The 96,639-nt window shown below is 58.0% G+C and carries 86 protein-coding genes and 3 tRNA genes; 53 read left to right on the top strand and 36 right to left on the bottom strand.

Features of this window, described 5'->3' with window-relative positions; genetic code table 11:
- Nucleotides 1-64: 64 nt before the first annotated feature.
- The 9 genes from Q675_RS30005 to Q675_RS29965 all read right to left on the bottom strand — a co-directional run bounded on the left by Q675_RS30005 (nt 65) and on the right by Q675_RS29965 (nt 12,316).
- Nucleotides 65-817, bottom strand: a complete 753-nt coding sequence (locus Q675_RS30005; RefSeq protein ID WP_014421941.1) for a response regulator — start codon at nt 815-817, stop codon at nt 65-67.
- 148 nt (nt 818-965) lie between these two features.
- Entirely contained in the window at nt 966-1,646 is a 681-nt protein-coding gene (locus Q675_RS30000; RefSeq protein ID WP_014421940.1) for a sensor histidine kinase, read from the bottom strand.
- Nucleotides 1,643-3,283, bottom strand: a complete 1,641-nt coding sequence (locus Q675_RS29995; protein WP_023011388.1) for a tetratricopeptide repeat protein — start codon at nt 3,281-3,283, stop codon at nt 1,643-1,645. The genes Q675_RS30000 and Q675_RS29995 overlap by 4 nt, the downstream gene beginning before the upstream one ends.
- Complete coding sequence (locus tag Q675_RS29990) at nt 3,280-6,798, bottom strand: PAS domain-containing hybrid sensor histidine kinase/response regulator (RefSeq protein ID WP_023011387.1); 3,519 nt, start codon at nt 6,796-6,798, stop codon at nt 3,280-3,282. The genes Q675_RS29995 and Q675_RS29990 overlap by 4 nt, the downstream gene beginning before the upstream one ends.
- 27 nt (nt 6,799-6,825) lie before the next feature.
- Nucleotides 6,826-7,332 carry a hypothetical protein gene (locus Q675_RS29985; protein WP_014421937.1) on the bottom strand — a complete coding sequence of 169 codons (507 nt, stop codon included), beginning with the start codon at nt 7,330-7,332 and terminating at the stop codon, nt 6,826-6,828.
- Between the two features lie 97 nt (nt 7,333-7,429).
- Complete coding sequence (locus Q675_RS29980; RefSeq protein WP_022991676.1) at nt 7,430-9,196, bottom strand: sodium:solute symporter family protein; 1,767 nt, start codon at nt 9,194-9,196, stop codon at nt 7,430-7,432.
- Between the two features lie 6 nt (nt 9,197-9,202).
- The gene (locus Q675_RS29975; RefSeq protein WP_011784417.1) at nt 9,203-9,466 is read right to left on the bottom strand and encodes a DUF4212 domain-containing protein; all 264 of its coding nucleotides are present in this window, start codon (nt 9,464-9,466) and stop codon (nt 9,203-9,205) included.
- 210 nt (nt 9,467-9,676) lie between these two features.
- Complete coding sequence (locus Q675_RS29970) at nt 9,677-10,384, bottom strand: PolC-type DNA polymerase III (RefSeq protein WP_011784418.1); 708 nt, start codon at nt 10,382-10,384, stop codon at nt 9,677-9,679.
- Nucleotides 10,385-10,399: 15 nt separating this feature from the next.
- The gene (locus tag Q675_RS29965; RefSeq protein ID WP_014421935.1) at nt 10,400-12,316 is read right to left on the bottom strand and encodes a putative nucleotidyltransferase substrate binding domain-containing protein; all 1,917 of its coding nucleotides are present in this window, start codon (nt 12,314-12,316) and stop codon (nt 10,400-10,402) included.
- 181 nt (nt 12,317-12,497) lie between these two features.
- Between Q675_RS29965 and smrA the strand changes: the two genes are divergently transcribed.
- The 8 genes from smrA to Q675_RS29925 all read left to right on the top strand — a co-directional run bounded on the left by smrA (nt 12,498) and on the right by Q675_RS29925 (nt 19,106).
- Complete coding sequence (gene smrA / locus Q675_RS29960) at nt 12,498-13,079, top strand: DNA endonuclease SmrA (protein ID WP_014421934.1); 582 nt, start codon at nt 12,498-12,500, stop codon at nt 13,077-13,079.
- A 53-nt stretch (nt 13,080-13,132) separates the two neighbouring features.
- The gene (locus tag Q675_RS29955) at nt 13,133-13,324 is read left to right on the top strand and encodes a hypothetical protein (RefSeq protein WP_023011386.1); all 192 of its coding nucleotides are present in this window, start codon (nt 13,133-13,135) and stop codon (nt 13,322-13,324) included.
- Nucleotides 13,325-13,383: 59 nt separating this feature from the next.
- The gene (locus Q675_RS29950; protein WP_023011385.1) at nt 13,384-13,872 is read left to right on the top strand and encodes a (2Fe-2S)-binding protein; all 489 of its coding nucleotides are present in this window, start codon (nt 13,384-13,386) and stop codon (nt 13,870-13,872) included.
- A 1-nt stretch (nt 13,873) separates the two neighbouring features.
- Nucleotides 13,874-16,072, top strand: a complete 2,199-nt coding sequence (locus Q675_RS29945; RefSeq protein ID WP_023011384.1) for a xanthine dehydrogenase family protein molybdopterin-binding subunit — start codon at nt 13,874-13,876, stop codon at nt 16,070-16,072.
- An 89-nt stretch (nt 16,073-16,161) separates the two neighbouring features.
- Nucleotides 16,162-16,788, top strand: coding sequence for a methylthioribulose 1-phosphate dehydratase (locus Q675_RS29940; protein WP_014421930.1), 627 nt, complete (start codon nt 16,162-16,164; stop codon nt 16,786-16,788).
- Nucleotides 16,785-17,342: a 1,2-dihydroxy-3-keto-5-methylthiopentene dioxygenase gene (locus Q675_RS29935; protein ID WP_023011383.1), complete on the top strand. Its 558-nt coding sequence runs from the start codon at nt 16,785-16,787 to the stop codon at nt 17,340-17,342. The genes Q675_RS29940 and Q675_RS29935 overlap by 4 nt, the downstream gene beginning before the upstream one ends.
- The gene (mtnC, locus tag Q675_RS29930; protein ID WP_023011382.1) at nt 17,342-18,034 is read left to right on the top strand and encodes an acireductone synthase; all 693 of its coding nucleotides are present in this window, start codon (nt 17,342-17,344) and stop codon (nt 18,032-18,034) included. Before Q675_RS29935 ends, mtnC begins: the two co-directional genes overlap by 1 nt.
- Before the next feature lie 10 nt (nt 18,035-18,044).
- Complete coding sequence (locus Q675_RS29925) at nt 18,045-19,106, top strand: DUF3080 domain-containing protein (RefSeq protein ID WP_023011381.1); 1,062 nt, start codon at nt 18,045-18,047, stop codon at nt 19,104-19,106.
- A gap of 13 nt (nt 19,107-19,119) precedes the next feature.
- On the opposite strand, the gene Q675_RS29920 is transcribed toward Q675_RS29925, so the two are convergent.
- Genes Q675_RS29920 through arsC form a run of 4 tightly spaced genes read right to left on the bottom strand, consistent with a single transcriptional unit; the run spans nt 19,120 to nt 22,327 of the window.
- On the bottom strand, nt 19,120-20,913 hold the full coding sequence (locus Q675_RS29920; RefSeq protein ID WP_413771517.1) for a GspE/PulE family protein: 1,794 nt from the start codon (nt 20,911-20,913) through the stop codon (nt 19,120-19,122).
- A gap of 38 nt (nt 20,914-20,951) precedes the next feature.
- Entirely contained in the window at nt 20,952-21,311 is a 360-nt protein-coding gene (locus Q675_RS29915) for a DUF2069 domain-containing protein (protein ID WP_014421925.1), read from the bottom strand.
- 35 nt (nt 21,312-21,346) lie between these two features.
- Nucleotides 21,347-21,958, bottom strand: a complete 612-nt coding sequence (gene wrbA / locus Q675_RS29910) for an NAD(P)H:quinone oxidoreductase (protein WP_023011379.1) — start codon at nt 21,956-21,958, stop codon at nt 21,347-21,349.
- 15 nt (nt 21,959-21,973) lie between these two features.
- Nucleotides 21,974-22,327, bottom strand: coding sequence for an arsenate reductase (glutaredoxin) (gene arsC, locus Q675_RS29905; RefSeq protein WP_023011378.1), 354 nt, complete (start codon nt 22,325-22,327; stop codon nt 21,974-21,976).
- A gap of 67 nt (nt 22,328-22,394) precedes the next feature.
- On the opposite strand from arsC, the gene Q675_RS29900 reads away from it, so the two are divergent.
- The 17 genes from Q675_RS29900 to Q675_RS29820 all read left to right on the top strand — a co-directional run bounded on the left by Q675_RS29900 (nt 22,395) and on the right by Q675_RS29820 (nt 41,190).
- Complete coding sequence (locus tag Q675_RS29900; RefSeq protein WP_031211413.1) at nt 22,395-22,871, top strand: TlpA family protein disulfide reductase; 477 nt, start codon at nt 22,395-22,397, stop codon at nt 22,869-22,871.
- 2 nt (nt 22,872-22,873) lie between these two features.
- Nucleotides 22,874-26,356 carry a DNA polymerase III subunit alpha gene (gene dnaE, locus Q675_RS29895; RefSeq protein WP_036193357.1) on the top strand — a complete coding sequence of 1,161 codons (3,483 nt, stop codon included), beginning with the start codon at nt 22,874-22,876 and terminating at the stop codon, nt 26,354-26,356.
- Between the two features lie 102 nt (nt 26,357-26,458).
- Complete coding sequence (gene accA, locus Q675_RS29890) at nt 26,459-27,412, top strand: acetyl-CoA carboxylase carboxyl transferase subunit alpha (RefSeq protein ID WP_011784433.1); 954 nt, start codon at nt 26,459-26,461, stop codon at nt 27,410-27,412.
- On the top strand, nt 27,396-28,733 hold the full coding sequence (tilS, locus tag Q675_RS29885; RefSeq protein WP_023011375.1) for a tRNA lysidine(34) synthetase TilS: 1,338 nt from the start codon (nt 27,396-27,398) through the stop codon (nt 28,731-28,733). The genes accA and tilS overlap by 17 nt, the downstream gene beginning before the upstream one ends.
- 88 nt (nt 28,734-28,821) lie before the next feature.
- Nucleotides 28,822-30,450 carry a CTP synthase gene (locus tag Q675_RS29880; protein WP_011784435.1) on the top strand — a complete coding sequence of 543 codons (1,629 nt, stop codon included), beginning with the start codon at nt 28,822-28,824 and terminating at the stop codon, nt 30,448-30,450.
- 2 nt (nt 30,451-30,452) lie between these two features.
- On the top strand, nt 30,453-31,298 hold the full coding sequence (gene kdsA, locus Q675_RS29875; RefSeq protein WP_011784436.1) for a 3-deoxy-8-phosphooctulonate synthase: 846 nt from the start codon (nt 30,453-30,455) through the stop codon (nt 31,296-31,298).
- A 246-nt stretch (nt 31,299-31,544) separates the two neighbouring features.
- Nucleotides 31,545-32,840, top strand: a complete 1,296-nt coding sequence (gene eno, locus Q675_RS29870; protein ID WP_022991692.1) for a phosphopyruvate hydratase — start codon at nt 31,545-31,547, stop codon at nt 32,838-32,840.
- A gap of 199 nt (nt 32,841-33,039) precedes the next feature.
- Entirely contained in the window at nt 33,040-33,312 is a 273-nt protein-coding gene (locus Q675_RS29865) for a septum formation initiator family protein (protein WP_011784438.1), read from the top strand.
- A 152-nt stretch (nt 33,313-33,464) separates the two neighbouring features.
- Nucleotides 33,465-34,166 carry a 2-C-methyl-D-erythritol 4-phosphate cytidylyltransferase gene (gene ispD / locus Q675_RS29860; protein WP_023011374.1) on the top strand — a complete coding sequence of 234 codons (702 nt, stop codon included), beginning with the start codon at nt 33,465-33,467 and terminating at the stop codon, nt 34,164-34,166.
- A 34-nt stretch (nt 34,167-34,200) separates the two neighbouring features.
- Complete coding sequence (gene ispF, locus Q675_RS29855) at nt 34,201-34,680, top strand: 2-C-methyl-D-erythritol 2,4-cyclodiphosphate synthase (protein ID WP_023007896.1); 480 nt, start codon at nt 34,201-34,203, stop codon at nt 34,678-34,680.
- Nucleotides 34,677-35,732: a tRNA pseudouridine(13) synthase TruD gene (gene truD, locus Q675_RS29850; RefSeq protein ID WP_014421916.1), complete on the top strand. Its 1,056-nt coding sequence runs from the start codon at nt 34,677-34,679 to the stop codon at nt 35,730-35,732. Before ispF ends, truD begins: the two co-directional genes overlap by 4 nt.
- Before the next feature lie 20 nt (nt 35,733-35,752).
- Nucleotides 35,753-36,523 (top strand): 5'/3'-nucleotidase SurE, encoded by a 771-nt coding sequence (gene surE / locus Q675_RS29845; protein ID WP_014421915.1) that lies wholly within the window; start codon nt 35,753-35,755, stop codon nt 36,521-36,523.
- Nucleotides 36,520-37,176, top strand: coding sequence for a protein-L-isoaspartate(D-aspartate) O-methyltransferase (locus Q675_RS29840; RefSeq protein ID WP_014421914.1), 657 nt, complete (start codon nt 36,520-36,522; stop codon nt 37,174-37,176). Before surE ends, Q675_RS29840 begins: the two co-directional genes overlap by 4 nt.
- Nucleotides 37,176-38,165: a DUF368 domain-containing protein gene (locus Q675_RS29835; protein ID WP_023011373.1), complete on the top strand. Its 990-nt coding sequence runs from the start codon at nt 37,176-37,178 to the stop codon at nt 38,163-38,165. The genes Q675_RS29840 and Q675_RS29835 overlap by 1 nt, the downstream gene beginning before the upstream one ends.
- A 275-nt stretch (nt 38,166-38,440) precedes the next feature.
- Nucleotides 38,441-39,226 carry a peptidoglycan DD-metalloendopeptidase family protein gene (locus Q675_RS29830; protein WP_023011372.1) on the top strand — a complete coding sequence of 262 codons (786 nt, stop codon included), beginning with the start codon at nt 38,441-38,443 and terminating at the stop codon, nt 39,224-39,226.
- Between the two features lie 194 nt (nt 39,227-39,420).
- A complete protein-coding gene (gene rpoS / locus Q675_RS29825; protein ID WP_011784446.1) occupies nt 39,421-40,419 on the top strand; it encodes an RNA polymerase sigma factor RpoS in 999 nt (332 codons plus the stop codon).
- A gap of 195 nt (nt 40,420-40,614) precedes the next feature.
- The gene (locus tag Q675_RS29820; RefSeq protein ID WP_011784447.1) at nt 40,615-41,190 is read left to right on the top strand and encodes a chalcone isomerase family protein; all 576 of its coding nucleotides are present in this window, start codon (nt 40,615-40,617) and stop codon (nt 41,188-41,190) included.
- A gap of 71 nt (nt 41,191-41,261) precedes the next feature.
- Here Q675_RS29820 and nth read toward each other — a convergent pair whose 3' ends face one another.
- The 8 genes from nth to metG are packed head-to-tail and all read right to left on the bottom strand — an operon-like array spanning nt 41,262 to nt 49,473.
- Nucleotides 41,262-41,900, bottom strand: coding sequence for an endonuclease III (nth, locus tag Q675_RS29815; protein ID WP_014421910.1), 639 nt, complete (start codon nt 41,898-41,900; stop codon nt 41,262-41,264).
- Nucleotides 41,901-41,916: 16 nt separating this feature from the next.
- Nucleotides 41,917-42,633 (bottom strand): electron transport complex subunit E, encoded by a 717-nt coding sequence (locus Q675_RS29810; protein WP_022991700.1) that lies wholly within the window; start codon nt 42,631-42,633, stop codon nt 41,917-41,919.
- Nucleotides 42,634-42,635: 2 nt separating this feature from the next.
- Nucleotides 42,636-43,337 carry an electron transport complex subunit RsxG gene (gene rsxG / locus Q675_RS29805; protein ID WP_031211407.1) on the bottom strand — a complete coding sequence of 234 codons (702 nt, stop codon included), beginning with the start codon at nt 43,335-43,337 and terminating at the stop codon, nt 42,636-42,638.
- Nucleotides 43,338-43,339: 2 nt separating this feature from the next.
- The gene (gene rsxD, locus Q675_RS29800) at nt 43,340-44,392 is read right to left on the bottom strand and encodes an electron transport complex subunit RsxD (RefSeq protein ID WP_031211406.1); all 1,053 of its coding nucleotides are present in this window, start codon (nt 44,390-44,392) and stop codon (nt 43,340-43,342) included.
- 20 nt (nt 44,393-44,412) lie between these two features.
- The gene (gene rsxC, locus Q675_RS29795; RefSeq protein ID WP_023011371.1) at nt 44,413-46,242 is read right to left on the bottom strand and encodes an electron transport complex subunit RsxC; all 1,830 of its coding nucleotides are present in this window, start codon (nt 46,240-46,242) and stop codon (nt 44,413-44,415) included.
- A complete protein-coding gene (gene rsxB, locus Q675_RS29790; RefSeq protein ID WP_023007886.1) occupies nt 46,242-46,820 on the bottom strand; it encodes an electron transport complex subunit RsxB in 579 nt (192 codons plus the stop codon). The genes rsxC and rsxB overlap by 1 nt, the downstream gene beginning before the upstream one ends.
- Nucleotides 46,821-46,833: 13 nt before the next feature.
- On the bottom strand, nt 46,834-47,415 hold the full coding sequence (gene rsxA, locus Q675_RS29785; RefSeq protein ID WP_014421904.1) for an electron transport complex subunit RsxA: 582 nt from the start codon (nt 47,413-47,415) through the stop codon (nt 46,834-46,836).
- A gap of 21 nt (nt 47,416-47,436) precedes the next feature.
- Complete coding sequence (gene metG, locus Q675_RS29780) at nt 47,437-49,473, bottom strand: methionine--tRNA ligase (protein WP_023007885.1); 2,037 nt, start codon at nt 49,471-49,473, stop codon at nt 47,437-47,439.
- A gap of 180 nt (nt 49,474-49,653) precedes the next feature.
- Here metG and apbC point away from each other — a divergent pair, with 180 nt between their 5' ends.
- The 4 genes from apbC to Q675_RS29760 all read left to right on the top strand — a co-directional run bounded on the left by apbC (nt 49,654) and on the right by Q675_RS29760 (nt 53,595).
- Nucleotides 49,654-50,754, top strand: coding sequence for an iron-sulfur cluster carrier protein ApbC (gene apbC, locus Q675_RS29775; RefSeq protein WP_023011370.1), 1,101 nt, complete (start codon nt 49,654-49,656; stop codon nt 50,752-50,754).
- Nucleotides 50,755-51,091: 337 nt separating this feature from the next.
- Nucleotides 51,092-51,658 carry a dCTP deaminase gene (gene dcd / locus Q675_RS29770; RefSeq protein ID WP_011784457.1) on the top strand — a complete coding sequence of 189 codons (567 nt, stop codon included), beginning with the start codon at nt 51,092-51,094 and terminating at the stop codon, nt 51,656-51,658.
- A complete protein-coding gene (locus Q675_RS29765) occupies nt 51,655-52,254 on the top strand; it encodes a YjaG family protein (protein ID WP_022991707.1) in 600 nt (199 codons plus the stop codon). The genes dcd and Q675_RS29765 overlap by 4 nt, the downstream gene beginning before the upstream one ends.
- 63 nt (nt 52,255-52,317) lie before the next feature.
- On the top strand, nt 52,318-53,595 hold the full coding sequence (locus Q675_RS29760) for a valine--pyruvate transaminase (protein WP_022991708.1): 1,278 nt from the start codon (nt 52,318-52,320) through the stop codon (nt 53,593-53,595).
- Here the strand turns inward: Q675_RS29760 and Q675_RS29755 are convergent.
- The 3 genes from Q675_RS29755 to purM form a co-directional block, all read right to left on the bottom strand.
- A complete protein-coding gene (locus Q675_RS29755; RefSeq protein WP_023011369.1) occupies nt 53,592-54,332 on the bottom strand; it encodes a DUF3108 domain-containing protein in 741 nt (246 codons plus the stop codon). The two genes, Q675_RS29760 and Q675_RS29755, sit on opposite strands and share 4 nt — an antisense overlap.
- 73 nt (nt 54,333-54,405) lie before the next feature.
- Complete coding sequence (gene purN, locus Q675_RS29750) at nt 54,406-55,068, bottom strand: phosphoribosylglycinamide formyltransferase (RefSeq protein ID WP_023011368.1); 663 nt, start codon at nt 55,066-55,068, stop codon at nt 54,406-54,408.
- The gene (gene purM / locus Q675_RS29745; protein ID WP_023011367.1) at nt 55,065-56,129 is read right to left on the bottom strand and encodes a phosphoribosylformylglycinamidine cyclo-ligase; all 1,065 of its coding nucleotides are present in this window, start codon (nt 56,127-56,129) and stop codon (nt 55,065-55,067) included. The genes purN and purM overlap by 4 nt, the downstream gene beginning before the upstream one ends.
- 188 nt (nt 56,130-56,317) lie before the next feature.
- Here purM and Q675_RS29740 point away from each other — a divergent pair, with 188 nt between their 5' ends.
- From Q675_RS29740 to Q675_RS29720, 5 genes are read left to right on the top strand one after another with little or no spacing between them, the layout of a single operon-like run.
- Entirely contained in the window at nt 56,318-57,637 is a 1,320-nt protein-coding gene (locus Q675_RS29740; RefSeq protein ID WP_023011366.1) for a DUF2066 domain-containing protein, read from the top strand.
- Between the two features lie 21 nt (nt 57,638-57,658).
- Nucleotides 57,659-58,219 carry a CDP-alcohol phosphatidyltransferase family protein gene (locus Q675_RS29735; protein WP_011784464.1) on the top strand — a complete coding sequence of 187 codons (561 nt, stop codon included), beginning with the start codon at nt 57,659-57,661 and terminating at the stop codon, nt 58,217-58,219.
- Nucleotides 58,216-58,914 carry a DnaA regulatory inactivator Hda gene (gene hda / locus Q675_RS29730; protein WP_014421894.1) on the top strand — a complete coding sequence of 233 codons (699 nt, stop codon included), beginning with the start codon at nt 58,216-58,218 and terminating at the stop codon, nt 58,912-58,914. The genes Q675_RS29735 and hda overlap by 4 nt, the downstream gene beginning before the upstream one ends.
- A gap of 43 nt (nt 58,915-58,957) precedes the next feature.
- On the top strand, nt 58,958-59,755 hold the full coding sequence (locus Q675_RS29725; protein ID WP_011784466.1) for a ParA family protein: 798 nt from the start codon (nt 58,958-58,960) through the stop codon (nt 59,753-59,755).
- 10 nt (nt 59,756-59,765) lie between these two features.
- Nucleotides 59,766-60,107, top strand: coding sequence for a YqcC family protein (locus Q675_RS29720; protein WP_022991712.1), 342 nt, complete (start codon nt 59,766-59,768; stop codon nt 60,105-60,107).
- 16 nt (nt 60,108-60,123) lie between these two features.
- Here Q675_RS29720 and nadC read toward each other — a convergent pair whose 3' ends face one another.
- Entirely contained in the window at nt 60,124-60,963 is an 840-nt protein-coding gene (gene nadC, locus Q675_RS29715) for a carboxylating nicotinate-nucleotide diphosphorylase (RefSeq protein WP_023011365.1), read from the bottom strand.
- 223 nt (nt 60,964-61,186) lie between these two features.
- Between nadC and Q675_RS29710 the strand changes: the two genes are divergently transcribed.
- The 4 genes from Q675_RS29710 (at nt 61,187) to Q675_RS29695 (ending at nt 67,238) form a co-directional block, all read left to right on the top strand.
- Nucleotides 61,187-63,487: a DUF1631 domain-containing protein gene (locus tag Q675_RS29710; RefSeq protein ID WP_023011364.1), complete on the top strand. Its 2,301-nt coding sequence runs from the start codon at nt 61,187-61,189 to the stop codon at nt 63,485-63,487.
- Between the two features lie 105 nt (nt 63,488-63,592).
- Nucleotides 63,593-64,204 (top strand): 1,6-anhydro-N-acetylmuramyl-L-alanine amidase AmpD, encoded by a 612-nt coding sequence (gene ampD / locus Q675_RS29705; RefSeq protein ID WP_023007878.1) that lies wholly within the window; start codon nt 63,593-63,595, stop codon nt 64,202-64,204.
- Entirely contained in the window at nt 64,204-65,091 is an 888-nt protein-coding gene (locus Q675_RS29700) for a histidine kinase (protein WP_014421889.1), read from the top strand. Before ampD ends, Q675_RS29700 begins: the two co-directional genes overlap by 1 nt.
- A 116-nt stretch (nt 65,092-65,207) precedes the next feature.
- Nucleotides 65,208-67,238, top strand: coding sequence for a methyl-accepting chemotaxis protein (locus tag Q675_RS29695; protein ID WP_014421887.1), 2,031 nt, complete (start codon nt 65,208-65,210; stop codon nt 67,236-67,238).
- 27 nt (nt 67,239-67,265) lie between these two features.
- Here Q675_RS29695 and Q675_RS29690 read toward each other — a convergent pair whose 3' ends face one another.
- From Q675_RS29690 to Q675_RS29670, 5 genes are all read right to left on the bottom strand, one after another.
- Nucleotides 67,266-67,823 (bottom strand): cob(I)yrinic acid a,c-diamide adenosyltransferase, encoded by a 558-nt coding sequence (locus tag Q675_RS29690; protein ID WP_023007876.1) that lies wholly within the window; start codon nt 67,821-67,823, stop codon nt 67,266-67,268.
- 23 nt (nt 67,824-67,846) lie between these two features.
- Nucleotides 67,847-68,731, bottom strand: a complete 885-nt coding sequence (locus tag Q675_RS29685; protein WP_023007875.1) for a ketopantoate reductase family protein — start codon at nt 68,729-68,731, stop codon at nt 67,847-67,849.
- Between the two features lie 4 nt (nt 68,732-68,735).
- On the bottom strand, nt 68,736-71,588 hold the full coding sequence (locus tag Q675_RS29680) for a valine--tRNA ligase (RefSeq protein WP_011784475.1): 2,853 nt from the start codon (nt 71,586-71,588) through the stop codon (nt 68,736-68,738).
- 91 nt (nt 71,589-71,679) lie between these two features.
- The gene (locus Q675_RS29675) at nt 71,680-72,192 is read right to left on the bottom strand and encodes a DNA polymerase III subunit chi (RefSeq protein ID WP_023007874.1); all 513 of its coding nucleotides are present in this window, start codon (nt 72,190-72,192) and stop codon (nt 71,680-71,682) included.
- A complete protein-coding gene (locus Q675_RS29670) occupies nt 72,182-73,672 on the bottom strand; it encodes a leucyl aminopeptidase (protein WP_031209656.1) in 1,491 nt (496 codons plus the stop codon). The genes Q675_RS29675 and Q675_RS29670 overlap by 11 nt, the downstream gene beginning before the upstream one ends.
- A gap of 237 nt (nt 73,673-73,909) precedes the next feature.
- On the opposite strand from Q675_RS29670, the gene lptF reads away from it, so the two are divergent.
- Entirely contained in the window at nt 73,910-75,013 is a 1,104-nt protein-coding gene (gene lptF / locus Q675_RS29665; RefSeq protein WP_014421881.1) for an LPS export ABC transporter permease LptF, read from the top strand.
- Nucleotides 75,006-76,067, top strand: a complete 1,062-nt coding sequence (gene lptG / locus Q675_RS29660) for an LPS export ABC transporter permease LptG (protein ID WP_014421880.1) — start codon at nt 75,006-75,008, stop codon at nt 76,065-76,067. Before lptF ends, lptG begins: the two co-directional genes overlap by 8 nt.
- Before the next feature lie 8 nt (nt 76,068-76,075).
- Here lptG and Q675_RS29655 read toward each other — a convergent pair whose 3' ends face one another.
- A complete protein-coding gene (locus Q675_RS29655; protein ID WP_023011362.1) occupies nt 76,076-76,612 on the bottom strand; it encodes an RDD family protein in 537 nt (178 codons plus the stop codon).
- Nucleotides 76,613-76,770: 158 nt separating this feature from the next.
- Here Q675_RS29655 and alaS point away from each other — a divergent pair, with 158 nt between their 5' ends.
- The 6 genes from alaS to Q675_RS29625 all read left to right on the top strand — a co-directional run bounded on the left by alaS (nt 76,771) and on the right by Q675_RS29625 (nt 81,560).
- A complete protein-coding gene (gene alaS / locus Q675_RS29650; RefSeq protein WP_023011361.1) occupies nt 76,771-79,401 on the top strand; it encodes an alanine--tRNA ligase in 2,631 nt (876 codons plus the stop codon).
- A gap of 105 nt (nt 79,402-79,506) precedes the next feature.
- The gene (locus tag Q675_RS29645; protein ID WP_023007871.1) at nt 79,507-80,745 is read left to right on the top strand and encodes an aspartate kinase; all 1,239 of its coding nucleotides are present in this window, start codon (nt 79,507-79,509) and stop codon (nt 80,743-80,745) included.
- A 172-nt stretch (nt 80,746-80,917) separates the two neighbouring features.
- On the top strand, nt 80,918-81,115 hold the full coding sequence (gene csrA, locus Q675_RS29640; RefSeq protein WP_011784483.1) for a carbon storage regulator CsrA: 198 nt from the start codon (nt 80,918-80,920) through the stop codon (nt 81,113-81,115).
- Between the two features lie 126 nt (nt 81,116-81,241).
- A tRNA-Ser gene (locus Q675_RS29635) sits at nt 81,242-81,331 on the top strand.
- 55 nt (nt 81,332-81,386) lie between these two features.
- Nucleotides 81,387-81,463 (top strand) — tRNA-Arg (locus Q675_RS29630).
- Between the two features lie 20 nt (nt 81,464-81,483).
- Nucleotides 81,484-81,560 (top strand) — tRNA-Arg (locus tag Q675_RS29625).
- A gap of 98 nt (nt 81,561-81,658) precedes the next feature.
- Here Q675_RS29625 and Q675_RS29620 read toward each other — a convergent pair.
- Nucleotides 81,659-82,195 carry a DUF2058 domain-containing protein gene (locus tag Q675_RS29620; protein WP_011784484.1) on the bottom strand — a complete coding sequence of 179 codons (537 nt, stop codon included), beginning with the start codon at nt 82,193-82,195 and terminating at the stop codon, nt 81,659-81,661.
- 104 nt (nt 82,196-82,299) lie between these two features.
- Here Q675_RS29620 and dbpA point away from each other — a divergent pair, with 104 nt between their 5' ends.
- The 4 genes from dbpA to Q675_RS29600 all read left to right on the top strand — a co-directional run bounded on the left by dbpA (nt 82,300) and on the right by Q675_RS29600 (nt 87,328).
- A complete protein-coding gene (gene dbpA / locus Q675_RS29615) occupies nt 82,300-83,673 on the top strand; it encodes an ATP-dependent RNA helicase DbpA (RefSeq protein WP_022991728.1) in 1,374 nt (457 codons plus the stop codon).
- Nucleotides 83,674-83,898: 225 nt separating this feature from the next.
- The gene (locus Q675_RS29610) at nt 83,899-84,150 is read left to right on the top strand and encodes an OadG family protein (RefSeq protein WP_011784486.1); all 252 of its coding nucleotides are present in this window, start codon (nt 83,899-83,901) and stop codon (nt 84,148-84,150) included.
- 42 nt (nt 84,151-84,192) lie between these two features.
- Nucleotides 84,193-85,980 carry a sodium-extruding oxaloacetate decarboxylase subunit alpha gene (oadA, locus tag Q675_RS29605; RefSeq protein ID WP_023011360.1) on the top strand — a complete coding sequence of 596 codons (1,788 nt, stop codon included), beginning with the start codon at nt 84,193-84,195 and terminating at the stop codon, nt 85,978-85,980.
- A 13-nt stretch (nt 85,981-85,993) separates the two neighbouring features.
- Nucleotides 85,994-87,328, top strand: a complete 1,335-nt coding sequence (locus Q675_RS29600) for a sodium ion-translocating decarboxylase subunit beta (protein WP_031209652.1) — start codon at nt 85,994-85,996, stop codon at nt 87,326-87,328.
- Nucleotides 87,329-87,384: 56 nt separating this feature from the next.
- Here the strand turns inward: Q675_RS29600 and Q675_RS29595 are convergent, their stop codons facing one another.
- From Q675_RS29595 to imuA, 3 genes are read right to left on the bottom strand one after another with little or no spacing between them, the layout of a single operon-like run.
- Nucleotides 87,385-90,504, bottom strand: coding sequence for an error-prone DNA polymerase (locus Q675_RS29595; protein WP_023011359.1), 3,120 nt, complete (start codon nt 90,502-90,504; stop codon nt 87,385-87,387).
- Nucleotides 90,504-91,925, bottom strand: coding sequence for a Y-family DNA polymerase (locus Q675_RS29590; RefSeq protein WP_023011358.1), 1,422 nt, complete (start codon nt 91,923-91,925; stop codon nt 90,504-90,506). The genes Q675_RS29595 and Q675_RS29590 overlap by 1 nt, the downstream gene beginning before the upstream one ends.
- Before the next feature lie 3 nt (nt 91,926-91,928).
- Nucleotides 91,929-92,621 (bottom strand): translesion DNA synthesis-associated protein ImuA, encoded by a 693-nt coding sequence (gene imuA / locus Q675_RS29585; protein WP_023011357.1) that lies wholly within the window; start codon nt 92,619-92,621, stop codon nt 91,929-91,931.
- 127 nt (nt 92,622-92,748) lie between these two features.
- On the opposite strand from imuA, the gene Q675_RS0119175 reads away from it, so the two are divergent.
- Nucleotides 92,749-93,084, top strand: a complete 336-nt coding sequence (locus tag Q675_RS0119175) for a 4a-hydroxytetrahydrobiopterin dehydratase (RefSeq protein WP_011784492.1) — start codon at nt 92,749-92,751, stop codon at nt 93,082-93,084.
- Here the strand turns inward: Q675_RS0119175 and Q675_RS29580 are convergent.
- Nucleotides 93,081-94,067 (bottom strand): integron integrase, encoded by a 987-nt coding sequence (locus tag Q675_RS29580; protein WP_023011355.1) that lies wholly within the window; start codon nt 94,065-94,067, stop codon nt 93,081-93,083. The genes Q675_RS0119175 and Q675_RS29580 overlap by 4 nt on opposite strands.
- Nucleotides 94,068-94,487: 420 nt before the next feature.
- On the opposite strand from Q675_RS29580, the gene Q675_RS29575 reads away from it, so the two are divergent.
- Together Q675_RS29575 and Q675_RS37885 are read left to right on the top strand one after the other, a co-directional pair.
- Nucleotides 94,488-95,105: a LysE family translocator gene (locus Q675_RS29575; protein WP_022993460.1), complete on the top strand. Its 618-nt coding sequence runs from the start codon at nt 94,488-94,490 to the stop codon at nt 95,103-95,105.
- 90 nt (nt 95,106-95,195) lie between these two features.
- On the top strand, nt 95,196-95,819 hold the full coding sequence (locus Q675_RS37885) for a SagB/ThcOx family dehydrogenase (RefSeq protein WP_031211402.1): 624 nt from the start codon (nt 95,196-95,198) through the stop codon (nt 95,817-95,819).
- Nucleotides 95,820-96,639 lie beyond the last annotated feature (820 nt).

Raw genomic sequence — 96,639 nt, 5'->3', positions numbered from 1 at the left:
CCTAATACCTAAAACCCCCGATAGCTTCGCTGTCGGGGGTTTTTTATTTCTGCCTTTATGGTCACTAGCGACCGATTAATTCAATAACGCCGCCAACAATGCTGTGCAGCAAACTGAATTGTTCATCGGTGCGCGCAATATACTCGTCCAGAACCCCTCCCTGCCATGTGACAAGCCAAACCAGTGCCACCAAACCCGCAATGGATAAGCCGCCGAGCCAGCGCATTTGCCGTTGTTGCTGGTCTAACTTCTGAACCTGTTGTAGCTGACATTCGGTAAAGGCAGCGCGCAACTCACGGATTTCTTCCTCCAGCTCTTCATAGGCAATTTCCAGCGTGGACAGGCGCCCGGTCATGCCCCGGGAGTTCTGTTCCGTTGCTTCCAACCCGTGATGTCCTCCTTCCTCAACGGCCAGGCGGATGGCTTCACTTTGTTCCTGATCAGGCACGTTAGACAGAATGATATCCAGAGTTCGCATCAGCTGGTCCCGGTCAACCTGCTTGCGAATGACGCCGGCAGCACCGAGGGCTCTGGCTTCCTGTAGGTAACGCTCTGCGTTCTGGGAGGTATACATGAATACCGGGATGTCCCGGGTCTCCGGCTGTTGCTTGAGTCTCTCCAGTGCCTGAAAGCCATTCATGCCCGGGAGGAGATGATCAAGGAAGATAAGGTCGAAATGTTCCTGCTGAAGCAGGGGAAAGGCCTGCTCCGCAGTGGCAACCCCTTTGGTGGAGATATCCGCTCGTTCAAGCAGCCGGGACAACAGAATACGGGCCGTTGACGAGTCTTCGATGATCAGTGCGTGCCCTCGCGGCATGAGAGAGCTCCTCCCTGGAAGTGACAGACGTTGTTACGCCGTGATGAATCAGTCTGAAAGACTCGGGCACTATAAGTGCAGCTCAGAAAATATGCAGTGGGTAGGCGGGCCCGGGTTCCGTTTTTGAGACTCCCATTTCATTTTTGCGTCAGGGCAGCCAGATTTCGAATACACCCCCACCCAGGCTGCCGCCGTTGTGCAGTTTGATGGAGCCGGTTCGCTCGCCTTCGCTATGCAGTGCGGCCACAGACGAGGCGAAGAACAGCCCCAGGCTGGTACTGCCGGTATTGAAGTCCAGCGACTTGAAACTCAGGGTACCAGTATGTTGCATGCTTTCCGGGTAGCCCTGGCCATCATCTTCAACCCCCAGCACCAGATAACCGTCTTCTTCGCGCGCAATAAGCCGTATCTGGCTTTTGGTATAACGGATGGCGTTGTTGATGGTGTTGTTGAGTACGCCGGTCAACAGGTCCTCGTCGAAAAAGCCATTGATGTCATCTGCGGCAATTGAATATTTGAGCCCGAGTCCCTGCAACAAAGGGATGTGCCTGGCGAGGTGCTCCTCCAGGAAATCTGGCACAAAATGCTCGTCAATGTGCGCAGAGAGATTGTTTTCTCCCAGGCGATAGATACCCAGTAACTGAACCAGATCGTTATGCATACGCTCGGCTTCGTACTGGAGCATGTTGAATTTGTCGGAGCCAGCAAGGGATTGCTCATGTTCACCACGAAGTTCGTCGAGGCTGTTCAGTAACATGCCGAGCGAGTTTTTCATGTCGTGCACGGCAGAGGCCAGCACCATCGAAAAGTCGATGTTTGGGTCGGTCATGCGGTCAGTCCTTTCAGTTTTCGGGTGAGGGCCAGGTATCGACGGTGTTGACGATGCTGCTCTGGCAGCTTGCTCAGACGGTCCAGGCGCTGTTGGCAGGCAGCCAGTAACGCAGGCTCCGGGTTCTGGTCATATTGCTTCATCAACACCTGAACCAGGTTCAGGTTCAGGGCGGCATGGTCCGGAACGATCTCCAGGGCTTTGTTGAAGGCTTCCACTGCAGCGTCGAGGTCGCCTGCCTCAAACGCTTTGATGCCATCCCGGTTCATGCTGCGTGCTTCCAGTTTCTGACGGAAGCCAACGGGCTCGTCCAGGAGGTTTTCAATTTTCTGCAAGGTGTCGGGGTCGTTATCAAATCGTGAGGCCAGATCGCCGAGGATTCTCTTGGCCTGATCTTCCCGGCCCATCCGGAACAGGGTTTTTGCGAAATCCAGCCCCATATCGGCCGGGAGTTCCTCCAGGCTCTCGAGCTCCGAGCTGACCGCGGTAAGAATCTTTTCGGCCTCCCGGTGGCGGCCTTGTCCGGCATGGAGACGGCACTGCACGATCCGGCTTTTGAGTCCGATGGTTTCATCGTTGTCGAAGCGTTTCTCCATTTTCGTAAGCACAGAGAGGGCTTCTGACGAGCGCGCCGCGCCTTCTTCGTCCAGATCGCCCTCGCTCAGATCGGACAGGCTCTGGGCGAGCGACAGGTAATGCTCTGCATTGTCGTGTATGGAATAGGTGCCCAGAGACACCGTCTGTCGCCACGCCTGGGAGGCGGTGTCAATATCCTGGTTTGCGCCGGCCAGTTCAGCGAGATGCTTCTGGCGGAGCAGAGCGTTGGGGGAATGTTCAGCCGCTTTCTCAAGAACCTGTTGGGCCTGGGCCGATCGTCCCTGTTTCTGAAGGCCTTCGGCCAGCAGGTCGTAGGCTTCCATATAGTCCGGGTGTTTTTCAATCAGAGCCTTGAGGCCGTCGACGGCCTGATCAAAGTTCCGGTTGGCCAGCAACACCTTGCACCGGCCTAGCCGGGCCCAGGACAGCTCCCGCTGATTCAGAACATCATCGTAGACTTTCTGGGCGTGGGCCAGGTCGCCGACCATGAAGTAGAGTTCTCCGAGTGTCTTCATCAGCCAGGTTTTGTAGCGCGGCTGTTTGGGCAGGGTTTGCAGGCAAAGACTGATGGCTTCCGGGTAGTTTTCCCGATCGATCTCCCGGGTGATGGGGAGCAGGGCATTGCGCTGTTTGATCAGGCTGCCCAGACGTTGCTCCAGCATGGCACGGTTAATGGGCTTTGTCAGATAGCCGTCAGGCTGATATTCCCGTGCCCCCATGACCATTTCCTTGGAGGTTTCCGCGGTTACCATCAGGAACAGCGATGAGCGTTTGAGGAGTTTCTTGTGCCTCAGCTCTTCCAGTACGTGCTGGCCGTTTTTGCCTTCCCCCAGGTTGTAATCGCACAGCACGACATCGACGTGATTGTAGGTACAGTACTGGATGGCGGGCGTGGCGTGAGCAACCAGTTCAATCTTGTCGGCACCACAACTGCGGAGCATCTGCCGCATGGATAGCCGAAAGTTCTCGAAATCGTCGACAACAAGAAAAGTAAGCTTGCCAAACGGATTTACTGCGTCTTTCCGGTCGGATGGATTCATGACCGCTTCTGTTTAAGTAGTTTGTTTACGAGTGCTCGCAGGGCTGCAGGCTTCACTGGCTTGTACAGTACCTGGTAGCCCCGGTTGCCTGCGTCGTCACGTACCTCCGGCGCCATATAGCCGGTAATGAGGATGCCGGGAATGTCGCTTCCCCGATGTTCCCTTATGCTGTCCATGGCATCCAGTCCATTGCGGTTATCATCCAGCTGATAATCAGCCAGTATAATATCGGGCCTGCGTGCGTCCAGTTTGTCCAGGGCATCATCCAGGCTTTCGGCGGCAGTGACATCACACTGCCAGTTGCCCAGCAACGCGACCATGCCTTGCAGAATGGCTGCGTCATTGTCGATGCACAGAACGTGAAGGCCCCCGAGATTGGAGACCCGCCTTGAACTGCTGCCGCTTTTCTGGGAATCCAGCCGGCTTTGATCGGCCGGGGCGACCGGAACCGTGATCCCGAATACGCTGCCTTTGCCCTGGATGGAGTGCACGGTGACGGGGTGATTCAGCATGCCGCTGATACGATCAACAATGGCCAGGCCAAGCCCCAGCCCCTTCTTGTCGCGACCATGCTGGAATCGGCGGAACTCCTCGAAGATGTGATTAAGCTGGTCATCCGACATGCCCGGGCCGGTATCCCAGACTTCAATGCGAAGATAGCCTTTGAGGCGTCGGCAGCCCATCAGGATCTTGCCGCTTGCAGTGTAGCGGATGGCATTGGACAGGAAGTTCTGTACCACACGACGCAGAAGTTTCGCATCGGAACGGACCCAGGCGGTACTGGGGACTACATGCAGTTCCAGCCCCTGATCCTTGGCGATGGCTGAAAACTCGGTGGCCAGATGCCGAAGCAGCTCGTTGACCGGAAACACGCCGATATCCGGCTCAAGTGCCCCGGCATCAAGCTTTGAAATGTCCAGCAGTGTACTGATGATCTCCTCAGCCGCGCCCAGCGAGCTGTCGATGTGGTCTACCAGATCCCGGGTTTCGCCCTCGTTCACTTTGCCGGACAACGCGGAGGTAAAGAGTCTTGCTGCGTTCAGGGGTTGCAGCAGGTCGTGGCTTGCAGAGGCAAGGAAGCGGGTTTTACTCTGGTTTGCCTGCTCGGCTACCGACTTGGCCTTGAGCATCTGCTCATTGATCACCTGCAGTTCCTGGGTACGCTCCCGGACCCTTTGCTCCAGATAGATGTTGGTTTCCTTCAGGGCCTGCTCGGTCCTGCGCATGGCGGTAATGTCCTGGAATGTGGTGACATAGCCGCCGCCTGGAATCGGACTGCCATCCACCCGGACGACCGTGCCGTCGGGGCGCTGACGCTCGTAAGACATGGGTTTGCCTTCACGCATGCTGTTACAGCGGTTCTCGACGATGTCGTCAATTCGACGGGCAGACAGGTTGGCGTTGGTGAGGTTATAGCGCATCAGGTCTTCAACCGGCCGGCCAACCCGGACAAAGCCCTTGGGATAGTTGAACAGCTCGAGATAGCGATGGTTCCAGACGACAAGTTGCTGCTGATGGTTGACCACGGACACGCCCAGGCTGATGTTCTCGATGGCAGACTGCAGTAATTCCCGGCTGAAGGTCATGGCCTGGGAGGCTTCATCGACAATGCTGACCACGTCCTCAATCTGCATATCGCGGCCAGTCAGGGTCGACTCCAGAACCACGCGGGCGGTGGAGGCTCCAATCACCGATGCCAGCTGGCGCTCTATGTACTTCATCAGGTGGGTGGAAGCTGGCCGCTGAGGATAGAGCCGGATGGCATTACGTCGTTCGTAGTTCCTGAAAATGCTTTCGGAACGTTCTTCCCCCATGAACCGGTCGGTCAGGGCCTGCAGGTCGGAGGTAAGAATCTCACCCTGCCAGCTCTGGTGCTGGGCATTCTCGGCTTTGGGCTGCGCATCGTGGAAGAACGCGGCAATCTGAATCTTCTCCCGAATACGTTGCCGGGTAATCAGGGAGAGCAGAATATAGGCCCCGGTGTTTACCCCCAGACTCCAAAGAATGCCATGGCTAATCTGATCCAGGTCGGAACCGAACAGGGCTGTTGGTCGGGTCCAGTTCCAGCCAAACAGGCCGTGCTCAATCAGGGTATCCGCAACCCACCCGGTGGATACCAGCGCGGGCAACAGCAAGGTGTAACACCACATCAGGAAGCCCAGCCCAAGGCCCCAGGCAGCTCCGGTGAAGTTACCCTGGCGCCAGAGAATACCGCCTACGAGCGCGGGACCAAACTGGGCCGCTGCGGCAAAGGACAGTAAGCCAAACGCCGTCAGGCTGTAGTCTTCGCCAGCCATGCGGTAGAAGCCGTAGGCGGTCAGCAGTACTACAAAGATGGCAACCCGCCGGATCGTCAGCAGCAGGAAGCTGAGATCAGTTCGTCGGTTCATGCCTGGTCGGAAGAACTTGAGCAGGCCTGGCATGATGATTTCATTACTCACCATGGTGGCTATGGCGACGGAACAGACAATCACCATGGCGGCCGCCGCTGATCCACCGCCCAGAAACGCCAGTACGGCAAGCCAGTGTTCCCCTGCCATGATCGGCAGTTGCAGGATGACGATGTCCGGATCGCTGCCCGCCAGGTGAGTGCTCAACAGTCCGGCTGCGGCAATGGGAATGACGAATGCGCTGGCGATGATCAGATAGATCGGCATCGCCCAGCGAGCGACCTCAAAATCCCGGTGATCGGTGTTCTCCACCACCATCACGTGAAATTGCCGTGGCAGGCAGATGATGGCCAGCATGGCAACCAGCGTCTGTGTGAGGAACGCAGGGGCTTCCAGCGACTCTGTGGTAAGCGTGCCCATCAGGTCAGCTTCGCGGACTCGGGTAAACAGGTCCCCGAAGCCATCGTACAGCCCGTAGCCAACAAACAGCCCCACCGCCACAAAGGCGATGAGCTTGATCAGTGATTCAAAGGCAACGGCCTGGATCATGCCCCGATGATGTTCTGTGGACTCCAGGTGCCGGGTTCCGAACAGCACGGTAAAGACCGCCAGAGCCAGGGTGATGTACCAGGCAGAGTCGTTCCAGGCCGCTGTACTCAATTCCTGATAACTGTCACCGGTGCCCGAGAGGACATTAAACCCCAGGGCAATGGCTTTGAGCTGAAGGGCAATGTAGGGAACGCTGCCGATCAGGGCAAAGATGGCCACCATGGCCGCCAGCACCTGGGATTTGCCGTAACGCGAGGCAATAAAGTCGGCAATGGAGGTGCTGTTGTTGCGTTTACTGATGTAGATGATGCGCCGGAGCAGCGGCGCAAAGAAAATGAATACCAGTAACGGGCCCAGGTAGATGGGGAGAAATGCCAGACCTTCCTGGGTGGCCCGACCAACTGCGCCATAGAAGGTCCATGACGTGAAATAGACGGCCAGGGACAAACCGTAAATATGGGTTCTGGCCAGACGGCGCTTGTAGAGCCCCGGGTGCCGGTCACCTGCCCAGGCGATCAGGAACAGCAGTGAAATGTAAGTGATCGATATAAGGACAAGCAGCCAGGCGCTAATCATGGGGTCTTGTTATCCGCTCCTGTGGTCTCAGCTTCTGCAAATGATGGTATAGAGTGGATCGTCGCTCTCCAGCAACTTCATGTTATCTACTCTCGGCGCCCCGTCGGAACCCAGTGGTACCAGCTCCCGGCTGCCACAGTTAATGAGATGAATCCGGTGCGAAACCGCATCGGTGACCGTCTGCTCGAAACGGTAAAGGGTGAAGCGAACAATGTTCTGATCACCGGTATCACGGCTGATACTTTCCTTGTCGACCGCAGAGAATGAGGTCACGTAGGGAAACACAAAGGTCCAGGGGCGAAAGAAAATTCTCTCCTGTTCGGTGGCCACAACCACAGCTTCTTCCGGCAGCATGGCTCGTTTGTGGTCATACCAGGTGTATTCTCCATAGATCAGATAACCCAGCATGCCCGCACCGGCAAAGACCGGAATCAGCCACTTCGGGGCTTTTTTGGCGGTGGCCGCGCGAATACCCATGGCGATGCCAGCGGCACCAAGACCGCAAAAAACGGTGGCTACAAATGTCCAGAACATACAACGGTTTCCTCAAAAAAGAACGGGCTCCCTCACTGAGGAAGCCCGTTCGGTTTCAACCTGTCATCAGGTGCGATGAATCAGATTGTCTTTCGCTTCAGTGATCCTGGGCAGTACCGGCACCACGCGGGTAGCGGACGCTTTCAACCAGTTCCTGAATTTCAACGGGCGGCTCTGCAGTCACCTTGGATACTGCGAAGGCTACCGCAAAGTTGACGATCGCACCAATGGCACCGATAGACAGCGGGGAAATACCCAGCACCCAGTTCTCGGGAGTGTCTGCCAGATTGTTGGTGCCCGGGATGAAGAACCAGCCTTTGTACACGAAGATGTACACCAGAGTGAAGATCAGGCCGGACAGCATGCCCAGAGTCGCGCCCACGTTGTTTACGCGTTTGGAGAAGATACCCATCATCAGTGCCGGGAACAGCGAGGCAGCCGCAATACCGAAGGCAAGGGCAACCACCTGAGCCGCGAACCCTGGCGGGTTTGCACCGAGATAGGTGGCGACAACAATGGCAACGGCCATGGATATCCGGGCAGCCATCAGTTCGCCCTTATCACTGATACTGGGGTTGAATCGTCCCTTGATAAGGTCGTGACTCACCGCCGAGGAAATCGCCAGCAGCAGGCCGGCGGCTGTCGACAGCGCGGCTGCAAGACCACCGGCTGCGATCAGGCCAATGACCCAGCCTGGCAGGTTGGCGATTTCGGGGTTGGCCAGTACCAGGATGTCACGGTTAACCACCAGTTCGTTGCCGTTCCAGCCGCGGGCCTGGGCTTCAGCTTCAAACGCAGGTACGTCGTTGTAAAGCTGGATACGGCCGTCTTCGTTTTTGTCGGTAAACTGAATCAGACCCGTTACTTCCCATTCCTTGACCCAGTTCGGGCGCTCATCATATTCGATGGGAGCGGCCTGGGTTCCGTCCGGGTAGATAGTGGTCATCAGGTTCAGGCGAGCCATGGAAGCGACAGCAGGAGCCGTCAGGTACAGCAGGGCAATGAAGACCAGAGCCCAGCCGCCAGACCAGCGCGCGTCAGCCACCTTGGGCACAGTGAAGAAACGAATGATAACGTGTGGCAGACCGGCAGTACCGATCATCAGGGACAGTGTGAACAGAACCATGTTCAGTTTGTTGTCCACATCAGCGGTATACTCGTTGAAACCGAGATCAGTGATGACCTGGTTCAGCTTCTCAAGCAGCGGCAAGCCAGAGTCGGTATGGGTAGAGAACATGCCCAGGCCCGGAATCGGGTTGCCTGTCAGTTGAATGGAAATGAACACGGCGGGAATCGTGTAAGCGACAATCAGTACACAGTACTGGGCTACCTGAGTGTAGGTAATGCCTTTCATGCCACCGAGTACCGCATAGACGAATACAACAACCGCTGCGATGATCAGACCGGTGGTGGCATCCACTTCCAGGAAGCGGGAGAAGGCCACACCAGCGCCAGCCATCTGGCCGATAACGTAGGTTACCGAGGCAACGATCAGACAGATAACGGCTACCAGTCGCGCGTTTGCGCTGTAGTATCGATCCCCGATGAACTCAGGAACCGTAAACTTACCGAACTTCCTCAGGTAAGGAGCCAGCAGCATGGCCAACAGGACGTAGCCACCGGTCCAGCCCATAAGGAACGTGGAGTTGGCATAGCCACCGGCCGCGATCAGACCAGCCATGGAGATAAACGAAGCGGCAGACATCCAGTCAGCACCGATTGCGGCGCCGTTGGTGATAGGATGCACACCACCGCCCGCAACGTAGAAATCGCTGGTACTGCCGGCCTTGGCCCAGACAGCGATGGCGATGTAGAGGAGGAACGAGCCCCCTACGAACATAATGTTGATTGCAAATTGGCTCATTTGTCCTTACTCCTCATGCACGCCGAATTTTTCGTCGATCTTGTTCATGCGCCATGCATAGTGAAAGATCAGAACAATGAAGGTAAGGATGGAGCCTTGCTGGGCAAACCAGAAGCCCAGATCGGTGCCGCCTACGGGGATTCCCGCCAGCATCGGGCGTAACAGAATAGCGAAGCCGTAAGATACCAGGGCCCAGATAATCAGGCTCCCGAATATCAGGCGTAGATTCGCCTTCCAGTAGTTTTCAGCGTCGTAGCTATGACCTGACATACAATCACTCCTGTATTGTTGTTGTGGAGATTGGGTGTTTTTTTGGTGAGGTGTTGCGGATAGAGAATTTATTATTCATGTAGTACTTCTCCGACTTGTTGTCTCCTCCGACTTTACCGGTCAATGGATTTATGGATATTGGCAAATGGTCTAACTCTCAGTAACTTGCCTTGTATTTGGTCAAGGACATGGTCGGTAGAATCTGTTCCGCTAATAGCGGTGCATATGCTGTAAACGGCGTTGATAATGCAGCTTTTCACTGAGTTCTTTGAGAGTTTTGACGTCGTTTTTCCGGGCTTTATTGAGGGCTATCAGTGCCAGTTCTGCGGTAACCAGCGCGTCGGCTGCGGCGTGATGGCGTTCACTGATTTCCAGGCCAAATACATCCGCCCAGTCGTCCAGGCCGCGCCCTTTGATCGTTGCTTTCGGGAAGAACGCCGGCATCAGCTCGGCAACATCCATCCAGACGTGGGGCAGGGTGTAGCCCAACTGGCTTTTCAGCGTCTTTTCGAGGAACTTCTGGTCGAAGGCGGAGTGGTAGGCAAGTATCGGGTCGCCGTTCATCCATTCCAGAAGGTAGAGCAGTGCATCCTGGGTTTCGTAGCCCTGAGTCAGGGCTTCTGGGCCGATGCCATGGATCAGCACGGTTTCCCGAATGTCCAGTTCAGGGCGACGCAGTATCAGGTCAAACTGGTCATTGAGGTGGATGACACCACCTTCGATGGCAACCGCTCCGATGGCAATCACTTCATCTTTGGACGCGTTCAGGCCGGTGGTCTCAAGGTCAAGAACAATCAGCCGGCTCCGGGACAAGGGCTGGTCGCCAACCGTTTTCGGGCTGGGCAGATTGGCGGCATCGTGATCGCCGACTGTTCCGCCGCGTCTTCTGGCCAGCCACTGTTTGATGTATTCCAGCATGTTCTGTGCGCAGACCTATAGTTGATACGTAACTTCGAGTTTCTGCTGGAGCCGCTGGGCCTGGCGGAAAGACTCGCGAAGTATGCGCCGGTCCAGAGGATTCAGGTCGTCCGGATCGATGTAATTGGTCAGCTCCTCGCCCCGGTCGAGCATCTCCTGATGGGCACGCATACGGATGGCCTGAATCAGGCTGTAGGCTTCCTTCCAGGCGTTGGCGTCCTTGGCGTCAAAGATGTCTTTTCTGGCCAGGGCATCAATGCGCTCCAGGGTATTGGCGGCTTCCACCCCATGGGCCAGTGCGAACACCCTTACGGATTCCACAAATGGCGCCAGGCCCTGACGTTTCAGATCCAGCGAGTGTTTCTTCTCGTCGTTCAGATAGCGGAAGTTCCGGAACATGGTCAGGGGCGGTTTTCTCTGCAGCGCGTTGCCAGCGAGCATTTTCTGGAACAGGGCGTTCTTGCGGATGCGTTGGAGCACCTTCTCCAGCAGACGATGGAGTGGCTCAGTGGGGCCGAAGACCGCTCTCATATCCAGGAATATCGACGAGTAGACCAGGTTCTGGGGGGTTGAGGCATCAATAAAGCGGATAAACCAGTCGTCCCATTCCCGGTCACTCAGGCAGAGTTTGGGGTTGCTGGCCATAATGTTGCCTTTGCACAGGGTGAACCCGCACTCCGCCAGTTCGTCGTTGACCTTGCGGGCAAAGGGCAGCAGTTTCTCACGCACCTGATCTTCGGTCATGCCCTCTGGTGTCTCGAACAGAATACCGTTGTCCTGGTCGGTCAGCAGGGTTTGCTCCTGGCGGCCTTCACTGCCAAAGGTAAGCCAGGTAAACGGAATGCCAGGGTCGTTTTTCTTGAGGTTAAGTTCGAGTACCCTGCGCACGGTGACATCGTTCAGGGTGGTAATGATCTTCACCACCTGGCCGGAATCCGCGCCGTGGGCCAGCATGGCGTCGACCAGCCTTGAGACATCGGAGCGAAGGCTGACCAGGGTGCGCAAGTGGGTGGCAGTGCCAATGGTTCGAGCCAGGTTCACCAGGTCTACCCGCTGAAGAGAGAACAGATCCCGCTCGGATACCACGCCAATCAGGCGGTCCTCTTCGTCGACCACACACAGATGGGCAAAGTGGTGTTCCGCCATCAGCATTGCCGCCTCAAAGGCGTCCGCTGTGGCGGGCAGGCGACAGGGATTGCCTGTCATCACCTGGCGAATGGGCGTGTCGAGGGGGCCTTTTTCCTCAGCGATCATGGTGCGCAGGTCGCGCAGCGTGAAAATGCCGGTGGGATGACGATTGTCATCGGTGATAATGATGCTGCCCACATTATTCTCGTGCATCCGGGCTACGGCCTTGCGAACCGGCAGATCCGGTGAGCACACAATCGGGTTGCGCAGCGCGTAGCGCTCCAGGGGGGTGTCCAGGCTGTTGCTGGAGCCAATGGAAGCCATGGCCTTGGACTGGATGCGCTGATTGACCTGATCCAGCAGGCTGCTCACGCCCCGCAGGCAGAAATCGCGAAAGGATTCGCTTTCGGAAAACAGGGTGATGAAGGCGTTCTGTTCAATACTGAGGCAGAAGGTATCGCCGGAAGCCCTGTGTAGCGTTCGGGTCGGGCGCTCGCCAATCAGTGCCGCAAGCGGAAAGCACTCACCCTGGCTGATTTCAAAGGTGGTTTCTGCCCGGTCTTCTTTTTCATTGTGGCGCTCACCCCGGATACGTCCCTGCTTGACCACATAAAACCGCTTGACCACTCCATCGTCGGGCGAGAGCACTTCGTCGCCATCGGCGTAAAACCTCAGGGTCGCATGCTCAGCAAAATGGGCCAGATGGGTGTCGTCCATGCTGGAGAACGGGGCATGTTCCCTCAGGAATGACATAATCGCTCGGGTGTTCTGAGGGCGGGTAGTGTCCTGATTTGCTGCGGCCATATCGTGATCCGTAAGCTTGGGAGCCAGGTACGGGGAGCTCCGTCATTATTATTCTCCGCTTGCAGTGTAGTTCAGCGGAACCCGGAGGGGCTCTACGATTTTCGTCGCAGAGCTTTTCTTTATGGTAGACCGGTGCGGTGATAGAGTTCTGATACTCGTCAAACCGGAATCAGTTAGTGTCATGACCAGTAAAGATGAACGCCTTGCCTTCCTCGAAGAAATGAAGGATGTGCAGCGGATACGCAAACCCAATCGGGCCGAAGTATCGGTGCCCAAGGAGCTGACGCCCGGGCACCTTGAACGCCAGAGGGCGGCGGTTGAAAAGCCGGTGCGAGACCTGAACCCACTGACGTCCGATATGGTAGAGCCGCTAACGGCACACGACATTCTCAGCTGGCAGCGCCCAGGCGTGCAGCATGGGGTTTTCCGCAAGCTGCGTCTTGGCCAGTACCCGATCGAGGCCCGGCTGGATCTGCATCGCATGACGGTGGAGGAAGCCCGCCGGGAAGTGTTCGGTTTTATCAACGACTGCGTACATTACGGTTTGCGCTCGGTGATCATCCTGCACGGCAAGGGAGAACGCAATCCTGATGGCATCGCCCAGCTCAAGAGCTACCTGGCGAAGTGGTTGCCGGAGCTGGACAACGTTCTCGCTTTCCATTCGGCAAAGAAACACCACGGTGGCACCGGCGCGGTTTACGTAATGGTCAGGAAAAACGATCGGGAAAAACAGCATAATCGGGAGATCCATGGTTCCAGATAAGGAATCGTCTGGATCATTCGCTACGACGGAAACACCGAATCGGGAGAATTAAGATGCGTTTGATTTTTGTGGCTTTGATTTCTGTACTGACATTGGCCGGCTGTAAAGACCGGGTAATCTGGAACGATAACGGCAAAGTGGAAAGTGCCACCCAGAACCGTGAAGTGTGGGATTCCAACGGCAAGCTGGAAACCGGTGAGCGCAAAATCTGGGTAAACAAGGATGGTGAAGACGTCGTCAAGTAAAGGCGTGGCGGTAAAACGCGCCGAACCTGCCAAAACAATAACATGATGAGGAGCACGGAATGGCTTTCACGCTGACTGTGAACGGTCGCCAGCATTCGCTGGATGTCGAACCCGATACCCCGTTGTTATGGGTGCTGCGGGATGAACTTGGGCTCAAAGGGACCAAGTTTGGCTGTGGTGCAGGCCTCTGTGGCGCCTGCACTGTGCACCTGAACGGTCAGCCCGCCCGTTCCTGCTCTACGCCGGTGGAGATGGCTGAAGGTGCCGAAATCACCACCATCGAAGGCCTGTCCGCTGATGGCGAGTTGCATCCGTTACAGAAAGCCTGGGTGGAACAGGGGGTGCCCCAGTGCGGTTATTGCCAGTCTGGCCAGATCATGACGGCCGCGCACCTGCTGGCCAACAACCCCTCTCCGGATCGCGAACAGATCGTCACCGCCATGACCGGCAACCTGTGTCGCTGCGGCACCTATACTCGCATTGTGGCTGCGGTTGAGTCCGTCGCCGGTGGTGTGGGTCAGTACCAGCCGGCCGGGGAGGATGCGTAATATGGCGATGAATCGACGGGATTTCCTGAAGGTCAGCACCTCGGCTTCCGGTGGACTGCTATTGGCGCTGAATCTGCCTGGTTGTGCCTCCGTGCAAACCGGCTATGAGCCTGAAACCGGTGAATGGAAACCGAACGCCTGGCTGGAACTCACCCGGGACAACGACATTATTTTCACCCTCGATCGGGTTGAGATGGGCCAGGGCACCTACACCGGTCTTACCACTTTGATAGCGGAGGAGCTGGATGTAGCGCCGGAGGCCATTCGCGTGGAATTTGCCCCGGTTGCTCCGGAGTACCGTAACCCGTTGTTCGGGCTTCAGCTTACCGGTGGCAGCACCAGTGTCGCCTCCAGTTGGCAGCCCCTGCGGGAGGCCGGAGCTTCGGCGCGACTGATGCTGGTGATGGCCGCCGCCCGGGTTTGGCGGGTCGAGCCGGGACAATGCAAAACGGAGGGCGGGTACGTACGCCACCCCAACGGCCTGGATTCCATGCCCTATGGCAAACTGGTGGAGTTGGCGGACAAAGAGGTGATTCGTGGTGATGTGCCACTGAAACCCCGTTCCCAGTGGAAATACATCGGCCGACAGGCCGGAAGGCTGGATGCCGAGGCCAAGTCCACCGGCCAGGCGATGTACGGGATAGACGTAGAGCTGCCGGATATGGTCTATGCCGTTATGACCCGGAGCCCCCGCTATGGCGGACTGGCGGTCAGTTTCAACCGCGATCAGGTTCGGGCCATGCCGGGCGTGCTTGATGCCTTCATCACCGAGCGCGGTGTGGCCGTAGTGGCAGATCGCTACTGGCGAGCCCGCAAGGCTCAGGAAGCGCTGGCGGTTGAGTGGGATTTTTCCGAGGCCGTCGGGTTATCCAATCCGGACGTGTTCAAACACTATCGTCAGGCCGCCGGTGACGATCCCGGCGAGGACGAACGGGTGGACGGTGACCCCGAGGCTGTTCTGGAGAAAGCGGGTACCCTGGTGGAGGCTGAATATGAGCAGCCGTACCTGGCCCACGCCACCATGGAACCAATGAATGCGACCGCCTGGTATCGGGACGGTGGCATGGAAGTCTGGGCGCCGACCCAGGCGCCGGATCTGGGCCGCATAGCCGCCGCGCGACACACCGATCTCTCTCCGGATGACGTGACTATCCACACGACCTTTCTTGGCGGTGGCTTCGGCCGCAGGTTGACTCAGGACTACATTGAGGAAGCGGCCCTGGTCGCCTACCGGGTGAAAGTGCCGGTCAAACTGATCTGGTCCCGGGAAGAAGACACCCGCCATGGCTTTTTCCGCCCGGCCATGTTGCATCGTATGGCGGCCAGTCTGGAGGATGGGCAGTTGACGTGCTGGGATCATCAGATTGTTGGCCCGCAGATACTTGACTGGTACGTCCGGAACGCTGCACCAGCCCAGTACCCCTGGGCACCAAAATTACTGTACGGAACATTGGGCAGGGTTGGCCTGATGGTTGAAGGTATCGCAACCCCGAAAGACATTTCGGCCATTGAGGGGGCTATTGGCTATCCCTACGCGGTACCCAATGTCCGGGTTCGGCATACCCATACTGACCCGGGCGTGCCAATTACCTGGTGGCGATCCGTGGGCTATTCCCACAATGGTTTCGCGGTCGAGACCTTTATGGATGAACTCGCCAGCCAGGCCAACGAAGATCCGGTCAGTTTCCGGCTGAAACTGCTGGAGAGTGAGCCCCGTCATCGGCGGGTTCTGGAGCGGGCTGCCGAGCTGGCGGGCTGGAACCAGCCGGTGCCAGAGGGCAGGGCGCGCGGAGTGGCTTTGTTCAAGAGCTTTGGTACCTATGTTGCCCAGGTGGTGGAAGCCAGTATTGAGCAGGGCGGAATTCGCGTTCACAAGGTCACCTGCAGCGTGGACTGTGGTCAGGTGGTGAACCCGCGAATTGTCGAGGATCAGATGACCGGCGGCATTGTCTTTGGCCTGACGGCGGCGCTGAACGGGGAAATTACCCTGGACGGCGGCGAGGTGCAGCAAAGTAACTTCCACGATTATCGTCTGCTGCACATGCATCAGGTACCGGAGATGGTGGTGGATATTGTCGACAGCGAAGAGCCGCCCACCGGCGTTGGGGAACCTGGCGTCCCGCCGGTGATTCCGGCCCTGGGCAACGCCTTGTTTGCGCTGACCGGCAAGCGCCAGCGCCGTCTGCCCCTTAAAGCCTGAGCGGAATCGGTTTTACCCGGGCTTGGGTGGTTCTATAATGGCGCCAGATTCGCGCCCGGGCAGGGCTCGTACCAACCCGGAGGATGCCTGTGTTTGATGTAACCCGCTACGCCACCGCCGCCCAATCCATCGTCGAGGCCGGCCGCTTTCTCTACGACCGCGGCTGGTCGCCCGCCACCAGCAGTAATTATTCGGCCCGTATCGATGGCGACCATGTGGCGATTACGGTATCTGGCCGGCACAAGGGCCAGTTGGGCGCAGGCGACGTCATGGTGGTGGATCTTCATGGCCAGGCGGTGCAAAGCGATTGCCGCTCGTCGGCAGAAACCCTTCTGCACACGGTGATCTATCAGCTTTATTCCGAGGTTGGCGCCGTTCTGCATACCCACTCGGTCAAGGCTACCGTGCTTAGCCGCCTGATCCCGGCGGGGCAGGCACTGGAGCTTGAAGGCTATGAATTACAGAAAGCCTTCAATGGCGTGCAAACCCATGAGGGTAAGCTGATTGTTCCCGTGTTCGACAACACCCAGGATATTCCGGCACTGGCGGAGGAAACCCGGGACTGGTTTGCGCGGCACCCGGAACAGCCTGGATACCTTATCCGCGGCCATGGTCTTTACACCTGGGGCCGCACCATGGCCGATTGCCTGCGCCATATTGAAGCGTTTGAATTTCTCTTTGAATGTGAACTCGAAACCATGAGGGTACGCCGATGACCACCCTGAGCATTTTTCATCAGAACCAGCCCGAGCAGGCCCTGACGGTCGTAACAGACCCGGACGCCATCCGGAATAAACTGAGTGCCCACGGTGTGCATTTCGATCGTTGGGCAACCCGTGATCTGCCGGCCGACGCCACCCAGGAGGAGATTCTTGAGGCCTATGCCGACGAAGTGGCACGGCTCAAGCAGGATTGGGGATTTCAGACCGCAGACGTGGTCAGCCTGACCGCGGATCATCCCCAGAAAGACGCGTTCCGGCAGAAGTTTCTGGATGAGCACACCCACAGCGAGGACGAAGTGCGCTTCTTCGTTCGTGGTCAGGGGTTGTTTTACCTGCACTTCGGTGACCAGGTATACGCGCTGCTGTGCGAGAAGAATGACCTGATCAGTGTGCCTGACGGCACCCGGCACTGGTTTGATATGGGGCCGGAGCCTGAATTCACCTGTATCCGGTTATTCAGCAACCCGGAAGGCTGGGTTGCGAGCTTTACCGGTGAGGATATCGCTTCCCGGCTGCCACGTTATGAGAGCCTGGCGGGAGGGGCCTGATGATTCGAGTGATCCTGACGGACATCGAGGGCACCACCAGTTCGATCTCCTTCGTACACGATGTCCTGTTTCCCTACGCCAGCGAGCACTTGCCGGAGTTTATCCGGGCCAACCATCAAACCTTGCCGGCGGTGGCGGAACAGCTGGCTCGGGTGGCAGAGATCAGCGGTACCGACCGGAAAGACATCGATGGCCTCATCGATGTACTGCAAGGGTGGATTGCCGAAGACCGCAAGGAGGGTTCACTAAAGGCGCTGCAGGGCATGGTCTGGGAGCAGGGGTATCACAGCGGTGAACTGAAAGGCCATATCTATCCGGATGCCGCGGATTATCTCCAGCGCTGGCATGATCGGGGCCTGAGACTGTTCGTATATTCTTCCGGGTCCGTCAAGGCCCAGAAGCTGATCTTCGGTCATAGCAATGAAGGCGACTTCACGGTTTTCTTCTCTGGTTATTTCGACACGGCCGTCGGGGGCAAAAAGGAGTCCCAGTCCTATCGCAACATTCTTGCGGAGCTGGGGGTAGACGCGGGCACAGTGCTGTTTCTGTCCGATGTTGAGGAAGAGCTGCGTGCGGCCGAGGAAGCGGGCCTGAAAACCGCCTGGCTGGTACGAGAGGGCGAACTGCCGGATACCGCTCGGGTCGTGGCCAGGGATTTTTCGGAGGTTGATGCGCTGTTGCGCAAACGATAGGAGGTGATTCATGCCCGGGCGCCGCTGGTATTCATGGCTGTTACCGGCTGTGTGTACACTCAGCCTGCTCGGGTGCAATCCCTTTTCAGACGCTGAATCCCTCACTGATGAGTACCTGGAACGTTTGGCCCGGGTACTCGATACCGCGGCCGTTCCCAGGGCCGAGCTGCCCGCCGGCTCCATTCCCCCCAGGCGGCGAGAGCGGATACTTGCCCTGCCGGAGCTGGATCTGGGCATGCTGGATTTTCTGTCGCTTTACGGCTGCGAGCTCCAGTATGTGGTGGGCGAACGCAATTCCGTGATGGGCAAGGTGATGCAGCCCATCAATCAGTTACGCTACGAGATTCGTTTTATCCGAGCTGCGGAGGCCTGTCTGCCCGAGGTGGATGACGAGGAGCTCACAGACGCTCTGGAATCCGCCATTGAAAGCAAACGGGGCAGTCTGCCGCTGGCGGTCTGGAATGCCACCTGGGGGACCGAAGAGGTGGAGCGCCAGTTCACACTGTCCAAAGGCTATTATCCGGTGGCGGAAACGGGCAATCCCGCGTCGGATCTGGTCCGGGATCTGCAGCAGTTGAACCGCCAGGTGGAAGCCTTACTGGCTCAGAAGCTCGAGATCTCCCTGGAGAATCTCGGCCAGATCCATCAGCGCTGGCAGGCGGATGTGCTGGCGGGCCAGACTATTAACAGCGCGCGCTTGCTGATCAGCACCCTGAATGCCGGCACCGAGCTGCTCGGCACTCGATTGGAGGGCAGGCCGCTGTGTCTCAACGGCCAGCCCAATAACCAGTCGGAAATTGTTCAGAACTTCTTCTTCAGTATCTATATCGGAAAAATCCAGCCGTACATGAGTGACGTCAGCCGGGCACGGGATTCGCTGATTGCGGGCTTTGAGGAACTCGCCAGACAGCAGCAAGCCGTGATGCCAGAGAGTTTTACGCCCTGGTACCAGCGTCATCTGGCGGCTGATACCCAGAATAGCCTCTGGCAGGAACTGGATCAGGCCATGATGCGCCATACCCGGCACTGGCAGGATCTGTTGGGGCAGTGCGGGCTTCGTCCGGGCGCCTGATTGTCCGTTTTACTCAACGTTGGCTTTCCGGCGTTACCCTCAGAATTTCCTCCACCGTGGTCAGTCCCGCGGCCACTTTCTGGGCGCCATTGAGCCGCAGTGACTTCATGCCTTCTTTGTAGGCATCCAGCCGAAGCTGTTCCAGCTCGCAGTGATCGGTGATCTGGCGGGTGAGTTTGTCTGACAGTGCCATAATCTCGTATACCCCGGCTCGGCCCATGTAACCGGTGTTCCGGCATTCCAGGCAGCCGACCGGCTGGTAGAACTGCCGGGGCAGCAGTGCCTTCCACGGCCGGGTCAGCGTCTGCCAGGCGTGAGCATCCGACTCCCCGGGCTGCTTGCAGTGCGGGCAGAGCGTACGCGCCAGTCGCTGGGCCATCACGCCGAGTACCGTGGCCCGGATCAGATAGGGCGGAATGCCCAGCTCCATCAGGCGGGTGATGGCGCTGGGGGCATCGTTGGTATGCAGTGTTGAGAGAACCAGATGCCCGGTTAGCGCTGCCTGCACTGCCATTTCAGCCGTTTCCAGATCCCGGATCTCACCGATCATGATGATGTCCGGGTCCTGCCGCAGCAGGGCACGCACACCGTGGGCAAAGGTCAGGTCGATATTGGTTTGCACCTGCATCTGGTTGAATGCGGGCTCCACCATCTCGATCGGATCCTCAATGGTGCAGATGTTGAGCTCCGGAGATGCCAGTTGTTTGAGCGTGGAATACAGCGTGGTGGTTTTACCGGAACCGGTGGGCCCGGTTACCAGCACGATACCGTGGGGCCGCGAGGTCATGGTTTGCCAGCGTTCCCGGTCTTCCTTGCTGAAGCCCAGTTGCTCGAAGGATTTGAGCAGTACCTCCGGGTCAAAAATCCGCATCACCATTTTTTCGCCGAACGCCGTTGGCATGGTGGCCAGGCGCAGCTCCACTTCGCTGTTGTCGGGTTTGCGGGTTTTGATGCGGCCGTCCTGGGGCCGACGTTTTTCGGCCACGTTCAGGCGCCCGAGGATTTTCAGGCGGCTGGTCACGGCCACCCCAACATGTTCCGGGAATTCGTAGACGTTGTGCAGTACCCCGTCGATCCGGAACCGCACCTGGGTAACCGTGCGCCGGGGCTCTATATGAATGTCGGAGGCTCGTTGCTCGAAGGCATATTGCAGCAGCCAGTCAACAATTTTGACTACATGCTGGTCGTTGGCGTCCGGATTCTCGCTGGCGCCGAGGTCCAGCAACTGTTCGAAATTCTGATTGCCGGTACCGCTTGACGACTGGCCGCCACTGGCCTTGCTGACCGAGCTTGCCAGTTGATAGAACTCGACCGTGTAACGGCGGATATCCTCTGGATTGGCGACCACCCGGCGAATGTCCTTGCGTACCGCCTGGCGGAGGTTGCTTTCCCATTCCCGCTTGAAAGGTTCGGTGCTTGCAATCACTACTTCATCCGGGGTGATCTCCACCGCGAGAATGCCATGGCGCTGGGCGAAGGCGTAGGACATCACCCGCGCGATGGCCGGCGTGTCGATCTTGAGCGGATCGATATGGTAGTAGTCCTGTCCACCCCAATGGGCAAGCCAATGGGTCAGCCGCTCCAGATCAAGAGTTCGGCCGTCCCGCTGGCTGGTCAGTGCGGCAATTGCCACCAGCTCGAGAGGATGTCGTTGTGGCGTATGGCCGCCACCCGAGGCGGCACCGAGATTGGCCGTCAGTACTTTTTCAGCATCTCGCTGGGCGATCTCGCCGCTTTCCACCAGCGCTGAACAGATGTCCCTCAGGGTCAGGGTCTGGCGATGCGGCGGTGCCGGCATGGTCACGATGTCATTCGCCATCTATGTGCCTCCGGGAGCCATCAGCATCAGTTTGCGACTGGTCTATTGACCTTGAGGTGCACCATGGCAACGGTAAACAACAGGAATGTCAGAATAGTCAGTGTCACCGGGCCAGCCGCGCCCTCCGACAGCCAGGCCGAAACCACGGCCTGAGTGAAGTAGAAGATCACCACAAAGGCCAGCCATATATAACCCCGATTGTGACCGCGGAAGACCGGCACTGCAAAGGCCAGCAGCGGCAGGAGTTTGACGGTCAGCATCAGCGGTATGGAGACGCCCTCGACCGGCGCGGGCCAGAACGTAGTGACCAGCAGGGTGGCGAGCACGGCCAGGTAAAGGGCGATGGTCAGGCGTGCGGTGTTTCTGGCTTTATCGTTGTGGAGCATGAGCGGTCCGCATTGTGGTTTGTTTGAGGGTTTGGTCAGGCCTGGTTGGCCAGTTTTATGGCCAGTCTGGCAAGCCGTTCACCGAAGGCCTGGCACAGGTTTTTTTCATGGTCACTCAGGGCTTGCTGTTCCCCTGTTCCGGCCCAGTGGGAGGGGCCATACGGCGTGCCACCGGTGGCGGTCTCGTTGAGCGCGCTTTCGGAGTAGGGCAGGCCACACAGCACCATGCCGTGATGCAATAGTGGCATCATCATGGTCAGCAGGGTGGTTTCCTGGCCACCGTGCAGGCTGCCGGTGGAGGTAAAGGCACCAGCCGGTTTGCCGGCCAGTTTACCGTTGAGCCAGAGGTCGCCGGTGCCGTCCAGAAAGTGCTTGAGTGGCGCTGCCATGTTCCCGAAGCGGGTCGGGCTACCCAGGGCGAGACCCGCGCACTCCGCCAGGTCGGCTTTGGTGGCATAGGGGGCTCCCGCATCCGGAACCGGAGGCAGGCTGGCGGCAGTATCCGGGGAAACCGGCGGAACCGTACGGATTCTCGCTTCAATGCCTGCCACTCTGGCAACGCCGCGGCCGATCTGGGTGGCCATCTCGGCGGTCTGTCCGTTGCGGCTGTAGTAGAGCACCAGCACATAGGGAGTTGTTTCTGTCATGGGTAGCCCTGGTAGTCAGAGAATGTCCAGTACGTTTTCTGGAGGCCGGCCGACCGCAGCCTTGCCATTGGCCAGTACGATCGGGCGCTCAATCAGCTTCGGTGTGTTTGCCATGGCACGTATCAGGGCTTCGCGGCTGAGATCCGGGTTGTCCAGCCCTTGTTCCCGGTATTCGGCTTCCTTGGTTCGCATGAGCTCCCTGGGTTCGCAACCAAGCAGGTCCAGAATGTGTAGAAGTTCCTGCTCTGTCGGTGGCGTCTCAAGGTAGCGTATAATCTCCGGTTCGATGCCCTTTTGCTGCAACAGTTCCAGGGTCTGGCGTGATTTTGAGCACCTGGGGTTATGGAAAATACGGGTAGCTTCTGTCATGGTCGTGGCCGTTTAACCTATTGATTGCAGACTTTTCCGGGGCGTTAGTCTAACAGGAGGATAACCCTTGCAGTACCCTCAGTCCGGGCTCTTTTGTAGTGGCGCACGTTGGCTGGCATGGCCGGTACTCATGCTGATGTTATTGTTGGTCTCAGGTTGTGAAAAGATCGAGCTGGAACGGGCCGACGGCACCCTGGCCAACTGGGACAAGTACCGCGGCCAATGGGTACTGGTGAATTACTGGGCGGAGTGGTGCAAACCCTGCCTTGAGGAAATCCCCGAGCTGAACGAGTTGGACAAGGCTCCGGATATTGCGGTGCTTGGGGTTAATTTTGATGGCGTTACGGGTGTGCCGCTGGTTGAACTCGGCGAACGTATGGAGATTGAATTTACCATGCTGGCCTCTGATCCGGGGCCCGGGTTCGGTTGGCAGGTGCCGATGGCGCTGCCTGCCACTTTCGTTGTGGATCCTGAAGGCACCCTGATTGAGGCCCGATTCGGGCCCCAGACCGAAGAAGACATCCGAGCACTGATTGGCGAATGACCATGGCAAACACCTTTGTACACCTGCGCGTTCACTCCGAATACTCCATGGTGGATGGCCTGGTCCGGGTCAAACCGCTGATCAGCCGGGTCGCGGAACTGGGCATGCCGGCGGTTGGCCTGACCGAACAGTCCAATATGTGCTCACTGGTACGTTTCTACAAGGCCGCCATGGGCGCGGGCGTTAAGCCCATTATCGGTGCCGATATCTGGCTGGAGAATCCGGATGAGCCCGAAAACCCGTTCCGGCTGACCTTGCTGGCCCGAGACAACGATGGCTACCTGAACCTGACGGAGATCATTTCCCAGGGCTATACCGAAGGTCAGCGCTACGGCAAGCCGATTGTCCAGAAAACCTGGCTGGAATCCCGTGCCAAGGGGCTGATTGTGCTGTCCGGCGCCAAGATGGGGGACGTTGGCAAGGCCTTGCTGGCCGGGAAGCCGGAACTGGCCAGGGAGCGTGCAGACTACTGGCGAAACCTCTATCCCGACAGTTATTACCTGGAGCTGCAGCGCACAGGGCGGGCCGGTGACGAGGATTGTCTGCACATGAGTGTGGAGTTGGCGGCTGAACTCGGTTTGCCGGTGGTGGCGACCAATGACGTTCACTTCCTTGAGGCGGATGATTTTGAAGCCCACGAAGCCCGGGTCTGCATCGGAGAAAGCCGGACTCTGGACGATCCCAGGCGGGATCGTCGGTTCAGCGACCAGCAATATCTGCGCAGCGCCGAGGAAATGATCGAGCTGTTCTCGGACATTCCGGAAGCCGTGGAAAACACCGTGGAAATCGCCAGGCGCTGTTCGGTGAAGGTCCGGATGGGCGAATACTTTCTGCCTAATTACCCCATTCCGGACGGTATGACCATGGACGAATATTTTCGCCATGTGTCGGAAGAAGGACTGGAAGCCCGGCTGGCGAAGACCCTGAGCAGGGACGATCCGGAGTATGATCAAAAGCGTGAAGCCTATTACAAGCGCCTGAAGTTTGAGCTGGATATCATTATCCAGATGGGGTTCCCCGGCTACTTCCTGATCGTAATGGACTTCATCAAGTGGGCCAAGAACAACGGCGTTCCGGTAGGGCCGGGCCGGGGTTCCGGTGCAGGCTCGCTGGTGGCGTATGCGCTGCTGATCACGGACCTGGATCCATTGGAATACGACCTGCTGTTCGAGCGGTTCCTTAACCCGGAGCGGGTCTCCATGCCTGACTTCGACGTCGACTTCTGCATGGAAGGCCGGGACCGCGTCATCGACTACACCGCCCAGAAATACGGCCGGGAAGCGGTATCCCAGATTATTACCTTCGGTACCATGGCCGCCAAGGCGGTGGTCCGTGATGTGGCCCGGGTGCAGGGAAAATCCTACGGTCTGGCAGACAAACTCTCCAAACTGATCCCCTTTGAAGTGGGCATGACCCTGAACAAGGCGATCGAGCAGGAGCCGCAGCTCAAGGAATTTCTGGAGCAGGATGAAGAAGCCCAGGAAATCTGGGAGATGGCTCTGAAGCTGGAAGGTGTGTGCCGTAACGCCGGCAAGCACGCCGGGGGCGTGGTGATCGCACCCACCAAGATCACCGATTTTTCGCCGCTTTACTGTGATGACGAAGGCGGCAGTCTGGTGACCCAGTTCGACAAGGGCGATGTAGAAGACGCCGGCCTGGTGAAATTTGACTTTCTGGGGCTGCGAACCCTGACCATCATCAAATGGGCACTGAACATGATCAACCCGCGCCGGCAGCAGCGTGGGGAAGGCGAGCTCGACATCAGCGCGATTCCGCTGGACGACAAGCCCTCTTTTGACATGCTCAAGAAGGCAGAGACCACGGCGGTATTCCAGTTGGAATCCCGGGGTATGAAAGACCTTATCCGCCGCCTGCAACCGGACTCCCTGGAAGACATGATCGCCCTGGTCGCCCTGTTTCGGCCCGGTCCGCTGCAGTCCGGCATGGTGGACGACTTTATCGACCGGAAGCACGGTCGGCAGCCGTTGTCTTATCCGCATCCCGATTACCAGTATCAGGGCCTGAAGCCGGTTCTGGAGCCCACCTACGGGGTTATCCTGTACCAGGAGCAGGTCATGCAGATCGCTCAGGTGATGGCGGGCTATACCCTTGGCGGCGCCGACATGCTGCGCCGGGCCATGGGTAAGAAAAAGCCGGAAGAAATGGCCAAGCAGAAAGCCATCTTCCTGGACGGTTGTGAAAACAACGGCATCGACAAGACCCTGGCGGAAAACATCTTTGACCTGGTGGAGAAATTCGCCGGTTACGGCTTCAACAAATCCCACTCTGCCGCATACGCACTGGTGTCGTATCAGACCCTGTGGCTGAAAGCACACTATCCGGCCGAATTCATGGCTGCGGTTCTCACCGCCGATATGCAGAACACCGACAAGGTGGTGACGCTGGTGGAAGAGTGCCGCAACATGAAGCTGGACTTGCTGGTGCCGGACGTCAGCCGGTCCGCTTATACCTTTACCGTTAACGATCAGGGCCAGATTGTGTACGGCCTGGGCGCAATCAAGGGCCTGGGTGAAGGTCCCATCGAGAGCATTGTGGAAGCGGCCAAAGCAGGCCCCTTCCAGGATATCTTTGATTTCTGCCGCCGGGTGGATCTGAAAAAGGTCAACAAGCGGGCCATGGAAGCCCTCATTCGCTCTGGCGCCATGGATAAACTGGGTGCCGATCGCGCCAAGCTGATGGCCAGTATCGACAAGGCCATCCAGCAGGCAGACCAGCAGTCCCGCAACGATGCCGCCGGCATGGTGGACATGTTCGGAGAAATGCTTGAGGGCGGTGGCGACGATGAAGACACCTATGCGGACGTTGCCCACGTTCGGGAGTGGCCGGAGAAAGAGCGCCTGAAAGGCGAAAAGGACACTCTGGGCCTGTACCTTACCGGCCATCCCTTTGATGAATACGAACGGGAAGTGCGTCGGTTTGTCCGTTGCTCAATCGCCGATCTGAAGCCCAACAAATCGCCCCAGCGGGTGGCCGGGCTGGTGGTGGCCCAGCGCACCATGAAGACCAAGACCGGCTCTACCATGTGCTTCATTACTCTGGATGATCGCAGCGCCCGGATTGAGGCTACCCTGTTTTCCGAGGCCTTCTTCGAGAACCGGGAGTTACTGCAGTCGGATCAGGTAATTGTGGTGGAAGGACAGGTCAGCCATGATGATTACTCCGGCCAGATGAAAATGCGGGTCAGCAGCGTGATGGATGTGGCGACCGCCCGTCAGCAGTTCAGCCGGGGTATCAAACTGGCGTTGCGTTCAGAGCAGTTGCAGAATGGACTTCTGGACAAGCTGGACGATACCCTCAGGCCGTTTCGCAGTGAAGGCAGTCCGGTCTGGATTGAGTACCGCAGTGCCGAGGCCAGCACCCGTATTGAGCTGGGTGAAAGCTGGCGGGTACAGCCAGACGACACACTGTTGTTCGAGCTGAAGCACTTGGTGGGCGACCAGTCTGTGGAACTGGTCTATGATTAAGACCAATGTCCGCTTTAGCCTTGCCGGCAGCGCTGCTATCTTTGTCCCAAATTCTGGTTTTGGCGGGTTTCGGTCCGCCTGGCAATAAAATGATGGAACATCATGAACCCTAACTACCTGGATTTCGAACAGCCGATCGCCGACCTGGAAGCCAAGATTGAAGAGCTTCGCATGGTGGGTAACGACACCGATATCAATATCACCGACGAAATCAGCCGCCTGAAAAAGAAGAGCATCAGTCTGACCGAGTCGATCTTCTCCGACCTTAAGTCCTGGGACATTGCCCGTCTGGCCCGGCACCCGCGCCGGCCCTATACCCAGGATTATATTGACCTGATCTTCGAGGATTTTGACGAACTGCATGGTGACCGACGCTACGCCGATGATCTGTCGATCATTGGCGGCACCGCTCGCCTCGATAACACGCCGGTCATGATTATCGGCCACCAGAAGGGTCGTGAAGTGCGGGACAAGGTCAAGCGCAACTTCGGGATGCCTCGTCCGGAAGGTTATCGCAAGGCTCTGCGCCTGATGGAAATGGCTGAACGTTTCAAAATGCCGATTCTGACCTTTATCGATACCCCGGGCGCTTATCCCGGTATCGGTGCCGAAGAGCGCGGACAGAGTGAAGCCATCGCATTCAACCTCGCGGTGATGTCGAGACTGAAAACTCCGATTATCTCTACCGTGATCGGCGAGGGTGGTTCCGGTGGCGCACTGGCGATCGGTGTCTGTGACCAGCTCAACATGTTGCAGTACTCCACCTACGCCGTTATTTCTCCGGAAGGCTGTGCCTCCATCCTCTGGAAGAGCGCCGAGTACGCAGCTCAGGCGGCTGAGGCCATGGGCGTTACTGCCGATCGCCTGAAAGAGCTGGGTGTGGCTGATCACGTGATCGATGAGCCGCTGGGCGGCGCTCACCGTAATCCGGAAAAAATGGCGGAAACCCTGAAGACGTCGCTGGCCCAGGGCGTGGCTGAGCTGAGCCGATTGCCGCTGGATGAACTGGTTTCCCGCCGGTACGAGCGTCTTACCCGCTATGACGGCGGGCGGTAACACCGCTCGCCGGGATACCTGGCCCGAAGACCTGATCGGGCCGGTTCAGAAACTTCCCGCCTGTGATGAACTCTGGGTCGCCTTGAGCGGCGGCCTGGACTCATCCCTGCTTTTGCGTGTCGTTGCGGCCGCCCATCCGCGCGTCAGAGCGTTGCATATCAATCATCAGTTACAGTCCAATCACGATCAGACTGAACGCGCCTGTGTGGAGCTCTGTAAGGGATTGGGCGTTGAACTTGAAGTGCGTCGAGTGTCCGTGGATACCGCAGTAGGGAGCCTCGAAGATTCGGCCAGGGCGGCGCGCTATGAGGTCTTCAAGGAGGTTCTGCAAGACGACGACCTTCTGCTGATGGCACACCATGCAGACGACCAGGCGGAAACGGTTCTGTTCCGGCTGCTGCGTGGTACTGGCGTAAACGGTCTGGCCGGAATGCCTGCCGCCCGGTCGCTCGGGTTGGGGCATCTCTACCGGCCCTGGCTTGGCGTATCCCGCAGTCGATTGGAGCAGGTGGCGCGTGAGCAGGGGGTAAGCTGGGTAGAAGATCCCAGCAACCAGAGTGAAGTACACGACCGCAATTATCTGCGGCACTCGGTAATGCCGGGCCTTAAACAGCGTTGGCCGGGTTTGTTGAAGCGCGTTGCTCACAGTGCTCGGGCCTGCGCCGAGAGTGAAACCCTGAGTCAGCGGCTGGCGGAGTTGCAATGGCAGAGTTGCGGCGATGATAAAGGTCGAATCCGGCTGGCCCCCTTCTCTGCGCTCGGGCAGATTGAACGCCGGAACCTGGTGCGCTGGTGGATTCATGGCCGGGGATTGCCGGTTCCGGCGCTGTCGGGCTGGGACTCAGCACTTGACCAGTTGATTCATGCCGGGCCGGACCGCTCACCGGAAATTCTTGGAAACGGATTCTGTATCCGCCGTTATCGGGATCATCTGTACCTGGTGGCTGAGGTCCGGATTCCGGAAGCCCCCAGATCCTTGTTGCCTGGTCAGTTATTGAAGTGGGGGTGGTGGACCCTTCAACTGGTTCCGGATTCGCTGAGCACTACACCGGAATCTTCCTGCCCGGAAATAAGGGTATCTACGAGGCAGGGCGGCGAGCGAATCCGGTTCGGCAGCAATTTACCCTCCCGACCGCTGAAAACCTGGATGCAGGAGCAGGGCGTGCCACCCTGGGAGAGAGCGGCTCTGCCGCTGGTTTACGAGGTCTCGGCGGCTGGAGAGGCATGGATTGCCATTGGCGATTTGTGGTGTTCTGAACAATACTCCGGAGGCGCCCATGCCGCCGGCTGGCGGCTGATTGTGGAGCGGGATTGTGATTGAGTAGAGAGGGGCTTTCTGGTAGTCTGGCGTCCCATCTTGAGATGAATAATCTCCCTCCTTCACCGAACCAGATAATCACGGAATCTGCATGACGCGTTATATTTTCGTCACCGGCGGTGTCGTGTCCTCATTGGGGAAAGGTATTGCGTCTGCCTCACTGGCAGCCATCCTTGAGGCACGCGGCCTGAAGGTCACCATTCTCAAGCTGGACCCGTACATCAACGTGGACCCCGGCACCATGAGCCCGTTCCAGCACGGTGAGGTTTTCGTCACCGAAGATGGCGCGGAAACCGACCTCGACCTTGGCCACTACGAGCGTTTCATTCGCACTCCAATGACCAAACGCAATAACTTCACCACCGGCCGGGTGTACGAAGAGGTTATTCGCAAGGAGCGTCGGGGCGATTATCTGGGTGGTACCGTTCAGGTCATTCCGCACATCACCGACGAAATCAAACGCCGTGTGGTGGAAGGCGCAGCGGGTGCCGACGTGGCACTGATTGAAGTCGGTGGCACGGTAGGTGATATCGAATCCCTGCCGTTCCTGGAAGCCTGCCGTCAGCTGAAGGTGGAAGTAGGCTCCCAGCGTGCACTGTTCATGCACCTGACGCTGGTTCCTTACATTGCTACCGCCGGCGAGATCAAAACCAAGCCGACTCAGCATTCCGTGAAAGAAATGCGCTCCATCGGCCTGCAGCCGGATATCCTGCTGTGCCGCTCTGAGCACGAAGTAGACGCCAGCTCCCGTCGCAAGATTGCCCTGTTCACCAACGTGGAAGAGCGCGCGGTCATCCCGATGCAGGACGCCAGGTCCATCTACGCCATTCCGCGCATGCTGCACGAATACGGTCTGGACCAGCTGGTTATCGAACGCTTCGGCCTGGATGCCCGTGAAGCAGACCTGAGCGAATGGGACGCGGTTGTGGATTCACTGATGAATCCGCAGGACGAAGTCACCATCGCCATGGTCGGCAAATACATGGAGCTGCTGGACGCCTACAAGTCCCTGATCGAATCCCTGCTGCACGCCGGTATCAAGACCCGCACCAAGGTCAACATCAACTACATCGATTCCGAAGACATCGAACGCGACGGCACCTCCGTGCTGGAATCCGCGGATGCTATTCTGGTGCCCGGTGGCTTTGGTGAGCGTGGCGTGGAAGGCAAGATCCGCACCGTACAGTACGCCCGTGAAAACAAGGTGCCGTATCTGGGCATCTGCCTGGGTATGCAGGTGGCGGTTATCGAATACGCCCGCAACGTGGCCGGCCTGAAAGACGCCCACAGCACGGAATTCCGTGAACACACACCGGAGCCGGTTGTCGGCCTGATCACCGAATGGCTCGATGCCACCGGTGAAAAAGAAGAGCGCACCGAAGAATCCGACCTCGGCGGCACCATGCGTCTGGGTGCCCAGGATTGTGTACTGACTGAAGGCTCCACCATCGTTGGCTGTTACGGCAAGAAGACCATTCGTGAGCGCCATCGTCACCGTTACGAAGTCAACAACCATTTCCTGCCCAGGCTGGAAGAAGCAGGCCTGCAAATTTCCGGCCGCTCTGCCGATGGCAAGTTGGTTGAGGTGGTGGAAGCGCCCGATCATCCCTGGTTTGTTGCCTGCCAGTTCCACCCGGAATTTACCTCAACACCCCGCGACGGCCATCCGCTGTTCAAGGGCTTTGTTGAAGCCGCGCTGGCGAACAAGAAAGGATCCTGATTATGGCGCGCAGCAACCTGAACGTCTCGGGCATCGAGATCGCCAACGATAGGCCGTTTGTGCTGTTTGGCGGCATGAACGTGCTTGAGTCCAGGGAACTGGCGTTTGAAGTGGCGGAAAAGTATGTGGATGTCTGCACTCGTCTGGGCATCCCGTACGTATTCAAGGCGTCCTTCGACAAAGCCAACCGCTCATCCGTCAACTCCTTCCGCGGCCCCGGCCTCGAGAAGGGGCTGCAGATCCTGGCCGACATCAAAAGCAAATTCGGCGTGCCCATCATCTCGGACGTGCACGAGCCTGGTCAGGCTGCCCCGGCGGCGGAAGTCTGCGACATCATCCAGTTGCCCGCCTTCCTGAGCCGGCAGACTGACCTGGTGGTGGCCATGGCCAAAACCGGCGCCGTCATCAACATTAAGAAAGCCCAGTTCCTGGCACCCCAGGAAATGAAGCACATCATCACCAAGTGCGAAGAAGCCGGCAACGACCAGATTATCCTCTGCGAGCGAGGCACCAGCTTCGGCTACAACAACCTGGTGGTGGACATGCTTGGCTTCGGCATCATGAAACAGATGAACGTGCCGGTGTTCTTCGACGTCACTCACGCCCTGCAGATGCCGGGCGGTCGGGCCGACTCCGCCGGCGGGCGTCGCGCCCAGGTCACCGACCTGGCCCTGGCGGGAATGTCTCAGGGCCTGGCTGGCCTGTTCCTTGAGGCTCACCCTGACCCGGACAAAGCCAGATGCGATGGCCCCTGCGCCTTGCGCCTGAGCCAGCTGGAACCGTTCCTTGAGCGAGTGAAAGCTGTCGACGATCTGGTAAAAAGCTTTAAACCTATCGACACCGCCTGATTGGCGGTGTTGGTATTTTGACAGGTCGCATGCCTCATTGTTTTTGGAATGACGGCATACTGTGAACCTTGAGAGCGAGCGACTGGAAGGGCCTGGCGAAAATTTCGGAGGCCAGGGATGGCCGGAGAGAAGCGCACATGGATGTGCTTGTAGCGGTTTTCGCCAGGCCCTTCCAGTTGATCGCTCCGGCACCATCATTCAAAGCTTGTATAGTGATTAAAAGATAAAATCTGGAGAATCAACCGAATGACCAAGATTGCCAACATCAAAGCCCGTGAGGTTCTGGATTCACGTGGTAACCCCACCGTGGAAGCAGACGTCATCCTGGAAGACGGCACACTGGGCCGCGCTTGCGCACCGTCCGGCGCCTCTACCGGTTCCCGCGAAGCTCTGGAACTGCGCGATGGTGACGCCTCCCGTTACCTCGGTAAAGGTGTTCGCAAAGCCGTTGAAGCCATCAACGGTCGAATTCGTGACGCCCTGCTGGGTAAAGATGCCGCCGACCAGCGCAGTCTGGACCAGGTCATGATCGACCTGGACGGCACCGAAAACAAAGCCAACCTGGGCGCCAACGCCATCCTGGCCGTATCCCTGGCTGCTGCCAAAGCCGCAGCTATCTCCCTGGGCAAGCCTCTGTATGAGCACATCGCCGATGTAAACGGCACCTCCGGCAAATTCTCCATGCCGGTGCCGATGATGAACATCCTCAACGGTGGTGAGCACGCCGACAACAACGTCGACATCCAGGAATTCATGGTCCAGCCGGTCTCCGTGAACAGCTTCGGTGAAGCCCTGCGCGTTGGTGCCGAAATCTTCCATAGCCTCAAGAAAGTGCTGAAGGCCCAGGGCCTGAACACAGCCGTAGGCGACGAAGGTGGCTTTGCCCCCAACCTGCCGTCCAACGAAGCAGCCCTGGCGGCGATCAAGGAAGCCGTCGAGAAAGCCGGTTATGAACTGGGCAAAGACGTCACTCTGGCGCTGGACTGTGCCTCTTCCGAGTTTTACAAAGATGGCCAGTACCAGCTGTCTGGTGAAGGCAAGAGCTTCGATTCCGAAGGCTTTGCCGATTACCTGTCCGGCCTGTGCGACCGTTACCCGATTGTGTCCATCGAAGATGGTATGGACGAGAGCGACTGGGACGGCTGGAAAGTGCTGACCGACAAACTGGGCAGCAAGGTTCAACTGGTCGGGGATGACCTTTTTGTCACCAATACCAAGATTCTGAAGCAGGGTATCGAGAAGGGCATTGGTAATTCCATTCTGATCAAGTTCAATCAGATCGGTAGCCTGACCGAGACTCTGGATGCCATCAAGATGGCTCAGGATGCTGGCTACACGGCGGTCATTTCTCACCGCTCCGGTGAAACCGAAGATACCACCATTGCGGATCTGGCCGTAGCTACCTGTGCTGGCCAGATCAAAACTGGTTCTCTGTGTCGTTCCGACCGGGTTGCCAAGTACAACCAGCTGCTGCGTATTGAAGAGGCGCTGGAAGGCAAGGCACCATACCGTGGCCTGAGCGAAATCAAAGGTCAGGGTTGAGGATTAGCGACGTTTTCTGACCTGCCGGTCCATTCCGGCAGGTAACAAAATGTTAAGGCCATCGCGTTCTGAATGAAAATTCAGACACGATGGCCTTTTTGTACAGTGACTTACAGAAAATTGTTGCTAATCTACTATAAGGTCTATACTTGACCCTCGACTCGTTTATTTTGTTGTTCATTTTCTGTACGGATTCGGCATGAAATCGCTTTGGGCCATTCTGGTAGTGCTGATACTCCTGCTGCAGGTTCGCCTGTGGATCGGGGAGGGCAGTTTTGCGCAGGTGTGGGCCCTGGAGCAGTCGATTGCCGAGCAGCGGGAAGAGAATGCCGAGTTGGCGGCCCGGAATGACCGGCTTTATGCGGAGGTGCGGAATCTTCGCAATGAGCAGGGCGCCGTTGAGGAGCGGGCCCGGATGAATCTTGGCCTGATTCGTGAGGATGAGACGTTCTTTCTCGTTGTTGAAAATTGATTTCAGACCTGAGTGGTGCGAGCGCCGGGGAGTGTCTCTCCGGGAACCGCTACAAGCACATCCATGTGCGCTTCTCTCAGGCCATCCCTGGCCTTCGAAATTCCCGGAGAGAACACTCCCCGACGCTCACCTGACCTTTGAAGTGCCGTCCCATGAAAAATGCAGATTTTTGGCTTATTGTCCCCGCCGCCGGTATCGGCCAGCGCATGAAAGCCGAGTGCCCCAAGCAATACCTCAGGATCAATAACCGTTTTATCCTGGACATCACCCTGTCCCGTTTGTTGGACAACGCCCCGTTTAAAGGCTGTATGGTGCCACTGAATCCGCAGGACCATTGGTGGCCGGAGAGTGAGTCGGCGAGGGATGATCGGGTGCAGACCTGTACCGGGGGCAAAGAACGGGCGGATTCGGTGTTGTCGGCTCTGGTAGCCCTGGAGGGGCAGGCGGCGGATAATGACTGGGTGCTGGTACATGATGCGGCGCGGCCCTGTGTTCATTCTGAAGATCTGTCCCGTTTGATTGAGACCTTGTCTGAGCATCCGGTGGGTGGTTTGCTGGCGGCGCCGGTGGCGGATACGTTGAAGCTTGCCGAGGCCGGATCATTGCCGGTGGTGAGTGAGACCATTGACCGGAGCAGGTTGTGGCGGGCGTTGACGCCGCAGATGTTCCGGTTCGGAGCGTTAAAACAGGCGTTGTCATTGTGTCTGGAACGTGGCCAGGCGATTACGGATGAGTCCTCTGCCATGGAGTTTTCCGGTAACATGCCGGTTCTGGTGGAAGGGCGCCCGGATAATCTGAAAATTACGGTCCCCTCGGATCTGGCGTTGGCGGAGTTTATCCTCGGGCGTCAGTGATTCCCTGCATTCTGTTCTGTTTTCGGAGATGATCATGCGCATTGGTCAGGGCTTTGATGTCCATGCCTTCTGTGAGGGCGATTCTGTCATTCTTGGGGGTGTGACAATTCCCCATAGCCACGGTCTGAAGGCGCACTCGGACGGGGATGTTCTGTTGCATGCGCTTGCGGATGCGCTGTTGGGCGCGGTGGCGCTGGGTGATATTGGCCATTTCTTTCCGGATTCCAGCGAGGAGTGGGCCGGCGCAGACAGCCGGGATTTGTTGCGGCGGGTGATGCAGCGGGTGCTGGATGAGGGCTACGCGGTTACCAATATTGATTCCACAATCATTGCCCAGGCGCCGAAAATGGCGCCCCATATAGAGGCGATGCGGATGAATATTGCCGAGGATCTGGGGGTGCCTGCTAATCGGGTGAGCGTGAAAGCCACCACCACAGAAAAGCTGGGTTTTACCGGGCGAGGGGAAGGTATTGCCTGTCAGGCGGTGTGTCTGCTTGAGGCGGTTTCCCAGTGAGTGAGGATTCTCAGTGGCTGTTGGACTGGCCGGTGTCTGGCGGAGCCCGGGTTGGTCGTGCTGAACTGAAAACGTCGCCAGAGGATTTCCGGGTTACGGAGTTGCTCTGGCCGGAGCGGGAGGACGATGCCGCGGCGCCAGGTCCGGTTGAGGTATCCGGCGACGGTGAGCACCTTTGCCTGCGGCTGGAGAAAACCGGTGACAATACCGAGTACGTCGCCCGGGAGCTGGCGGCACTGGCGGGCTGTCGTTCTTTCGATGTTGGTTTCTGTGGCCTGAAAGATCGGCATGCGGTGACGGTTCAGTGGTTCAGTCTTTATCGGCCTGGCCAGGAAGCGGACGATCAGGCGTTGATGGCAGAGGTTGGCCAGCGTTGGCCGGTTCGGGCCGCGGTTCGCCATTCCCGCAAACTGAGGCGCGGCGATCATCAGGCCAATGGTTTTGAGATTGTGCTGCGCAATGTGACGGGCCAGCGCGAGCTTGTGGAAGCCGGGCTTGCGCGGTTGGCGAGTCAGGGCGCCCCCAATTATTTTGGCCCCCAGCGGTTCGGTTTTCAGGGAGCGAATCTCGACCGTGCTGTACAGATTGATCCCTCACGGCTCAATCGCAAGCGCGGACGCGCTGGCAGAAGCGCGTCGAAAAACGTATTGTACTTTTCGGCGGCACGTTCCTGGCTGTTCAATCAGGTACTTGCGGAGCGGGTCAGCAATCGAACCTGGACTGAGGTGTTGCCGGGAGAGCCGGAACCCTCAGGTGCCGGGCCAACCGGACCACTGTGGGGCGATGGCGGTACGCTGGCCTCGGGCGAGCAGGAATCCCTTGAGCGTGGCGTGGTGGATGCCTGCCCGGAGTTGACCAGGTTGTTCCAGTCCACCCGCATGAAACCGGAGCGTCGCCCCCTGGTAGCCCGCCCGGGAGAGTTCAAATGGCAGTGGCTGGATACCACCACCCTGCGGATTCAGTTTGTGTTGTTGCCCGGGCAATATGCCACAACGGTATTGGGTGACCTTTTCGAGCTTGAGGACCTGAGCCTCAGCCGTGATAACAAGTAGTATGGCTAGCGGAGATAATTGTGCGAATTCTGTTGTCCAACGACGATGGCGTTCATTCGCCGGGTCTGGTGGCGCTGTATGAGGGTCTGAAGGGCCTCGGGGAGCTGGAAGTTGTTGCCCCGGACCGGGATCACAGTGGTGCCAGTAATGCCCTGACACTGAACCGACCTCTTACAGTAGAGCAGCACCCCAATGGTTTCCGGTCTGTCGACGGAACGCCGACAGATTGCGTACACCTGGCCGTTAACGGTTTGTTCGACACGGCGTTTGATCGGGTGGTGTCGGGCATCAATACCCACGCCAATCTTGGTGATGACATCATCTACTCGGGCACAGTGGCTGCTGCTACAGAAGGGCGCCATCTGGGGCTGCCTGCCATTGCTGTATCGCTGGTCAACAATGGCCACTTCCATTACGACACGGCTGCCCGGGTAGTGCGGCTGTTGCTGGAGTACAAGCAGGCCCTGAAACTGGGCCCCCGTTCCATTCTCAATGTAAATGTGCCGGATCTGCCCTGGGAACAGCTTAGCGGGTTCCGCGTGACCCGTCTGGGACACCGTGAACGGGCCGAGGGTGCGGTGCCGATGACCTGCCCGAGAGGCAAGCAGAGATACTGGATAGGGGCAGCGGGGCAGGGCGGAGATGCAGGCCCGGGTACGGATTTTCATGCGGTGCGTGAGGGCTATGTGTCCATCACCCCGGTGCACATCGATATGACCCGGCACGAAGCCTTGTCCGGCCTCAGGGAATGGGTTGACGGTCTGGATATGACTACCGGAGGTCAGTCATGACGGCCCAGCTCGAAGGCATCGGCATGACCTCACGGCGCACGCGCATGCGTCTGGTGCAGCGTCTGCGTGAGGGGGGAATAGAGTCTGACCGGGTGCTTGAGGTGATTGGCCAGGTGCCCCGGCATATCTTTCTGGATGAAGCGTTGTCACACCGGGCCTACGAGGATACCTCGCTGCCCATCGGGCATGGCCAGACTCTTTCCCAACCCTACATCGTCGCCCGGATGACTGAGCTGTTGCTGGCCCATGCGCCGCAACGGGTGCTGGAACTGGGGACCGGCTCCGGCTACCAGACGGCCGTGCTTTCGCAACTGTTCCCCGAGATCTACAGTGTTGAGCGTATCCGCCCGCTCCAGGATCGTGCCCGGGACCGGCTGCGCCAGTTAAACGTGCGCAATGTCCTGCTTAAACATGCGGATGGTGGTATGGGCTGGCCAGAACGAGGGCCCTTCGATGGCATCATCGTAACGGCAGCCCCGGTGGAAGTTCCCAGAGAACTGCTGGATCAGCTGGCCGATGGTGGCGTGCTGATAGCCCCGGTGGGGGAAGAGAATCAGGTGTTGGTTGAGATTATCCGCAAAGGCAATCGCTTTGAGCGCCACAACCTTGAACCGGTGCATTTTGTGCCTTTGTTGGGGGGAGTTATCCGTTAATGTCAGAACCGTCGGTGTCGGAAACAGACCAAAACCAGACTGAGTATCATCACCGCCTGCCTGCGATATTTCTGAGGGGCATGGCGATGGGTGCCGCGGATATTGTGCCAGGTGTTTCCGGTGGCACCATTGCCTTCATCACCGGTATCTACTTCCGCTTGCTGGAGGCCATCAGTGCCGCGCCCGTAGCCTTTGTGCGCCAACTGGTGCGGGGTAATGTGGCCGGCTTCTGGCGAGCCATCGACGGAACATTTCTGGTGTGCCTGCTGGCGGGGATTGTCTCGAGTGTTGCCAGTCTGGCCTCTGTTATTACCTGGTTGCTCGAAACCCAGCCGGTTCTGATATGGAGCTTCTTTTTCGGTTTGATCGTGGCCTCGGTCTGGCATGTTGGTCAGCAGATCCAGCGCCCTCGGGCCGGTTTGCTCGTGCCGTTTGTGGCGGGGGCTGTCTTTGCCTGGTGGGTGACGACCTTGCCGGCCAGTGAACTTGCGCCCACGGGTATTGCCTTCCTTGGAGCTGGCGCGCTGGCCATCTGCGCCATGATTCTGCCCGGAATCTCTGGCAGCTTCCTGCTGTTGATTATCGGCATGTACGCCCCCGTTCTTGCCGCGATCAAAAATCTTGAACTGATCCATCTGGGGCTGTTTGTGCTGGGTTGCCTGATTGGGTTGTTGTCGGTTGCGCGCCTGATTACGCTGGCCTTTCGGCATTTTCACGACACTGTGTTAGCGCTGCTCACCGGCTTTATGGTGGGCGCCTTGAGTAAGGTTTGGCCCTGGCAGGAAACCCTCAGCTGGCGTACCAACAGTGCCGGGCATCAGGTACCGTTGAGCCAGACCCCGGTGACACCGGAAACCTGGACAACGCTTTACGGGCAGGATCCCCAGATTCTGCTGGCGGTGTTAATGGCGGCGCTCGGGCTGGCGTTGGTATTAGTGATTGAATTGGTCGGCAAAAAGGCAACGCCTGCGGAGAGTGGTTCTGCCTGAGCAAGAGAAAGCGTTACCTGGCGCACAAAAAGACTGTTCCCGAGGGTAACAATCCTGTGCACAGGGTAACTTGGAATTGCCCGATAATCGTGCAATATATTAGTAAGTTAGTCCTGAATGATAAGAAACTGGATAAAATCAGGGCTATTCTTAAGACGGATTTTTCATAACCGGGCAGCTTTTAATACGTGACTCTTTTTAACGGGCGCATTCAATTTGAGCATTTCCCCGTTTGGTGGTCTGAAGTCCCGGCTTCTGAGCGCCGGAGCCCTCCATTGTTCCGGGCCCTCATGACGGCGCTTCTGGTCGTCGCCGTGCTTGTGCTCTCTGGCTGCAATACCAGTGCAATCTATCAGGACGATCTGTATAACCCCCCGGTTTACTGGGGCTCCCATGTGGTCAAAAAGGGCGAAACCCTGTATCGGATCGCCTGGCAGTACGGCCGGGACTATCGGGAGCTGGGTAATGCCAATGGCATCGGGCCGCCCTGGAATATTCGTCCGGGGCAGGTGCTTCGACTCGATCGCAAGGGCACGATCCCCCGGACCGCGCGGACGACCGCGCCCTCCAGGCCCGCGGCATCACCACCCCCTTCCCGTTCAGGTGCCCGCGCGACGGTGTCGAAACCGGCTGCCAAACCCGCGACCTCCGCTCCGACGGCCAGGTCATCCGTTAGTCAGGTGGTGGCCAATGTGCGGTGGCACTGGCCGCATTCTGGCACTGTAATTGCAAACTTTTCTTCGTCTGGCAAAGTCAATAAAGGCATTGATATCGCCGGCAATCCCGGTGATGCTGTCAAGGCGGCGGCTGATGGAAGCGTGGTATACGCAGGAAACGGGTTGCTAGGTTATGGCAATCTGATTATCGTGAACCATAACGAACATTATTTGAGCGCCTACGCACACAATCGGAAAATTCTCGTAAAGGAAGGGGAGGGTGTGAAAGCTGGACAGGTAATCGCCGAACTGGGCAATACCGGAACCGACAAACCGAAGTTGCATTTCGAGATACGCAAGAATGGCAACCCGGTAGATCCATCCAGGTATTTGCCAAGGCGCTGAAAAACGCGCACGGGCCCGAGGCCCGGAGGGTATTACCCAACAGCCTGACTGAAACCGCGAAACAGAAGAACAAAAACGGCAACGGTAATTGCCAGCCAACAAGTAAATGTCCTGAAGAAAACCAAAACTGAAACACTCCCGGAATAAAAAGAAGTAGCGGGTGACAACAGGATTATTGAGAGGCGGGGTAAACAATGTCAGTAGAACAGGAAGATATCATCATTGATCGCGTAGCAGATCTGGAAGACGCCGACGATCAACTGTTAGCCGAAGACAAGCCTGAAAAAGCTTCTGCTGAAGACGAAACTGCAGAAGTCGAAGACGGATTTCCCGCACAGGGAAAGTACTACTCCAACCAGAAGCAGCTGGATGCCACTCAGCTGTACCTCAACGAAATTGGTTTTTCTCCCCTGCTTACTCCGGAAGAAGAGGTGTACTTCGCGCGGCTTGCCCGTAAAGGCGAAGAGAGCGGCCGTAAGCGCATGATCGAGAGTAATCTCCGGTTGGTGGTCAAGATTGCGCGCCGCTACGTCAACCGTGGGCTGACACTGCTTGATCTGATCGAGGAAGGCAACCTGGGGCTGATTCGGGCGGTTGAGAAGTTCGATCCCGAGCGTGGATTCCGTTTCTCCACCTACGCTACCTGGTGGATTCGCCAGACCATCGAACGAGCCATCATGAACCAGACCCGCACCATCCGTCTGCCGATTCATGTGGTCAAGGAATTGAACCTGTACCTGCGGGCCGCCCGTGAGCTGACCCAGAAACTGGACCATGAACCGACCGCGGAAGAAATTGCCCGCATGGTCGACAAGCCGGTTGACGACGTAAAACGCATGCTCGGCCTCAACGAGCGCGTTGCCTCCATGGACACTCCGATCGGGGCTGGCAGTGACAAGTCCCTGATGGATACCGTGGCCGATGAGGGCGCGTCGGATCCTGCGGATCTGCTGCAGGACAACAACATGTGTTCATGCCTGGAGAAGTGGATTGATCAGCTCAGCGACAAACAGCAGGAAGTGCTTTCCCGCCGTTTCGGGCTGAGGGGCTATCCCATCAGTACCCTGGAAGAGGTTGGCCAGGAGATTGGCCTGACCCGGGAAAGGGTGCGGCAGATTCAGGTGGAAGCCTTGCGTCGCCTGCGGGAGATCCTTGAGAAAGAGGGATTGTCCGGAAGTCTGCTGTTCAAATAGACTGGATTGACGAGATCAGTGAAAAAGCCGGCCATGGAAACATGGTCGGCTTTTTTGTTAAATGTGGCGGCAAATGAGAACCAGGTGGCGATCAGCCCGCAAAGTTCGTTGTTAGAATGGGCCACCGGGCAGATCTAGGGAGTCGCCCTGGTGTCGAATGAAACACTCAATAATAACGATCGAAAGGAAAGGACTATGAAGAAGGCTCTTACTGCAGGATTTGCATCCCTTTTGCTAACCGGTGTTCTGTCAGCCCCGGCTTCCGCCCTGACCGTAGGGGACGTCGATGTGCCCGATACCTATTCTGCCATGGGGCAGGAACTCAAGCTCAATGGCGCCGGCACCCGTTCCAAGTGGTTTATGGATCTTTATGTGGGTGGTCTCTATGTACCTGAACAGGTGAGCGATGGCGAAGCGGTTATCAACGCTGATGAGCCCCAGGCCATCACGCTGCACATTACCTCGGGGATGATCACCAGCGAGCGCATGACCGAGGCGACCATGGACGGCTTCAAGGCATCCACCGATGGTGACCTGTCTGCTATCCAGTCGGATGTGGACCAGTTCATGGCGGTATTCCAGGAAGAGATCACCGAAGGTGATGTGTTTGATCTGGTTTACCTGCCCGGCGAAGGCGTTCGCGTACTCAAGAACGGCGAGCAGAAAGATACCGTTGGTGGCCTGGAGTTCAAGAAGGCGCTGTTTGGTATCTGGCTGTCAGACAAGCCCGCCCAGGAAGACCTGAAAGAGAAAATGCTGGGCCAGCGTTGATCGCAACCCAGATCTGAAAAAGCCGGCATTCGCCGGCTTTTTTGTTCCTGTCAGTTCGCTTTCAAGACAGTTTACTGGTAGTCCCGCTTTTGCTTGAATTCGCACAGATCCTCAATTATGCAGGCGCCACATTTCGGCTTTCGGGCTGTGCAGGTATACCGGCCGTGCAGGATCAGCCAGTGGTGAGCGTCCATCAGGAACTCTTTCGGCACCAGCCTGACCAAGCGTTTCTCGACTTCCAGTACATTCTTGCCCGGCGCGATACCGGTACGGTTGGAGACCCGGAAAATGTGGGTGTCCACGGCCATGGCTGGCTGCCGGAACGCTGTGTTCAGCACCACATTAGCCGTTTTACGGCCGACGCCGGGCAAGGCTTCCAGGTCTTCCCGCCGGGCCGGGACTTCACTGCCGTGTTTCTCGATCAGAATGCGGCAGGTCTTGATCACATTCTCGGCCTTGCTGTTAAACAGGCCGATGGTCTTGATGTATTCCTTCAGGCCGTCAACGCCCAGGGCAAGAATGGCCTCGGGCGTGTTCGCTACCGGGAACAGCTTGTCGGTGGCCTTGTTCACGCCTACGTCTGTGGCCTGAGCGGAGAGAATGACCGCAATCAGTAGCTCAAATGGCGTGCTGTAATTGAGCTCTGTGGTCGGATTGGGGTTAGCCTCCCGCAACCGGGAGAAAATCTCGGTACGTTTTTCTTTGTTCATGCTGGCCCGATCTGGTTCAGGAAATAGTGCCGGTTACGCGCACACGTTTGCTACCTGTGCTGGCCGGAGCGGGTTCGGCGGCTTTTCTGCGTTCTTTGACGTGATTGTCGATGCCATTCTTCAGGGCAATCAACAACCCGAGGCCCACAAAGGCGCCTGGTGGAAGCACCATGAACAGCATGTCGGGGTACTGTTCGAACGGCCGGATGACCCAGTCCGCCGCCATGGGGCCGAGGAGCAGGTGCATGTCGGCGAACAACGTGCCCTGGCCGACCAGTTCCCTCATGGCGCCCAGCGTTATCAATACCGCCAGGAAGCCGATCCCCATCATGGCGCCGTCCAGAATGGCCGGTAACGGTGGATTCTTGGAAGCAAAGGCATCGGCACGGCCAAGAATGGCGCAATTGGTAACGATCAGCGGGATGAAGATGCCGAGAATCTGGTACAGCTCATAGGTAAACGCCTGCATCAGCAGTTCGGCGCAGGTTACGAACGAGGCAATGATCATGACGAACGCCGGCAGTCGAACGGATTCGCTGACGAAGTTCCGGATAAGAGAGACCGACAGGTTTGAGCCCATCAACACCAATAGTGTGGCCAGGCCCAGGCCGATGGCGTTGACGACCGTGCTGGTGACGGCAAGCAGCGGACACAACCCGAGAACCTGTACCAGGGCAGGGTTGTTGTGCCAGAGGCCATCCTTGATGATTTCGCTGGACGTTTTCGTGCTCATGATCAGGAGTGCTCCGCTGGTTGAGTATCGGCGGCAATGGCTTCCGGAGACAGGCGGCGTTTACCGGGCTCCGGGGGCGCGTTCACCCGTTCGCGGATGATCTCACGGTTCTGGCGAAAATAGACCAGGGTTTTCTGTACCGCTTTCACCACCGCTCTCGGAGTGATGGTGGCACCGGTGAACTGGTCGAAGATGCCACCGTTCTTCTTCACGTTCCAGGCGTTGGGGGCAGGATTACCGAGAGACTTACCGTCAAACCCATAGATCCAGTCAGACTTGCGGGTCTCGATACGATCGCCGAGCCCCGGTGTTTCCTTATGACTGGTGACCCGAACGCCCAACACCCGGCCTTGAAGATCCAGGCCAACCAACAGGCGGATATTCCCGGAGTAGCCGTCTGGCGCCACGGTGGGCAGTATCATGCCGATAGGTCGGCCGTCTTTTCGGGCAACCCAGGCCCGCAAGGGGCCTTCAACGGGTAGCCGCTCGCTGGCGGGCAGGGCGACCACATCTTTCAGCAGGTCATTATCATGCTGGCTTTCCGGAATAATCTCGAACAGTGCCCTGGCCTCGGCGCGGGCAGCCTGCTCCTGAATCCGGTCTTTGGTCAGCCCCTGAGTCAGGGCAATGGTGCCGCCGGTAATAATGGCAAACAGGCCCAGGCCGATGGCGCTTCGACGGATGGCGGTGGTTACTGCACTCATGGTCAACCTCCACTCCGGCCCGGGACACCCCGGCGGGCCTTGTGATGGCCGTAAGTGCGGGGTGGTGTGTAATGGTCGATAAACGGGACCGCGAAGTTCATCAGTAGCACGCTGAACGCGACTGCATCGGGATAGTTACCCCAACTGCGAATGAGGTACACCAGGATACCGATGCCGGCACCGTATATCAGCTTGCCCTGATGGCTGGTGGCTGCCGAAACCGGGTCGGTGGCAATAAAGAACGCGCCAAGCATGGTACCACCGGCCAGCAGGTGCAGTTGCAAAGGCGCGTACTGGTCGGCGTTGCTGCCAAAGGCCAGGCTCATGGCGGCAATACCGGCCAGGAAGGCAACCGGAATATGCCAGGTTATGATTCTAAGGGCGATCAGCAGGACGCCGCCGGCCAGGAAGGCCAGATTGACCCACTCCCAGCCCCGGGCAATCAGGTCGCCAAAGGTGGGGTGGCCGAGTACTTCCACTGACGTGTGACTGGCAATCTTGTGTTTGTATTCGTCCAGCGGTGTTGCCATGGTCCAGCCGTCGACGGCGGTCTGGCTTCCAGTGAAAATCTTCGCGAGGGTTTCACCTAAGCCGGGTGCGCCGCCCCAGAGCGTGGCCGCTTCGGCCCAGTTGGTGGTCATGGCGACCGGAAACGAGATCAATGCCAGGGCATAGCCCACCATGGCCGGGTTAAAGGGATTGGAGCCCAGACCACCGTACAGCTGCTTGGCCACTACGATTGCTGAGACCACGGCAATACCGGATACCCACCAGGGCGTGAACTGGGGCAGGGATAGCCCCAGCAGCAGGCCGGTGACCGCTGCGGTGTTGTCACGCAGGAAAAAGGCGACGGGTTTGCCGCGCAGCTTCAGGAAGGCGGCTTCAGAGCCCAGCGCCAGGGCAATGCACCAGATGACATTGATCAGGTTGCCCCAGCCAAAGAACAGAGTCTGGGCCAGCAGGCCGGGCAGAGCGGCCAGAATGACCCAGAGCATGACCTGTGACGTGGGCCGCGCGCGACGAGCGTGGGGTGAGGACTGTTGAACAAGAGCCATGAAGTTCCAGCCTGATTGAATTATTGAGACGACGCGGGTTCTTCCGCCACTTGCTTGCGAGCCTGATCAAGCGCCTGCTGAGCCCGTTGCACCCGATCATGGTTCTTGGCGACAGCACGTTCCAGTTTCTCAACATTATCCGCCTGCTGAGACCGGGCCTCATCGAGCATGCCCTGCATGGTGTTGAGCTTGGCTTCTGCCTGGGTGAGTTGCTTCTCCAGCGCCTCTATGTCGGGTTTGTCATCGGCCACTTCAGTGCTGCTCGGTACCGGTTGCTCTTTGGTGTCGGCGGCTGTTTTGGCCTTCTTGCGTTCCAGGGCCTGCTGTACCAGGGCGGCTTTGGCTGCCCGGTCGTCGCTTGCCTGGCCATCGGCGGCGGCCATTTCGGCTTCCGCCTGCTTTTTGGCCTGAGCTTCGGCAGCAGCCTTGGCCCGCTCCTTGCGCCGTAATTCCTTTTCCTGTTGCTCCCGTTCCAGGCGGGCCTGACGTGCCTCGAAGCGCTCGCGAGCGCGATCCGCTTTCAGCTGTTCCGCGCGCTGGGTGCGAATCTCGCCTTTGGCAAACCGATAGTACTGGACCAAAGGAATGGAGCTGGGGCAGACGTAGGAACAGGCTCCGCATTCGATGCAGTCGAACAGGTTCAGGTGTTCTGCTTTCTCGAATTCACCCGCCTTGGAATACCAGAACAATTGCTGCGGCAACAGTTCCATGGGGCACGCCTCGGCGCACTGTCCACAACGGATGCACGGCTGCTCTGGCGGCGGAGCCGGCAGTTCTGCCGCGGTTGCCGCGATCACGCAGTTGGTGGTTTTTACCACGGGCACGGAATCGGTGGTCAGGGTATACCCCATCATGGGGCCGCCAAGAATCAGCCGGTCAAGACGTTCCTGCGCCATCCCTGTCGTTTCGAGCAGGTGATGGATCGGCGTGCCGATCAGGACTTCAAAATTGCCGGGTTCCCGCACCGCCTCGCCAGTAACGGTTACCACACGGGATATCAGCGGCTTGCCCTCAAAGACAGCACGGCCCACGGCGACTGCAGTTCCGATGTTCTGGCACATCACCCCGATATCGGCAGGAATACCGCCACTGGGGACTTCCTGGCCGGTCAGAATCTGTATCAATTGTTTTTCACCACCAGACGGGTACTTGGTGGGCACCACCGCAATTTCAATCTGAGTGCCCGCCACCGCCTTGCGCATGGCGGCAATGGCCTCGGGCTTGTTGTCTTCAATGCCGACAACGCACCGGGAAGGCCGGAGAATCCACGCCATCACTTTCAGGCCGGCAACCACCTCGGCGGCCTGCTCGCGCATGGTCATGTCATCGGCGGTGATGTAGGGCTCGCACTCCGCGCCGTTGAGAATCAGGGTATCGACCTTGCGATCCCTTGGAGGCCTCAGCTTGATATCGGTAGGAAAACCGGCACCACCCATGCCGGAAATGCCGGCTTCGCGAATTCGCTGCAGCACCGCTTCCCGGTCAAGTTGTTTGTAATCGTCAATCGGTGACAGGGCGCACCACTGGTCTTCGCCATCCGGTTTCAGTACCACGCACCAGTCCGCCATACCGGACGGGTGGGGAACCGGACGTTGTTCAATGGCCTCGATCACCCCCGAAGTGGGAGCATGCACCGGCACGCCCATGCCATTGGTAACGTCTGCGATTTTCTGACCCTTCAGTACCCGGTCGCCCACCGCAACCACCAACTCTGCCGGTTCGCCGATGTGTTGTTGCAATGGCAATACCAGGCGATCGGGCATGGCGGCCTTGCGGATCGGGCGGGCCGTGGACTGATGCTTGTTCTCGGGCGGATGAATGCCGCCGGTGAAATCCCACAGCTGAGTCATCAGGCGCTGGCTCCCTGGCGATCGGTGGCGATGATTTGGGGCACTGGAGGTGTCCAGGTCCAGGTACGGATATCCGGCTCGATGGTGATCATGTCGATGCAATCCACCGGGCAGGGTTCCACGCACAAGTCACAGCCGGTGCACTCGCTCTCGATAACGGTGTGCATGTGCTTGGCGGCGCCCAGGATGGCGTCTACCGGGCAGGCCTGAATGCATTTGGTGCAGCCAATGCATTCGTCCTCGCGAATAACTGCCACCCGCTTGGCCTGCTCAACACCGTGTTCTGCGTCCAGCGGTTGTGGCTCTACATCCAGCAGGTCGGCCAGCGCCTTGATGGTGCTTTCACCACCGGGCGGACATTTGTTGATGGCGTCGCCGTTGGCAATGGATTCGGCATAGGGCCGGCAGCCGGGGAAGCCACACTGGCCGCACTGTGTCTGCGGCAGCAGCGAATCAATTTGGTCAACCAGTGGGTTACCTTCAACCTTGAACCGTTCAGAGGCAAATCCCAGTAGCCCGCCAAAGACCAGGGCAAGCGCCAGCAGGACCACAACGGCAATCAGGAAACTCGTCCACATAACAACCGCTCCGTCAGACTGCGACCAGGCCGGTGAAGCCCAGGAAAGCCAGCGACATGAGCCCTGCGGTAATCATCCCGATAGCCGCGCCCCGGAAGGCCACCGGCACATCGGATACGGCAATGCGCTCGCGCATGGCGGCAAACAGCACCAGCACCAGGGAGAAGCCGACGGCGGCGCCAAAGCCGTAAAGCACAGATTCCACAAAGTTGTTGTTTTTGTTGAGGTTCAGGAGGGCTACACCCAATACCGCGCAGTTGGTGGTGATCAGGGGCAGGAAAATTCCGAGAACCCGATACAGCAGCGGACTGGTCTTGCGTACCACCATTTCGGTGAACTGTACCACCACCGCAATCACAAGGATGAAGGTGATGGTTTTCAGGAAAGCGAGATCCAGCGGGGCCAGCAGATAGGTGTAGGCCAGATAACTGCACACCGATGACAGGGTCAGTACGAACGTGGTTGCCAGCGACATGCCCATGGCGGTTTCCAGTTTCCCGGAAACGCCCATGAAAGGGCACAGCCCCAGGAACTGCACCAGCACGAAGTTGTTCACCAGAATGGTGCTGACCAGAATCAGTAAATACTCTGTCATCGGAGCGTCTCAGTCTCTGCTTTACATCACCCGCATGCCCGGCACGGCGCCGGAATCCGGAGACAGAATGAAGATATCCTTACCACCGGGGCCGGCCGCCAGTACCATGCCTTCGGACATACCGAACTTCATCTTTCTGGGTTTGAGGTTGGCGACCATCACGGTCATACGACCTTCCAGATCTTCCGGTTTGTAGGCGGACTTAATACCAGCAAACACGTTGCGTTCGCCATGCCCCACGTCAAGAGTCAGTCGAAGAAGCTTGTCAGCGCCTTCCACATGTTCTGCTTTGACAATCTTGACGACCCGCAGATCCACCTTGGCAAAATCCGGGAACTCGATTTCCTCGGCGATCGGTTCGAGATCCTTTGCCGCCTCTTTCTTGCTGTCGCCCTGGGCCGCCGGCAGTTCCTCTTTGGAGGCCTCCAGCATTTTTTCGATCTGGTCCATATCCACCCGGTTCATCAGCGGCTTGAACTTGTCGATGCCGTGGTTTTCGAGCAGGGCGGCACGGTTGTTCCAGTCCAGACGTGAATTCAGGAACGACTGGGCTGCATCAGCGGTCTTCGGCAGTACCGGTGCCAGATAGGTCATCAGCAGGCGGAACATGTTGATGGCGTTGGTACAGATAGCCTGCAGCTGGTCATCCTGGCCGTCCTGTTTGGCAATCACCCAGGGCTGCTCATCATTCACGTACTGGTTGGCAATGTCTGCCAGCTCCATAATCCGACGCATGGCGCGGCCGAACTCACGGGCTTCGTAGAACTCTGCAATCTGTTCACCGGCATCAATAAACTCTTTCAGCTTGTCCTGCTCGGTGACCTTGCCCAACTTGCCGTCAAAGCGCTTGGTGATAAAACCGGCGCTGCGGCTGGCAATGTTCACCACCTTGCCCACCAGATCTGAATTCACCCGGGCAGCAAAGTCTTCCAGGTTCAGGTCCATGTCATCCACACCGCCGGTCAGCTTCGCGGCGAAGTAGTAGCGCAGGTACTCCGGGTTCAGATGGTCCAGGTAGGTCCGGGCCATGATGAAGGTGCCGCGGGACTTGGACATTTTCTTGCCGTTCACCGTCACGAAGCCATGGGCCCAAACCGCGGTTGGCGTGCGGAAGCCCGCGTCGTGCAGCATCGAGGGCCAGAACAGGGCATGGAAATTGATGATGTCCTTACCGATAAAATGGTACACCTCGGCACTGGAATCCTTCTTCCAGAAATGCTCGAAATCGATGCCCTCGCGGTTGCACAGGTTCTTGAAGCTGGCCAGGTAGCCGATAGGTGCATCCAGCCAAACGTAGAAGTACTTACCTGGTGCATCCGGGATCTCAAACCCGAAATAGGGCGCATCCCGGCTGATGTCCCACTCCTGCAGGCCCGCATCCAGCCACTCGGCCAGCTTGTTGGCCACCTGGGGTTGCAGAGCACCGCTGCGGGTCCACTTGCTCAGAAAATCGTGGAACTCCGGCAGTTTGAAGAAGTAATGCTCGGATTCTTTTTCCACAGGGGTGGCGCCAGACACCGCAGAGCGGGGGTTGATCAACTCGGCGGGTGTGTAGGTGGCGCCGCAGGCCTCACAGTTATCACCGTACTGGTCTTCGGTTTTGCACTTGGGACAAGTGCCTTTGATGAAACGATCCGCCAGAAACATCTCTTTTTCCGGATCAAAGAACTGCGTGATCTTGCGCGTGGCAATGTGATCATTGTCCTTGAGCTGGCGGTAGATGTACTCCGAGAAGTACTGATTCTCCTCCGAGTGCGTGGAGTAATAATTGTCGAAACGGATGTGAAAGCCCGCGAAATCTTCCTGATGCTCCTGACGAATCCGGTCGATCAGCTGCTCCGGGGTAATCCCCTCACGCTCGGCCCGCAGCATAATGGCGGTGCCGTGAGCATCGTCTGCGCAAACGTAGTAGCAGTTGTGGCCGCGCATGTTCTGGAAGCGCACCCAGATATCGGTCTGAATGTATTCCAGCAGATGCCCCAGATGAATGGGCCCGTTGGCGTAGGGCAGGGCGCTGGTAACCAGAATATCGCGCTGTTGCTTGCTCGCTTGCGTCATGGTGATGTCCGAACCTTATGTTGAGTCGGGTTGGAAAGACAAAAACGGGGTTCCGGCGCCAATCGCAATTGATTGTTCCAGGTAAAGACCCCATATGGTCAGAAACGGGCACAGATGATACCTTCCGAGCCATCATTTTTCACCTGCATTCAAGCTTATGAGCTTATTCCGGAGACCCCGATGACCCAGATTTCCCAACAGGCCCTAGAAGCCGCCGTTCGCGAATACCGGGACCCCTACCTGAACAAAGACCTGTACGAACTGGGAGCCGTGAAAAACCTGAGCGCAGACGACAGCGGCAACGTAACCCTGATGGTCGAACTGCCATACCCTTCCAAAGGCATCGCTGGTGGCCTGAAACAGATCGTCGCCAACGCTCTGGAATTTGTCGATGGCGTTGAAAGTGCCGAGGTACACGTAGCCCAGAAAATCCACAGCTACAAAACCAACAAAGACCTGCCGGCCGTCCCCGGTGTGAAAAACATCATCGCAGTCGCCTCCGGCAAAGGCGGCGTGGGCAAATCCACCACCGCCGTCAACCTCGCTCTCGCCCTGCACGCCGAAGGCGCCCGGGTCGGCATCCTTGACGCCGATATCTACGGGCCCAGCATCGGCATGATGCTCGGCGTACCTGAAGGCAAACGCCCGGACGTACGCGAAAACAAATACTTCGTCCCCATGCTGGCCCACGGCCTGCAAGCCAACTCCATGGCCTTCGTCACCACCGACAAAACCCCCATGGTCTGGCGCGGCCCGATGGTCAGCGGTGCGGTGATGCAGTTGCTCCAGCAAACCCTGTGGGATGAACTCGACTACCTCATTATCGACATGCCTCCCGGCACCGGCGACATCCAGCTCACCCTGGCCCAGAAAGTCCCGGTCACCGGCGCCATCATCGTCACCACCCCCCAGGACATCGCCCTGCTGGACGGCAAAAAAGGCATCGAAATGTTCCGCAAAGTCGACATCCCGGTGTTGGGTGTGGTCGAAAACATGAGCGTGCACATCTGCTCCAACTGTGGCCATGAGGAACCCCTCTTCGGCCACGGTGGCGGCGAACGCATCGCGGAAGAATACGAAACCACCCTCCTGGGCCAGCTACCCCTGCACATGACCATCCGCGAGCAGACCGACAGCGGCGCTCCGACTGTGGTCGCCGAGCCGGATTCGGAAGTGGCAAGACGCTACCGCGACATCGCCAGAAGGGTGGGGGCGGAGCTGTCCACCCGCGAGCGGAATCTTGGTGGGACGATTTCCAGTGTTTCCGTAACTGAGCATTAACCAAGATCCGGTGCCAAGGGACTGAAACTCCGCTGTCGGATCGCGACGTCAGGCCCTTCTGTCCAAAAATGTCGGAGGCCATGGATGGCCGGAGAGAAGCGCACATGGGTGAGGCAAGCGTTTATGAAGCAAAGCTTCATGCGCCGCCGAACGACAGCAATCTATGATTGCTGGCTGGACCCGCTTGCGGGTGCTCGTAGCGGTTTTTGGACAGAAGGGCCTGATGGCGCAGCCCCCAGTGCGCGGTGTTGGGCAACCAGTCCTATATCTTCGACAGTCACCGCACGACAAGGTAAACTACGCCCCAATTTTCCCAGCTGGAAACGAGAATTCACCCATGAGCATCAAATCCGACAAGTGGATCCGCCGGATGTCCGAACAGCACGGCATGATCGAACCCTTCGAAGCCGGACAAGTTCGGGAAAGCGAAAAAGGCCGCGTCATCTCCTACGGCACCTCAAGCTACGGCTACGACGTACGTTGCAGCAACGAATTCAAAATCTTCACCAACGTCCACAGCGCCACCGTAGACCCGAAGAACTTCGACGAAAACAGCTTCGTCAACTACACCGGCGACGTCTGCATCATCCCGCCGAACAGCTTCGCTCTGGCACGCACCGTTGAGTACTTCCGCATCCCCAGAAGCGTACTCACTATCTGCCTGGGCAAAAGCACCTATGCACGCTGCGGCATCATCGTGAACGTCACCCCGCTGGAACCGGAGTGGGAAGGTCAGGTAACCCTGGAATTCTCCAACACCACCAACCTGCCAGCGAAAATCTACGCCAACGAAGGCGTTGCCCAGATGCTGTTCTTCGAATCCGACGAAATCTGTGAAACCAGCTACAAAGACCGCGGCGGCAAGTACCTTGGCCAGACCGGCGTGACCCTGCCCAGGACATGAACGCCAACCAGTTTCTCAAAGCCGTCTCACAACTGCAGGGCTGGCGCGAATGCGCCTTCCTGCTGGCCCTGGCCGAACGTTCATTTCCCAACTACGCCCTGTTCGCCGACGCCGTTGGCCTGAAAACCGGCGGCAAGATGCGCCAGTTGCTCGATCTGGCCTGGGACATGCTCCAGAAAGACGTGGCCGATGCCGCGATCCCGCAGCTGCTCAGCAAACTCGAAGCCCTGTGCCCCAATGTCGACGAGTACGATGCCTACGGTGTCTACCCGGCCTTCGATTTCTGCCAGCTGCTTGAGCAGGCGCTGCTGAACCGTCTGAACCCGAACAAGCATCGCGCCACCGAAGCCTCTCAGCTGGCGACCCGCACCGTGATGGATTTTGTTGAAATGTCCGAAGGTGAGGGGCTGGATGAAAACGAACTGGTGCGCGTGTTTGAGCACCATCCACTGCTCAAGGACGACAAACTGTTTCAGCGCGACACCGTCATGGCGCTGAAAAAGCAGCGAACACCCAAAGAAGCCTTCCTGGCTGAATTGCGAGCCGGTGCCGCCAACGACGGTGTCAGTAACCTGGGTATCTCCCTGGAAGGCTGACATAAGGCAACCGAGCTACACTGCCTGTAACCTCCCTCAGTACTTTATTGAACGGAATGAATCATGAAACTCTCTGCTTTCGGTCGTAAATTCACCGCTGATGCCGGCATTACTTCCCTGATGGACGATCTCGGGAATGCCATGGCCTCCGGTGAAGACATGATCATGATGGGCGGCGGTAACCCCGGCCACATCCCGGAGATCCAGCAGAGAGTTCAGAGCATTCTGGGGGAGATGGCCTCCAGTGAGGCGGACGTACGTCGGCTGGTGGGTATTTACGATCCCCCTCAGGGGGAAAAGCAGTTTATTGCCTCCCTGGCCCAGTTGCTGAATCAGGAATACGGCTGGGGCCTGAAGCCCGAAAACATTGCGCTGACCAACGGCAGTCAGGCCGCCTTCTTCATGCTTTTCAACATGTTTGGCGGCGACTACGGTGATGGCCATCACAAGCATATCCTGCTGCCTCTGGCGCCTGAATACATTGGCTACGCCGATGCCGGCATTGAGCAGGGGCTGTTCCACGCGGTACAGCCGGACATCTCGTTTACCGATGCCCATGAATTCAAATATCGGGTGGATTTTGACGCCGTGGAGGTGACCGGAGAAACCGGCGCTATCTGTGTCTCCCGGCCAACCAATCCCACCGGGAATGTGATTACCGATGAAGAACTGGCCCGACTGGAAGAACTGGCCCGGCAAAACGATATTCCGCTGATTGTCGACGGAGCCTATGGAACGCCATTTCCGAGCCTGCTGTTTGTCGACGCGCAGCCGAGCTGGAACGAGCAGGTTATCCTGTGTCTGAGCCTGTCAAAGCTGGGCTTGCCGGCGGCGCGAACCGGGATTGTTATTGCCGAAGAGTCCATTATCAAGGCATTGTCGGGTATCAACGCCATCATGAACCTGGCCACCGGAAGCTTTGGTGCGATGCTGGCAGAACCGCTGGTGCGCTCCGGAGAGATTCTGTCCCTGAGCCGGGATGTGGTTTGCCCGTTCTATAAAGCAAAAATGGAGCGGGCGGTATCGGTGTTCCGGGACGCCATGGGCGAAGACAGTTGCCGCTGGTACATCCACAAGCCCGAAGGCGCCATGTTCCTGTGGCTCTGGTTCCCGGATTTGCCAGTCTCCAGTCTGGAGCTTTATCAGCGTCTCAAGGCTCGGGGTGTGCTGGTGGTCTCCGGGCATTATTTCTTCCCGGGCTTGCCCGAGGATGGCTGGCGTCATCGCCATGAGTGCCTCAGGGTCACCTATTCGCAGGACGATGCCCGGGTGGCTGAGGGCCTGAGAATCATTGCTGAAGAAGTAAAAGCGGTGTGGGCCGAGCAGGGACTGGCCGGTTAGTCGGCCAGTGTCGCGTCTTTGAGTTTCAGCTCGTACTCGCTGCCGTCCGGCTCTACCTGGAGCAGGCGAACCAGCAGGTAATCCCGGGCCGGATCAAACCACATCAGGGTCTGGCGTTTGGAGTCTTCGTCCCGGACCTTTTCCGCCTTCAGGGTGTTCATGGTGCGGCCATTGTCGCTCAGGCTATCTTCGTCGATGACAGCAAAGCGGTCGTCGTCGTAATCCCCCTTGTCCAGCACCTGGTAGGTGACATCGCGTTTGCCCGCCTTGAGATCCTGATGGAGCTGTAACTGGTAGCCCAGTGGGTCCAGGGTCTTATCCCGTAACTCGACTTCAAACTTCTCGCCGCGATAGCTGCCGGTGGCAGTGCCTGCCTGCCAGTCAAAATCAATGGACTGTTTGCGATCCTTGATCAGGAAGCCGGAGAGGTGATAGCGGTAGCGCAGGGGGATTACCTGGCCATCTTCCCAGCGAAAAATCAGTGATTCGTTGATATCGGCGATGAAGGAGTCGACATCCGTACGGTAGAGCCAGACGTTATTGCCCTGGTCTGTCAGTTCCCGAACACCCTCGCCGTTGAGGCTGACGCCCTTGGACATGGAGGCGGTGTAGCGGGCCTCATAGGGTGCCAGAGGGGCATAATCAACATCGCCGGCGGACGCCGGCAGTGCAATCATGCCGACAATGAGGGTTGCCCAAAACTGCAAACGTGCTTTGTGGGGTTTGTCTGTGTACATCAAAAAGCCTCTTTGACCGTCTACGCTAGCGACAGTGTAGTTGGTTCGGTGAGGCCATGTGATGACAATCTGTTCAGTTCGCCGGCAGTCGCATGGGGCGCTCGATTGGCGCACCGTCAAACATAACGCCCTCAGCGCCCAGCTGAATGCGACCCTCACAAAACCAGCGCACAACGATAGGGTAGAGCACGTGCTCTTGTTGCTGAACTTTTTCCGCCAGGGACTCCGGAGTGTCATCCTCTGTCACGGCAACTTCCGCCTGGGCGATGACGGGCCCGCCGTCCAGTTCCTCGGTCACAAAGTGAATGGATACACCGTGGGTGCGGTCGCCGGCTTCCAGCACCCTTTGGTGGGTGTTCAGTCCGGTGTAGGCCGGCAACAGGGAAGGGTGAATGTTAAGCATCCGGCCACGGAATGCGCGGACAAAGTCGCTGGTCAGAATACGCATGAAGCCGGCCAGCACCACCAGATCCGGATTGTGGCGAAGGATTTCGGCCAGCAGGGCGGCGTCGAATTCTTCTCGGGAGCCATATTTTGTATGGTCGACCACAAAGGTGGTGAGATTGGCCTGGGCGGCGCGCTCCAGGGCAAACGCGCCCGGTTTGTTGCAGCCAACGGCAATGATCTCACCCGGAAAGTCGCGTTCCCGGGTGGCGTCGATCAAAGCCTGGAGGTTGGTACCGCTGCCAGAGGCGAGCACCAGGATCTTCGGAACGGGGGCCGGATCTGCCTTCATGCCGTCAAAAGCCCCGGTGCGTAGCGAACAACGGGCTCGGCATCGCTGGATTCGGCTGCTTCCATTACGCCGATCTGCCATACCTTTTCACCCATGGCATTCAGGGTGTCCATGGCCAGTGCCTTCTGGTCTTCCGGTACACAGATGACCATACCGATACCACAGTTAAAGGTGCGATACATTTCCTCCCGGGCTACGCCGCCGGCATTCTGAAGCCACTGGAATACCGGGGGCAGCTCCCAGCTCTGGGTGTCGAGTGCGGCTATGGTGCCCTTGGGCAGTACCCGGGGGATGTTCTCGGGCAGGCCGCCGCCGGTAATGTGCGACAGGGCCCGAACATCGACTTCGCGAATCAGTTGAAGCAGATTCTTCACATAAATGCGTGTGGGTGCCATCAGGGCGTCGGCCAGTGTGGTGTCGCCCATTGACTGGCTCAGGTCTGCGCCACTGACTTCGATAATCTTGCGAATCAGCGAGTAGCCGTTGGAGTGGGGGCCAGAGGAGCCCAGGGCCAGCAGTGCGTCACCCGGCTGGGCGCGGCTACCGTCAATGATCTTGTCACGCTCCACAATGCCTACACAGAAGCCGGCCAGATCGTAATCGTCGCCTTCATACATGCCCGGCATCTCGGCGGTCTCGCCACCAACCAGAGCACATCCGGCCTGCTCACAACCCTGGCCAATGCCTTCTACTACCTGGGCGGCAACGTCAACATTCAGTTTGCCGGTTGCGTAGTAGTCCAGAAAGAACAGAGGCTCGGCGCCACCGACCACCAGGTCATTCACGCACATGGCCACCAGGTCGATGCCGATGCTGTCATGCTTCTGCAGTTGCATGGCAAGCCGAAGCTTGGTGCCTACGCCGTCCGTGCCAGAAACCAGTACGGGCTCTTTGTAGCCTGCCGGAATCGATACCATGGCACCAAAGCCGCCGAGGCCGCCGAGTACTTCCGGGCGACGGGTGCGCGCTGCAGTGCTCTTGATTCGGTTGACAAGATCGTTACCTGCGTCGATGTCCACGCCGGCATCGCGGTAGGTCAGGGAGGGCTTCTGTTCGCTCATGGAAAATAACCGTAGGCCTGTGAGTCAAGGCGCGGATTTTAACAGGTGCGCACGGGGGCTCCAAATGGAATTGGGAGCACAGGCAATATTGCCGGTTTCAGATTGCCTGACTGCAACCTGTGCTTGCTACTCTCGGCTCTGGTGATGGTGTATCCTGTGCGCCAACCATGGGAATGGCAAGGTGTTTCATGACCGAATCAGTGAAAACAGCCAGGAACGGGCGAGTTGCTGCGTTTCTGTTGGCGGCAGTCTGTTGGGTACTCTCGGCCGGCCCGGCATCGGCGGTCAGCGTGTCGGGACTTTACACGGCCGATGTTCCGGTTGCAGGCACCTCGGCGGATGCCTTGAAGGCCGGATACGCTGAAGGGCTGCGTCAGGTAATGGTGAGGGTGTCCGGAACCCGTGAGGTTCTGGAACTCGAAGGGATAGACGAGGTACTGGCAGACGCCGAGTCCATGTTGCTGTCTTATCAGGTGAACCGTACCGCGGGGCAGTCGCGTTTGCAGATGAGTTTCGGGGCCGTGGGGGTTAACCGCGCGCTGGCGTCTGTGCAGGCGCCGGTATGGGGCGCCAACCGCCCCCTGACACTGGCCTGGATTGCCGTGGAAGACCGGGGAGACCGGCAATTACTGACCCGTTCAGCGGATTCAGCGCCGGGCAGTAACGAGGGGCTCTGGGCCCAGCATCTCTTATCAGCAGCGGCCGATCGCGGTCTGCCCATCGCCTTCCCGCCGGAGACCTATGCCGGTGACCGGGCCTTGCTGTCGGATTTGTGGGGCCAGTTTGTCGGCCGCATCGAACAAGCTTCAGACGATCTGTCCCACGACGCCCTGGCTCTGGTGCGTATCAGTCGTTCCGGCGGCCAATGGCGCGCAGGCTGGGTGGTTGAAGGCATGGGGCTCGATGCGGGTGAGCAGTCGGTCAATGCCGATACGCCGGAACAGTTGGCGCAAGCTTTGATCGATCGCTGGACAGAGCAATACGCCAGCCGATATGCGGTTACAGCCGGCGAGGCGGGTGAGGCTCCGAAAGTTGATATGGTGCTTGAGGGTGTAACGACGCTGGCAGATTACGGTCAGGTGACCCGGGCCCTGCAGGACATGACTCCGGTAGTGTCTGTTGGTGCGTCACGGGTTCGTGGCAACCGGCTGACCGTGGAGGTAGCATTCTCTGGAGAACTTGACCAGTTGAAGGAGCATATCGCGCTGGACGCACGATTTGTGCCGGCGGAGCAGCCTGCAGAGCCGATAACGGCCAGCAAGAACAGCCAGACTGCTGGCTCGGACGGGGATGGTGAGGCGCAATCAGGCGAGCCCGGTTCCCGCAATGAAACCGAAGCACCGGCCGGAACGGATGCGCAGGATAGTGCTTCGACGGCTGGGTTCAGCTATCAGCCCCTGGCTCCGGGCGATGAGCAGGATGCCGAACAGGCTTTTGAGTCTTTGTACCAGGTACTTTATTACCGCTGGCAACCCGCTCCCGGCGCCACTGGCGGCGACCGAAGCTGATGGCTTGATGGAGGCAGCCCGGTGAGTTCTAAGCAGTGGCGCTGGATCCCGAATGCACTGACATTCCTGCGAATGGTGCTGATCGTGCCGTTCGCCGGCGCGCTGCTGGAAGGTAACTACCGGCTGTCTCTGGTGATATTCTTCGTTGCCGCACTGACCGATGCCTTTGACGGGTTTCTGGCCCGTCATTTCAACTGGCGCTCCCGGCTTGGCGCTGTGGCCGACCCTCTCGCGGACAAGGCGCTGTTGATTTCGGCCTACCTCATGCTCACCATTACCGGTGTACTTCCGCTGTGGTTGTTTGCCCTGGTGCTGGGTCGGGATCTTGTCATTGTCTGCGGCGGCCTGGCTTTTCATTACGGCATCGGCCGCTTCGATATGGAACCCAGTATTCCGGGCAAGATCAACACGTTTGTCCAGATACTGGTGGCGCTCGCCATTATCATCCTGCTGGCGGGTTTGCCCATGCAGCCCTGGGTCATCGACACCGGGATCTGGCTGGTTGCCGTCAGCGCGCTGGTGAGCGGGGGGCACTATGTGGCAGTGTGGAGTTTGCGGGCCTGGAGGGCGAAGCGGTCATGAAAGCCTCACAAATGGTATTGGGGGTCAAGCTCCGGGACGATGCCCGCTTCGACAACTTTCACGGCGACCGTAACCGTTCGGCCGCACAGCGGCTGGAGCTGGTGTGCCGGGAGCCGTCGGGGCTTCCGGTAGTGGTGATCTGTGGCGATTCCGATACCGGCAAAAGTCATCTGTTGCAGGCGATCTGCCATGAGTCCGAGCAGATGGGAAAAACCGCCGTCTGCATCAGCATTGTCGAGCTGCTGCCGTTCGGCCCGGACGCCCTGGCGGGCCTGGACAGTCATGATGTGATCTGTCTTGACGATCTGGAGCATGCCGCGGGTGATCCCGGCTGGGAGGAGGCGGTTTTCCACCTGTACAACCGGGTGCTGGATCGTAATGGTCTGCTGGTGGTCAGTCTGTCCGAGGTGCCCGCTTCGCTGCCGTTCGGACTGGCAGACCTGGGATCTCGTCTGGCGCATGGCTTGCTCATTCAGTTGGGCGTGTACCGGGATGAGGATCGGCAGCGAATCCTGATGGCCCGGGCAGAGCAGCGCGGGCTGGTGATGAGTGAGGATGTTGCCGGCTTCATCATGCGCAGGGCCCCTAGAAAGCTGGGTGATCTGCTGGGGCTGCTGGATACATTGGATGAGAATTCGCTGCAGGCCCAGCGACGTTTAACCATTCCGTTTGTTAAAGCTGTGATGGGATGGTAACGGTAAAGGGATTAATAACGATAAAGGCCATTGGAGAGACGACATGAGACGGGTTGTATTCAATCAGAAAGGTGGCGTTGGCAAGTCCAGTATCACCTGTAATCTGGCGGCCATCAGCGCCGCAAGAGGAAAGCGTACCCTGGTGGTGGATCTGGACCCGCAGGGCAACTCCACCCACTACCTGCTGGGCAAGCCGGCGGCTGAACTGAAAGATACCGTTGCCGATCTGCTGGAGCAGACGGTCGCCTTCAGTGTCTTCAATCGTCGACCTGACGAGTTTGTACACGCCTCGTCATTCGACAACCTGTACGTGTTGCCATCCAGCCCTGAGCTGGATTTTCTGGAACGCAAACTCGAAGCCAAGCACAAGATCTACAAGCTCAGGGAGTTCCTGAAAAAACTCAGCGACAGTTTCGATGAGATCTATATCGATACCGCCCCGGCCCTGAATTTCTACACCCGTTCTGCCCTGATTGCTGCCCAGCGCTGCCTGATCCCGTTCGACTGCGATGATTTCTCCCGCCAGGCGCTCTACAACATCCTCCATGAAATCCGCGAATTGCAGGAGGATCATAATGAGGAGCTGGTTGTTGAGGGCATCATTGCAAACCAGTTCCAGCCAAGGGCGAGCCTGCCCAGGCAGTTGGTCCGGGAGCTGACGGAGGAGGGGTTGCCGGTGCTGCCGGTACGCCTGTCCAGTTCCGTCAAGATGAAAGAATCACACCAGAGTCGCCAACCGCTGATTCACATGGCTCCGAAACACACGCTCACACGCCAGTATGAGGATCTATACCGTGTGCTGCATGGGGAGTCTGTTGAGCTGGAGCCATTGGCAGACTGAGAGGAATCCCATGAGTGAAAAAGCACGCCACCTGGATCAGGTGACCGACGGTTTGCTGCAGATTGAAATTGAACTTCGGCAACTGGGTGTCTGGCAGACAGAAAGCCTGCCACCGGAGGCGTTCCAGAGTACCCAGCCGTTCTGCCTGGATACCATGGACTTCACCCAGTGGCTGCAGTTCGTGTTTCTTGAAAAAATGAAGGCGCTGGTGGAAGCCGGTCACGCGCTGCCAGAGGTATCTGGTATTGCGCCCATGGCAGAAGAGCATTTCCGTGGGCGTGAGCAGTCCGGCCGTGAGCTGATCTCAGCGCTTGAGGAGATGGATCGGCTGTTGTCCTCTGGAGGCCGCTGATTATTCCGGGACTGGATTACTCCAGGCGCATGGACAAATCGATGGCTCGTACGTCTTTGGTCAGTGCGCCGATCGAGATGTAATCCACGCCGGTTTCGGCAACGGGCACCAGCGTGTGCGCGTTGATGCCACCGGAAGCTTCAAGGCGGGCTTTTCCGGCATTCCGCTTTACCGCTTCAGCCATGTCGGCAAGCGAGAACTCGTCCAGCATGATGATGTCGGCCCCGGCCTCAAGAGCCTGGTCCAGCTCGGCGAGCGATTCGGTTTCCACTTCCACGGGTTTGCCTGGTGCAATGCGGTGCGCTTCGGCGACCGCATTGGCAATGGAGCCGCAGGCGGCAATGTGGTTTTCCTTGATCAGAAATGCGTCCCAGAGTCCCAGCCGGTGATTGTCGCAGTCACCGCAAGTCACCGCGTATTTCTGGGCCAGTCGCAGCCCTGGCAGGGTTTTCCTGGTGTCCAGAAGGCGGACGTTGGTATGGGACACCCGGCGAGCGTAATGGGCACAGGCCGTTGCCACGCCAGACAGGGTCTGCAACCAGTTGAGAGCAGCGCGTTCAGCGGTCAGAAGCGAGCGGGCCGGGCCTTGCATGCGGAAAATCACGGCGTTGGCGGGTACGTCGTCGCCATCGTGAAACTGCCACTGAAGTGTCACTGAGGGATCCACCTGGCGAAAAACCTCCTCCACCCAGGCGCTTCCAGCCAGGCGGGCGTCTTCCCGGGTGATTACCCTTGCGGTTGCCAGTTTTTCGGCAGGGATCAGCTGGGCGGTGATGTCGCCATCGCCAATATCTTCCCGCAGACTCTGGGCAACGGATTCGATACGGGCCTGGCGCAGCAGTTCGGCAGAAATCATTGGGACGTCCGGAGGTTGATGGTGGCTTGGAAAAGTGTGGAGGGCAATTCTACTGCCAGCGCTATCGATTCGCCAAATGGCGGTGTGAGCGGTCTGAAGTGTGATGCAGTTCCTGCTGACACAAAAGGTGACAAATTCTGACACAAGGTGACGACACTCGCCCGTATGATGTAATCCTATAAAGGTTTAAGTACCATCAGCTGATCGATTCCGGAGCATCCACATGGCGCACGATAACAAGGTAGTCCGCTTGGCCGGTCAGAAGCCGGTGAGCCGGTTCTCGTTACCGGTAGAGCTGGTGCGACTGCGTGACACATCGGGTCAGTCACTCAAGGCGGTACTTGCCAGTTTTTTCGAACAGGCTGACGACAGTTTGTTTGCCCTCGCAGACCGGGCCGGCTCCAACCAGGACCAGACTGCCTACTTCGACGCCATGCGGGAGCTGCGACTGCGCCGGAAGGCAATGACAGTGTCAGTCCTGCAATACGTCAGCCAGGCCTTCAATGAGCTGGGTAAGTTCAAACCTGCCCGCTCCGGTGGTTCACTGGAAGAAGTGGACCAGGACTCCCTCAGCCTGGTGGATCACTCTGACCTTGAACAGCAGGTAGCGATAGATAACCTGACCAATCGCCTGCGGAATCGATACCAGGAGCCGGTACGGATGTTGGCGGCCCGGATTCGCCATCTTGTTCCGCAGTTGGATCTCTCTGACGATCAAATGCCTCTCAGCCCGGAAGTCATTTGTGGCGCTATTTCGGATGCTTGCACCGATCTGGATATTGATATCCGTGCCAAGCTTGTGGTTTTGAAGCTGTTTGAGCGCCTGCTGGTGGACAAGCTCAGCGATTTCTACCAGGAATGCAACAAAACCCTGATCGCCGCCGGCGTGCTGCCTGACATGAAGCGGGCTCCGGTGGGTGGTGCTCAGGTAGCGCCGGGTCGCAGTGCGCCAAAGGCAGGCGGTTCGCCAGCGCCGGCAGAGGAAGCCCCGGCTGCCGAAGGTACTGCCCATAGCCATGGACCGTCGCCTACTTTCAGTGAGCTGAGTGCGCTGTTGCACCAGGGAGAGACCAGTAGTGCCGGTATGGCACAAACCGGCGCTGTTCTGGATACCGATCGTCTGATGGCGCGCCTGAACGAACTGCAGGGCGCAGCGCCGCAGGGTGAAGGCGACAATGTGGTGCCTTTGCGCCAGCAGTTACAGCCGCTGTTGCAGGGTCCGGAAGGGAAGCGATTCTCAGTAGGGCAGGTCGACAGTGACGTGATCAACCTGGTCTCAATGCTGTTTGATTTCATTCTCGAAGATCGGCAGTTGCATCCGGTTATGAAGGCGCTGATCGGGCGGCTACAGATTCCGGTGCTCAAGGTCGCACTCAGCGACAAGAACTTTTTCAATCGTGGTGGCCATCCGGTTCGCAAGCTCCTCAACGAACTTGCCCTGGCCGCCATTGGCTGGAGCGAGAAACGTGCCGGAATGCGTGATCCGCTTCGGGAAAAAATTGAGGAAGTGGTGGGTCGGGTGCTCACCGAATACACCGATCAGGTAGGGCTGTTCGAGGAATTGCTGAAGGACTTTGGTCACTTCATGGATCTGGATCGCCGCCGTCGCGAGCTGGTTGAGCAGCGCCTTCGGGATGCCGAAGAAGGACGCGCCCGGCAGGAACGTGCCAGTCAGGCTGCTACCGATGTTATCCGTGAGCACACTGCAGGCCGGGACATTCCCGAGCCGGTTTTACAGGTGCTGAACGAGCCCTGGACCCGTTACCTGCAGTGGGTGGTGTTGCGTGAGGGTGAAGAAAGCGAGCGTTGGCTGCAGGCAAAGGCCATCAGCGAGCGGCTGGTGTGGAGTGTTGACCCGCGACCGGTGTCTTCTGATACCCGGGCGGAACTGTTGCGAATGATTCCAGAGGTGGTGGAAGAGCTCCGCAAGGCGCTTCAGGAGATCTCCTGGGATCCGTTTGCAACCGATGCGGCCATCCGGGACCTGGAGCTTGCCCATGTCGATGTTTTCCAGAAACTGGTGACCGCGCCGGTTGTTGAAGACAAGGCACCCACGATTGAGAATTTTGAGGTACCTGAAGCTCCGGCAGAGCCGGCGGAAACTCCCGAGCAATCGGAACCTGCGCCGGAGGTGGTTGACGAGGTGACTGAACCTGCGTCAGTCAAGCCTGCTGAGATCTCAGCCGGCGTTGAGACGGCAGCCGTCGCCGAGGAATCCGCGGAGATCCAATCACCAGTAGCGTCGGCGGAATGGCTGGCGAAGGCGGACGGCCTGAGAGTTGGATCCTGGGTTGAGATGGCCAGAGACGAGACCAGGGTCCGTTGCAAGCTGGCGGCCTTCATCAAGGCCACCGGCAAGTACATCTTTGTTAACCGCAGTGGTGCGAAGGTGGCGGAATATCATCGGGATGACCTGGCGATTGCTCTGCAGGAGCAGGCGATCACCATGCTGGATGACGGCCTGATCTTTGATCGGGCGCTGGAGTCCATCATCGACAACCTGCGTCATAACCGAAAAGACTGATCTCCGGTACTGAGTGCCCGCGCAGGGCACCGGCGACGTCGTGGCATCCATGGGCGCTTTGTGATTCAATCATCTGCATGAGTCCCCTGCGCCGATGGAAACACGTTGTCTAGTATCCAGAACGATCATCACCCACACTCCCTGAAAGATGCGGCAGCACTTTTGCGTTCCAGTGGCCGGTTCCCCGGCGTGCGCTGGTGTCCGTCGCCCAATTTTGGTCCCCGCCCGGACGGTTCCTCTATCTCACTGCTGGTGGTTCACAACATCAGCCTGCCGCCGGAACAGTTTGGCGGCCCGCACATCGAGAATTTTTTCTGTAACTGTCTGGATACTGCTGCCCACCCCTATTTTGAAACGATCGCAGAGCTGAAGGTGTCTGCACACGCGTTGATTCGCCGGGATGGTTCCGTTATTCAGTTTGTCAGCTGTCTGGACAGGGCATGGCATGCTGGCCGTTCCAGTTTTCAGGGTAAGGAGGAGTGCAACGACTACTCCATTGGTATCGAGCTCGAAGGTGCGGATGACGTTCCCTATACCGATGATCAGTACCGTGCGCTGGCGCGTCTGGCGCTCCTGGCAATGACAGCCTGGCCGGAAATCACGCCGGGTCGCATTGCCGGCCACAGTGATATTGCTCCGGGCCGAAAAACCGATCCAGGGCCCGCGTTTGAGTGGTCTCGCTTCCAGACACTGCTGTCGAACGAGGAGATGGCCTGATGTCGTTGGTTGTTTTTCTGATTGCGTACGTGATTCGCCGCAGGCTGGACCGCGCCGATCACCTGGCTGGCGATGAGGTCTGGCGTAACTGGTTTCATCGTTGGGGCCGGGTAGAAGCGGGTCAGGAGCGGTCAGTCTGGAGAGGGGCGCTGCTGGTTGTGTTACCTTCTCTGGCGCTCGCTGGCGCGTGGGCGCTGTCCAGTGAGGCGGGCTACCGCTATGCCCTGTATCCGCTTGAACTGGTGCTGATGGTGGTACTGATGGGAGCGCCGGGCTGGCGCAAGGTGCTGCGAGCCTATTCCGATGCCTGGCGGCGCGGAGATATGCAGGCTGCCTGGCACCATGTTCAAGAGCGCCTGCCCGCCTCCGAAAGAGGAGCAGCGCTATCGCCAGAAGCCATGCACCTGTCGGTGTCGCGGGCGCTGATGGTCTCGGTTTTCGAGCGTTTCTTCCTGGTGGTTTTCTGGTATGCCGTCGGCGGCATAGCGCTGGCTTTTCTGGCTCGAGGGCTTGTAGCTCTGGCGGGCCAATGGCCGCAGGCGGCCGCGCGGGAACGCTATCAGCGGGCAGCCCGGCTTATCGGCTGGATTCCTTCCCGCTTGCTGTCATGCACATTCGGGCTCGCCGGTGACCTGGCCGGCTGGTCCCGGGAAATACGCAAGGTATTCCCGGGATTCGGGAAAAAGACCGCGGATGTGCTCATGATTTCCGCCAACGGGTCGTTAACTGGATATGCACTTGATCCTGCGCGCTTTTCGGAGTTGCACCCGGAAGAGTGGCCCGATTTTGGCGGGCGGAGCCTCAGCGCTATAAGGGACCTCCTCAACCGGAGCATGCTGGTGTGGATATGTGCGCTTGCATTGCTGGTGATCGCAGGCATGGCCTAGCCGGAAAGCAAAAACGGATTACAGAATAACACTAAATAGTGATTAAGTTTTTCCGGCAACGGGCGATAATCAAACAAAAGAATAAAGATTCAGTTGTTAGAAGCAGCGAGGGCTCTGTGAACTATATAATCAATCCGGCTGTAGCACTGATGAATCGGCTGCCCATGGTTTACAAATTCAGCCTCATCAGCATTCTCTTTCTTGGCCCTATCATCGTGCTTTCCTGGTTGGTGATTTCCGGGCTTAACCAGTCGGTTCAGACCATGACCCGCGGCATTGAAGGTCTTGCAGAACTCCAGAAGGTGGAGCGCCTGCTGGTGGCGGCGATGGATTACCGTGACTATCAGGCCCCCGGCATTCTGAAAGACGAACAGCCCTTGCTCGAAAAAGCCAACGAAGCGGCCAGTCGCATGGATGCCCTGTTGGCAGATCTCGCCGAACCACAGCGTTCTTTTGACACCTCCGGCTCCTGGCAGGAGCAGATCCTGGTTGTAAGAGAAGAATGGGAGACGCTCAAAGCCAACGATAACTATCAGGGCAACATTGACCCCCAGTTCAAGTACTACCAGGAGTTTGTGCAGAAGGTGATGGCCTTGCTGCCGGCGACCATTGAAATCAGCGGATTGGGTCAGGATGCGTCCCGGGAAAACCTGCTGCTGTTAGGGCTGGTGCGTTCTGCGTTGCCTGAGTCTCGCACTGTTGTTGGCCGCGCCCGTTCATACGGTATTTTTGCGCTGGTGGAAGGTCAGGTGGGCTATGCACTCAGCGAAACCCTGAATGAAATCTACGATCAGTTGACCAACCGCAGTTCGCTGCTTTCGCCGGCCCTTTCCGTTGCTGTGGAGGCGTCGCCCCAGCTGGCAGAGAGTGCGAGCGGTGCACTGACCCGCACGGAAGAGAGTCTGATGACAGTCCGTGATGAGCTGGACCTGAATGTCATCACGCCTATGCGCCTGGAGCTGCCCTGGCAGGAATTTGACGAGACCGTATCGGCGCAGATGGGATATTACGATACCCTCAGCGATCGTATCTTCGATGTGGTTGCCGGTAATCTTGAGGATCGCCTGGCTCGCCAGACCGGGCAGCGCACCCTGATTCTGGTGGCGCTGATTGCTGTGATGCTGGTAGTGGTCTACCTCTATGTGGGCTTCTTTATGTCTGTGCGGATTGCCATCAACCGGTTCAGCGAAGCTGCAAGAAATGTGGCCGCCGGCGATATGACCACCCATATCCGGTTGAACAACCGGGACGAACTGGGTGAGCTCACCTCTGAGTTCAACAACATGACCGATCGTATTGCTGAGCTTGTCCGGTCGGTGGGCTCTACAACAGCAGATGTTGATCAGCAGGCGGTCCGGGTGAATGACACCGCTTCGGCGAACAGTCAGGCCGTGGCCCGACAGATGGAAGAGACCGGGCAGATCAACGAGGCCATGGGCCAGATGGTGGAAGCGGTCAATGAAGTCACGGAGAGTGCGCACCGGGTGGCGGATAGTGCGGGGAATGCCGAGAAAGATACCGAGAAGGGTCGGGAAGTGGTGGCCGATACGGTGGCGACCATTAACCGGCTGGCTACGGAGATTGCAGGCGCCGTTGATGTCATCAACCGGGTGAGTGCGGACAGTGACAATATCAGTCAGGTTCTGGTTGAGATTAAAGCAATTGCCGAGCAGACCAACCTGCTGGCGCTGAACGCGGCCATCGAGGCAGCGAGGGCGGGAGAACAGGGGCGTGGCTTTGCGGTGGTGGCGGATGAGGTTCGTTCATTGTCTCAGCGTACCCACAAGTCCACTGAGGAAATTGAAGGCATGATCTCCCGGCTTCAGGGTGGTGTAAAAGAAGCGGTATCTGCCATGACCTCAAGTCACGATGCCACGGAGAAGACGGTACAGAAGTCTGGTGAAGTGACCGAAGCGCTGGATCGGATCGCCTCGGGCATTTCCGAGATCGTTGATATGAGCCATCAGATTGCCCAGGCGGCGGAGGAACAGTCGGCCGTGGCCAGGAACGTGAATGCCAACGTGGAGCGCATTGGCGAATTTGGCCAGAGCACTGCCTCCAACGCCGAAGAGACTCTGGCTTCGTCCAGACAGATGTCGGAGCTTACCGCGTCGCTTCAGCGCCTGGTGGAAGCATTCAAGGTGTAATCTGTGGTTGTTGTGAAAAATCCGGCCTCAGAGGCCGGATTTTTTTTGCTCCCAGAGAATCTCCTGGCTGCCATCCCGGCGAGCCAGCACCCGGGCGATGACAAACAGCAGATCGGATAACCGGTTCAGGTAGTGACGCGAGGCAGTATTGATGGAGTCCTCGTGGCCAAGGGCCACCACCACGCGCTCGGCCCGGCGACAGACCGCCCGTGCCAGATGACATTGTGCTGCGGCAGGGCAGCCCCCGGGCAGGATGAAGTTTTTTAGCGGCGGCAGGTCGGTGTTGTACTCGTCCAGAGTCTGCTCCAGCCACTCAATGTGATTGTCGCTGATCACCTTGCTGCCCGGGATGGCAAATTCGCCGCCCAGATCAAACAGGTGATGCTGAATGCGCCGGAAGGTATCGATCAGACTGTCACCAGAGGGAAGCGTCTCAATCAAAACGCCGATATGGCAATTCAGCTCATCTGCCATACCCATGGCTTCCACTCGCTGGGCATTTTTGGCGATACGGTTGCCATCGGCCAGGCCGGTAGAACCGTCGTCTCCGGTTCGGGTGTAGATCTTCGACAGGCGATTGCCCATGGTCTTGCTCCCTCTGGTAAAAGTCAGTTCAGTTGTTGTACCTGTTCGGCGAGCATTTGGTTCACCTGTACCGGTATGCCATGTTGATGGCCGAGCCGCGCCAGGTAACCGTTAATGAAGTCGATTTCCGTGGTTCTGCCTGCCTTTACATCAGCCCGCATGGAAGACGTGTTGGCGGCGGTTTTGCGGGCGACAGCCTCAATAGTCTCGCGCAGGTTTTCCGGGGCTTGTTGCGGTTGTCCGGCGGCAGGGAGCAGGCGGCTGATCTCCTCGCACAAGGGGGCAATCCATTGCAGGTAAAACGGTTGTGTCAGGATCTCTCCGTTGGGGCAATCCAGAATGGCCGTAAAGGCGTTTATGCCGGCGTTGATCACCAGTTTTTGCCAGAGCCTGGCGAGTATATCGTGTTCAGGGTGGACCATGAGGCCGCTGCTGGCGAGCTGTTGGGCAACCCTTTCGACCAATGGATTCCCCGCCGGGTTCAGGGCGCCGACCCAGGTAGTGCCGCGGCCAGCGTGAACGGTCAGCCCGGGGGCGGGCCGGTTTGCGCCTTCGGTCGTGGATGCGGCCAGTACCGGCCGGTCCGGCCATGTTTCGGTGACCTGCTGCTGGCTCCCCAGGCCGTTTTGGAACAACACAATGGGAGTCTGTTTGGCAATGGAGGGCAGGGCCGCCTTGAGGGCTTCGAGGGTGTCGCCGGCTTTGGTTGTCACCAGGATCAGATCAGGAGACTGGCCGGGTTGTAGCCAGGGAATAATGGCATTGGCTGATTCGCCGTCAATGGACTGAAAGCGATAACAGACGGGGTCTGGGGCCTGCCCCGGGCGGGGCACAAACGCTACCTGCCCGCCAGGTAGCGTTGCGGCCCAGAGCCGGCCCAGGGAGCCGGCACCGAGGATGGCGATCATGGCCTTACATGGCCTCGATTTCTGCCCGTTGCGCACTGAGCCGCTGCAGGCTGCCCTGGGCATCCTTCAGCTTCTCTTTTTCCTTCTCTACGACTTCGGCTGGGGCCTTGGCGGTGAACTTTTCGTTGTTCAGCTTGCCTTCTAGGCGACCGATTTCCTTGTTCAGGCGTTCCAGCTCCTTGTCCAGGCGCTTGAGTTCGGCGTCCTTGTCGATCAGGCCGGCCATGGGCACCAGCACTTCCATTTCGCCTACCAGTTGGGTGGCGCTCATGGGAGCTTTGTCGCCCTCGAACCATTCCAGCTTCTCAAGTTTGGCCAGGGAAATGAGGAATTGGCGGTTGTCGTTCAGGCGGCGCTGATCGTCGGCGTTGCCGCCTTTCAGAAGTACCGGTACCTGCTTACCCGGGGAGATGTTCATCTCGCCGCGGATATTACGCACCGCTACAATCACGCCTTTAAGCCACTCGATATCGGCGGCCACGGCGGCATCCTGCTTGCTGGCATCCGGCTGCGGGTAGGGCTGCAGCATGATGCTGTCGCCCTGCTTGCCGGCCAGCGGTGCAATACGTTGCCAGATTTCTTCCGTGATGAACGGCATGATCGGATGCGCCAGGCGGAGTACGGCTTCGAGTACGCGTACCAGGGTACGACGGGTGCCCCGTTTGGCTTCGGCACTGGCGCTGTCATCGCTCAGGGCTGGTTTGGACAGTTCCAGGTACCAGTCGCAGTATTCGTTCCAGATGAACTCGTACAGGGCGTAGGCCGCCAGGTCAAAGCGGTACTGGTCCAGGTGGCGGATCACCTCCTGCTCGCAGTGCTGCAGTTCGCTGATGATCCAGCGGTCTGCCAGGGACAGTTCCACCGGCTCATTGTTTACGCCGCAGTCTTCGCCTTCCGTGTTCATCAGCACGTAGCGGGCGGCATTCCACAGCTTGTTGCAGAAGTTGCGGTAGCCTTCCAGGCGCTTCATATCCCAGTTGATGTCACGGCCGGTGGTCGCCATGGCTGCGAGGGTGAAACGCAGGGCGTCAGTACCGTGGGCGGCGATGCCTTCCGGAAATTCCTTCTCGGTGCGCTTGCCGATTTTCTCGGCAAGCTTGGGCTGCATCAGGTTGCCGGTGCGTTTTTCCAGCAGGTCCGGCAGGCTGATGCCGTCGATCATATCCAGCGGGTCGATCACGTTACCCTTGGACTTGGACATCTTGTCGCCGTGCTCGTCCCGGATCAGACCGGTGACATACACGGTATGGAAGGGTACCTGTGGGGTGCCGTCTTCATTTTTCATGAAGTGCATGGTCATCATGATCATCCGGGCAACCCAGAAGAAGATGATATCGAAACCGGTCACCAGCACGTCGGTGGGGTGGAAGGTCTTCAGCCGTTCGGTGATTTCCGGCCAGCCCAGAGTGCCGAAGGTCCACAGGGCGGAGCTGAACCAGGTGTCCAGTACATCGTCGTCCTGCTTGAGTTCCAGTGTGTCCGGGAGCTGATGTTTGCTGCGAACCTCAGCCTCGCTCCGGCCCACATAGATATTGCCTTCAGCGTCATACCAGGCAGGAATCCGGTGCCCCCACCAGAGCTGGCGGGAGATGCACCAGTCCTGGATGTCGCGCATCCAGGCGAAGTACATGTTCTCGTACTGTTTGGGTACGAACTGGATGCGACCGTCTTCTACCGCTTCAATAGCCGGTTTGGCCAGAGTCTTGGCGTCGGCAAACCACTGATCCGTCAGCATCGGCTCGATAATCAGCCCGGAGCGATCGCCGCGGGGTACGCTCAGCACGTGGTCTTCGATTTTCTCGACCAGGCCTGCCAGTTCCATGTCGGCAACAATCTGCTTGCGGGCTGCTTCCCGGCTCAGGCCGGCATAGGCGGCCGGGAGGGCGCTGTTAATCTCGGAATTTTCGGTGCCGTCCGCATTGAAGACTTCGGCGATTTCACGAATGTTGGCGTCCTGCGTCATGACGTTGATCATGGGCAGGTTGTTGCGTTTGCCTACGGCGTAATCGTTGAAGTCGTGAGCGGGGGTGATCTTCACGCAGCCGGAACCTTTTTCCGGATCGGCGTGGTGGTCGGCCACGATGGGAATGCGGCGGTTAACCAGCGGCAGCAGAACGTGCTGGCCAATCAGATGCTGGTAGCGCTCATCGTCCGGGTGGACGGCTACGGCGGTGTCACCCAGCATGGTTTCCGGGCGGGTGGTGGCGACGATGACGTAGTCTTTGCCGTCCTGGGTTTTCTGGCCGTCGGCCAGCGGGTAGCGCAGGTGCCAGAAATAGCCCTTTTCTTCCTTGTTTTCAACTTCCAGATCAGAGATAGCGGTGTGCAGCTTCGGATCCCAGTTCACCAGCCGTTTGCCGCGGTACACCAGGCCTTCATCGTACAGGCGGATAAAGACTTCCTGTACGGCTTTGTAGAAGCCATCGTCCATGGTGAAGCGTTCGTTGCTCCAGTCCACGGAGTTGCCCAGGCGACGCATCTGGCGGGTGATGGTACCGCCGGAGTGTTCTTTCCAGTCCCAGATGCGCTTGATGAATTCTTCCCGGCCGAGATCGTGGCGGGTTTTGTCTTCTTCTGCAGCCAGTTTGCGTTCGACGACCATCTGGGTGGCGATGCCGGCATGATCGGTGCCGACGGTCCACAGTGCGTTACGACCCTGCATGCGCTTGAAGCGGGTGAGGGTGTCCATGATGGTGTGCTGGAAGGCATGGCCCATGTGCAGGCTGCCGGTCACGTTGGGTGGCGGGATGGCGATGCTGTAGGAGTCGCCTTCGCCGCTGGGGCGGAAATAGCCTTTGGATTCCCAGTTTTCGTACCACTGGCGCTCGATGTTTTCTGGCTGGTAGGTTTTTTCCATGGGATTATGCAGTGACCGTTTTGGTTGATTCACATAGGGAAATTCTGAATCGGACGATTATACATGGTCGTCTTGATCGCGGCGAACCTGGCTAGCGTTTCCGCATATCATGCACCCGAGCTTCAATGCCCAGTGCCCGCAACTGCTTGTAATGCCTCCGCGCCTGGTTCAATACCGCCGGGTCATTGTGGGCCACCAGGGCCAGGCGGCGGTATTGGTCAGCGTCTTCAGGCAGGGTTGAGGACAAGACGATCACGGTATCCCAGTCCACCGCGGCTGGCGGGTAGAGCAGGATGCCGACAGGATCGGTGCAGGGGGTGGTTGGGTCTTGGGCGATACTGTGGGGGATGAAGGCTTCGGGGGTGAAGTTCCACAGCAGGTCGTCGAGTTCCACGGCCTGTTCTTCGGTGTCACAAAGAACGCACACACGGTCGCCCTGCTGCCAGGCTTTGTCCACGAGTTTGGCGGCGTGGAGGTTGCGGGCGGCGTGGGTGTTCTGGGCGAGGATGTGGAACCAGTAGCGCTGGTTTTTATCGTCCCGGCCGGAGGGGCCGGCAGCGAGGCTGCCGGGCTCCGGGGAAGGGTTTGGCTGGTTATCCTGCATGGGTCATCAGGTAGTCGACCAGCAGGGGGACCGGGCGGCCGGTGGCGCCTTTGGCTTTGCCGGAGTTCCAGGCGGTGCCCGCGATATCCAGGTGGGCCCAGCGGTAGTCCTTGGCGAAGCGGCTCAGGAAGCAGGCGGCGGTAATGGTGCCCGCGGGGCGGCCGCCAATGTTGGCCATGTCTGCGAAGTTGCTGTCGAGCTGGCTCTGGTATTCGTCCCACAGAGGCAGGCGCCAGGCGCGGTCGCCGGTGCGTTCGCCGGCGGCGAGCAGTTCGTTCGCAAGCTCGTCGTTGTTGGACAACAGGCCAGTGGCGTGACTGCCCAGGGCGATAATGCAGGCGCCGGTGAGGGTGGCCATGTCGACCACGGCTGCCGGGTCAAATTTCTTCACGTAGGTGAGGGCGTCGCACAGCACCAGGCGGCCTTCGGCGTCCGTGTTGAGGATTTCGACGGTCATGCCGCTCAGGGTTTTGACGATATCGCCGGGGCGGGAGGCGCCGCCGTCTGGCATGTTTTCAGCGGCAGCGATCACGGCAACCACGTTGATCTTGGGTTTGGTTTCAGCCAGGACTTTCATGGTGCCGAAAACGCTGGCAGAACCGCCCATATCGTATTTCATTTCGTCCATGCCCTCGCCCGGCTTGAGGCTGATGCCGCCGGTGTCGAAGGTGATGCCTTTCCCCACCAGTACGTAGGGCTTGTCTTTGGCCTTGCCGCCACGGTATTCCATCACGATCAGGCGCGGAGGCTGCTTGGAACCTTTGCCTACGGCCAGGATGGTGTTCATGCCCAGTTTTTCCATCTGCTTCTCGTCCAGAACTTCGGTCTGGATGGAGTCGTAGTCTTTGGCCATGGCCTTGGCCTGTTCGGCAAGCCAGACCGGGTGGCAGATGTTGGGTGGAGTGTTGCCCAGGTCTTTGGTGTAGTTCATGCCGCGGCCGGTGGCCAGGCCAAGGTTGAAAGCATCTTTCAGGGACTTGCCGGCGCCGGATGCCTGTACCACAACTTTTTTCAGTTTGCGGGCGGCAGGCTTGTCGCTTTTGAATTCGGTGAAGGTGTAGAGCTGGTCTTCCAGAATCCGGCCAATCAGGTTTAGCCGGGCTTCTTCAGAGCTGACCGCAGCTTCGCCCTGAACCGCAGTATCGGTCAGGCTGATCAGTGCACTTTTGGAGGGGCCATCTTTCAATGCGCCGGTCATGGCAATCAGGCTCTTACGATAGGCTGTGGCTGTGCGGTCTGCATCTTTGCCGGTGCCAATTACCACAACGCGCTGCCAGGGTTGATCCACCAGGGGCAGGGTATTCACGGAGGCGTTCTTGCCGGTCAGGTCGCCGGCTTTCTCGAGTTGCTTGATCAGTCCGCCCAGCGCGTCGTCTGCCGCTTTGGTGGATTCTGGCCACTCGCCTTTCTCAGGCAGGCCGATAACCAGGCAGTCGGCTTTGGTGGCTGTGATGGCTTTGCTGCTCAGGCTGAAATTCATGGCAACTCTCATGGCAACTCCGTTGTCAGATTATGCTTTATTCAATTGAATTGAATGTTGATGGCAATGCTCATAAGGATTGGGGCAAAGCCTTTATTAATCAAGCCGGGTGCCCGCTTCGTTACGATGGTTTTATCGTGTAGGCCCCGTACTGTCATTCGTCGGCGAGGTTACATAGAATACGCGCTGTTCTCCTTAACCTCCATCTCCAATGACGGCGCCGCCAGAGAGGCTGATTTGAGTATTATCTTCCGTTACCTCATTCGCCAGATCATGGTCAGTATGCTTGCAGTGTCAGGCATTCTGTTGCTGGTGTTCATGAGTGGGCGTTTTATCAAGTATCTGGCCGATGCTGCTGAGGGCGAGATTGCGGCCGGCGTCCTGTTTGCGATTATGGGGTATCGTTTCCCCGGGTTTCTGGAATTAATTCTGCCCCTGGGCCTGTTTATCGGAATTCTGCTGGCCTATGGCCGGATGTACCTCGAAAGCGAGATGACGGTGTTGTTCGCCTGCGGTGTGAGTGAAAAGCAGTTGCTGGCGAAAACGTTACTTGGAGCGCTGCCGGTCATGCTGGTGGTGGGGGCCATGAGCCTTTACATCTCTCCCTGGGGCATGAAACAGGTGGAGCACATCTTTAACGAGCAGCGAAAGGCTACCGAGTTTGAAATGCTGGCCCCGGGGCGGTTTCAGGACTTTACCTCCGGCGATCGGGTGACTTACACCGAAGCCCTGAGCGACGACAAGCGCCAGTTGCAGGGGGTGTTTATTGCCGAGTACGACAAGGATGGTAAGGGTGTCACTCTGATCACTGCGGAGTCTGGCTCCCAGTTCATTGATGAGGAAACCGGCAGCCGGTTTCTGGTGCTGGAGGATGGTGGTCGTTTTCAGGGGGCTCCCGGCCAGCTTGATTACAATGTCACTGAATTTGAAGCCTACGGTTTGAAGATTGTCAGCGGCCAGGAGGGCAGCAAAGAGCTGGAGGAAGGCCTGAGTACGCTGGCGCTTTGGAACTCGGATGATCCGGAAGACCGGGCTCTCTTGCACTGGCGAATATCGTTACCGTTGATTGTGCCCATCGTCACCTTGCTGGCCGTGCGGCTCAGTCGGGTGAATCCCCGGCAGGGGCGGTTTTTCCATCTGTTGCCAGCCATGCTGGTTTACATCACCTATCTGGGCTTACTGATTGTGGCGCGGGATGCGCTGGCGGATGAAAAGGTGCCTGAATGGGTGGGTATGCTCTGGGTGCATGCGCTGTTCCTGGCGCTCGGCCTGTGGCTGCAGTTTGGCCCCGGGTGGCTGAACCGTCGTCGTCTTGAGAGGGAGGGGCGCCAGCGTGCATAAGATCGATGGTTATGTCATGCGTACCGTTGGCGGCGCCATGTTCCTGGTTATGGTTGTGGTGTTGTCGCTGGATGTGATCTTTGCATTCATTGCTGAACTGGAAGACACGCGCAACGAATATCAAACCCTGCAGGCGTTGTGGTATGTGGCGCTGACCTTGCCCCGGCGAATCTACGATTACCTGCCTCTTGGTGCCTTCATGGGTTGCCTTGTCGGCCTGGGCTCCATGGCCAGTTCCTCGGAGCTGACGGTGATCCGGGCAGCCGGCGTGTCGCTCAAACGCATTGTCTGGTCTGCCATGAAGCCGGCGCTGATCGTGGTTCTGCTCGGCGTGGCGATTGGTGAGTATGTCGCGCCGACCACCGAACGTATTGCCCAGAGTGACAAGGCGGTGGCCTTGGGTGCGGGGAGCAGCGTGGCTTCCGCCGAAGGGGTGTGGCATCGGGAAGGCAATACCTTCATGCACCTGAATGCGGTTCAGCCAAACGGTGTGTTGCATGGGGTTTCGCTGTTCCGGTTTGACGATGCCCGGCAATTGCGGGTTGCCAGCTTCGCCGAGCGTGCCATCTACCAGGGCGACTATTGGTTGCTGGAGAACGTGACCTCCACTCGCATTGAGCCGGAGCGGACCGTGCGTGATGTGAGTGCGTCACTGCGTTGGGAGACCGGCCTGTCGCCGAGCGTGCTGAGTGTGCTGATTGTGAAGCCGGAGAATCTGTCGATGACGGGCCTGTATACCTACGCGGCCTATCTCGGAGAGCAGGGGCTGAGTGCGGCGCAATACTGGCTCGCGTTCTGGAAAAAGGCGCTGATGCCCCTGGGCACGGCGGTGATGGTGTTGGTCGCCATCTCCTTTGTGTTCGGGCCACTGCGGTCTGTGACCATGGGGTTCCGGGTATTTACCGGTCTGCTGGTGGGATTGCTGTTCAAGTATATGCAGGATCTGCTGGGGCCGATGAGTATGGTTTATGGCTTTAATCCGCTGATTGCAGTGCTGGCTCCGATTGTTGTTAACGGTATTGTCGGAGCCGTCCTGATGCGTCGGGCGGGGTAGCGCCAGACCTATTTCTTCTCGGGCCTGGCCACCTGAACAACCACGCTGTTGGAGGTGCGGTCGGTCAGCGACAACCCATTGATGGGATAGAACAACGCGATGATGGCCGGGATGCTGAGCAGCAACGTCAGCGCGCCCAGGTAGTAGGCGCCGAGAATGCTCAGGAAAACGACGATCGCAGCGGTAACATAGCGAATCAGGGCCTGGGTCCAGCTCACGGAGGTGCCATCAAGATTCTCGATGCGAACGCGCCATACCTGCATGCCGAGGGTCTGGCCGATGCGGGTCCAGAAGTAGGCGAAAAACAGATACAGCACCAGAAACAGAACGAAGGTCAGCCCCGGGTCTCCTGAGAGTTCACCGGCTTCGGCCATTTGTTCATAGCGATCCCAACCCGTAATCCATCCCGCAATCATGGTGTACACCCAGCTGGCGACAAGCAGCACGGCGATACTGATCAGTCCATCGTAAATGATGGCCAGGGCACGTTTCAGTCCGGTCGCCGGTGGCAGAAGTTCATCGGCTTCATGAAAGCGTCGGGGCATGGCGTCTCCTGTGAGTTTTCACGTTTTTCAAGTTCTCGGCGTGTGCTAGAGTAGCCGATTTGCACACGCATGTAAGTAATCGCATTTAACCTCAGACCCGGCGGTTCATTCGGCGGGTGTCTGGCAAGGTGTATCAGGTCGAAAGGTATCAAAGGTCTATGAAAACCGCAGAGTTGCGACAAGCATTCCTCGAATATTTCCAGCAGCAAGGGCATGCCATTGTGCCCAGCAGTTCACTGGTACCCCACGATGATCCCACTCTGCTGTTTACCAACGCGGGGATGAACCAGTTCAAGGATCTTTTCCTCGGCCGCGAGGAGCGCGACTATACACGAGCGACCAGCTCCCAGAAATGCGTGCGTGCCGGCGGCAAGCACAATGATCTGGAGAACGTGGGCTATACAGCGCGCCACCATACCTTCTTCGAGATGCTTGGCAACTTCAGCTTCGGCGATTACTTCAAGCGCGAGGCCATTAATTTTGCCTGGACTTTCCTGACTGGCGAACAGCACCTCAACCTGCCCCAGGAGAAGCTGTGGGTAACGGTTTACGCCGAAGACGACGAAGCCTTTGATATCTGGAACCAGGAGATCGGTGTACCGGCGGAACGGATTGTGCGCATCGGCGACAACAAAGGCGCCCGCTACGCCTCCGATAACTTCTGGCAGATGGGTGATACAGGACCCTGTGGCCCGTGCACCGAGATTTTCTACGATCACGGCCCGGATGTGGCGGGTGGGCCTCCCGGCAGCCCGGAAGAAGACGGCGACCGCTACATTGAAATCTGGAACGTGGTTTTCATGCAGTACAACCGCACCGCCGACGGCGAGATGCTGAACCTGCCCAAGCCCTCGGTGGACACCGGCATGGGGCTTGAGCGAATTGCTGCGGTTCTGCAGGGTGTTCACAGTAACTACGAAATCGACCTGTTCCAGGACCTGTTGAAGGCGGCATCCGACATCCTGGGTGGTGCGGCCACCACAGAAGCGTCTCTGCGCGTGGTGGCGGACCATATCCGTTCTTGCGCCTTCCTGATTGCCGACGGCGTGATGCCGTCCAACGAAGGTCGCGGCTTTGTTCTGCGCCGAATCATTCGTCGCGCAGCTCGCCACGGCAACAAGCTCGGTGCTACCCAGCCGTTTTTCTACAAGCTTACCGGCGCTCTGGTTGAACTGATGGGCGAGGCTTATCCGCAGCTGGTGAGTAGTCGCAAGCAGATCGAAAAGGTGTTGCTGCAGGAGGAAGAGCAGTTCGCCAAGACCCTGGACAAAGGCCTGCGCCTGCTGGAGCAGGACATTGCGGAGCTGAAGGGTACCGAGATTCCCGGTGAAACCGTGTTTACCCTTTACGATACCTATGGGTTTCCGGTCGATCTGACCAACGATATTGCCCGCGAGCGTGGCCTGACTCTGGATTACGAAGGCTACGAAAAAGCCATGGAGGCCCAGCGCGACCGGGCTCGTGCCGCCAGCAAGTTTGGTATCGACTACAATGCCGCCGGCATCACGATTGAGGGCAAGACCGAGTTTACCGGTTATGACCACGTCGACGGCCATGAACGTATCCGCACGGTGCTGGTCAACGGTGAGGAGCGTAACGCGGAAGCGGGTGATGAGTGTGTGGTGGTATTGGAGCGCACGCCGTTCTATGCGGAGTCTGGTGGTCAGGTGGGTGATACCGGCCTGCTGACCTGGAGCGGTGGCCGCTTCCAGGTAACCGACACCCGCAAAGAAGGGGATAACCATCTGCATGTGGGCACCCTGATTGAAGGTGAGCTGTTCCCCGGGCTGGAAGTGGATGCGCGGATTGATCATGCCCGTCGTGAGCGCACCAAGCGCAACCACTCGGCTACGCACCTGCTGCATGCGGCTCTGCGCAATATCCTGGGTGAACACGTTACCCAGAAGGGCTCGCTGGTCGACCCGGACAAACTGCGATTCGACTTCTCCCATTTCGAAGCCGTGACGCCGGAGCAGCTGAGAGAGATCGAGCGTACGGTTAACGAACAGATCCTGGAGAACACGCCGGTAGATATCGACATTACCGATATGGATACCGCGAAGGAAAAAGGAGCGATGGCTCTGTTCGGCGAGAAGTACGGCGATGTAGTACGGGTGCTCACCATGGGTACCGACAAATACTCTGTTGAACTGTGTGGTGGTACTCACGTTGCCCGTACCGGCGATATCGGGTTGTTCCGCATTACCTCCGAAAGCGGCATTTCCTCTGGCGTTCGTCGTATTGAGGCTGTAACCGGGTTGGGTGCGCTGGAATGGGTTGATGAAACCGAGCGTACACTGCGCGAGACCGCACGTCTGGTTAAGGGCACCCGTGATTCTGTCGTCGACAAGGTCAAGCAGGTTCTGGACCGCAATCGCCAGCTTGAGAAGGATGTCGATGCCCTGAAAGCAAAACTGGCGAGTTCCGCGGGTACTGATCTGGCTGGTTCCGCGGTCGAAGTGGCAGGCCTGAAGGTGGTGGCCTCCGAGATGGAAGGCGCTGACCGCAAGGCCTTGATGGAAACTGCGGATCAGCTCAAAAACAAGCTGGGCGAGGGCGTTGTGGTGCTGGCCACTGTTGAAGACGGAAAGGTGGTGCTGGTGGCCGGTGTTACCAAGTCCGCCACCAACCGCATCAAGGCTGGCGACTTGATGAAGCATCTGGCCTCGCTGGTAGATGGCAAAGGCGGCGGTCGCCCCGACATGGCCCAGGGTGGTGGTAATGATCCATCCCGTCTGGCCGAAGCCCTCGCTGGTGTACCGGCCTGGGTTGAGCAAAATATCGGGTAAACAACTGTTTTCTGATACGGGCGGAGGTTTATAATCCCGCCCGTTTGTTTTTAATGGCGGGGCGCCCAGTCCCGTTGTGACACCCCGTTTCGGAGTTTGGGAAACATGGCTCTGCTGGTTCAGAAATTTGGTGGTACGTCCGTCGGGACAACCGAGCGGATTGAAGCGGTAGCTGACAAGGTCTGTCGGTTCCGCAAAGAAGGGCACGATGTCGTGGTTGTGGTCTCGGCCATGAGCGGTGAAACCAACCGTTTGATTGCACTCGCCAACGATATTATGGATGAGCCTACCCCCCGTGAGATGGACGTTCTGGTTTCCACCGGCGAGCAGGTGACCATTGCCCTGTTGTCCATGGCGCTCCAGAAGCGGGGCTGCGATGCCCGGTCCTACACCGGTTCCCAGGTCAGGATTCTCACCGACAGCAGCCATACCAAGGCGCGTATCAAGCAGATTGATGAGCAGCGCATGCGGGAAGATCTGGATGCCGGTCGGGTGGTCGTGGTAGCCGGCTTCCAGGGCATTGATGACAACGGCAATATCACCACGCTCGGCCGTGGCGGTTCTGACACCACGGCGGTTGCCCTGGCGGCGGCACTGAAAGCCGATGAATGCCAGATCTATACTGATGTAGATGGTGTTTACACAACTGACCCCAGGGTAGTGGACAGTGCCCGCCGGTTGGAGCGCATTACATTTGAAGAAATGCTCGAGATGGCTAGTCTGGGTTCTAAGGTACTCCAGATTCGCTCAGTTGAGTTTGCAGGTAAATACAACGTTCCATTAAGGGTGTTGTCCAGCTTTCAGGAAGGCGAGGGCACCCTGATTACTTTTGAGGATGAGAACGCCATGGAACAACCGGTTGTTTCCGGCATTGCTTTCAATCGTGACGAAGCCAAGCTGACGATCTCTGGTGTGCCCGATACACCGGGCAGCGCACTGCGGATTCTCAAGCCCGTCAGTGATGCTAATATCGAAGTAGATATGATTGTTCAGAACGTGGGCGAGGATAACAAGACTGCCTTTACGTTTACGGTGCATCGCAACGATTTCAAACGGGCCCAGGAAGTGTTGCGCAGTGTTACCGCTGAGCTGGGTGCCGGTGAAGTGGGTGGAGATACCAAGATCGCGAAGGTCAGCATCGTAGGCGTGGGTATGCGCTCCCATGCGGGCGTTGCAACCAAGATGTTTGAAGCGCTGTCCAATGAGGGCATCAATATTCAGATGATCTCCACGTCAGAAATCAAGATTTCGGTGGTGATTGATGAGAAGTATCTCGAGCTTGCCGTTCGCGCACTGCACAGTGCGTTCGAGCTGGATAAAGCCGGGGTGGAGGAGAGTGCCTGAGGCAGGAGGTCTCAAATGCTCTCTGATCAAGGTCATTGAAGATAGCTATCAGGATTCAGGTAAGTATAAGTATTTCTGCGTCTTTAGTGTCTGAAGTGATCTCATTATAAAAGCAATAAGTAAACAGTAGTGTTTGTCGGAACAGGTAGCTCTGGAATAGGGAGTAAGGGATATGTTGATTTTGACTCGCCGTGTTGGCGAAACCCTCATGATCGGCGACGAAATTACCGTCACCGTTCTGGGTGTAAAGGGGAATCAGGTACGCATCGGTGTGAACGCGCCAAAAGATGTGGCGGTTCACCGCGAAGAAATCTATCAGCGAATTCAATCTGAAAAAGGCTCCGAAGAGCCGGAATCGGGCAATCGTTGATCAGTTAAAAAGCCGTTCGAGGGTAACCCGGACGGCTTTTTTGATTGTGGGGAAAATCGGCCAGAAAAAAGTCGTGTCAACCCTATGAAAACAGAAAAATTATGGTAGTATACGCCCCGTTCTCAAGGAGAGGTGGGTGAGTGGCTGAAACCAGTTCCCTGCTAAGGAACCGTACGAGCAATCGTACCGAGGGTTCGAATCCCTCCCTCTCCGCCATTTTCTCCCCGGAGAGAAGTGAGAACAGTTGAGGTAGCACTCAACGTTGCGATGCGCGGCTGTAGCTCAGCTGGATAGAGTACCTGGCTACGAACCAGGCGGTCGGAGGTTCGAATCCTCCCAGCCGCGCCAACATCGCAAACCAGTTTCAAGCGGCTGTAGCTCAGCTGGATAGAGTACCTGGCTACGAACCAGGCGGTCGGAGGTTCGAATCCTCCCAGCCGCGCCATATTAAAGTCAAAGCGCCTCAGTTTGTGTACCCACAGGCTGAGGCGTTTTGCTATACAAAATAAAAAACCCCGCCTTGTGCGGGGTTTTTTATTGTCTTTACCACATCAAATCGTCGGGGATTTCATACCCTGCATACGGGTCGTCTTCGCCTGCGTCATCCTGTTTACGATCATGCATTGAGATGATGGCGCTCTCATCGCGCTCCATAATCTTGCGGGCCACCCTGTCCGGGACGATCTCATAGTGGTCACCCAGCGCCACAATGGCCAGACGACCGCGAGAGAGTTGGTCCACCATCTGTTCGTTCACCAGAATCTTCTTGATCTTCTTGCCGTCGACAAACTGGTAGGAGGTTTCGCCGCGGCTCCGGTCCAGGCGATTGGTTTCAATCAGCTGCCGAATCTGTGCCTGAATCGCCTTTTTCTCAGCCTCTTTCTTGCGCTCGAGGTTGAGCTGCCGATCCCGCTCGGCCTTTTCCTGGCGAGCCTTGCGGGCGCGCTCTTCGGCTTCGTTTACAGTCGTGGCGCCTTTGGGCTGTTGCTTTCTCTGTTTTCGTTTTTCATTTCGTACTTCCCGGGCTTTCTTTTCGTCGGCCAGCCCGGCCTTTAATAACTGTTCCTGCAGTGAGGCCATCAGCGACTCCGTGAATTCATGATAAACTGGTGCAATCAAACGTTAAGTATACGCCGTCAGCATTCTCTCAATAACCCATCACAACCCACCCCACGGATTTTTCTATGTCATCTTTTAAAGCGCTTGGTCTTTCCGCGGCCATGCAGGCCAATCTTGATCAATTGGGTTACCAGCAACCTACGCCGGTTCAGGCAGAGGCGGTTCCGCTTGCGTTGGCGGGCAAGGACGTGATTGCCATGGCGCAAACCGGCAGCGGCAAGACAGCGGCGTTCGGGATACCGATTATCGAGACCATCGATCCGCGACGCTTCCAGGTTCAGAGTCTTGTTCTTTGTCCCACCCGGGAACTGGCGGATCAAGTGGCCAAAGCGTTGCGAGAGTTGGCACGGGCCAAAGATAACGTGAAGGTGCTGACGTTGTGTGGTGGTGTGCCTATCGGGCCCCAGATCGGGTCGCTCAGCCATGGCGCTCATATCGTCGTGGGCACGCCCGGCCGGGTAGATGACCACCTGCGCAAAGGTACGCTTTCGCTGGATGGCTTGAAAGTGCTGGTGCTGGACGAGGCGGACCGCATGCTGGATATGGGGTTCGAGGAGGTGGTCACCAGTATCGTCTCCCAATCTCCCGGTGGCAGGCAGACGCTGCTGTTCTCCGCCACCTGGCCGCCGGCCATCAGAAAGCTGAGCGAGCAATTCCAGAGCAAGCCGGAAGACGTGCGGGTGGAATCAAAAGCGGCCGCCATCACCATTGAAGAATCCTTTTACGAAATCCAGCCCGACCAGCGGGCGGCGGCCGTGGCAGCACTGCTTTCCCGTTTTCAGCCGGTGTCGTCTCTGGTGTTCTGTACCACCAAACGGGACTGTGATGAGCTGTCGGATGAACTGGGTCGTCTCGGCTTTTCGGCGTTGTCGCTACACGGCGATCTGGACCAGCGCGAACGGGACAGCGCTCTGGTTCGATTTGCCAACCAGAGTTGTACGGTTCTGGTGGCTACCGATGTGGCGGCAAGGGGGCTCGACATCAAAGGGCTACCACTGGTCATCAATGCCGAGCCTGCGCGGGATCCCGAGGTACACACCCATCGGGTGGGCCGTACCGGCCGGGCAGGCGAGCAGGGGCATGCGGTTACTCTTTGCACTCCGCGCCAGGGCCACAAGATTACGCGCCTGGAAGCGGAGCGGGGCGAGCCGGTGTTGTGGGGCGATACGGAGGCGTTGCTGGCGGAGGCGTTGCGCCCGGTTACGCCGGCCATGAAAACGCTATGCCTGGCTGGCGGCCGCAAAGACAAGGTGCGCCCTGGCGACGTGATGGGAGCTCTCACCGGCGAGGCCGGTATTCCCGGCGCTGCCGTTGGCAAAATCGATCTGTTCGATTTTCAGTGCTTCGTGGCGGTTGAATCCCGATGGGCGGCCCAGGCGCTGGCGCGGCTGGAGAAAGGTAAGGTGAAAGGTCGGAAATTCCGGGTTAGATATGCATGATTAAAGCCTGATGAGGCTGTTGCAGCAGGTGTCATTTCAGGCCGGGACGCTCGGAAAGTCCCTATAGAAATGCGTGCTTCAGGTTGCTCCTGGTCATTGAAAACGGTAAATTACGCAGGATTTTGCCTCCCGAATTGTTCCGCCGGGCCATTAGACTTTAGTTTTAGTGGTGGCTTGTCGGGCGGTACGGGGAAATCAACAAACCAATACAGGTAGCTGTTCGATATGAATGAGCTGATGTCACAAGCCGTAGACTTGATGATTGCCGGCATGGGCTTCGTGTTCGTGTTCCTGATTATTCTGGTATTCGCGACCGGCCTGATGTCCAAAATCATCCTGCGGTTTGCGCCGCCAGAGCCGGCAACCCCGGCCAGAACGCCACGTGCCAAGCCGAAGGCGCCCACGTCGGTTGACCCTGACACCGCCGAGGCCATCAAGAAGGCGATTGCACAATACCGGTCACGCCACAAGAAGTGACCCCGGTACACGATTAGAACCTTTTAACAGAAGGCTGACACGATGACTGACACGAAAAAACCGCTGGGGATTACGGACGTAATTCTGCGTGACGCCCACCAATCCCTGCTCGCCACCCGCATGCGTCTGGACGACATGCTGCCAATCGCCGAGAAACTCGACAAAGTGGGTTTCTGGTCGCTGGAATCCTGGGGTGGGGCTACCTTTGATGCCTGTATCCGTTACCTGGGCGAAGACCCCTGGGAGCGCATCCGCGAACTTAAAAAAGCCATGCCCAATACTCGCCAGCAGATGCTTCTGCGCGGCCAGAACCTGTTGGGCTATCGTCACTATGCGGATGATGTGGTTGACCGTTTCTGTGAGCGTGCCGCCGAGAACGGCGTAGACGTGTTCCGTATTTTTGATGCCATGAACGATCCCCGCAACATGGATCGCGCGATCAAGGCCGTTCGCAAGACCGGCAAGCATGCCCAGGGTACGATTGCTTACACCACCAGCCCTGTGCACACCATCGATATGTGGGTAGATCTGGCGAAAGAAGTCGCCGACATGGGCGCAGATTCCATCGCGATCAAGGACATGGCTGGTATTCTCAAGCCGTATGTGGCCTATGATCTGGTCAGTCGCCTGAAGAAAGAGCTGGATATCCCCATCCACATGCAGTGCCACGCCACCACCGGCATGTCGACCGCCACCGCCATCAAGGCTGCGGAAGCCGGTATCGATAACGTGGATACTGCTATTTCCTCCATGAGCATGACCTATGGTCACTCGCCCACCGAGGCGGTTGTGGCCATCCTGGAAGGTACCGATCGTGACACCGGTCTTGATCTGAACCTCCTGGAAGAAATTGCCGCCTATTTCCGCCAGGTGCGCAAGAAGTACGCGAAGTTCGAGGGCAGCCTGCGCGGCACTGATTCCCGCATCCTGATTGCCCAGGTTCCGGGCGGTATGCTGACTAACATGGAAAACCAGCTGCGTGAGCAGAACGCAAGCGACAAGTTTGACCAGGTGCTGGAAGAAATTCCCAAGGTTCGTGAAGACCTGGGCTTCATTCCGCTGGTGACCCCGACCTCGCAGATTGTCGGCACCCAGGCGGTACTGAATGTTCTGACCGGCGAGCGTTACAAGTCCATCTCCAAGGAAACCTCCGCCATTCTGAAGGGTGAGTACGGCGCAGCGCCAGCCCCCATGAACAAAGAGCTGCAGGAGCGTGTTCTGGATGGCAAGGAAGTCATGACCTGTCGCCCTGCAGATGTGCTTGAACCGGAAATGGACAAGCTGACCGACGAGCTCAAGAAGCTGGCGGACGAGAAGGGCATCAAGCTGGCCGACAATCTTGAAGACGACGTGCTGACCTACGCGCTGTTCCCACAGATCGGCCTGAAGTTCCTGGAGAACCGCAACAACCCGGATGCGTTCGAGCCGGTCCCGACCGCAGAAGACGCCGCGCCGGCCAAGAAAGCCGCGGGCCCGGAGACTTACACCGTGGACGTTAACGGCAAGAAGTTTGTGGTGGCGGTTTCTGAAGGTGGCGAGATTACCCAGATCCAGGGTGACGGTGGCACCGCGTCTGCTCCGGCCGCTTCCTCTGCACCTGCTCCGGCGGCAGGCGAAGGCGAGCCTCTGGTGGCGCCGCTGGGCGGTAACATCTTCAAGGTTCTGGTTTCCCCGGGTGACACCGTTGAGGAAGGTGACGTGCTGATTATCCTCGAAGCCATGAAGATGGAAACCGAGGTTCGCGCACCGAAAGCCGGTACTATCGGCGAAGTCTTCATCAAGGTCGGTGATGCCGTCTCCCCTGATGATGAAATGCTGACAATCGCATAAGGGCCAGCATTCCATGGATAAATTAATGACACTGTGGACAGGCAGTGGCCTGTTCAACATCGAGCTGGGCCAGGTGATCATGATCGCTATTGGCCTGTTGCTTCTCTATCTTGCGATCAACAAGAAGTTTGAGCCGTTGCTGCTGGTGCCCATCGGGTTTGGTGGCATTCTGGCGAATATTCCGGAGGCAGGGCTTGCCCTGACTGCGGCTGAAAACGCTATTCACTTTGCTTTGCAGGGTGGCAACTCCAAGGTTCTGGCTGCACTGGCGGCGCCGCTGGATGTGGCCTATCAGGTCGGACAGGCGATTACGCCTGAGTTGAAAGAAGCCTTCAAAGTAGCGGTGAAAGAAGCCAGTTATTCCGAAATGGCGATGGCCAACTCCATTGCGCAGGATTACGGCTACGGCAATGGCATGCTGTATAACTTCTACTCTGTGATTATCGGCAGTACCGTTGGTCCTCTGCTGATTTTCATGGGTGTAGGGGCGATGACCGATTTCGGCCCTTTGCTTGCTAACCCCAAAACCCTGCTTCTGGGTGCGGCTGCGCAGTTCGGTATTTTCGGTACCGTTATTGGCGCGGCGTTGCTGGACTGGACGGGGATACTGGAGTTCAATATCCTCGAGGCCGCTGCAATCGGCATCATTGGTGGCGCCGACGGCCCCACCTCCATCTACGTATCCAGCGTACTGGCCCCGCATCTTCTGGGTGCGATTGCCGTCTCTGCTTATGCGTACATGGCGCTGGTGCCGATGATCCAGCCGCCGATCATGAAGGCGCTGACCAGCGAGAAAGAGCGTGCCATCAAGATGTCGCAGCTGCGCCCGGTGAGCAAGAAAGAGAAGATTGTCTTCCCTCTGGTTGTTCTGATTGCCGTGGTTCTGTTCCTGCCCGATGCGGCTCCGCTGCTGGGTATGTTCTGCTTCGGTAACCTGATGCGTGAGTGTGGCGTGGTAGAGCGTCTGAGCGATACCGCACAGAACGCGCTGATCAACATCGTAACCATCTTCCTGGGTCTGTCTGTTGGCTCCAAGCTGATGGCCGACAAGTTCCTGGATGGCCAGACGCTGGGTATCCTGGGCCTGGGTATTGTGGCTTTCGGTGTAGGCACCGCTTCCGGTGTACTGATGGCGAAACTGATGAACAAGTTCACCAAGGAAGCGATCAACCCGTTGATTGGCTCCGCAGGTGTATCCGCGGTGCCGATGGCGGCGCGGGTCTCCAACAAGGTGGGCCTGGAAGCCAACCCGCAGAACTTCCTGCTGATGCACGCAATGGGTCCGAACGTGGCCGGTGTTATTGGCTCTGCGGTTGCAGCGGGGGTAATGATCAAGCTGCTCGGCTGATCCTTACCGACACTGCCCTGAAAACCCCGCCTTTGGCGGGGTTTTTGCGTTTGTGGTCAGTGGAAATCCCGGGAGCTGACCGGTAGCGAGTTGATCAGATGGCTCAAGTCAGACAGCTTGCCGGCCATGACATGAACGATATCCCCCTCTTTTTCGATAACTCCTTTTACGTGTAACAACCGGGCGGTGAGCAACGGTTTGCGTTGGCGGCGGGCGGTGTCTAGCCAGACGACGACGTTGACGTTGCCGGTTTCGTCTTCAAGGGTGACGAAGGTGACGCCGGAGGCGGTGCCGGGGCGTTGGCGGCCGGTGACCAGGCCGGCTACTTGTACGGGGATGCCGGGACGGGTGGCTTTGAGTTGGTCGGCGGTGAGGCAATGGCGCAGGTGGCCTTGTTCGCGGAGCAGGGCGAGGGGATGTCTTTGTAGTGTTAAACCCTGGCTGCTGTAGTCGGCCAGTACGTTTTGCCCTTCGGTGGGCTCCGGGAGCAGGTGGCAGGGTTCCGGTGTGTATTCGGCCATGGCTTCGTTAGCGAAGAGTTCGACGGGTTCTTCGTGTTCGAGAAGTTGCCAGTAGGCCTGGTGGCGGTTGCTGGTGAAGCCGGGCATGGCGTTGGCGCCGGCGAGAAGTTCCATGTTGCTCTGGTTGAGGCCAGCGCAGGTGCGCAATTCGGCGGCGCTTTGGTAACCGTTTGACGGGCGGTTCTGGTGGACGCGCTCGGCGCCATTGCGAGACAGGCCTTGAATGATTCTAAGGCCAAGGCGCAGGTGCTGCTCCTGACCTTGCAGGGTGTGCTGCCACTGGCTGTGGTTGACGTCTGGTGGCAGCACGGAAACGTTGTGGCGCCGGGCATCCTGAACCAGTTGGCTGGGCGAGTAAAAGCCCATTGGCTGGCTGTTGAGCAGGGCGCAATAGAACGCTGCCGGGTGATGGCGTTTGATCCAGGCGGAGACGTACACCAGCAAGGCAAAGCTGGCGGCATGGGATTCCGGAAATCCATAGCCACCAAAGCCGCAGATCTGTTTGTACAGGCGCTCGGCGAAGTCGGCATCGTGGCCCCGCTCCAGCATGCCCTGAATCAGTTTGTCGCGGAAGGGTGTCAGATCGCCATGGGATTTCCAGGCCGCCATGGCGCGGCGAAGTTTATCGGCCTCGCCCGCACTGAAACCGGCGGCAACCATGGCCAGTTTGATGACCTGTTCCTGGAAGATCGGCACCCCGAGGGTGCGCTCCAGCACCTGGCGTACGGCATCGTTGGGGTATTCTACTGCTTCCATGCCGTGTTTTCGGCGCAGGTAGGGGTGCACCATGTCGCCTTGTATGGGGCCCGGGCGAACGATGGCGACTTCGATCACAAGGTCGTACCAGGTTTCCGGTTTCAGCCGCGGTAGCATGTTGATCTGGGCGCGGGACTCCACCTGAAAGACACCGATACTGTCGCCTTTTTGCAGCATGGCGTAGGTGTCAGGGTCTTCCTGAGGGACATCCTGAATGGTAAACGTCGTGCCTTTCTCTTCACTGATCAGCGCCAGTGCTTTGCGAATGGCGGTGAGCATGCCCAGGGCCAGGATATCCACCTTCATCAACCCCAGGCTTTCCAGGTCGTCTTTGTCCCACTGGATAACCGTGCGCCCTTCCATGGCGGCATTCTCGACAGGCACCAGTTCTGAAAGCGGGCCGGCGCTGATCACGAAACCGCCCACGTGCTGGGACAGGTGGCGTGGAAAGCCCAGCAAGGTGTTCACCAGCGTGAAGAACTGATCCGCGACTTTGGCGCTGCGGGTCAGGCCCTTGTCCAGAATCTGCTGGCGCCAGCCGGTGGTCTTGTCACGCCAGTCGATGCCATCCAGCAGCTTCTCCACCAGTGTGGCATCAAAGCCCAGCGCCTTGCCGACATCCCGAATGGCGCTGCGGGGGCGATAACGAATCACGGTGGCGGCCAGGGCGGCCCGCTCCCGGCCGTAGCGCTGGTAAATGTACTGAATGACCTCCTCACGCCGTTCGTGCTCGAAATCCACATCGATGTCGGGGGGCTCATCCCGGTCTTTGGAGATGAACCGTTCAAACAGCAGTTCCACATTGGCCGGGTTCACCTCGGTGATGCCCAGGCAGTAACAGACCGCGGAATTGGCTGCGGATCCCCGGCCCTGGCAAAGAATGCCCTGGCGCCGGGCAAAGTCGACGATGTCGTGGATGGTGAGAAAATAGTGTTCGTAGCGCAGTTCGGCAATCAGCTCCAGCTCTTTGCGAATCAGTGCCTGCACCTTCATGGGTGTGCCCGATGGGTAACGCCGCCGTTCACCCTCTCGGGTGAGTCGCGCCAGAAACGATGTGGGTGTTTCGTGTTCCGGCACTAAATCGGGAGGGTATTCATAACGCAGGCTGCCAGGCTCAAAGCTGCAGGCTTCGGCGATTGCCACGGTCTCCCGAACCCAGGGCTCGGGGAATAGTCGCCGGATAACCGGTATCGGGCGCAAATAACGCTCGGCATTCTGAAACAGGCAGTGTCCGGCCTGTTCCAGCGTGGTGTGGTGGCGCAGAGCTGTCAGCACGTCCTGTAATGGCTGGCGTTCGCGGCGATGCATATGAACCTGGCCGGTTGCCACCACTGCGCAGCGCATTTGTTCAGCTAACCACCGTACACGGACCAGTTGCTGTTCCTCGCCGGCTTCCAGTGTGCGGGTCGCTGCAAGGCGTAGCCTGTGCTCGAAAATCCGTTGCAGCCATTCGCCGGTGATCAATGCCTGGTGCGCGTTGGTTTGTGATACCAGCGGTGGCAGCCACAGGCAGAGGCAGTGGTCCAGCGAATGGGTTTCGATGTCCCGGGTCAATAACCGGTATTGCCCTTTCTCAGCGCGTCGCCGCCCGGTGGTGATCAATTGGCAAAGCTGACCGTAGCCCTCGCGGGTTCGAGCCAGCAGTATGAACCGGGGTGGGGCAGTGGCGCCCTCGGGAGTATCGCTCAGTTCGAACCAGCTCCCGGTAATCAGCTTTACCGGGCTGTCTTTAAGGGCTGCCCAGGCTCTGGGGATGCCCGCCACCGAGCAGGCATCGGTGATGGCAATTGCCCGATAGCCAAGCTCCGCGGCTTGCTCGGCCAGTTCATGGGGGTGGGAGGCGCCGGTCAGGAAGGTGAAGTTGCTGAAGCAGAACAGCTCGGCGTAATCAGAATCCATCAGCCAAACCACCCGTGTATGTACCAGCCATCGCGGATATCCCGGAACACCCACGCCAACTGGCCGCTGGACAACTGGGCAATATAGTAGTCACGATGCACCCGCTGGCCGTCCCACCAGCCAGCACTGATGCGTTCCGGCCCCGAGAACCATCTGGCCGGAGGTTCTGCCAGTGGGTGTGGCGTGGATAACAGCCATAAAGGGCGCGCAGGCAGGCCAGAGACCTCTGGTGTTTCGCTGTGCCTGCTGGCTGGTTTTATGGCGGAGGCTGTCCAGGCAAACTCCGGGCGGTGGTCTGCCCTCGGTGCAAGCTGTTGCAATGCCTCAGTACCAAGGCGGGCCTGTAAACGACTGGCCAGCGTATGCCAAGCTTCATTCAGGTCCTGTCCATCGCCCAGGAGGTCCTGGCCAACCGGGGCTTCCCGGCCCAGAAACCGCTTTACCGACAGGGACAGACTGATCACCGGTGCCCGCAGCGGGTGCTGATCCAGTTTCAGGCGCAGCAGTTTCAGAAAGCTCTCTGCCCGATGCTCCGGGCCAGTCGTTCGCAACGTTAACCGGGTGGCTTCTTCGTGCCGGTGTTGGAGTAAAAGATGCAGGGTGTCGGTGTCCTGTTGGCGCCAGCACAGGTCTTCTTCCAGCTCGGTCAGAATCCGCTGCAGCGCGAACAAAAGCCCCTGGGCATGCTCCACTTCCTGAATAAAATCGGCCCGCTGGCGGAATCGGTGCGGGGGGTGCCAGGGCGATTTGGGGTCTGGCCTGGTGCCCTGGGCTTTTTGTATACGTGCCAGCAGCTCCGGGGATAGCCTCCGTGCCAGTTCCCGGGCTGGCAGATTGAAGACTTCAGCCAGCGTATTCAGCCCCAGGCGATGCAGGCGGGTACAGGATTTTTCATCAAAACCCGCAGCCACCAGAGGCAGTTTGCCCAGGGCCGTCAGAATGTGGCCTTTGTCTGCGGTGCACTCGCCTTTGCCTGCTTGCGCAAGGAGCTGAGCCGCCAGTGGCGTATGCCCAAGAGCCGGCCAGGCAGTGAGTTGCCGCTCTGCCAGAGCCTGCTCGACCGTTTGCCAAACGGCGGGAAGCCCGCCATATAGCCGCTGGAGGCTGCTGACTTCAGCCCACAGACCGTGCGGCGGCGACAGGGTAATGTGGGCCGCGTAACGATATAGCCAGCGGGCCTGCTCTTCCAGCAGATTGGTTTCCTGTTGAGAATCGAGATGCAGAATCACCAGGTCTGGTGCCAGGCCCAGTGCGGTCTTGAGGCGCATGCCCGGCCGAATACCCAGGTGATCGGCTTCTGGACAAACCTGCAGAATAGCCTGACCGGCAAGATCGACCACCGCAAGTGCGCCCTGAGTTTGCTGGCTACGGCGAACATGATCCAGCAGCAGGTGAGGGAAGTGCAGATACAGCCACAACATGAATCAGGTGGCTCCATCCTGTGACCATGGCCCCTGAATCACACCAGTGGGGTCGCTGGCCTGAATGCCCGCGCGCTGCCCAAGGGCAAGAGTGCAGCGCTGCCCTGGCCAGCTACCACGGCGTTTCAGAATGTTGATCTTGAGATCCTGGTGTTCTCCGGGAATCAATTCCAGCCGAAGCGCGGCCGGTGAATGCTGCTCTGCCTGCCGACGTTCCCGAAACAGAATGCAGACATTGTTACCCGCTTCGGAGGCCAGTTGCAGCCGGCGGATATCCCGGGTGGCCAACTTCCCCGGCCAGGCCATCACCAGGCCTGTGACAGGGGAGCGCAGGCAGTTTTCCAGTGTCCACAGAAAGTCAGCGGAATCGTGAGTTTGAACCAGCACCAGTTGATCGGTATTTACGCCAGCCCTGGCCAGCGCCGGGGCATAAGGTGTGTGGGGCGGGTTCAGCCAGAAAATGGTCTTTCCCTGCCTGGCGACCTTCTGCATAAACGGAAGTACCAGGTGCAGCTCGCCAATGCCACAGCTGTCCAGCAGGCATTCACTCAAGGCACCCTTGGGCCAGCCGAGCCCACCAAGTTGGTTATCCAGAACCTGATACCCCGTGTGCTCCGCCGGAGAGGCGTGTTTCTGGGGCTTATGACCCTGCCAGATACGGGCGTCCTGAAGCAGGTGGTTGAGTGATTTGCTCATGCTTATTTCTCGAGTACTGTTTATATATACAGTATTCGGAAAAAGGGTCGATTTCAACTGCCGGGTTGATAAACGACGGGCGGGCACCCACGATGTGGTTGAAGCCACAAATATAGTGGAGGACGCTATGTCGAATCTTGGCCAGCAAAGCTGCAGCGCCTGCAGTGCCGATGCACCCCAGGTCACGGATGCTGAAAAGCAGACCCTGTTGAAAGACGTGCCTGAATGGCAGTTGATCGTTCAGGATGGGGAAGAGCAGTTACAGCGGGTGTTTACCTTCAAAAACTTTGTCCAGGCCCAGGCCTTTACCAACAAGGTGGCGGACCTGGCGGAAGAAGAAGGCCACCACCCCGCGATATTGTTGGAATGGGGGAAAGCCACCGTACGCTGGTGGACCCATAAAATCGGAGGCCTGCACAAAAACGATTTCATCATGGCCGCCAGAACCGACGAACTCTATTAAAAGGCTTCGTCTACCGGGCTACGAACACCAAAGCCACCCTTGCGAACAACGTGGGTATAAATTTCCGTGGTGCGGACATCGGAATGGCCGAGCAGTTTCTGAATGGTCCGTAAATCGTAGCCCGATTCCAGTAGCCTGGTGGCAAAGCTATGCCGGAAGGTATGGCTGCCCGCCGGTTTATGAATGCCCGCCTCCCTGATAGCGTGTTTGAAGTGCTTTTGCACAGTTCGATCCATCATGTGGTGTCTTCGCCGGATACCCGAGCGAGGATCGATAGAAAGATCCGGCGCGGGAAAAACATACTGCCAATCCGGTTCCTGACTGGCATTGGGGTATTTTTTGGACAAGCCAGCCGGCATATATACCGAGCCACAGCCTTTGGCCAAATCAGCCTGATGCTGCAGAAGTGCCGCATGAATCTGGTTTTGCAGTGGTTGAATCAGACGGTCTGGCAGGAGTGTTATTCGATCTTTGCTGCCTTTCCCTTCGCGAATGATCAACTGCTGCATGCCGAAATCGACGTCTTTGACACGTAAGCGAAGAGCTTCGTTAATCCTCAGGCCGGCACCGTAGATCAGCATGGCCACCAGCTTGAATTCGCCCTTCAGATTATCAATTACCCGCCTGGCCTCGTCCGGGCTGAACACAACCGGAAGCCTCTTGGGCTTTTTTGCCGCTTCATACTCCAGGTTTTCCAATGGTGTTCCCAGAAACTCCCGATAAAGAAATATCAAAGCATTCAAAGCGACACGCTGAGTAGCCACGCTGACATTCGCCTGCAGAACCAGATGAGAAAGAAAAACCTCAACCTCCGCTGTACCCATAGACTCCGGGTGTTTTCGACCATGGAAGCGGATAAAGCGCTTGATCCAGAACACATAGGTTTTCTCGGTTTTATAAGCGAGACCGCGAAGTCGGATAAAATTTCTGAGCCGATCCAGAAAGCGTGTGGATTGCGGAGAAATCGGGCAGCGGATGTCCATATCCTGGCTCCTTGATGGTTATGTATAAATATACAGTATTTGATTTTTCGGGATTGTCAATCAAGTATCCAGAAGCGGAGTTATACGAACGCGTTCGCAAAACTCCGGGAAACCAGGGCGAAATGTTGCTAACCTTCTGATAAGTTTGAAAAGGAGTATCGGGGCGTGCGGAGTTATACGCCCCCAATCTGGAGCAGGGGTGGCTCGAACACGGGCGTATAACTCCGGCGGTAGCCGTGTTGGATTCAGGTAATTTGCTGATTTTATTGGTGAAGCTGGGGTTTCTGAGAGCCGCGTTTTTTGGAGTTATACGAATGCGTGTTATACGAACGGGTTCGTATAATTAGCTGTTATGCGCTTGCAGTCTGGCCGGTTATCTCAGTCATGTAGTCAAAACGAATAGACTCTTCAGGAGAATACATGAACATCACTACTTCGATTTGGTTTTTCATCGTACCTTTTGCAATTGCAGCCGCGATCCCTGGCCCCGCACAAGGTGTGTTGATCTGTCAGGTTCTCTCGCGGGGCGGGCGCGCCAGTGTTTCTTTCATCGTCGGCATGGTGCTGGGAAATGCTGTTTGGTTGGTTGTTGCGATGCTCGGGCTTGCCGCGCTAGCTTTACGCTTTGAGGCTGTTTTTATCACGGTAAAATGGCTCGGCATTGCCTACATTTTGTTCGTCGCTTGGAAGCTCTGGACTCGGGACACCTTGCGGGGACAGCTCACATCCGCGTCCGCGTTTTCCGTTGGGCGCGGCATCCTGGCCGGATCATTCCTGACGCTCAGCAATCCCAAGGCGGTGATCTTCTTTGGGGCTGTGCTGCCCCACGCCTTCGACATGACGGCACTGTCGCTGTCTGAGGTCGGGCTGATCCTAGCTTTGGGACTCGGGATCGACCTTGCGGTCCAATTCGCTTATCTGGCGGCGGCTTTAAAGGTTCGTCGTGCAGCTAGCTCCCCGAAGGTGATGAAGCGGGTGAATAGAACCTCTGCCGGCTTGATGGCTGGTTGTGCGGGCTGGCTGGCGCTCTCCCGGTAGGTTGCATAACTCCTCGGTTCTGATGCAAAAGTTACCGGGAAAGACAGTGATGGCGCATAATTCAGTCGTTATGCATAGGGGGGTAAGTGCATGGTCATCGAGCTACCAACGCCCGAATTACAAGGCTCTGAGCCATTGGTTGAGTGTATTGAGTCTCGGCGCAGCGTAAGAGAATATACGCAGGCACCGCTACCTTTAGGTGTTTTGTCCCAATTGCTTTGGTCGGCCCAAGGCGTAACCGGTGCCGATCAAAAAAGATCAACTCCATCAGCAGGTGGGTTATACCCGCTGTATCTACAAATTGTGGTGCAGCGGGTATCGGAACTTGAGCCCGGTACCTATGAGTATAAGGCTGAAAGCCATTCGCTGGAGCTAGTCGGTAGCTGTATTCCGGAAGGGGCGATGCACGAGCTAGGGATTGGCGATCAACCATGGTTGAAAGAGGCAGCTATCGTCATCGGGGTTTCAGCGAAACTCGGAGTTGCGGTTCGGCACTTTGAATCTCAGCCACCCGAGGGAGAGCGAGGTGCTCGCTATGTATATATGGAAACTGGGGCTTTAGCGCAAAATGTTCATCTCCAGAGTACGGCTCTCGGACTTGGTTGTGTTCTGGTGGCAGGGTTTGATGATGCAAGGGTCAAGGAAGCATTGAGGTTACCCTCAAACTTGGAACCAACTGCACTGCTGTGTATCGGGCAACGGCGGGAGATTTAACAGTGCATAACAATACGCGTCACGCGGATGTCCTTTACGCCGCTTCGCTCTGTAAAGGCCACCGGTGCGCTCAGCGTTATTGGCCCGGCATTCGTGAGTTTTTAGCAGGTGGGGTGCAAAGGCCTTGGCACCGGGATTGGTTGTAAGCCCGCTCACTCTGGTGATCGCCAAGGCCGGAAAATTCGCTGTCTGGTTTGGTTGCCGCAATGGTCAGCGGTGTTGGTATTCATGGCGTGCCCCAGTTGTGGGGCCGTCCGTCTTAAACGGTAATCGGGCCGGTAGCCTTTGGGTTCTGGTCCCTTTCGCCATCCGTCGAGTTGGTGCAAGTTGTCCGGGAGAGGGCATGCGGCCTTTGATTCCAGACTCAACCACGGTGGTGAACGGCCATTAACCAGGCGGTCAACCGGACGCCAAAAGCGTACCGCTTTTGGTTCCCTCCGCTATCGCTCCGGCGCCGGTTACCTCAGCGTTAAATGCCTGGCTCCGGCGTTCTTGGGTTTGGTGTTTGGTCACTGGCTGTCAGTTGTCTTCGGGCAGAACACAGCCCTCGGTTTGGCGACGGTTTTCGCGGCCAATTCGGTGTTTGGGTCGCGGGGCCATCCGGCGTAAACATCGGGCTGTTTCCGCTTGTTCAGTGTTCTGGTTCCTAGCGCCATGGGTTGCGCTGGTGCAAAGTATCGGGAGTAGGCATTCAGCATTGGGTGCCGCAATAAATTGCCGGGCAGCTCCGGCATCTAACCAGTCGCAGCAGTTCGTGGCCTACGGCCACCGGACGCCCTTGTCAGGGCGCCGCTGTGCTTCAGCGTGTGTGCCGGGCATG

It is taken from the genome of Marinobacter sp. EN3 (genome assembly GCF_000475315.1).
GTDB classification, from domain to species: Bacteria; Pseudomonadota; Gammaproteobacteria; order Pseudomonadales; family Oleiphilaceae; genus Marinobacter; species Marinobacter nauticus.
This window is presented reverse-complemented; position numbering and strand designations above follow the sequence as displayed.

Excerpts from the sequence above, each read along its gene's own strand:
- Q675_RS29760 (WP_022991708.1), top strand. The coding sequence starts at position 52,318 with ATGAAACTCTCTGCTTTCGGTCGTAAATTCACCGCTGATGCCGGCATT.
- Q675_RS29575 (WP_022993460.1), top strand. The coding sequence starts at position 94,488 with ATGAACATCACTACTTCGATTTGGTTTTTCATCGTACCTTTTGCAATT.
- accA (WP_011784433.1), top strand. The coding sequence starts at position 26,459 with ATGAACCCTAACTACCTGGATTTCGAACAGCCGATCGCCGACCTGGAA.
- oadA (WP_023011360.1), top strand. The coding sequence starts at position 84,193 with ATGACTGACACGAAAAAACCGCTGGGGATTACGGACGTAATTCTGCGT.
- Q675_RS29700 (WP_014421889.1), top strand. The coding sequence starts at position 64,204 with ATGTCGTTGGTTGTTTTTCTGATTGCGTACGTGATTCGCCGCAGGCTG.
- purN (WP_023011368.1), bottom strand. The coding sequence starts at position 55,068 with ATGAAGGCAGATCCGGCCCCCGTTCCGAAGATCCTGGTGCTCGCCTCT.
- Q675_RS29995 (WP_023011388.1), bottom strand. The coding sequence starts at position 3,283 with ATGAATCCATCCGACCGGAAAGACGCAGTAAATCCGTTTGGCAAGCTT.
- mtnC (WP_023011382.1), top strand. The coding sequence starts at position 17,342 with ATGATTCGAGTGATCCTGACGGACATCGAGGGCACCACCAGTTCGATC.
- Q675_RS29985 (WP_014421937.1), bottom strand. The coding sequence starts at position 7,332 with ATGTTCTGGACATTTGTAGCCACCGTTTTTTGCGGTCTTGGTGCCGCT.
- apbC (WP_023011370.1), top strand. The coding sequence starts at position 49,654 with ATGACCCAGATTTCCCAACAGGCCCTAGAAGCCGCCGTTCGCGAATAC.
- Q675_RS29580 (WP_023011355.1), bottom strand. The coding sequence starts at position 94,067 with ATGGACATCCGCTGCCCGATTTCTCCGCAATCCACACGCTTTCTGGAT.
- dnaE (WP_036193357.1), top strand. The coding sequence starts at position 22,874 with ATGGCAAACACCTTTGTACACCTGCGCGTTCACTCCGAATACTCCATG.
- dbpA (WP_022991728.1), top strand. The coding sequence starts at position 82,300 with ATGTCATCTTTTAAAGCGCTTGGTCTTTCCGCGGCCATGCAGGCCAAT.
- Q675_RS29685 (WP_023007875.1), bottom strand. The coding sequence starts at position 68,731 with ATGATCGCCATCCTCGGTGCCGGCTCCCTGGGCCGGCTCTGGGCCGCA.
- Q675_RS29690 (WP_023007876.1), bottom strand. The coding sequence starts at position 67,823 with ATGGGCAATCGCCTGTCGAAGATCTACACCCGAACCGGAGACGACGGT.
- tilS (WP_023011375.1), top strand. The coding sequence starts at position 27,396 with ATGACGGCGGGCGGTAACACCGCTCGCCGGGATACCTGGCCCGAAGAC.
- Q675_RS29720 (WP_022991712.1), top strand. The coding sequence starts at position 59,766 with ATGAGTGAAAAAGCACGCCACCTGGATCAGGTGACCGACGGTTTGCTG.
- Q675_RS29975 (WP_011784417.1), bottom strand. The coding sequence starts at position 9,466 with ATGTCAGGTCATAGCTACGACGCTGAAAACTACTGGAAGGCGAATCTA.
- rsxA (WP_014421904.1), bottom strand. The coding sequence starts at position 47,415 with ATGACAGAGTATTTACTGATTCTGGTCAGCACCATTCTGGTGAACAAC.
- Q675_RS29965 (WP_014421935.1), bottom strand. The coding sequence starts at position 12,316 with ATGGCCGCAGCAAATCAGGACACTACCCGCCCTCAGAACACCCGAGCG.
- ispF (WP_023007896.1), top strand. The coding sequence starts at position 34,201 with ATGCGCATTGGTCAGGGCTTTGATGTCCATGCCTTCTGTGAGGGCGAT.
- Q675_RS29950 (WP_023011385.1), top strand. The coding sequence starts at position 13,384 with ATGGCTTTCACGCTGACTGTGAACGGTCGCCAGCATTCGCTGGATGTC.
- Q675_RS30005 (WP_014421941.1), bottom strand. The coding sequence starts at position 817 with ATGCCGCGAGGGCACGCACTGATCATCGAAGACTCGTCAACGGCCCGT.
- Q675_RS29620 (WP_011784484.1), bottom strand. The coding sequence starts at position 82,195 with ATGGCCTCACTGCAGGAACAGTTATTAAAGGCCGGGCTGGCCGACGAA.
- Q675_RS29955 (WP_023011386.1), top strand. The coding sequence starts at position 13,133 with ATGCGTTTGATTTTTGTGGCTTTGATTTCTGTACTGACATTGGCCGGC.
- Q675_RS37885 (WP_031211402.1), top strand. The coding sequence starts at position 95,196 with ATGGTCATCGAGCTACCAACGCCCGAATTACAAGGCTCTGAGCCATTG.
- csrA (WP_011784483.1), top strand. The coding sequence starts at position 80,918 with ATGTTGATTTTGACTCGCCGTGTTGGCGAAACCCTCATGATCGGCGAC.
- Q675_RS29655 (WP_023011362.1), bottom strand. The coding sequence starts at position 76,612 with ATGCCCCGACGCTTTCATGAAGCCGATGAACTTCTGCCACCGGCGACC.
- arsC (WP_023011378.1), bottom strand. The coding sequence starts at position 22,327 with ATGACAGAAGCTACCCGTATTTTCCATAACCCCAGGTGCTCAAAATCA.
- Q675_RS30000 (WP_014421940.1), bottom strand. The coding sequence starts at position 1,646 with ATGACCGACCCAAACATCGACTTTTCGATGGTGCTGGCCTCTGCCGTG.
- Q675_RS29725 (WP_011784466.1), top strand. The coding sequence starts at position 58,958 with ATGAGACGGGTTGTATTCAATCAGAAAGGTGGCGTTGGCAAGTCCAGT.
- Q675_RS29600 (WP_031209652.1), top strand. The coding sequence starts at position 85,994 with ATGGATAAATTAATGACACTGTGGACAGGCAGTGGCCTGTTCAACATC.
- eno (WP_022991692.1), top strand. The coding sequence starts at position 31,545 with ATGACCAAGATTGCCAACATCAAAGCCCGTGAGGTTCTGGATTCACGT.
- Q675_RS29915 (WP_014421925.1), bottom strand. The coding sequence starts at position 21,311 with ATGCTCCACAACGATAAAGCCAGAAACACCGCACGCCTGACCATCGCC.
- Q675_RS29755 (WP_023011369.1), bottom strand. The coding sequence starts at position 54,332 with ATGTACACAGACAAACCCCACAAAGCACGTTTGCAGTTTTGGGCAACC.
- Q675_RS29710 (WP_023011364.1), top strand. The coding sequence starts at position 61,187 with ATGGCGCACGATAACAAGGTAGTCCGCTTGGCCGGTCAGAAGCCGGTG.
- Q675_RS29925 (WP_023011381.1), top strand. The coding sequence starts at position 18,045 with ATGCCCGGGCGCCGCTGGTATTCATGGCTGTTACCGGCTGTGTGTACA.
- rsxG (WP_031211407.1), bottom strand. The coding sequence starts at position 43,337 with ATGAGTGCAGTAACCACCGCCATCCGTCGAAGCGCCATCGGCCTGGGC.
- Q675_RS29840 (WP_014421914.1), top strand. The coding sequence starts at position 36,520 with ATGACGGCCCAGCTCGAAGGCATCGGCATGACCTCACGGCGCACGCGC.
- Q675_RS29740 (WP_023011366.1), top strand. The coding sequence starts at position 56,318 with ATGACCGAATCAGTGAAAACAGCCAGGAACGGGCGAGTTGCTGCGTTT.
- Q675_RS29835 (WP_023011373.1), top strand. The coding sequence starts at position 37,176 with ATGTCAGAACCGTCGGTGTCGGAAACAGACCAAAACCAGACTGAGTAT.
- Q675_RS29765 (WP_022991707.1), top strand. The coding sequence starts at position 51,655 with ATGAACGCCAACCAGTTTCTCAAAGCCGTCTCACAACTGCAGGGCTGG.
- rpoS (WP_011784446.1), top strand. The coding sequence starts at position 39,421 with ATGTCAGTAGAACAGGAAGATATCATCATTGATCGCGTAGCAGATCTG.
- Q675_RS29935 (WP_023011383.1), top strand. The coding sequence starts at position 16,785 with ATGACCACCCTGAGCATTTTTCATCAGAACCAGCCCGAGCAGGCCCTG.
- smrA (WP_014421934.1), top strand. The coding sequence starts at position 12,498 with ATGACCAGTAAAGATGAACGCCTTGCCTTCCTCGAAGAAATGAAGGAT.
- Q675_RS29980 (WP_022991676.1), bottom strand. The coding sequence starts at position 9,196 with ATGAGCCAATTTGCAATCAACATTATGTTCGTAGGGGGCTCGTTCCTC.
- rsxC (WP_023011371.1), bottom strand. The coding sequence starts at position 46,242 with ATGACTCAGCTGTGGGATTTCACCGGCGGCATTCATCCGCCCGAGAAC.
- Q675_RS29990 (WP_023011387.1), bottom strand. The coding sequence starts at position 6,798 with ATGATTAGCGCCTGGCTGCTTGTCCTTATATCGATCACTTACATTTCA.
- Q675_RS29810 (WP_022991700.1), bottom strand. The coding sequence starts at position 42,633 with ATGAGCACGAAAACGTCCAGCGAAATCATCAAGGATGGCCTCTGGCAC.
- Q675_RS29820 (WP_011784447.1), top strand. The coding sequence starts at position 40,615 with ATGAAGAAGGCTCTTACTGCAGGATTTGCATCCCTTTTGCTAACCGGT.
- Q675_RS29865 (WP_011784438.1), top strand. The coding sequence starts at position 33,040 with ATGAAATCGCTTTGGGCCATTCTGGTAGTGCTGATACTCCTGCTGCAG.
- imuA (WP_023011357.1), bottom strand. The coding sequence starts at position 92,621 with ATGAGCAAATCACTCAACCACCTGCTTCAGGACGCCCGTATCTGGCAG.
- Q675_RS29680 (WP_011784475.1), bottom strand. The coding sequence starts at position 71,588 with ATGGAAAAAACCTACCAGCCAGAAAACATCGAGCGCCAGTGGTACGAA.
- Q675_RS29670 (WP_031209656.1), bottom strand. The coding sequence starts at position 73,672 with ATGAATTTCAGCCTGAGCAGCAAAGCCATCACAGCCACCAAAGCCGAC.
- alaS (WP_023011361.1), top strand. The coding sequence starts at position 76,771 with ATGAAAACCGCAGAGTTGCGACAAGCATTCCTCGAATATTTCCAGCAG.
- dcd (WP_011784457.1), top strand. The coding sequence starts at position 51,092 with ATGAGCATCAAATCCGACAAGTGGATCCGCCGGATGTCCGAACAGCAC.
- Q675_RS29610 (WP_011784486.1), top strand. The coding sequence starts at position 83,899 with ATGAATGAGCTGATGTCACAAGCCGTAGACTTGATGATTGCCGGCATG.
- Q675_RS29945 (WP_023011384.1), top strand. The coding sequence starts at position 13,874 with ATGGCGATGAATCGACGGGATTTCCTGAAGGTCAGCACCTCGGCTTCC.
- hda (WP_014421894.1), top strand. The coding sequence starts at position 58,216 with ATGAAAGCCTCACAAATGGTATTGGGGGTCAAGCTCCGGGACGATGCC.
- wrbA (WP_023011379.1), bottom strand. The coding sequence starts at position 21,958 with ATGACAGAAACAACTCCCTATGTGCTGGTGCTCTACTACAGCCGCAAC.
- kdsA (WP_011784436.1), top strand. The coding sequence starts at position 30,453 with ATGGCGCGCAGCAACCTGAACGTCTCGGGCATCGAGATCGCCAACGAT.
- metG (WP_023007885.1), bottom strand. The coding sequence starts at position 49,473 with ATGACGCAAGCGAGCAAGCAACAGCGCGATATTCTGGTTACCAGCGCC.
- Q675_RS29645 (WP_023007871.1), top strand. The coding sequence starts at position 79,507 with ATGGCTCTGCTGGTTCAGAAATTTGGTGGTACGTCCGTCGGGACAACC.
- Q675_RS29590 (WP_023011358.1), bottom strand. The coding sequence starts at position 91,925 with ATGTTGTGGCTGTATCTGCACTTCCCTCACCTGCTGCTGGATCATGTT.
- Q675_RS29880 (WP_011784435.1), top strand. The coding sequence starts at position 28,822 with ATGACGCGTTATATTTTCGTCACCGGCGGTGTCGTGTCCTCATTGGGG.
- purM (WP_023011367.1), bottom strand. The coding sequence starts at position 56,129 with ATGAGCGAACAGAAGCCCTCCCTGACCTACCGCGATGCCGGCGTGGAC.
- ispD (WP_023011374.1), top strand. The coding sequence starts at position 33,465 with ATGAAAAATGCAGATTTTTGGCTTATTGTCCCCGCCGCCGGTATCGGC.
- Q675_RS29675 (WP_023007874.1), bottom strand. The coding sequence starts at position 72,192 with ATGCAGGATAACCAGCCAAACCCTTCCCCGGAGCCCGGCAGCCTCGCT.
- rsxD (WP_031211406.1), bottom strand. The coding sequence starts at position 44,392 with ATGGCTCTTGTTCAACAGTCCTCACCCCACGCTCGTCGCGCGCGGCCC.
- Q675_RS0119175 (WP_011784492.1), top strand. The coding sequence starts at position 92,749 with ATGTCGAATCTTGGCCAGCAAAGCTGCAGCGCCTGCAGTGCCGATGCA.
- Q675_RS29970 (WP_011784418.1), bottom strand. The coding sequence starts at position 10,384 with ATGCTGGAATACATCAAACAGTGGCTGGCCAGAAGACGCGGCGGAACA.
- Q675_RS29595 (WP_023011359.1), bottom strand. The coding sequence starts at position 90,504 with ATGGATTCTGATTACGCCGAGCTGTTCTGCTTCAGCAACTTCACCTTC.
- nadC (WP_023011365.1), bottom strand. The coding sequence starts at position 60,963 with ATGATTTCTGCCGAACTGCTGCGCCAGGCCCGTATCGAATCCGTTGCC.
- nth (WP_014421910.1), bottom strand. The coding sequence starts at position 41,900 with ATGAACAAAGAAAAACGTACCGAGATTTTCTCCCGGTTGCGGGAGGCT.
- rsxB (WP_023007886.1), bottom strand. The coding sequence starts at position 46,820 with ATGTGGACGAGTTTCCTGATTGCCGTTGTGGTCCTGCTGGCGCTTGCC.